A 113,976-nucleotide genomic window follows, 5' to 3' on the forward strand; every position below is an offset into this window, starting at 1 on the left:
TGCACTCTCGGCCGCCGCGATCGTCGCGGCCGCCGCCCTCGTGCCGGTCCTGTGGCCGGGCAACGACACGCTGCACGGCGCTTCCGCCGTCGCGGCCACGCCGGCCGACCAGGCCGCGCTGATCAAGAAGGGCGAATACCTCGCGCGCGTCGGCGACTGTATCGCGTGCCACACCGTGCGCGGCGGCAAGTCGTTCGCGGGCGGCCTGCCGATGGCGACGCCGTTCGGCACGATGTACACGCCGAACATCACGCCGGACGACCAGAACGGTATCGGCAAGTGGACGTCGGACGACTTCTACCGCGCGATGCACACGGGTCGCTCGAAGGACGGCAGCCTGCTCTACCCGGGCTTCCCGTTCGCGAGCTACACGAAGGTCACGCGCGCGGATTCGGACGCGATCTACGCGTACCTGCGCTCGGTCGCGCCGGTGTCGGTGCCGAGCCGTCCGCACGAACTGAAGTTCCCGTTCAACAACCGCAACCTGCTGATCGGCTGGCGCACGCTGTTCTTCAAGGAAGGCGAATACAAGCCGGATCCGACGAAGTCGGTCGAATGGAACCGCGGCGCGTACCTCGTCGAAGGCCTCGGCCACTGCTCGATGTGCCACACGTCGATCAACATGATGGGCGGCCCGGTGAGTTCGTCGGCGTTCGCCGGCGGCCTGATCCCGCTGCAGAACTGGTATGCGCCGTCGCTGACGAACGACAAGGAACTCGGCCTCGGCGACTGGCACGTGCAGGAGCTGTCCGACCTGCTGCAGGCCGGCGTGTCGCAGAAGGGCGCGGTGTTCGGCCCGATGGCGGACGTGGTCCACAACAGCCTGCAGTACATGACCGACGAAGATACGCGCGCGATGTCGACGTACCTGAAGTCGATCCCGCAGAAGGCTGAAGCGCCGAAGAACATGCAGTACGAGCCGTCGAAGCAATTCGGCAACGCGCTGTTCGACCAGGGCAAGAAGATCTACGCAGACAACTGCGCGACCTGCCACGCCGAAACCGGCGCGGGCAAGCCGCCTGCTTATCCGCCGCTCGCGGGCAACCACTCGATCATGATGGAATCGGCGGTCAACCCGATCCGCATGGTGCTGAATGGCGGCTATCCGCCGAGCACGTTCAAGAACCCGCGTCCGTACGGCATGCCGCCGTTCGCGCAGTCGCTGTCGAACCAGGAAGTCGCAGCTGTAGTAACGTACATCCGGATGTCGTGGGGCAACAACGGTACGCCGATCTCGCCGCAACAGGTGAGTGACCTGCGTTCCGCGCCGCTTGACTAAATAACGCGTGACGCAAACGGGGCGCGGCTGCGGGAAACCGCAGCCGCGCCCCTTTGCTTTTTGCGACGCCAGTCCCCGCGCGGGCCGCGCGAGGTGTCGCCGATCATAAAACTCAAGAGTGGTATCTATGTCTTTCGAATCTCTCGGCTTGGCCGAACCGCTGGTCAAGGCGGTCAACGAGCTCGGCTACACATCGCCGACCCCGATCCAGCAGCAGGCGATCCCTGCCGTCCTCGGCGGCGGCGACCTGCTCGCAGGCGCGCAAACGGGCACCGGCAAGACCGCCGGCTTCACGCTGCCGATCCTGCAACGCCTGCATACGTTCTACGCGGACAATCGCGGGGCGAAGCGCGCGGTGCGCGCGCTGATCCTCACGCCGACGCGCGAACTCGCCGCGCAGGTCGAGGAAAGCGTCCGTGCGTATAGCAAGTACCTGAAGCTGCGCTCGACCGTGATGTTCGGCGGCGTCAGCATCAATCCGCAGATCGATGCGCTCAAGCGCGGCGTCGACATCGTCGTCGCGACGCCGGGCCGCCTGCTCGACCACATGCAGCAGAAGACCATCGACCTGTCGGATCTCGACATCCTCGTGCTCGACGAAGCCGACCGGATGCTCGACATGGGCTTCATCCACGACATCAAGCGCGTGCTCGCGAAGCTGCCGCCGGAGCGCCAGAACCTGCTGTTCTCCGCCACCTTCTCCGACGAAATCAAGGCGCTCGCGGACAACCTGCTCGATTCGCCCGCGCTGATCGAGGTCGCACGCCGCAACACGACGGCCGAAAGCGTCGCGCAGAAGATCCACCCGGTCGACCGCGATCGCAAGCGCGAGCTGCTCACGCACCTGATCCGCGAACACAACTGGTTCCAGGTACTCGTGTTCACGCGCACCAAGCACGGCGCGAACCGGCTCGCCGAGCAGTTGACGAAGGACGGCATCAGCGCGATGGCGATCCACGGCAACAAGAGCCAGTCGGCCCGCACGCGCGCGCTGGCCGAGTTCAAGAACAGCACGCTGCAGGTGCTCGTCGCGACCGATATCGCCGCGCGCGGGATCGACATCGACCAGTTGCCGCACGTCGTCAACTTCGACCTGCCGAACGTGCCCGAGGATTACGTGCACCGGATCGGCCGCACGGGCCGCGCGGGCGCGACCGGCGAAGCCGTGTCGCTCGTGTGCGTCGACGAGAAGCAGTTGCTGCGCGACATCGAGCGGCTGATCAAGCGCGAGATTCCGCAGGAAGTGATCGCGGGCTTCGAACCCGATCCGAACGCGAAGCCGGAGCCGATCCAGCAGCGTCGCGGGCAACAGCCGCGCGGTGGTGGTAATGGCGGCGGCGGTGGCGGCGGCAATCGCCAGCCGCGGGCGGGCGGCTCAGGCCAGCCGGCCGCGAAACGCGACGGCAACGCGCAACCGAAAGCCTCGCAGCAGAAGGCCGCGAAGCCGCGCACGCAAGGCGCCGCCGGCGGTACCGGCGGACGTCCGGCGGGCGGCGGCAACAGCGCCCGCCCGGCGAACGGCAACGCCGCGCACCCGAACCGCAATCGCTCGTCGCGCAGCGGCCAGCGCGGTCACTGAAGCCGCGCGGCGGCGCGCCGCAGGTGCTCGACCTGGCGTTGCCAGCGTGCGAGCACCGCGGCGCGCTCTCCTTCCAGCGTGAACGTGACACCCGTCGCGAGTCGCGCATAGCCGACCCGCTGCGCATCGCCCCGCGCGATCGTCGCGGCGAATCCGGCGAGGCCGCCGAAGTCTCCTTCGAGCGGCGTCATCTTCAATTGCGCCTGAAAGAACGCTCCGTCCGCGACGAGCGTCAACGCGGCCGTGCGCCGCTGCGCGATCGCGCGCGCGGCCCGCGACTGCGGCCAAAGCGCGATCAGCAGCGTACGCGCATCGTGCGCATAGATCTCGCCGACGCCGAGCAGCGTCGTGCGCAACTGGCCGTCGTCGGTCGCGACGATCAGCGACGCGGCGAGGTCGGCATGACGCTCGAGCGCGGTGCCGTCGAACAGTGCCACGATGGCGGACGGCCACGCATCGAACGTCCATTGTTCGAGTGCGTGGCGAGGGGTATCGGTCATGATGGCGTGGCCCTGGAGCGGATCGGACGAGGAGGCGCCAGCGTACGCGCGACGGGCCGTACCGCGTCGATCAGCGCAGGAAAACGTGCCGCGTGATCTTCGTGAGCGGATAGTGGACGCCCGGCTGGATCTTCGCGGGCAGGTCGAGCGGCTTGAGCAGCATCTTCACGCACATGTCGGCCGACAGGTTGCGACGCACGAGCGAATTGATGCGCGCGGCACGCTCGCGGTTGTACTGATTGTCGCCGACGCGATCGGGATAGCGGATCGCGAACACATGGCGCAGCGCGATCTCGGAATCCTCGTTCTTGATTTCCATCACGCGGCGCGCCAGCGCGCCGAGCACGGCGAGCCGGCCGTTGCCCTCGACCTGGTTGTACTTCTTGAAGAACTTGAAGAAGTGCTTGTAGTGACGCACTTCGTCGGTGCGGATGTTGTCGGTGATTTCCTTCAGCACCGGCTCGTCCGAGCACTCGTTGATCGCGCGATAAAGCGTGGCGGTACCCGTCTCGACGACGCAGCGCGCGACCATCTCGAGCGCGCGGGTCTTCTCGAACGCCTCGACCGAGCAGGTCTTCGAATACTCGGCGAAGAAATTCGCGAACGCGGTATCCCAGTCGAACTCGGGCCACACGTGCGCGATGTACGCCTTCAGCGCGCGGCCGTGCTGCAATTCTTCGTGCTCCCATGCATTGTTGAGCCATGCGGAGACTTCCGGATCGTCATTGAAGAAGGTGCTCAGATTGCTCGTGTAGAGATCCGAGCCGCTTTCGATGAACGACGACGCGCACAGCAGCAGCAGCAGATCCTCGTTCGCGGCGGCACGCTGACGATCGATCCGGTTCAGGTCGATGTCCTCGATACGCCACGGCATGACATGCGTCGTTTTCGTGTCCATGGTGGTGCGCTCCCAGTCGTCGCGCGGGGGCCGGCCCATGCCTTCGGCACAGGCGCCCGCCTTCCCGCAGGCGGCGTTTTACGTCGTTTATAGTGAATTGGTCCGGCCGAACCATGCTGGCATCTTAGCCGGACTTTGCGGTTCGTGCTCCAGAGCACTGACCATACCCGACAGGCGCAGTTCCGCGACGTCCGTTGCCGTTCGTTAGATGAGTCCTTCAAACCGCTTGCGCCCGGTCGACGGTACGGGGCCGCGCCAAACGAAACGGGCGGCCGTTCGGCCGCCCGTCGAGCGCGCAAAACGGCGGCAATCCGTCAGAAACCGGCCGCCAGGCCGTCGCGCCGGCTGTCGCTCGCCGCCACGTAGCCGCGCTCGCGATCGTCGCGGTCGAGACGCCAGATGAACTGCCCCGAACCGAAATCCATGTAAGGATCGTCGATCGACTGGATCGTATGGCCGCGTGCGGCCAGGGCGTCGACGGTCGCGCGGTTCATCGTCGATTCGACGTCGAGCGTGAAGTCGCGGTTGACCTTCCAGCGCGGCGCATCGCACGCGGCCTGCGGCTGCTGCCCGTAGCCGAGCATCCGCACGACGGTCTGCAGATGGCCTTGCGGCTGCATGTCGCCGCCCATCACGCCGAAGCTCATCACGGCCTCGGTGCGGCCGTCGACTTCCTCCGTGACGAACGCCGGGATGATCGTGTGGAACGGCCGCTTGCCGCCCGCGACGACGTTCGGCGACGCCGGATCCATCGAGAAGCCGTGCCCGCGGTTCTGCAGCGCGATGCCGGTGCCCGGCACGACGAGCCCCGAACCGAAGCCCATGTAGTTCGACTGGATAAAGCTCACCATCATCCCGCGCTCGTCGGCGGCCGACAGGTAGATCGTGCCGCCCGAATGCGGCCGGCCGGCGCCGAAGTGCGTCGCGCGCGCGGGATCGATCAGCTTCGCGCGTTCGGCGAGATACGCCTCGTCGAGCATCTGCTCGGGCGTGACGTCCATCGCGCGCGGATCGGCGACGTAACGATAGACGTCCGCGAACGCGAGCTTCATCGCCTCGATCTGCAGATGCTGCGAGTCGACCGAATCGAGCGGCCATTCGGTCACGCCCGCCTGCTCGGCGATCCCGAGCGCGATCAGCGCGGCGATGCCCTGCCCGTTCGGCGGGATCTCGTGAATCGTGTGGCGGCCGAAGCGCTTGCCGATCGGCTCGACCCATTCCGGCCGGTACGCACGCAGGTCAGCTTCGGTCATCGCGCCGCCGCGTTCGCGCGCGAACGCGGCGATGCGTTCGGCGAGCGCGCCTTCGTAGAACGCCCGGGCGCCGTCCTTCGCCAGCGTGCGCAGCGTCTGCGCATGACCGGGCAGGCACACGCGTTCGCCGACGTGCGGCGCGCGGCCGTGCGGCATGAAAGTGTCCGCGAAGCCCGGCAGGCCCTGCAGTTCGGGCACGGCCGCGGCCCACTTGTGCGCGACGATCGGCGGCACCGCATAACCGCGCTCCGCGATCTCGATCGCCGGTTCGAGCAGGTCCGCGAACGGCAGCGAGCCGAATTTCGCGTGCAGCGCTTCCCAGCCCGCGATCACGCCCGGCACGGTCACGGTATCCCAGCCGCGCGTCGGCTTGTTCGCGAAGCCGTGCGCGTTCTCGCCGTGGCGCTTGCGGAAGTAGTCGACGTTCCATGCGGCCGGCGCGACGCCCGACGCATTCAGCCCGGACAGCCGCTCGCCGTCCCACACGAGCGCGAACGCGTCGCCGCCGAGGCCGCACGACACCGGTTCGACGACGGTGATCGCGGCCGCGGCGGCCAGCGCCGCGTCGACCGCATTGCCGCCCTTCCACAGCATCCGCAGGCCGGCCTGCGCGGCCAGCGGGTGCGACGTCGACACGACGTTGCGCGCGAATACCGGAATGCGGGTCGTCGGATACGGGTTGTGCCAGTTGAAGCCAGTCATCGATGCCACCTCGTCGAAAGCTGAGTGAACGCCCGCCCGCGTGCGCAGGCAATCCGCCATTGCAGCGCGATCAGCGCGATCGCACAAATTCATTTGTCACATGAATCCATGCCATTTCCGCATGAATTACGCGCCGCGACGCCCGCCGCGCCGGCCGAATGCCGTTGCCGCCCTTACAATACCCGCTCCGTCTCACGACACGACCATCGAGCCATGACCCGAGATCCCCGCCTCACCCTCAACGCGCGCCAGCAGGAATTGCTCGAATGGGTGCAGCGCGACGGCTTCGTGACCGTCGACGATCTCGCCGCGCACTTCGCCGTGACGCCGCAGACGATCCGCCGCGATGTGAACTGGCTCGCCGACCTGAACCTGCTGCGCCGCTACCACGGCGGCGCGAGCCTGCCGACCAGTTCGGAGAACGTGTCATACACCGCGCGCCAGCGGATGTTCCACGACGAGAAGCGGCGCATCGCGGCGCTCGCGGCGTCGCACATTCCCGACCAGGCGTCGTTGTTCATCAACCTCGGCACGACGACCGAGGAAGTCGCCCGCGCGCTGAATCGCCATCACGGGCTGCACGTGATCACGAACAACCTGAACGTCGCGTCGATGATGAGCGGCTATCCCGACTGCGAGGTACTGATCACGGGCGGCATCGTGCGGCCGTGGGACAAGGGCATCGTCGGCGAGCTCGCGATCGACTTCATCCGGCAGTTCAAGGTCGACTACGCGATCATCGGCACGTCGGCGATCGAGGCCGACGGCACGCTGCGCGACTTCGACACGCGCGAGGTGCGCGTGGCCGAGGCGATCATGCAGCATGCGCGCACGGTCTACCTCGTGACCGATCATTCGAAGGTCGGCCGCCCGGCGCTCGTGCGCCAGGGCCACCTGAGCCAGGTGCACGCGCTCTTCACCGACAAGCCGCTGCCGCCCGAGATGGCCGACACGGTGGCCGCGGCCGGCACCCAGGTGTACGTCGCGGAATGACGATCGCGATGCTGCACCGCACCTGAAACTTCAAGTGAAATCAAGAAGTTGGCGCCGCGCGCGAACCGCTTGCGGCCCCCGTTCCTGTCAAACGGAAAATTAACGGGGCACGATTTGTCGTTGCCCGCGCGCTCGACTAGACTCCAGTTCCCCGGCCCGTTCGCCTGATCCGCCTGTGCCAGGGCGGTGCGAACTGCAGGGCCGGCGAATGCAGCTTTTCCCCCCAAGCCATACCCCGCGGGGTATCGCGCGCCGGCGTTTGCGCCGGCTGCGCGGGCAGTCCGATTGCCATGGAGAGAACGATGCTGAGTCCGCATGAATTCGCCACGCTATTGCTTGTGAAGGACGCGCCTGATCAGCGCGACATGGATCGGGATGAACTGGACATCCTGCTCGAACAGCAGCTCGTTCGCCTGGAAGGGCTCGGCTCGGGACGCAAATACTGCGTGACCGAGACCGGCGACGCCGCGCTGCGATCCATCAAGTACCGCTATTCGTGACATTCCGCTGTTCCTGACCTGACCCGTCCGCGCGGCCGACTCCGGCCGCGCGGTCGTTTCCGCTTGCCCCGCCCGTTCGCCGCGGCCGGCTTCAACCGCCGCGCAGCGTCGGATCGACCGCCGCCCGCCAGCTGATGGCCTGCGCGCGCGCCCCGTTGAAATATGCGATCCAGCCGGCGCGCGCCGCCGCGTCAGGCGCCACATAGTGGGTCGAAAGTTCGTTTACGAACGCACAATAGTTCGCCTCGGTCAGCCCGCGATACCGTTTCGCCACATACGCGTCGTACAGCGTCGAGTAGACCGGCTGCGCGTCCGCGCCCCAGTCGCGCGCCGGACCGCCGCACGACGTCTGCAGGTCGACGAACGACGGCGCCCGCCAGTTGCCGGCGAGCGGCGGCGTGCCGGCGCTGCAGCCCGCCAGAAGGACGGCGCCCACGCCGGTCCACATCCCAATACGCATGATTCACCTCGCGAAACGGTCGATTCCGCCAGTATCGTCCGGGATCGCGCCACGCGCTACTGGCCCCGCTTTTTCGAACTTTACTTTTTCGATTTCGTTCGTTAAATTTCGAATTCGAACATTTTTGTGTTCACTCTATTTCAACAGACGATAAGGACAGCAGGTGATCCAACCGAATCGCTACGATCTGCTCGTCGTCGGCGGCGGCATCAACGGCGCGGGCATCGCGCGCGATGCGGCCGGCCGCGGCCTGTCGGTCCTGCTCTGCGAGCAGGACGACCTCGCGTCGCACACGTCGTCGTCCAGCACGAAGCTGATTCACGGCGGCCTGCGTTACCTCGAGTACAACGAGTTCGGGCTGGTGCGCAAGGCGCTGCAGGAGCGCGAAACGCTGCTGCGCGCGGCGCCGCACATCATGTGGCCGCTGCGCTTCGTGATGCCGCACATGCCGAACCTGCGCCCGGCCTGGCTGATCCGCATCGGCCTGTTCCTCTACGATCACCTCGCGAAACGCGAACTGCTGCCCGGCTCGCGCGGCATCGACATGCGCCGCCACGCGGCCGGCGCGCCGCTGATCGACTCGATCAAGCGCGGTTTCGTCTATTCCGACGGCTGGGTCGACGATGCGCGCCTCGTCGTGCTGAACGCGATGGATGCGAAGGAGCGCGGCGCCGAGATCCTGACTCGCACCCGGCTCGTCTCCGCCGAACGCCGCGGCGACGAATGGGAAGCGCGGCTGCAGCACGCCGACGGCTCGATCCAGGTCGTGCATGCGCGCGCGATCGCGAACGCGGCCGGCCCGTGGGTCGGCGAAGTGCTGCACGGCGCGCTCGGCCGCGGCGCGCATCACAGCGTGCGGCTCGTGAAGGGCAGCCACATCATCACGCGCCGCCTGTTCGATCACGATCACGCATATATCTTTCAGAACCCGGACAAGCGGATCATCTTCGCGATTCCGTACGAGCACGACTTCACGCTGATCGGCACGACCGACGTCGAGTACACGAACGATCCCGCGAAGGTCGCGATCGATCGCGACGAGACGCAGTACCTGTGCGATTCGATCAACCGCTACTTCAAGCGCAAGATCTCGCCGGCCGACGTGCACTGGACCTACTCGGGCGTGCGCCCGCTACTCGAGGACGAGAACGCGGCGAACGCGTCGGCCGTCACGCGCGACTATCGCCTCGAGCTGGACGACGGCGCGGGCGCCCCGCTGCTGTCGGTGTTCGGCGGCAAGATCACGACGTTCCGCAAGCTCGCGGAAGAAGCCGGCGACATGCTGTGCCGCGCGCTCGGCCGCGACGCGAAAACCTGGACCGCCGGCGTCGCGCTGCCGGGCGGCGACATCGCGGACGCGAAGTTCGACGTATTCGCCGACGCGTTCGCAAAACGCCATCCGTGGCTGCCCGCCGCGCTCGCCCGCCGCTATGCGCGGGCGTACGGCACGCGCGCCGAGCGCGTGGTCGACGGCGCGAAGTCGCTCGCCGACCTCGGCGCCGAAATCGCGCCGGGCATCCACGAAGCCGAACTGCGCTACCTGCGCGACGCCGAATGGGCGACCTGCGCGCAGGACGCGCTGTGGCGCCGCTCGAAGCTCGGCCTGCACGTGACGCCGGGCACGCTCGACGCGGTGACGGCCGCGGTCGACGCATGGTTCGCCGCCGCGCACGCGCCGCACGCGTGATCCGGATGCTGTTGCAGTTGCCGTACCGACGTTGATTCACCGACGCGCCGCCCCACATGCGGCGCGCATCACAACTACGCCAATCCACGGATGGAGATGAGAGACATGCAGGACCAGTACATCCTCGCGCTTGACCAGGGCACCACGAGTTCCCGCGCGATGCTGTTCGATCGCCAGGGCAATATCGTTTCGATCGCCCAGAAGGAATTCGAACAGATCTACCCGCAACCCGGCTGGGTCGAGCACGACCCGCAGGAAATCTGGTCGACGCAAGCCGGCGTCGCCGCGGAAGCCGTCACGCGCACGGGCCTGAACGGCACGTCGATCGCCGCGATCGGCATCACCAACCAGCGCGAGACGACCATCGTCTGGGATCGCGAGACGGGCCAGCCCGTCTACAACGCGATCGTCTGGCAGGACCGCCGCACGGCCGACTTCTGCGACTCGCTGAAGAAGCAGGGGCTCGAGGCGAAGGTGCGCGCGAAGACCGGCCTGCCGATCGACTCGTACTTCTCCGCGACGAAGATCCGCTGGATCCTCGACAACGTGCCGGGCGCACGCGAGAAGGCACGCCAGGGCAAGCTCGCGTTCGGCACCGTCGACAGCTGGCTCGTGTGGAACTTCACGAAGCACGAACTGCACGTGACCGACGTGACGAACGCATCGCGCACGATGCTGTTCAACATCCACACGCGCGAGTGGGACAGCGAGCTGCTCGAGCTGCTCGACATCCCGCGCAGCATGCTGCCGGAAGTGAAGGCGTCGTCGGAAATCTACGGCCACACGAAGACCACCGTGTTCGCGTCGAAGATCCCGCTCGCGGGCATCGCCGGCGACCAGCACGCGGCGCTGTTCGGCCAGATGTGCACGACGTCGGGCATGGTGAAGAACACCTACGGCACCGGCTGCTTCCTGATGATGAACACCGGCAACAAGCCGATCGAGTCGAAGAACAACCTCGTCACGACGATCGCGTGGCAGATCGGCGACGACGTGCAGTACGCGCTCGAAGGCAGCATCTTCATCGCGGGCGCGGTCGTGCAGTGGCTGCGCGACGGCGTCGGCATCATCAAGACGGCCGCGGAAATCGAAGCGCTCGCCGCGAGCGTGCCGCATACCGACGGCGTCTACCTCGTACCCGCGTTCGCCGGCCTCGGCGCGCCGCACTGGAACGCACGGGCGCGCGGTTCGGTATTCGGCGTCACGCGCGGCACGACCTCCGCGCATCTCGCGCGCGCGGCGCTCGACGCGATCGCGTACCAGTCGCTCGACGTGCTGGCCGCGATGGAAGCCGATTCGGGCATCAGCATCGGCGAGCTGCGCGTCGACGGCGGCGCAAGCGCGAACAACCTGCTGATGCAGTTCCAGGCCGACCTGCTCGGCGTCGATGCGGTGCGCCCGCAGATCACCGAGACGACCGCGCTCGGCGCGGCCTACCTCGCGGGCCTCGCGATCGGCTACTGGAAGAACCTCGACGAAGTGCGCGACCAGTGGCAGCTCGATCGCCGCTTCTCGCCGTCGATGCCGAAGGAGCAGGTCGATCGCTGCATGTCCGGCTGGCAACGCGCGGTGCGCGCCGCGAAGGCATGGGCCGACGACGCCCAGTAATCCTCCGGTATCCCAACGAAATACAACAACACCGGCGGACCGCGCCACGCGCGAGTCCGCCGCGACATACGAGAGACAACATGTCACCTTATATTGCAGAATTCATCGGCACGGCGATCCTCGTGCTGCTCGGCAACGGCGCGGTCGCAAACGTGCTGCTTGCAAAGACCAAGGGCAAAGGCGCGGACCTGATCGTGATCGTGATGGGTTGGGCGATGGCCGTGTTCGTCGCCGTGTACGTGACCGCGTCGTTCAGCGGCGCGCACCTGAACCCGATCGTCACGATCAGCCTCGCGCTCGCGGGCAAGTTCGCGTGGTCGAAAGTCGGCGGCTACGTCCTCGCGCAGATGCTCGGCGGGATGGCCGGCGCGCTGCTGGTGTGGCTCGCGTATCGCCAGCACTTTGCGAAGGAAGCCGATGCGGACCTGAAGCTCGCGGTGTTCTGCACGGCGCCGGCGATCCGCAGCGTCACGCACAACGTACTGACCGAAGCGATCTGCACGTTCGTGCTGATCCTCGGCGTGCTGTACCTCGCGTCGCCGCAGGTCGGCCTCGGCGCACTCGACGCGCTGCCCGTCGGCCTGCTCGTGCTGGGCATCGGCATCTCGCTCGGCGGCCCGACCGGCTATGCGATGAGCCCGGCGCGCGACCTGTCGCCGCGCATCATGCACGCGCTGCTGCCGATCCCCGGCAAGCGCGACAGCGACTGGCGCTATGCGTGGGTGCCCGTCGTCGGCCCGCTGCTCGGCGGCGCCGCGGCAGCCGGCCTGTATCTGCACCTGCACGCCACGATCTGATCGCGGCCTGAACGAAGCGCGTGGCGTTCGGCGCCGCGCGCTTCGTCCTTCTCTTGCCCCGCCCCCTTTTCGCTACCGGTCGCTCGCGGCCGTCACCCGCGATTTCCGCTTCACGTTCGTCTCCATGACGACGACCGGCGTCACGTCGATCACGCGCTCGACCGGCATTCTCTCCAGCCGCATTTCCCAGACGAATCCCGATGCACGCCCGAAGCCGCTTGCGGCGGCGAGCCGCGCGATGCGCATCGGATGGGAGTGGATTTCCGCGTCCTCGTCGAGCACGCGCCCGCCCGTCGGCACGCCCTTCGACAACGGCGGCCGCGCGCCTGACAGGCGGGCCTCCGCACCGATCGGCACGACCCGGCCGCATCGGGCAAATTTGCCGAAACGTCACGCGGCACGCGCATGAAAGCACGTATGATGGCGAATTGATCGGCGTCGCCGATTGTCCGCTTGTTCACCATCATGCTCGATCACCTCATCTGCGACTGCGACGGCGTGCTCGTCGACAGCGAAGTCATTGCCGACCGCGTGCTGCTCGACACGCTGTCCGCCACGTTCCCGAACCTCGATTTCGAAGCCGCCGCGAAGTCGGCATTCGGCCAGCAGACGTCGCGCTTCCTCACTGGGATCGAATCCCGCTTCGGCATCGAGATGCCCGCGAACTTCATCGAGACCATCGAACACAACATCGAGGTCGCGCTCGCGCAATCGCTCGCACCGATCTCCGGCGTGCGCGATGCGCTGCTGAAGGTCACGCTGCCGGCGGCGGTCGTCTCGAACAGCCGGCTCGTGCGGGTGCGCAATTCGCTGAAGCGCGCGTCGCTCACCGAGATCTTCGGCGAGCGCGTGTTCAGCTCGGAACAGGTGGCACGACCGAAACCCTACCCCGACGTCTACCTGCACGCGGCGCAGACGCTCGGCGTCGCGCCGGCGCGCTGCATCGTCGTCGAGGACAGCGTATCGGGGTTGAATGCCGCGCGGGCGGCCGGGATGAAGACGATCGCGTTCGTCGGCGCGAGCCACATCCCCGACAATTACGCGGACGCGCTGCGCGCGATGGGCATCACACGGATCATGCGCAAGATGGACGAACTGCCGTCGCTTGTCGAGGCCGGCATGCGCGGCGAATTCGGCGACGTGCAGTCCTGAGATTCATGCAAGCCGGATCAGGTCGATCCGGCCCGCTACGGGTGCGCGAACGCACCCGCTTTCCCGTCACTCAGGCCGGCTCGCAGCAGCGCTCGCGCGCGGCCGCCAGCGCCTCGCGGAACTCGACGAGTTCCGCGATCGTCAGCATCGGCAGCCCATGCCGTTGCGCGAAACGCTCGACGTCGTCGCCGCGCGTCATCGTGCCGTCCGGATTCATCAGCTCGCACAGCACGCCGGCCGGCTTCAGGCCCGCGAGGATCGACAGGTCGACCGTGCCTTCGGTGTGACCGCGGCGCGCGAGCACGCCGCCCGGTTGCGCACGCAACGGAAACACGTGGCCGGGGCGCACGATGTCGTGCGGCTTCGCGCCTTCCGCGATCGCCGCGCGGATCGTCGTCACGCGGTCGGCCGCCGACACACCGGTATGCACGCCTTCGCGCGCTTCGATCGACACCGTGAACGCGGTGCCGTTGCGGCTCTCGTTGGTCTGCATCATCGGCGGCAGCTCGAGCGCGCGCACCGTGTCGTCGGTCAGACACAGGCACACGATGCCGCTGCACTCGCGGATCAGCAGCGCCATCGTCTCGGGCGTGATGCGCTCGGCGGCGACGATCAGGTCGGCTTCGTTCTCGCGGTCGTGGTCGTCCTGCAGCACGACCGCGCGGCCGGCGCGCATCGCGTCGAGCGCCGCGGCGATGCGCGGCGGCACCGGTTCGGAATCCAGCAACGGGAGATCGGCAAAGGCGTCGGCCGGTGCCGACGAACGGGACATCAAGGACATGTGAAACGCTCCTCGCAAATACGATTTGGGCGAAAAACGTTCCAGGGCATTGCAAACAGACAGAACGACAACCCGCTTCGCACGCATCGCGAAGCGGCCCTGACGGACATGACTATCTGCACATCTTCTCTCATCCGGACTATGACCGTCGGCTCTGGCATTCGACCAGATCTGCTGACCCCGCGCGGATGCGCGGGCGCTCGCGGGCTCGCCGGCTTACGCCAGCCTACCGCCGGTGGGGATTTTCGCCCCGCCCTGAAGACGCACTGATTGCCGGACGGGGGTTCCCCGTCAACGGCGGGCCAAGCATACAACAGCTGCGCACGAAGCGCAGCGCACCACACCTAAAACCTTACTGACGACTCCGTCTAACGGCATCGTCCGAACGGCCGACTCTCCGGCCGCACGCCCGCGAGACAACGGCAAAGCGGCCGTTGCGTCGCGCCCGCGCGGTCAGTGGGCCGCATGCGCCGCATCGGGCACGAGCCAGCGCGGCGGCACCTCGGGGCTCACCGTCACGCGAAACGCGCGCGCTTCGCTGTCGCCGGGGTTGCGCAGGCTGTACGGCTGGTCGGCATCGAACACGATCGCGTCGCCGGTCGCCAGCAGCTGGCGGCGGTCATGCACGCTGACTTCGAGCGTGCCTTCGCTGACGACGAGGTTGATCGTCGTGCCGGGGGCACGGCGCGCGCCGGGCTCCGTATGCAGCGGCGCGATCCGCAGTTCGTGGAATTCGGCCGCGGCCGGCTCGCCTTCCGGATACAGCGCGCGTGCGGAGAAACGCCCGTTCGAACTGACGACGCGCGACGCGCGCTCCGCCGCCAGGTGCTCGAAGCCGTTTACCGCGTGGCGGCGCAGGAACGCGGCGACCGACACCTTCAGCGCCGCGGCGATCTTGCAGAGCACCTTGATCGACGGCACGCTGCGCGCCGACTCGATCTGCGCGAGCATCGCGCGGGATACGCCGGACAGCCGCGCGAGCGCATCGAGCGACAATTGCCGCTCGGCGCGCAAACGCGCGAGGTTCACGCCGACGACCTGCTCGAGGGCGTCGAGCGACGCGGACGCGTGCAGGTCGGCCGCGTTGCCGGACTCGAAGGAAGACACGTCGCGCACGAGCGCCAGGGATGAAGACATAGCATTGCCTCCGGGCCGCCGTGCGGCCCTGCGTAGGGGTAAGCCGGGATCGGAATCGGGTTGCGCCAGCCATGGCGCGTATCGAGACGCTATCACCCGCCCAGGCACGGGCAAACGAAGTTATCTTCACACCGTTATCAGCATTGCGGAGGAATGCGTTTCTCGCGAACCTTTTCCTGCCGCTATCGCGTCGCCGCCCGGCCCCGTGACGCGCTCACTGCGCTGCCGGCGCCGCGCCGCGTGCCGGGCCGCGCGCGTCGAGCCGCATCGCGAGCCACGTGACGACCAGCGCCGCGAACGTGACCGCGACGGCGACCCACGGCAGCGCGTCGAGCGCGAGGCCGTGCTCCAGCGCGAGGCCGCCGAGCCACGCGCCGCCGGCGTTGCCGACGTTGAACGCGCCGATGTTCAGCGTCGACGCGAGATGCGGCGCGCTCGCGGCCTTCTCGACCACGCGCGCCTGCAGCGGCGGCACCGTCGCGAACGCGGCGATCCCCCACACGAATACGGTGACGGCGGCCGCGACCGGCAGGTGGCTCGTCTTCGCGAACACGGCCATCACGGCCATCAGCGCGACGAGGATCGCGATCAGCGACGGCATCAGCGCGCGGTCGGCGAGCTTGCCGCCGAGCGTGTTGCCGATCGTCAGCCCGGCGCCGAACAGCACGAGGATCAGCGCGACCGAACGCGGCGCGTAGCCCGACACGGTTTCGAGAATCGGCGCGATGTACGTGAACACGACGAACACGCCGCCGAAGCCGAGCACCGTCATCAGCAGCGCGAGCCATACCTGCGGCTCCTTCAGCACGCGCACTTCGTGGCCGAGGCCGACCGGCCCGCTGTCGTGACGGTTCGGCACCAGCGCGGCCACGCCGCCGAGCGACAGCACGCCGAGCGCGGCGACGATCCAGAACGACGCGCGCCAGCCGAGCAGCTGGCCGACGAAGGTGCCGAACGGCACGCCGAGCACGTTCGACAGCGTGAGCCCCGTGAACATCAGCGCGATCGCGCTCGCGCGCTTGTCGGCCGGCACGAGCGACGCGGCGACCACCGCGCCGATCCCGAAGAACGAGCCGTGCGCGAATGACGTGACGACGCGCGCGACCATCAGCATCGCGTAGCCGGATGCGGTCGCGCACAGCACGTTGCCGACGATGAAGATCGCCATCAGCAGTTGCAGCGCGGCCTTGCGCGGCATGCGGCTCGTGAGCACCGCGAGCAGCGGCGCGCCGACCGCCACGCCGAGCGCGTAGCCCGTGACGAGCAGGCCGGCCGACGGCAGCGACACGGCGAGGTCGTGCGCGACTTCGGGCAGCAGGCCCATGATGATGAATTCGGTGGTGCCGATGGCGAAGGCGCTGATCGCGAGCGCCAGTAACGGGATGGGCATGACGTTCTCCGGAAGACGGCGGCCGCGGCGCCCGATCGGTGCCGCACCGCACAAGAAGCGGGATGTGCGCGCATTGTCCCGAAGACGCCTATATTTGATAATTGGCGTGGCATTTGAACCATTTTCAAAAATTTCTGGAAAATCGCATGGACCGACTGGGCGATATCCGGCTGTTCGTCGAAGCCGCGGAGCTAGGCAGCCTGTCGGCCGCCGGGCGCAAGCTGAACCTCACGCCGGCCGCCGCGAGCGCGCGCCTCGCGAAGCTCGAGGCGAAGATCGCGACGCGGCTGTTCGAACGCTCGACGCGGCAGTTGCGGCTCACCGACGAGGGCAGGCTGTACCTGAACTGCTGCCGCCAGGCGCTGCAGGCGCTCGACGACGCGGACGCCATGCTGCAGGAAGGCCGCAACGTCGTCGGCGGCAAGGTGCGGCTGTCGTCGACGTCCGATTTCGGCCGCAACCAGCTGCTCGACTGGCTCGACGAATTCACGACGCTGCACCCAGACGTCACGTTCGCGCTGACGGCATCCGATTCGTCGTCGAACCTGTGGCAGGACGAGATCGACCTCGCGATCCGCTTCGCCGCGCCGCCGGACGGCGCGCTGATCGCCCGCCGGCTCGCCACCAACCGGCGCGTGCTGTGCGCAGCGCCGTCGTTCGTCGAGCGCCACGGCTCGCCGGCCGATCCGCACGATCTGGCCCGTTTTCCATGCAACGTGATCACGATCGCGTCCGGGCCGATGAACACCTGGCATTTCACGCGCGGCGACGAGGTGCAGATCCACACGGTGCCCGTGTCGACCGCGTTCGAGACCAACGACGGCGGCCTCACGCGCGAATGGACGCTGCGCGGCCACGGCATCGCGCTGAAGTCGCTGTGGGACATCGCCGACGACGTCCGCGCGGGCCGCCTGCGCGTGCTGCTGCCCGACTGGCGGCACCAGGACGCGCCGCTGCACGCGATCTATCACAGCAAGCGCTACATGGCGCCGCGCGTGCGCGTGCTGCTCGACTTCCTCGCCGAACGCTTCGCGCGCGAGGAAACCGCGCTCGACGACCTGCTGAACGCGTGCCGCTGACGGCCGGTACCCGGCCTTTCAGGGGTCGGAACCTGACACCCGGCGTCGCGCGGCCGCAACCCGCCGCCCGTCCGGGGCGGCGCGAAAAGCTATAATGGAAGGCTTTTCCGACGGCCTTTCCTGCTCGCCGCGCGCATCCGCGTGCCGCGCACGGCCGTCCCGATTCACCCTTGACGACGCCCCCAGGTCAACCACTGCGAACGGCGAATCCCCATGACCAAGAAAGTTTACGTAAAGACCTTCGGCTGCCAGATGAACGAGTACGACTCGGACAAGATGGTGGACGTGCTCAACGCCGCCGAAGGCCTCGAGAAGACCGATACGCCCGAAGACGCGGACATCATCCTGTTCAACACCTGCTCGGTGCGTGAAAAGGCGCAGGAGAAGGTGTTCTCCGACCTCGGCCGCGTGCGCGAGCTGAAGGAAGCGAAGCCCGGCCTGCTGATCGGCGTCGGCGGCTGCGTCGCGAGCCAGGAAGGCGCGTCGATCGTGTCGCGCGCGCCGTACGTCGACCTCGTGTTCGGCCCGCAGACCCTGCACCGCCTGCCGCAGATGATCGACGCGCGCCGCGCGAGCGGCCGCGCGCAGGTCGACATCACGTTCCCGGAAATCGAGAAGTTCGACCACCTGCCGCCCGCGCGCGTCGAGGGGCCGAGCGCGTTCGTGTCGATCATGGAAGGGTGCTCGAAGTACTGCAGCTACTGCGTGGTGCCGTACACGCGCGGCGATGAAGTGTCGCGCCCGCTCGACGACGTGCTGACCGAAGTGGCCGGCCTCGCCGACCAGGGCGTGCGCGAAGTCACGCTGCTCGGCCAGAACGTGAACGCGTACCGCGGCGCGCTGGCGGCCGGCTCGTCCGACATCGCCGATTTCGCGACGCTGATCGAATACGTCGCCGACATCCCGGGCATCGAGCGGATCCGCTACACGACGTCGCACCCGAAGGAATTCACGCAGCGCCTGATCGACACCTACGCGAAGGTGCCGAAGCTCGTGAGCCACCTGCACCTGCCGGTCCAGCACGGCTCCGACCGCATCCTGATGGCGATGAAGCGCGGCTACACGGTGCTCGAATACAAGTCGGTGATCCGCAAGCTGCGCGCGATCCGCCCCGACCTCTCGCTGTCGACCGACATGATCGTCGGTTTCCCCGGCGAGACCGAGGACGATTTCGACAAGATGATGGCCCTGGTGCACGAGATGAGCTACGACACGAGCTTCTCGTTCATCTACAGCCCGCGCCCCGGCACGCCCGCCGCGAACCTGCACGACGACACGCCGCGCGACGTGAAGCTCAAACGCCTGCAACATCTGCAGGCGACCATCGAGGAGAACGTCGCACGCATCAGCCAGTCGATGGTCGGGAAGGTCGAGCGGATCCTCGTCGAGGGCCCGTCGCGCAAGGACCCGAACGAACTCGCGGGCCGCACCGAGAACAACCGGGTCGTGAATTTCCCGGCGCCGCTCGCCGCGCACCCGCGCCTGATCGGCCAGATGATCGACGTGCGGATCAACCATGCGTACCCGCATTCGCTGCGCGGCGAGCTCGTGCTCGTCAGCGGCGATGCGAGCGCGGCCACCCACTGATTGACGCTCAACAGGAGCCCGACGCTACTTTGAAGACCGTCCAAGCACTGGAATTCACTGCCCCGCGCGACGACAACGCGCGCCTCGCCAACCTCTGCGGGCCGCTCGACGAGAACCTGCGGCAGATCGAACAGGCGCTCGACGTCACGCTCGCGCGGCGCGGCCACCGGATCACGATCCGCGGGCGCGGCGCGAAGCTCGCGCTCGCCGCGCTCGAGAACTTCTACAACCGCGCGCGCGATCCGCTGTCGGTCGACGACATCCAGCTCGCGCTGGTCGAGGTGCGCCACACGACCGGCAACGGCCGCCAGGACACGCTCGACGTGCGCTTCCGCGGCGACCCCGACCATCCGTTCGACGAGCCCGTCGTGCAGCTCGACGCCAGCGAGCCGGACGAGGAACCCGCGCCGAAGCTGTACACGCGGCGCGCCGACCTGCGCGGCCGCACGCCCGCGCAGCGCGAGTACCTGAAGCAGATCCTGTCGCACGACGTGACGTTCGGCATCGGGCCGGCCGGCACCGGCAAGACCTACCTCGCGGTCGCGTGCGCGGTCGATGCGCTCGAGCGCGACCAGGTCAAGCGGATCGTGCTGACGCGCCCGGCCGTCGAGGCCGGCGAGCGGCTCGGCTTCCTGCCGGGCGATCTCGCGCAGAAGGTCGACCCGTACCTGCGCCCGCTGTACGACGCGCTGTACGACCTGCTCGGCTTCGACAAGACCGCGAAGATGTTCGAGCGCCAGATGATCGAGATCGCACCGCTCGCCTACATGCGCGGCCGCACGCTGAACCACGCGTTCATCATCCTCGACGAGGCGCAGAACACGACGCCCGAGCAGATGAAGATGTTCCTCACGCGGATCGGCTTCGGCTCGAAGGCCGTCGTGACCGGCGACACGAGCCAGGTCGACCTGCCGCGCGGCCACAAGAGCGGCCTCGTCGAGGCGCAGCAGGTGCTCGGCGGCGTGCGCGGCATCGCGCTCACGCGCTTCACGAGCGCGGACGTCGTGCGTCATCCGCTCGTCGCCCGCATCGTCGAGGCGTACGACGAGTTCCACGCACAGCATCAGGACGGCTGAGCGGCAGCCTGCCCTGCCCCCACCCTGCCGGCCCGGCCCGCCACACGGCGCGCCGGGCTTTTTTTGCCCGGTCGAATTCGGGTGGGATCGGCCGTTTGGTGTATCCTCGACGCGTCCCAATCGCCGTACGCGTCATGAAATCTTCCCGTTCCCGCAAGTCCGGTCGCGCCCAGTCCGCCGCGCCCGAATCCCCCCGTCTTTCGCTGTTCGACGCGAAGGGCAAGGCCCGCACCGTCAACGCACAGGGCCTGCGGATCGACTTCCCGGACGGCCGCAGCCTGATGTTCGACCTGTCGGGCAGCTCCGGCGACGCGGCCGTCGCGAGCGGCGCGCAGCACAACGATCCGGCGATGCGCGCGAAGCTCGCGCTGCAGCCGGAGCACTACGACAGCGTAACGCTGCACGTGGGGGCCGAGCTCGCGCCGCGCGAGGACGACCACGACGACGCACCGCGCGCGCTGGAACTCGACCTGTCCGTGCAGTATGGCGACGAAATCACGAGCGACGTGCGCAAGACGCTGCCCAAGCGCAAGCTGATCGCCGAGTGGATCGAGCCGGCGCTGTTCGCGAGCGCGCAGCTCACCGTGCGCTTCGTCGGCGAAGGCGAAGGGCGCACGCTGAACGCCGGCTACCGCCACAAGGACTATCCGACCAACGTGCTGACCTTCGCGTACGACGCGGCGCCCGACGGCACCGTGATCGGCGACCTCGTGCTGTGCTGCCCGGTCGTCGAGAAGGAAGCGCACGAGCAGGGCAAGCCGCTCCTGGCCCACTACGCGCACCTGCTGGTGCACGGCGCGCTGCACGCGCAGGGCTACGACCACGAGACGAGCGACGAGGACGCGGCCGAAATGGAAGCGCTCGAAGTCGACATCCTCGCGAAGCTGGGCTTCCCGAACCCGTACCAGTAAGCCTTTCGCACGATGCGCAACGCCGCGATGCTCCCGCCCGCCTACCCGCCGTCGATCGGCGACGGGCGCCTGCTGACGGAAGACGAGCTCGCGGCCTCGCTCGCGCACACGATGCGCGACTGGGACGGCCGGCAGGATCTCTGGCTGTTCGGCTATGGCTCGCTGATCTGGAACCCCGGTCTCCCGACCGTCGCCGCCGTGCGCGGCAAGGTACACGGCTACCACCGCGGGCTCTACCTGTGGTCGCGCGTGAACCGCGGCACGCCCGAACGCCCGGGCCTCGTGCTCGCGCTCGATCGCGGCGGCTCGTGCTCGGGCATCGCGTTCCGGCTGTCGGGCCCGACCGCGCAACCGCACCTCGAGACACTGTGGAAGCGCGAGATGCCGATGGGGTCGTACCGGCCCGCGTGGCTGCCCTGCACGCTCGAGAGCGGCGAACGCGTGAACGCGCTCGCGTTCGTGATGCGCCGCGACGTACCGACCTATACGGGCAAGCTGTCCGACACCGTCGTGAAGGAAGTGTTCAGCTGCGCGGCCGGCCGCTACGGCACGACGCTCGACTACGTGAGCCGCACGGTCGACGCGCTGCGCGCGAGCGGCATTCCCGATCGCGCGCTGGAAGGGTTGCTCGCGCGATGCAAGTGACGCGATCCCGCACCGCCCGCGCATTCGAACGAGGCGCCCACCGATGAAACCGTCACGCTGGTCGCGCTGCAAGGTCGCCGCGCTGCTCGTCGCCGCGAGCGTCGCCTTGTCCGGCTGCGGGATCCTGGGCTGCGGCGGCGCCGCGACCAACGGAGCGGCCGCCGGCGGCTGCTCGGCCGGCATGCGCTTCTGAGCCCCCTTTCGCTGCCGAGCCCCCTTTCGCCCCCGTCTTCGACCGCGATCGCATGCGGCGGATTGCCGCCGATGCCAACCGGCCGGCCGGTCGTTTTCCCCGTTGCGCCGCCCCGTCCTGCCCGAACCTGTTTTTTGCGCTGCTGCGCCTTCGCCCTTTTCTGGGATAGGATGGACCCGAGGACGAGGTCGCGCCCGGCGCGGCCGTCCGCGAGCGGGGCCCGCGAGCCGCCCGCCCTGGCCGTGCGGCCGGGGTGACACGGTCGCGTCGTGCCCTTGGTGTATCCTTGCCTACTCCGTGACAGCGCGCCCCGGCATGACCCGGGCGCACCACCATGAACGATTCGTATCCCAGTCGTAAGCCAACCGACAAACCGCAAGAAAAGCGCTCGCTGCTCGAGCGCCTGACCGACTTCATCTCGCCCGAGCCCGAATCCCGCGGCGAGCTGCTGGAAATCCTCCAGGACGCCCACGAACGCAACCTGATCGACGCCGACTCGCTGTCGATGATCGAAGGCGTGTTCCAGGTCTCCGATCTGTGCGCCCGCGACATCATGGTGCCGCGCGCGCAGATGGACGCGATCAACATCGCCGACAAGCCCGAGGATTTCATCCCGTTCGTCCTCGAAAAGGCGCACTCGCGCTACCCCGTGTACGAGGAGAACCGCGACAACGTCATCGGCGTGCTGCTCGCGAAGGATCTGCTGCGCTTCTATGCCGAAGAAGAGTTCGACGTGCGCGGGATGCTGCGCCCGGCCGTGTTCATTCCGGAATCGAAGCGCCTGAACGTGCTGCTGCACGACTTCCGCGTGAACCGCAACCACCTCGCGATCGTCGTCGACGAATACGGCGGCGTGGCGGGCTTGATCACGATCGAGGACGTGCTCGAACAGATCGTCGGCGACATCGAGGACGAATACGACTTCGACGAGGAAGCCGGCAACATCATCTCGGGGCCGGACGGCCGCTTCCGCGTGCGTGCGCTCACCGAGATCGAACAGTTCAACGAGGCGTTCGGCACCGATTTCCCCGACGACGAAGTCGACACGATCGGCGGCCTGATCACCCATCATTTCGGACGCGTGCCGCATCGCGGCGAGAAGCTGCAGCTCGGCAACCTCGTGTTCGAGATCCAGCGCGGCGATGCACGCCAGGTGCATGTGCTGCTGGTGCGCCGCAACCCGCTCGCCAGCCGTCGCGCCGAAACCTCGCACGAAGACTGACCGTTCCGCGCCAGCCGCGTTTCCTTCAACCGCTCGCCCACTTCCGCTTCACATGGACGATCCGATCCCGTCCCGCCCGGCTGGCGGCCTCCTCGCGCCGGCGCCCGGCCGCGCGCTGCCGCGCTGGCACTACCCGGCCGCGCTGCTCGCGGGCGCGGCCAATACGCTCAGCTTCGCACCGACGCCGCACGGCGGCTGGCTGCAACTCGTCGTATTCGTCTGGTTTTTCGCGCAACTGACGCGCACGTCGAGCTGGCGCGGCGCCGCGCTCACCGGCGGCGCATTCGGCTTCGGCAACTTCATCAGCGGCATCTGGTGGCTCTACATCAGCATGCACGTGTACGGCGAGATGGCCGCGCCGCTCGCGGGCGGCGCGCTCGTGCTGTTCGCGCTGTACCTGTCGCTGTACCCGGCGTTCTCGGCCGGGCTGTGGTCGTTCTGCGCGGGCCATGCGTGGCATCGCCGTACCCCCGATCCACGTCCGTTCTCGCCGACCTGGCACGGCGCGTTCGCGTTCGCGAGCGCGTGGGCCTTCGGCGAATGGCTGCGCGGCACGCTGTTTACCGGCTTTCCGTGGCTCGCCAGCGGCTACCCGCAGGTCGACGGCCCGTTCGCGGGCTTCGCGCCGGTGGTCGGCGTATACGGGATCGCGTGGGTACTCGCGCTGTTCGCGGCGCTGGTCGTGCAGGCGCTCGTCGCCGCGCGCCCGGCGCCCGCGCGTGACAACGGCGCCGGGAGTGCCGGCGGCAACCCGCGCGTGCGCATCGCCGCGCCGGCCGGCGTGGCGGTCGCGCTCGTCGCGGCCGGCCTCGGGCTGTCGCAGGTCACGTGGACGGTGCCCGCGAATGCGCCGCTCACCGTGCGGCTGCTGCAGGGCAACGTGAAGCAGGACATCAAGTTCGAGCAGGAAGGCATCGACGCGGCGATCAAGATGTACCAGCGGATGATCATCGAGAAGCCGGCCGACCTGATCGTCACGCCGGAGACCGCGATCGCCGTGATGATCCAGGAGCTGCCCGAGCCGTTCGCCGTCGCGATCCGCAAGTTCAGCGACACGACGGGCTCGGCCGTGCTGTTCGGCGCGGTCGGCGCGTCGGTGACCGAGGACGGCCACTACGTCGACTATACGAACAGCCTGTACGGCGTGACGCCGAACTCGCGCGACATCTATCACTACGACAAGCACCATCTCGTGCCCTTCGGCGAATTCATCCCGTGGGGCTTCCGGTGGTTCGTCGACCTGATGAAGATGCCGCTCGGCGATTTCGCGCGCGGCGCGCCGGTGCAGAAGCCGTTCCTCGTGCACAACCAGCCCGTGATGGCCGACATCTGCTACGAGGACTTGTTCGGCGAGGAAATCGCCGCGACGATCCGCGACAACCCGCAGCCGCCCGGCGTGCTCGTCAACGTGACGAACCTCGCGTGGTTCGGCGACACGATCGCGCTCGACCAGCACCTGCAGATCGCGCGGATGCGCTCGCTCGAAACGGGCCGGCCGATGCTGCGCTCGACCAACACGGGGATGACCGCCGCGATCGACGCGCACGGGCGCGTGCTCGGCCAATTGAAGCCGTTCACGATCGGTTCGCTCGACGTGCGGATCGAAGGCACGAGCGGCTTCACGCCTTATGTGACGAGCGGCAACAACATCGTGCTCGCGGTGTCGTTCGTGCTGCTCGCGTTCGGCTTCACGTTCGGGCCGGGGCTGCGCCGGCGCAATGGCCGCAACAACGGCGGCGATCAACCCGAATGACGCAAGCGGCGGCCGGTGACCGCTAGCCGGCCGTTCAGGCCTGCCGGGCCGGCTGACCCGGTCGATCCGGCTGCGCGGCGAGGCTGCGCAGGTCGCGACTCACCGCCTCCATCACCGGCTGCCACGCGTCGAACGCCGGCTGCCGGTACAACGTCGCGCTCGGATACCACGGGCTGTCCGTGCGTTCGAGCATCCACGGCCAGTGCGGATTCACGTCGAGCAGCACCCACGTGCGCGCCCCGAGCGCGCCCGCCAGGTGCGCGACCGACGTGCACACGGTCATCACCAGATCCAGCGCGCCGATGAATGCGGCCGTATCGTCGAAGCTCGTCAGCTCCGCCGTGAAATCCTCGATCGAGAAACCGGCCGCGCGCGCCGCCGCGACATCCGCGTACGCGCCCGGCTGCAGCGAATAAAACGCGACGCCGTCGATCCCGCGAAACGCGTCCGCATAGCGCTCGAGCCCGACGCGCCGGAACGGGTTGCGCTGGTGGCCCGCGCTGCCCGTCCACACGAGCCCGACCTTCAGCCGGCGCTCGCCCGCAAGCCGCGCGCGCCACGCATCGCGCGCGTGCGGATCGGCCCGCAGGTAAGGCACCGACGATCCGAGCGTCTCGTTCTCCATGCCGAGCATCAGCGGCAGGCCGATCAGCGGCACCTCGTAATCGAATGCCGGCAGCGCGTCGACGCCGCCGCCCGCACCGAATACGTCCACGTGCGCGCCAAGACTGCGCTGCATCAGCGTGCCGACCTGCGGGAACGTATTCCACGCGAGCCGGCCGCCTTCGCGATGCACGCGCTCGGCGAGCGGCGCGACGTAGCGGCAGAACTGCAGCACGTCGCCGAGCCCCTGTTCGCCCCATACCAGCAGCGTCTTGCCCGCCAGCGGCTCGCCCTGCCAGCGCGGGCCCGGCAGCGCCGGCCGGCGGCCGCGCAGTTCGCCCGCGCCGTCCCAGCGCGCCTCGTGGCCGCGCCAGCCGGCCGCGTAGTTGCCGCGCACGAGCTGGATGATCGCGAGGTTGAAACGGAACGACGCGTCGTCGGGCGCCAGCTCGCATGCACGCGCCGCGTAACGCTCGGCATCGTCCCAGCGTTGCGCCTCCTTCATCGCCATCGCGACGTTGTTCATCGCGAGCGCGTTGCCGGGCGCGAGGTCGTCCAGCCGCGCGGCGCACGCGAGCGCGCCGTCGAGGTCGTGCGCCGCGATCCGCGCGACGACCAGATTGATCCACGCCTGCACGTCTTGCGGATCGTGCTTCACGGCCGCGTCGAGCAGCGCGATCTCCTCCGCGCGGTCGCCGCCCGACAACCGCAGCGCGATCGCAAGGTTGTTGCGCAACGACGGCCGGCCCGCATCGATCGCCAGCGCCGCGCGGTACGGCGCGACGGCATCCGCGTGGCGGTCGGCCATCTGCAGCGCGTAACCGTGATTGAAGTACGCGGTCGCGCCCGGCCGCACGCGCGCCGCGCATTCGGCGAGCGCGAGTGCATCGGCCGTGCGCTGCCGCGCGACGAGCGTCGTCGTGAGCTGCGCGAGCGCATCGGCGTCGACCGCGTGCAGATGGGCGGCAGCGGCGAGCCACAGATCGTGCGCGGCGCGCTCGCCGCGCGCTTGCGCGTCGGCGGCCTGGCCGAGCAGCGCGAGCAGCGGCGGAAGCAGCGGAATGAGGAGGTCGGTCGGGTCGTCCATGCGATCGGCGTCGGCAAGCGGTGACGCGGCACGCGTGGCGCGCGCCGCAATATGCGCATCTTAACGCCCGCGCGAAGCGGCACGGCATGCGCGTCGCGACAACCCCGCGGGCGGCCGCACGGACCGCGCCGCCCGCTCGTGCGGCCCTTCCGGAAGCGCGCCGGCGGCGGCCTCGCCCGCGTTCCGGCCGCATCCGCTCGCCGATCCGGTAAAATTACGCGTTTCAGCACACTAACAAGCCGCGCCGCCGCGCGAGCCGACCCTCCGGGCCCCGCCCGGAGCGCCGCCCGCAACGGAGCGCCAGCGCCACGAAGGCTCTTCATGCTTACGTTTCAGCAAATCATCCTGACGCTGCAGTCCTACTGGGACAAGCAGGGTTGCGCCCTGCTCCAGCCCATCGACATGGAAGTCGGCGCGGGCACGTCGCACGTCCACACGTTCCTGCGCGCGGTCGGCCCCGAGCCGTGGCGCGCCGCGTACGTGCAGCCGTCGCGCCGCCCGAAGGACGGCCGCTACGGCGAGAACCCGAACCGCCTGCAGCACTACTACCAGTACCAGGTCGTGCTCAAGCCGGCGCCGGAAAACATCCTCGACCTGTACCTCGGCTCGCTCGAAGCGCTCGGCTTCGACCTGAAGCAGAACGACGTGCGCTTCGTCGAGGACGACTGGGAAAACCCGACGCTCGGCGCGTGGGGGCTCGGCTGGGAAGTGTGGCTGAACGGGATGGAAGTCACGCAGTTCACGTATTTCCAGGAAGTCGGCGGCCTCGAATGCAAGCCGGTGCTCGGCGAGATCACGTACGGCCTCGAACGCCTCGCGATGTACCTGCAGAAGGTCGAGAACGTGTACGACCTCGTGTGGACCGAGTGGGAAGAGCAGGGCCCGAACGGCCCCGAGCTGCGCCGCCTGTCGTATGGCGACGTGTACCACCAGAACGAGGTCGAGCAGTCGACCTACAACTTCGAGCACGCGAACGTCGACCTGCTGTTCACGTTCTTCAACAGCTACGAAGCGGAAGCGAAGAAGATGATCGACGCGCAGCTCGCGCTGCCCGCGTACGAGCTCGTGCTGAAGGCCGGCCACACGTTCAACCTGCTCGACGCCCGCGGCGCGATCTCGGTCACCGAGCGCGCGGCGTACATCGGCCGCATCCGCGCACTGTCGCGTCTCGTCGCGCAGGCTTACTACGACTCGCGCGAGAAGCTCGGCTTCCCGATGCTCGGCAACCCGCCGGGCGTGCCGGGCCTCACCACCGACGCCCAGGACGCCGCGCAGCCGGCATGGGCGCCGCCGCTCAAGGTCGAACGCAAGATCGATCAGGACTGACGAGACGAGAATCATTCCAACCATGACGCACAATCATCCCGCCCCCCTGCTCGTCGAACTGCTGACCGAAGAGCTGCCGCCGAAGGCCCTCGCGCGCCTCGGCGACGCATTCGCGGAAGGTCTCGCGCAACGCCTCGCGGCGCGCGACCTCGTCGAAGGCGAACTCGTGTTCGAACGCTACGCCACGCCGCGCCGCCTCGCCGTCGTCGTGCAGAACGTACGCGCCGTCGCGCCTGACAAGCAGGTCCGCGAAAAAGTCCTGCCGGTGTCGGTCGCACTCGACGCCGAAGGCAAGCCGACGGCGCCGCTCGCGAAGAAGCTCGCGGCGCTCGGCCACCCGAACCTGTCGATCGCCGATCTCGAGCGCGCGCAGGACGGCAAGGCCGAAGCGTTCTTCATCAACTACTCTGCGGCCGGCGCGACGCTCGCCGACGGCCTGCAGGCCGCGCTCGACGAAGCGCTCGCGAAGCTGCCGATCCCGAAGTTCATGACGTACCAGCGCCCGGACGGCTCCGACGTGAAGTTCGTGCGCCCGGTCCATCGCCTGACCGTGCTGCACGACGACCGCATCGTGCCCGTCACCGCGTTCGGCGTCGATGCCGGCGACACCACGCTCGGCCACCGCTTCCTGTCCGATGGCCTCGTCGCGATCCAGCATGCGCGCGCGTACGCCGACACGCTGCGCGACAAGGGCCGCGTGATCGCGCACTTCGCCGATCGCCGCGAAACGATCCGCACGCAACTGAACGAACACGCGAACGGCGATACCGTCGTGATGCCCGAATCGCTGCTCGACGAAGTGACGTCGCTGGTCGAATGGCCGGTCGTCTACCCGTGCCGCTTCGAGGACGAATTCCTGCAGGTTCCGCAGGAATGCCTGATCCTCACGATGCAGACGAACCAGAAGTATTTCGCGCTGACCGACGTCGCCGGCAAGCTGCGCTCGCGCTTCCTGATCGTGTCGAACATCGAGACGAAGACGCCGGGCGAGATCATCGAAGGCAACGAGCGCGTCGTGCGCCCGCGCCTCGCCGACGCGAAGTTCTTCTTCGAGCAGGACAAGAAGAAGCCGCTCGCCGACCGCGTGCCGCAACTCGCGAACGTCGTGTATCACAACAAGCTCGGCTCGGCGCTCGCGCGCGTCGAGCGCCTCGAGGCGCTGGCCGGCGAGATCGCGCCCGCGATCGGCGCCGACGCCGCGCACGCGAAGCGCGCCGCGCGCCTCGCGAAGGCCGACCTGCTGACCGACATGGTCGGCGAGTTCCCCGAACTGCAGGGCACGATGGGCACGTACTACGCGCGCCACGACGGCGAAGCCGACGACGTCGCGCTCGCGTGCGCCGAGCACTACCAGCCGCGCTTCTCCGGCGACGCGCTGCCGACCACGCCCGTGTCGACGGCCGTCGCGCTGGCCGACAAGCTCGAGACGATCGTCGGCATCTGGGGCATCGGCCTCGCGCCGACCGGCGAGAAGGACCCGTTCGCGCTGCGCCGCCACGCGCTCGGCGTGCTGCGCCTGCTGCTCGAGAAGCAGCTGCCGCTCGATCTCGTGTCGCTGCTGCGCACGGCCCACGCGCGCTTCGAAGGCGTGCCGGGCGTCGCCGAATCGACCGACGCGATCCTCGCGTTCTTCATGGATCGCCTGCGCGGCCTGCTGCGCGAGCGCGGTTATTCGGCCGGCGAAATCGACGCGGTGCTGAGCCTGAACCCGACGCGCGTCGACGATCTCGTCGCGCGCCTCGACGCGGTGCGCGAATTCACGCGCCTCGCGGAAGCCGAAGCGCTCGCGGCCGCGAACAAGCGGATCTCGAACATCCTGAAGAAGTCGGAAGGCGGCGCGAACGGCACGGTGCAGCCGGCGCTGCTCGTCGAGGCCGCCGAGAAGGCGCTGCACGAACAGCTCGCGGCCGTCACGCCGCACGTGCAGTCGCAGCTCGAGGCGCGCGCGTACACGGGCGCGCTGTCGGCGCTCGCCGCGCTGCGCGCGCCGGTCGACACGTTCTTCAACGACGTGATGGTCAATGCGGAAGATCCGGCACTGCGAGCCAACCGTCTCGCGCTGCTGTCCGCGCTGCACCAGCAGATGAACTGCGTCGCCGACATCTCGAAGCTCGCCGCATAAGGGCCGCACGATGCCGATCAGCCCCAACCGAAAGCTCGTCGTCCTCGACCGCGACGGCGTGATCAACGTCGATTCGGATGCGTTCATCAAGACGCCCGACGAATGGATCGCGCTGCCCGGCAGCCTCGAGGCGATCGCCCGGCTCAACCACGCGGGGTATCGCGTGGTCGTCGCGACCAACCAGTCCGGCATCGGTCGCGGGCTGTTCGACATGGCCGCGCTCAACGAGATGCACCTGAAGATGCATCGCGCGGCGGCCGCGGTTGGCGCGCGCATCGACGCGGTGTTCTTCTGCCCGCACACGGCCGAGGATCACTGCGACTGCCGCAAGCCGAAACCCGGCATGATGCAGATGGTCGCCGAGCGCTTCGAGATCGATCCCGGTCACACGCCGGTCGTCGGCGATTCGCTGCGCGACCTGCAGGCCGGCGTCGCGGTCGGCTTCCAGCCGCACCTCGTGCTGACCGGCAAGGGCAAGAAGACGCTCGCCGCGGGCAACCTGCCGCCCGGCACGAAGGTCCATGACGACCTGCGCGCGTTCGCGCTCGACTTCCTTTCACACGAACACGAGTGATGCGGCCGCCGCGCGCATCCTCCCTCACACCAGACTCACGCCGATGCGCTTCGTCCGCTCCCTGCTGCTGCTGATCTACTTCATCCTGTATACGGTGCCGTACGCCACCGCGTGCTTCATCGCGTTCCCGTTCATGCGCCCCGACGCGCGCTACTGGATGGCCGCCGGCTGGTGCAAGTCGACCCTGTGGGTCGTGCGCTGGCTGAACGGCATCCGCTACCGGATCGAGGGGATGGAAAACCTGCCCGCCGGCCCGGCCGTGCTGCTGTCGAAGCATCAGTCGGCGTGGGAGACGCTCGCGTTTCCGGCGCTGATGCCGAAGCCGCTCTGCTACGTGTTCAAGCGCGAGCTGCTGTACGTGCCGTTCTTCGGCTGGGCGCTCGGCATGTTGCACATGGTCAACATCAACCGCAAGGAAGGCAAGAACGCGTTCGCGTCGGTGATCCGCCAGGGCAAGAAGCGCCTGTCGGAAGGCGCCTGGATGATCATGTTCCCCGAAGGCACGCGCACGCCGGTCGGCAAGCAGGGCAAGTACAAGACGGGCGGCGCACGCTTCGCGATCGAAACCGGCACGCCGGTCGTGCCGATCGCGCACAATGCAGGTCGGGTCTGGCCGCGCAACTCGTTCACGAAATTTCCGGGTATCGTCACCGTGTCGATCGGCAAGCCGATCACCAGCGACGGGTTGACGCCCGATGCATTGAACTCGCAGGTCGAAGCATGGATCGAAGCGGAAATGCGCCGCATCGATCCCGATTCCTATCGCCAGGCGGGCAATGCCGGCACGCGCGATGCCGCGCGTGCCTGAAGCCCCCGGATTGCAGCCGTTGCGTACGACAAAAAGAAGCGAACTGATGAAACAGCGTCCGCGGCCACGGCCTGCCGTCGTGGCCCTCGATCATCGCCAGATGGATCTGCCGCTCTTCGACGGGCCGGCCGCCGCACCGTCGGCGCCCGCCACGCCGCCGGCGCCGCCTGAAGCCGCTCCCACCGCCCCGCCCGCTCCGGGCGTGGCACCCGACCGCTCGCGCGTGCGCACGTTCGCGCTCGACAGCCGCGTGCTCGAATACCGGCTGAAGCGGTCGGCACGCCGTACGATCGGCTTCACGATCGACGGCAGCGGGCTGTCGATCACCGCGCCGCGCTGGGTCACGCTCGCCGACATCGAAGCGGCGATCTCGGAGAAGCAGCGCTGGATCTTCGCGAAGCTCGCGGAGTGGAAGACGCGCACCGAACAGCGCGCGCTGCCGCAGATCGACTGGCGCGACGGCGCGCAGCTGCCGTATCTCGGCAAGACGGTGACGATCGCGCTCGGCGCGGGCGCCGTCGCATTCGACGCCGATGCGCTGCGGCTGTCGCTGCCACTGCCCGTGCAGGCCGACATGCAGCAGATCAAGGATCGCGTGCAGGGCTGGCTGCAGGGCGAGGCGAAACGCATCTTCGGCGAACGCCTGCCGGTCTACGCGGAAAAACTCGGCGTCACGTATTCGATGTACGCGCTGTCGTCGGCCGCGACGCGCTGGGGCAGCTGCTCGAGCGACGGCAAGATCCGCCTGAACTGGCGGCTGATCCATTTCCCGATGTCGATCATCGACTACGTCGTCGCGCACGAGCTGTCGCACCTGCGCGAGATGAACCACAGCCCGGCCTTCTGGCAGACCGTCGAATCGATCTTCCCCGAGTTCCGCGAAGCGCGGCACACGCTCAAGCACCACCCGCCCGAGCTGCTGCCGTCGCTTTGACATGACGCGCGCGGCAGCGCCGTCGATGCAAAAGGGCGATGCGGGTCACCCCGCATCGCCCTTTTTGCCGCCATGCGCATCGCACGCGGCGGCCCGTTCGTCCGGCGCTTACTTCTTCTGGATGAACTCGATCTTGTAGCCGTCCGGATCCTCGACGAACGCGATCACGGTCGTGCCGTGCTTCATCGGGCCTGCTTCGCGCGTGACCTTGCCGCCTTGCGCCTTGATCTTCTCGCACGCGGCGTACGCATCCTCGACCGCCACGGCCAGGTGGCCGAAGCCGTTGCCGAGATCGTAGGACGGCGTATCCCAGTTGTGGGTCAGCTCGATCACGGTGCCGGTGCGTTCGTCTTCGTAGCCGACGAACGCAAGCGTGAACTTGCCTTCCGGATAATCCTCGCGACGCAGCAGCTTCATGCCGAGCAATTCGGTGTAGAACTTGATCGAGCGGTCGAGATCGCCGACTCGCAGCATCGTATGCAGCAAACGCATGTCTTGTACTCCTGTGGGGACTTTCCAGAACCGGAAACTCTACCAGAGTCGGGTGAAACTCGCCGGGGGCGCCTAGCCGGGGGCGCCTAGACCGGGCGGCCGATACCGCGCATCGGGGCACGCGCGCAATGGCGGAAAACGGCACGGTCCGGCTCGCCCCGTCGATCGTGCCGATCGGGTAACATCCCTCCACTTCGCACCAAAAGCGGGCATGCCACGCACCACCCGAACGCGACCACCCACCCTTCCCTGACGCCACACTGCCTTGCGAAACCGCCAATTCGAGCGCGCCCGACGCGCCGCCCGCCCGGCCTCGCTGCCGCCGTCCCGATCGAGCGAGGCGCGCCGATGACCCCACTCGCCGCCGCCCCCGTGCGCCGCGCGCTCGACCTGCGCGCCACCGGCCTGATGTTGCTGCTGTGCGCGATCTGGGGTTTCCAGCAGGTCGCGATCAAGTACACGAACGCCGCGATCGCGCCGATGTTCCAGGCCGGGCTGCGCTCGGTGATCGCCGCCGCGCTTCTGTGGGGCTGGGCCCGCGCGCGCGGCACACCGCTGTTCCGGGCCGACGGCACGTTCGGCGCGGGCCTCGCGGCCGGTGCGCTGTTCGCCGGCGAATTCATCTGCGTGTTCTTCGGGCTCACGCTGACGAGCGCATCGCACATGGCGATCTTCCTGTACACGGCGCCGTGCTTCACCGCGCTCGGCCTGCACCTGTTCGCACCGGGCGAGCGGCTGCAGCGCACGCAATGGGCCGGCGTCGGCCTCGCGTTCGCCGGCATCGCGCTCGCGTTCGCGGACGGCTTCCTGACGCCGCGCGCGCCCGGCGCTTCGGTGCTGGCCGGGCTGGCCGGCGACGCGCTCGGGATTCTCGGCGGCGCGATGTGGGCCGCGACGACGGTCGTCGTGCGCTCGACGGCGCTCGCGCGGGCGAGCGCGAGCAAGACGCTGTTCTACCAGCTCGCGGTGTCGGCGGTCGTGCTGGTCGCGCTCGCCGCGCTGTTCGGCCAGGTGTCGTTCGCGCACGTGACGCCGATCGCGGTGGCGAGCCTCGCGTACCAGTCGGTGATCGTCGCGTTCGTCAGCTACCTGTCGTGGTTCTGGCTGCTGACGCGCTACAGTGCGTCGCGGCTGTCCGTCTTCACGTTCCTGTCGCCGCTGTTCGGCGTCGCGTTCGGCGTGCTGCTGCTCGGCGAGTCGGTCGGCTGGCGCTTCATGTCCGCGGCCGCGCTCGTGCTGGCCGGCATCGCGCTCGTCAACGCGCCGCCGCGCAGGCGGCCGTAGGCGACCGGCCACATACACGCGTGCAATGAAAAGGGCTGCCCGACGGGCAGCCCTTTCGTCACCTGCGGTCCGGCTTCGCGCGCCGCGCGTCAGCCGGCCTTGCGCACTGCCGCGAGCGCCTGCGCGACGCCGACGTATTCGGCCACGCTCACGTCCTCGGCACGACGCGCGAGATCGAAACCGAGCGCATCGAAATCGATCGTCTGGCGATAGTCGCCGAGCGTGTTGCGCAGCATCTTGCGGCGCTGCGAGAACGCGGCGGTGACGATTTCGCCGAGCAGCACGGGATCGACGTCCGGCAGTTCGTGCGGCTCGTACGGAATCATCCGGACGATCGCCGAATCGACCTTCGGCGGCGGCTGGAACGATTCCGGCGGCACGTCGAGCATCTTTTCCATCACGTAGCGGTACTGCAGCATCACCGACAGGCGCGAGAACGCCTTCGTGCCGGGCTCCGCGACCATCCGTTCGACGACTTCGTTCTGCAGCATGAAATGCTGGTCGATGACCGCATCGGCGAACGTCATCAGGTGGAACAGCAGCGGGCTGGAAATGTTGTACGGCAGGTTGCCGACGATGCGCAGCGACGGCTGGTCGCCGGGCGCCGCCAGCGAACGGAAGTCGAACGCGAGCGCGTCGCCCGCATGCAGCTCGAGCAGCGCGCCGAAGCGCTGCTGCAGGCGGCCGATCAGGTCGCGGTCGAGCTCGACCGCGTGCAGCGGCGACTCGGGCGTCGCAAGGCGCTCGATCAGCGGCTCGGTCAGCGCGCCGAGCCCGGGGCCGATCTCGACCATGCGCTGGCCGCGCGCGGGGCCGATCGTCGCCACGATCGAATCGATCACGCCGTGATCGACGAGGAAGTTCTGCCCGAAGCGCTTGCGCGCGAAATGGCCTTGATGCTGTCTGCTGTTCGACATCGACTGAGTAAGACGAAAAATACGACGAAAGAGGTGAGGCCGCGTCAGGCCGCGCGGCGATGGCGCGCCATCGTGACGGCCGTATCGAGCGCGGCGATCATGCTGCCCGGATCGGCGCGACCCGTGCCGGCCAGATCGAGCGCGGTACCGTGATCGACCGACGTACGGATGATCGGCAGCCCGAGCGTCACGTTGATGCCCTCGCCGAAGGTCGCATACTTCAGCACGGGCAGGCCCTGGTCATGGAACATCGCGAGCACGCAATCGGCATCGGCCAGATGGCGCGGCTGGAACAGCGTGTCGGCCGGATACGGGCCGCGCGCGTCGATGCGCAGCGCGTTCGCACGGGCCAGCGCCGGCGCGATCACGTCGATCTCCTCGCGGCCGAGATAACCGTTCTCGCCCGCGTGCGGGTTCAGGCCCGTCACGAGGATGCGCGGCGCGGCGAGGCCGAAGTCGCGCCGCAGGTCGCGGTCGATGATCGCGAGCGTCTCGACGAGACCGTCGATCGTCAGCGCGGCGGACACATCCTTCAGCGGCAGGTGCGTCGTCGCGAGCGCGACGCGCAGCGGCTTGTCGCCGGTGCCCGCCAGCATCATCACGACGCGCGGCGTATGCGTGCGCTCCGCCAGGTATTCGGTATGGCCGGTAAACGGCACGCCCGCATCGTTGATCGTGCTCTTCTGCAGCGGCGCGGTCACGATCGCGTCGTACCGGCCGGCCAGCGCGCCGTCGATCGCCGCGTCGAGCAGCCCGAGCACGTACCGGCCGTTCGCCGCGTCCAGCGTACCTGCCCGCGCGGGAACGGCCAGCGCGTGGTGCGCGACCGATACCGGTGCGCCGCCGGCCAGCACGGTGCGCTCGGCGCCGACTGACGCCGCACGCGCGTCGAGCAGCGCCGCATCGCCGAGCACGGTGAAATGCGCGTCGGGCCAGCGCTGCGCGGCGTCACGCAGCGCCTGCACGGTCAGCTCCGGGCCGACCCCCGCGGGTTCGCCGGTCGTGATCGCGATCTGCAGCGCGGGCGTGGTCATCCGAAGCTCGCTCAGTTCGCCGGGGCGACGCCGCCGATCTTGTACTGAACGTACGACGAATCGCGCAGTTCGCGCAGCCAGTCGGCGTAGGCCTGCTCGGCCTTGCGCTGGCCGATCGCCTGGCGGGCGATGTCCATTTGCTGCTGCACCGACCCTTCCGCTTCGCGGCGGTTCAGCACCTGGATCAGGTGGTAACCGTACTCGGTGCGGATCGGCTGGCTGACCTGGCCGTCCTGCAGGCTGTTCATCGCCCGCTCGAATTCCGGCACGGTCTCGCCCGGGCTGATCCAGCCGAGATCGCCGCCCTGCGACGCCGAACCGTCCTGCGAGTAGGTGCGCGCGAACTTCGCGAAATCGCCGCCGGCCTCGATCTGGTTGCGGATGTCGACCAGTTGCTGGCGCGCCTGGCCTTCCGACTTGCCTTCACCGACGCGCAGCAGGATGTGGCGCACGTGCGTCTGGACGATCTTCGGCGCGGCGGCGGTCGCACCCTGGCTCTGGCGGCGGTCGACGAGACGCACGATCTCGAAGCCGTCCGGCACGCGGATCAGCGTCGGGTTGACCTGGCCCGGGCGCAGCTTCGAGGCGGCGTCGACGACGTCGGCCGGCAGCGCGCTCGGCGCCTTGAAGCCGAGGTCGCCGCCCTTCTTCGCGTCGTTCGCTTCCGAGTTGTTCTTCGCGAGGCGCTCGAAGTCGGCGCCCGACTTCGCCTGCTGCAGCAGCGCCTCGGCCTTCTTCTGCGCGGCCTCGATGTCGGCCTGCGGCGCGTTGGTCGGCGCCTTGATGAAGATGTGCTGGAAGCGCAGGTCCTGCTGCTGCGACGCGTTCGGCCCACGCTGGCTCGCGATGTAGTTCGCGACTTCGGCGTCCGACACGGTGATCTTGCCGTCGACCTCGCGCTCGCGCAGCTTCGACAGCATCAGCTCGGTGCGTGCATCGCTCGTGAAGATGCTCCAGGGCACGCCTTGCGCCTCGAGACGTGCGCGGTACTGGTCGAGCGTCATCCCGTTCGCCTGCGCGAGACGCTGCAGCGTGGACTGCACGGTCGCGTCGTCGATGCGGATGCCATCATCCTTCGCCTTCTGCACCTGGATACGCTCGAGCACCATCTGGTTCAGCACCTGCGCGCGCAGCTGGTCGGTCGGCGGCACGGGCGCGTTCTGCTGCTGCAGCCGGCGGGCGATCAGGCCGGCACGCTGGTCGAGTTCGCGGCCCGTGATCACGTCGTTGTTGACGACCGCGACGACTTCGTCGGCGAGCTGCGCACCTTGCGAACCGAGCGCCTGCGCCGCGGCCGGCGCGGCGGCGAGCAGCGCGGCGGACGCGGCGAGGCTGGACACGACTGCCGCGAAACGAAGGTTTTTCTTCATTGCCACTGAAACTCCATTGAAATCGTGCTGACCGGTGCAGACAAGCCGGCGTTACTCGTAGTTGCTGAAGCGGGACATCGGCGGCGGCGGCGGCGGCAGCGGCGTGTAGCCCGGTACCCCGGCGCGGAATGCCGACACGAGGCCGTTGTCGACGGTCGACAGGCCCTTGAGCGTCAGCTGCATCATGAATCGCGTCGACGAGTTCTGCTGTCCCGACGAATTGATGCCGTTCGCCGCCCGTTGCACCCCGACCCCGAGCGCCCAGCAATCCGCGTCGTATTGTAAGCCGACCAGACCGTCGACCACGCGATCGCCGGCCAGATCGTAGTTGAAGCGGCCGATCGCATACAGGCGGCGCGTGAGCGGCCATTGCGCGGACACCAGGAACTGGTTGATCGGCTGGTTGTCGAGCGTGGTGTTCGTGCGCGTGTAGCGATAGCCGACGTTGATCACGCGGCGCTCGCCCGGGCTGTAGCCGAAACCGACGCTCGACTTCACGAGCTGGTTGTTGTTCTGGTTGTACTGGAACGCCGTCTCCGACATGAAGCCCGAGCCGAGCTTCAGCGCGGCGCCGACGATCAGGTCCGAATGGCGCGCCAGCACGGCGCTCTGCCCGGGGTTCAGCGTGACGCGCTGATCGGCGAAGTAGTACTGCTGCGCGATCACGAAACGCGCGCGCTCGTCGCCGGTGCGCGGATCGATGAAGCGCGACGTCAGGCCGGCCGTGATCCGGTTCGCGTCGGCGATCCGGTCGTTGCCGACGAACGTGTTCGGCTGGTAGATCTCCGCGAGGCCGAAATCCGATTCCGCGGTGTCGAACAGCGGCGCGTTCGACTGGTTGCGATACGGCGTGTACACGTAGTACAGGCGCGGCTCGAGGGTCTGGATGAAGTCCTGGCCGAACAGGCGCACCGAACGATCGAAGATCAGGCCCGAATCGAAGGTCACGGTCGGGATCGACTCGGTGAAGCGCTTCGGGTTGTTCGGCGTGGTCGACGACAGGTAGTTCAGGTCGTACGACGCGAAGTGATACTGGACCTTCGGCACGACGAAGTAGCCGGGGCCGTACACGCCGTACGCGATATACGGGTTGAAGACGATGCGGTCGCCTTCGGTCGCGTCGGCCGTCGTGATGCGGAACCGCGAATAATCGGCTTCCGCGCCGAAGTCGAAGCCGCCGACGTTGTACTTCGTGTACTTCACGTTCAACTGCGGCTCGCGGCTGTACGGCGCGATCGACGGCGGCAGCGTCTGCCAGTGCTGGTAGCGCGCGAGCACCGACCACGGACCGTTGTTGTACGTGAGGCCCGCCTCCTGCTGGTACAACGTCTGCGTCCCGTTGATGAACTGGTTCATCGAACCCAGTTGTTCGGGATACGTGTTGTCCGAGACCTTGTTGTAGTAGACGTAGCCGCCGAAACCGCCGCCGAAGTTCTGCTGGTGCTGCCAGTAGATCGCGTAGCGGTTGCGGTGCTCGAGCCGGTCGTCCGGCAGGTAGTTGGCCGTGAAGGTGCCCGAATACGACGGCGACAGGTAGCGGAACGTCGCCTCGGTCATCACGCCGCGCCGCGAGATGATGCGCGGCGTGAGCGTCAGGTCGCGGTTCGGCGCGATGTTGAAGTAGTACGGCAGCGTCAGCTCGAAGCCGTTGCTCGAGTTCACCGAGAACGTCGGCGGCAGCAGGCCGCTGCGCCGCTCGCCCGACAGCGGGAACGTCATCCACGGGCTCGCGAAGATCGGCACGCCCTGGAAGAACAGCACGCCGTTGCGCGCGGTGCCTTCGTCGGCGCCCGTGTCGAAGTCGAAGCGGCTGCCCTTGATGTACCACGCGGGGTTCGTCGAGCACTGGCACGCGGTGTAGGTGCCGTTGACGAACACCGAGCGCTCGTTGTCGACCATGTCGACGCGCTCGGCGCTGCCCGAGCCGCCCGTCATGTTGAAGTGGTACTTCGGCGCCGTCATGAAGCCCTGGTTCGCCTCGATCTTCAGGTGCGCCTCGGGGCCCGCGAACGACGTACCGCCATTGATCACCTTGACCTGGCCGTACGCATCGGCCATGTCGGTATCCTGATCGTAGTGGAGCGCGTCGGCCTTCACGACGGCGTCGCCGCGCCGCAGCTCGGCGGAGCCCTTGGCGGCGAGGTCCTGCTCGGCGGTGCCGCTCGTGTGGTCGGCGATCACGAAGGCGGCCGGCTTCGCGCCGTCCTTCAGCGGATGATCCTCGAGCTGGGGCGCGAGGCGCAGATCCCACGGCGAGTCGAGCGGCTGCGGCTGCGCGGCCGCACCCGACAGCTGCGCGTACGACACGGCCGGCACGAGGCCGGGCACGGCCAGGAGCGCGAGCGCGAGCCGCCGTTTGCGCGGCGCCCCGTCACCGGGGAAAACATTCGGGAATAGCGGTTTGGGCGGCATCTATCGTTTGGCGAATCGCCCCTTGTCAACCGCGCCTTCACGGCACATGCGCGCACGGCGGGCCGCGCCGTCGCACCGCGACTGCGGCTGAGCGCAAACCGGGGAGGCGATCGGGCGGGCGGCGCGACAGGCAGCGGGCCTGCACGGCGGAAGCTGACGCGGGGCGCGTCAAAAAAGTCGTGGGGTATTATATGGCAAGACGTTCCCCCCTCCGCCGAGTTTCATGACGCCCCCATCCGCCGCATCCCAGCCCGACGCCCGCCTCGACGCCCTGACCGCGTGGCTGCAACCGCTCGCCGAGCGCTATGCCCTCGACCTGTCGACCCTCGCGCCCGCGTCGTCGGACGCCAGTTTCCGCCGCTATTTCCGTGTCGCCTCGGCCGCGAGCCCCGGCGGCACGCTGATCGCCGTCGACGCGCCGCCGCCCGAGAAGTGCCGGGAATTCGTCCAGGTCGCGCAGCTGCTCGCCGCGGCCGGCGACCACGTACCGGACGTGCTGGCCCACGATTTCGACGCGGGCTTCATGCTCGTGACGGACCTCGGCCGCACGTCGTACATCTCGGTGCTCGACCCGGCCGACCCAGTCGCCGCGCGGCCGCTGATGCGCGACGCGCTCGACGCGCTGATCCGCTTCCAGCTCACGTCGAAACCCGACGTGCTGCCGCCGTTCGACGAAGCGTTCCTGCGCCGCGAAATGGAGCTGCTGCCCGAATGGTTCGTCGGCCGTCATCTCGGCAAGCCCGTCACCGACGCGATGCGCGGCACGCTCGACCGCACGTTCGCGCTGCTGGTCGCGAGCGCCCATGCGCAGCCGCAGGGTTTCATGCTGCGCGATTTCATGCCGCGCAACCTGATGGTCTGCGAGCCGAATCCGGGGGTGCTCGACTTCCAGGACGCCGTCTACGGGCCGTTGACGTACGACGTCGTGTCGCTGCTGCGCGACGCGTTCGTCAGCTGGGACGAGGAGTTCGAGCTCGACTGCTTCGCGTACTACTGGGAAAAGGCGAAAAAGGCCGGCCTGCCGGTCGATCCCGATTTCGGCGAGTTCTACCGCCAGCTCGAATGGATGGGGCTGCAGCGCCACATCAAGGTTCTCGGCCTGTTCGCGCGCATCAACTACCGCGACGGCAAGCCGCACTACCTGAACGACCTGCCGCGCTTCCTGACCTATGCGCGCAAGGTCGCGCTGCGCTACCGCCCGCTCGTGCCGTTCGCGAAGCTGCTCGACGAGCTCGAGGGCAACGCGCCGGCCGACGTCGGCTATACGTTCTGACCGTCCTCACGCCCAGTCGAACATGAGCACTACCCTGACCACGGCGATGATCTTCGCCGCCGGGCGCGGCGAACGGATGCGCCCGCTGACCGACACCCGCCCGAAACCGCTGCTCGAAGCCGGCGGCAAGCCGCTGATCGTGTGGCAGATCGAGGCGCTCGCACGCGCGGGCATCGAGACGATCGTGATCAACCACGCGTGGCTCGGCGAGCAGATCGAAGCCGCGCTCGGCGACGGTTCGCGCTGGGGCGTGCGGCTCGCGTATTCCGCCGAGGGCGACGCGCTGGAAACGGCCGGCGGCATCGCGCAGGCGCTGCCGCTCATCGAGCGCGACGGGCAGCCGGCCGTGTTCGCGGCGGTCAGCGGCGACGTGTACTGCGCGTTCGACTACCGGACGCTCGCGCCGCACGCCGCGCGGATGGCCACGCTCGATACGCCCGCGATGCACCTCGTGATGGTGCCGAACCCGCCGTTCCACCCGGCCGGCGATTTCGCGCTCGGCGGCGATGGCCGCCTCGCGCTCGACGGCGCCGCGCGCGTCACATTCGGCAACATCGGCCTGTACGACACGCGGATGTTCCGCGATCTCCCGCCCGGCACGCGGCGCGCGCTGACGCCGTACTACCGCGCGGCGATCGAAGCCGGCCGCGCGACCGGCGAATTGTACGAAGGTATCTGGGAGAACGTCGGCACGCCCGCGCAGCTCGGCGAGCTCGACGCGCGGCTGCGCGCTGCGGGCTGACCGGACGGCGGGCCGCCCCGCACGACAGCGCGTCGTGCAGCGCCGCCCGTTGTTACACGGCCTCGGCCTCCTCGCCGCCGGCCGCCGCGCGCTGCTGCTGCAGCGCCCACATCTGCGCATACAACCCGTCCGCGCGCACCAGTTCGTCGTGCGTGCCGCGCTCGACGATCCGGCCGTGATCCATCACGAGGATCTGCTGCGCGTGCACGACCGTCGACAGCCGGTGCGCGATCACGAGCGTCGTGCGATGCCGCGCGATCTGGTCGAGTTCGTGCTGGATCGCGCGCTCCGAGCGCGAATCGAGCGCCGACGTCGCCTCGTCGAACAGCAGCACCGGCGGATCCTTCAGCAGCGTGCGCGCGATCGCGACGCGCTGCTTCTCGCCGCCTGACAGCTTCAGCCCGCGCTCGCCGACCGGCGTGTCATAGCCCTTCGGCAGGCTTTCGATGAAATCGTGGATGTGCGCGGCGCGCGCCGCCGCGACCACCTCGTCGCGCGTCGCGGTCGGCCGGCCGTACGCGATGTTGTAGTAGATCGAGTCGTTGAACAGCACGGTGTCCTGCGGCACGATCCCGATCGACGCGCGCAGCGAATCCTGCGTGACGTCGCGGATGTCCTGGCCGTCGATCCGGATCGCGCCGCCCGCCTGGCGGTCGAGATCGTAGAAACGGAACAGCAGGCGCGACAGCGTCGATTTCCCCGAACCGCTGTGGCCGACCACCGCGGTCGTCGTGCCCGCGTCGATCGTGAACGTCACGTCGTGCAGGATCGGCCGCGCCGGCTCGTACGCGAAGTTCACGTGCTCGAAGCGCACCTGCGCGCCGGCCACCGCGAGCGGCCGCGCCTCGGGCCGGTCGGCCACTTCCTTCGCGGCCGACAACAGCCCGAACATCCGGTCCATGTCGGTGAGGCTCTGCTTCAGCTCGCGATACACGACCCCGAGGAAGTTCAGCGGAATGTACAGCTGCAGCATGAACGTGTTGATCAGCACGAGATCGCCGAGCGTCAGCTTGCCCGCGAGCACGCCCTGCGTCGCGCGCCACAGGATGAACACCAGCCCGGTGCCGATGATCGCCTGCTGGCCGAAGTTCAGCACCGACAGCGAGTTCTGCGAGCGGATCGCGGCCTTGCGGTAGCGCTTGAGATTCTCGTCGTAGCGCTGCGCCTCCCACTCCTCGTTGCCGAAGTACTTCACCGTCTCGTAGTTGATCAGCGAATCGATCGCCCGCGAGTTCGCGCGCGAATCGAGTTCGTTCATCGTGCGGCGGAAATGCGTGCGCCAGTTGGTGACCTTCACGGTAAATACGATGTACGTGACCAGCGCCGCGAACGTCACGTACGCGTAATAGGCCTCGTACTTGACCACGAAGAAGCCGAGTACGAGCCCGACCTCGACGAGCGTCGGGAGGATGCTGTACAGCGAATACGAAATGAGTTGCTGGATGCCGCGCGTGCCGCGTTCGATGTCGCGCGACATGCCGCCCGTCTGGCGTTCGAGATGGAACCGCAGCGACAGCCCGTGCAGGTGCCGGAACACCTGCAGCGCGAGCTGGCGCACCGCGCTTTCGGTGACCTTCGAAAACAGGATCTCGCGCAGCTCGGTGAACAGCGACGTCGACAGCCGCACGAGTGCATACGCGACGACCAGCAGCCCGACGCCGCCCGCGAGCACGATGCCGGCCGACTGCTCGGCGCGCCCGAGCGCGGTGATCTGCTGCACGTAAGACAGGTGGTCGACGATGCGCTTCATCACGATCGGCACGCCGAGGTTCGCGACCTTCGCGCCGATCAGGCAGCCGAGCGCGAGCGCGACGCGCCATTTGTAGGTGGCCAGGTACGGCAGCAGCGACCGGATGGTCTGCCAGTCGTTGCGAGGCCCGGTCGAAGCCGGCGCGGGCTCGCCGGAAGCAGGAAATCGGCGCATGGGGGAGTCTCTGTGGCGAGGCACGGCACGTGGTTCGACGGCCGGCTCGCGCGCTTTCTCGTACAATTTGCGAACGTTGTATTGTCGCAGAAGCCGCTTCGCGCCGCTGCCGGCGGCCTCGCCGGCCCGCCTGCGCGCGGCGGCCCATTTATTACAGGATGAAAGCCCCCGCCATGACCGATTCGACCCTCGAACTCCCGCAGAAGCAGCCCGCGCTGCGCGTCGTCCCGCAGCCGCACGACGCGAACGTCCACGGCGACGTGTTCGGCGGATGGATCATGTCGCAGGTCGACATCGCCGGCTCGATCCCCGCGAGCCAGCGCGCGAACGGCCGCGTCGCGACGGTCGCGGTCAACTCGTTCGTGTTCAAGCAGCCGGTGTTCGTCGGCGACCTGCTGAGCTTCTACGCCACCATCATGCGCACCGGCAACACGTCGATCACGGTCGACGTCGAGGTGTACGCGCAGCGCATGCGCCTGATGGGCGAAGTCGTGAAGGTCACCGAAGCGACGCTCACGTACGTCGCGACCGGCACGGACCGCAAGCCGCGGCAACTGCCGCCGCTCTGACCGGCGCGCGCCGCGGCCGCGCGGCGCACGGCCGCGTCAGTGCGTGGCCGTCAGCCCGAACTCCCGCATCGCGGGCAGGAAATCGTGATTCAGCTTCGGCTTGCGCGACAGCTTCACCAGCACGTAGCGCTGGAACGGCGCGAGCCGCTGCCACTGCGCGAGCGCGGGCGCGGTCAGCCCGGCCAGCGCGCTCTGCTGCACGAGCGATTCCGGCACCGCGTCGACGGTGCGCCAGGCCGGCTGCTCGTCCGGCTGGAACCATGACGGTTCCAGATCCGCATGCGTGCGCAGCATTTCGAACAGCGCATGATCGAAGTTGGGCTCGATCGCGGTGTCGTCGTCGGCCGGGAAGCGCACGAGCAGCTTGCGGTCCTCGAGCGGCAACAATTGCCACTGTTCGAGCGAAATCCGCAGACCGAAGCGGTCGAGATTGAAACGCACGATCATCGGGATGTACGTGAAGTTTTCCGACGAATCGTGTTCGAAGTTGAAGAGCAACGGAGCGTCGCTGAGTCCCATGGTCGTTACCTGACGTGGCGGATGCCGGCGCGGCCGGCCTGCCTGGGGTATTTTAGAACCTCTGCGCGCGGGCGGCGGCACGATTGTCGCCGGCCGTGCCTCGAATCAACGGGAGTGCTCGTGAATCCGACCAAGATCGATCAACCGCGCGACGCGCTGCGCGACGAACCGCGCGGCGCGATCGAACTGCCCGTGCGCCGCACGCGCGGCGGCACCGTGGAAACCGCGCACGACCACGTGGGCCAGGAATGGCCGGTCGCGCTCGTGTTCAACGGTATTTCGCACGCGGTGATGATGTGTACGCCGTGCGACCTCGAGGCGTTCGCGGTCGGCTTCGCGATCTCGGAAGGGATCGTCGCGCGCGGCAGCGACATCAAGGACATCGAGGTGATCCTGCACGCCGATGCACCGCTGCCGCATGCGGAAGTGCATCTGGAGGTCGTCCAGCAGGCATTCGCCGCGCTGAAGGACCGGCGCCGCGCGCTCGCCGGGCGCACCGGCTGCGGCGTATGCGGGATCGAAAGCATCGACCTGCTCGACCTCGCGCCGGAGCGCGTGCCCGACACCGGCTTTCTGGCACGCCTCGCGCCCGACGCGCTCGCGCGCGCGGCGCACGGGCTGCCGTCGCACCAGGCGCTCACGAAACTGACCGGCGGCCTGCACGCGGCCGCGTGGTGCGATGCAACAGGCGCGATCCGGATGGCATTCGAGGATGTCGGCCGCCACAACGCGCTCGACAAGCTGATCGGCTCGCTCGTGCTGTCGCGCGCCGACGCCACCGACGGTTTCGTCTTCCTGTCGAGCCGCGCGAGCTACGAGCTGGTGCGCAAGGCCGCGCGAGTAGGCATCCCGCTGGTCGCGACGATCTCCGCGCCGTCGTCGCTCGCGATCGAGATCGCGAAGGCGGCCGGCCTGCGGCTCGTCAGTTTCTGCCGCGAAACCGGCTACGTCGACTACGGCACGGCGTGACCGCAAGCGCGGGCGCGGGCCGGCGATCCGCCGCCGGCACGGCCTGCTCCGTCAGTCGAACTGACGAAAATCCGGCTTGCGCTTCTCGAAGAATGCCGTCATCGCCTCGCGCGCTTCCGGCGCGCGCAGCATCGCGGCGAAGTGGCCCGCTTCCTCGGCCATCCGCGCCGACGTCGCCACGCCGCCCGTCTCCTTCAGCAGCGCCTTCGTCACCCGCAGCGACGACGCCGGCAGCGCCGCGAGCTTGGCCGCCTGCTTCGCCGCGAACGCGTCGAGCTCGGCCGCCGGCAGCACGCGGTTGACGATGCCGATCCGGTGCGCTTCCAGCGCGTCGAACGCCTCGCCGAGCAGCAGCTTCTCGGCGGCGATCTGATGGCCGGCCAGGCGCGGCAGCAGCACGCTCGACGCGGCTTCCGGGCACAGCCCGAGCTGCGCGAACGGCAGCGAGAACGTCGCGGTGTCGGCCGCGTAGACCAGATCGCAGTGCAGCAGCATCGTCACGCCGACGCCGATCGCGAGGCCCGGCACCGCGGCCACGATCGGCTTGCTCGCGCTGCTGATCCGCGCGAGAAACTGGAACACCGACGCGGTGTCGTCCTTCGGCGGCGACTTCAGGAAATCCTCGAGATCGTTCCCCGCGCTGAAATTGCCGTCGCTGCCGCGCAGCAGGATCACGCGGATCGCCTTGTCTTCCTGCGCGTCGGCGAGCGCATCGGCCATCGTCTGGTACATCGCCGCCGTCAGCGCGTTCTTCTTCGCCGGGCGCGCGATCGTGATCGTCATCACGCCTTCGGCGCGTTCCACTTGAATTTCGGCCACAACCGTCTCCTTGACTTTCCTCTATCGGAATGAAAAAACGGTGCGCGAGCTCGTGGCCCGCGCACCGTCGTCGCCTTTCGTCGCGTCCCGCTTACAGGCGTTCGATGATGCCCGCCGCACCCATGCCGGTGCCGACGCACATCGTGACCATCCCGTACTTCAGGTTGCGGCGGCGCAGGCCGTGCACGACGGTCGCCGCGCGGATTGCGCCGGTCGCGCCGAGCGGGTGGCCGAGCGCGATCGCGCCGCCCATCGGGTTGACCTTCGACGGGTCGAGACCGAGATCGCGCATCACCGCCAGCGACTGCGCGGCGAATGCCTCGTTCAGCTCGATCCAGTCGAGATCGTCCTGCTTCAGGCCGGCGGCCTTCAGCGCGGCCGGAATCGCTTCCTTCGGGCCGATCCCCATGATTTCCGGCGGCACGCCGCGCACCGCGAAGCTCACGAAGCGCGCGAGCGGCGTCAGGTTGAATTCCTTCAGCACCTTCTCCGACACGACGAGCAGCGCGCCCGCGCCGTCCGACGTCTGCGAGCTGTTGCCGGCCGTGACCGAGCCCTTGTTCGCGAACACCGTGCGCAGCTTCGCGAGGCCTTCGAGCGACGTGTCCGCGCGCGGACCTTCGTCGAGCTTGACCTCGCGCGTCTTCACGTCGACTTCGCCGGTCGCGAGGTTCGGGAAACGCTCGCTGATCGTGTACGCGGCGATCTCGTCGTTGAACTCGCCGGCCTGCTGCGCGGCCAGTGCCTTGCGGTGCGACTCGACCGAGAACGCGTCCTGGTCGTCGCGGCTCACCTTCCACTGCTCGGCGACGCGCTCGGCCGTCAGGCCCATCCCGTACGCGATGCCGAAGTCTTCGCTGCGATCGAAGATGTGCGGCGACATCGACGGCTTGTTGCCCATCATCGGCACCATGCTCATCGATTCGCAGCCGCCCGCGAGCAGCGCGTCCGATTCGCCGACGCGGATGCGGTCGGCCGCCATCGCGAGCGCGGTGATGCCCGACGCGCAGAAGCGGTTGACCGTCACGCCGCCGACCGTCTGCGGCAGGCCCGCGAGCAGCGCGCCCATGCGCGCGACGTTCAGGCCCTGCTCGGCTTCGGGAATCGCGCAGCCGATGATCGCGTCCTCGATCACCTTCGTGTCGAGGCCCGGCACCTGCGCGACCGCCGACCTGATCGCGTGAACCAGCAGCTCGTCGGGGCGCGTGTTCTTGAAGACACCGCGCGGAGCCTTGCCGATCGGGGTGCGGCTGGCGGCGACGATGTATGCGTCTTGCAGTTGTTTGCTCATTTCAGACTCCTTGTCTGCTCGCTCAGTTACGCACCGGCTTGCCGGTCTGCAACATGCCCATGATCCGTTCCTGCGTCTTCTGCGTGCCGAGCAGCTCGACGAACGCGCGGCGCTCCAGCGCGAGCAGCCACTGCTCGTCGACGAGGCTGCCGGCTTCGACGTCGCCGCCGCACACGGCTTCGGCGATGCGGCTCGCGATCAGGTAGTCGTGGTCGCTGATGAAGCGGCCGTCACGCATGTTGACGAGCGATGCCTTGATCGTCGCGATCGCCGAGCGGCCCGCCACCGGCACGTCCTTCGCGCGCAGCGGTGCGCGGTAGCCGGTGGCGGCCAGCGCGCGCGCTTCCTTCTTCGCGGTGTCGAGCAGTTCGAACACGTTGAAGACGATCGTGTCGGACGGCTTCACGTAGCCCATCGCGCGTGCGTCGTGCGCGGACGCCGAGACCTTCGCCATCGCCGCGTTCTCGAACGACTTCGTGACGAACTTCAGGATGTCGGTGGTCGCGTTGGCGGCCGTCGCGGCATCCGCCGCGCGCAGCGCCGCTTCCTTCAGGCCGCCGCCCGCCGGCACCAGGCCGACGCCCACTTCGACGAGACCGATGTAGCTCTCGACGTGCACGACGCGCTTCGCGCTGTGCAGCATCAGCTCGCACCCGCCACCGAGCGCGATGCCCGATACGGCCGCGACGACCGGCACGTTCGCGTACTTCACGCGCAGCATGCCTTCCTGGAACTTCTTCACGAACGGCTCGATACCCTTCGCGCCGCCCATCATGAACGCCGGCATCGCCTCCTCGAGGTTCGCGCCGGCCGAGAACGGGCCGCCCGGCGTGCCGAGCTTCAGCGACGTCGGCTGCCAGATCACCACGCCCTTGTAGTCCTTCTCCGCGAGCTCGATCGCCTGCACGAGGCCGTCGATCACGCTCGGTCCGATCGTGTTCATCTTCGACTTGAACGACACGATCACGACGTCGTCCTCACCCGCACGGTCGTCGACCCATGCGCGCACGGCATCGGTCTCGAACAGGGTCTTGCCGTAGGTCTTCGGATCGGCGCCGGCTTCGCCGATGAGCGGCGCGCGGAACACCTGCTTGTCGTAGACCGCGAGGTCAGAACGCGGCACGAAGCGCTTCGCGGCGGGCGCCCACGAGCCTTCGGCCGTGTGCACGCCGCCCTTCTCGGCGACCGGGCCTTCGAGCACCCACGACGGCAGCGGCACGTTTGCCAGCGCCTTGCCGGCCGCGATGTCTTCCTGCACCCACTCGGCGACCTGCTTCCAGCCGGCGGCCTGCCAGCCTTCGAACGGGCCTTCGTTCCAGCCGAAGCCCCATCGGATCGCGAGGTCGACGTCGCGCGCGTTGTCGGCGATCGATTCGAGATGCACGCCGATGTAGTGGAACACGTCGCGGAAGATCGACCACAGGAACTGCGCATGCGGATGATCCGTTTCGCGCAGCAGCTTCAGGCGTTCCGCCGGCGGACGCTTCAGGATGCGGCCGACGGTTTCGTCCGCCTTCGCACCCGAGTCGACGTAGGTGCCGGTCTTCGCGTCGAGCACCTTGATCGCCTTGCCTTCCTTCTTGTAGAAGCCGCCGCCCGTCTTCTGGCCGAGCGCGCCCTGCTTCACCAGTTCGGCGAGCACGGCGGGCGTCTGGTAGACCGGGAAGAACGGATCGTCGGCGAGGTTGTCCTGCATCGTCTTGATCACGTGCGCCATCGTGTCGAGGCCGACCACGTCCGCGGTGCGGAACGTCGCCGACTTCGCGCGGCCGAGGCGGCTGCCCGTCAGGTCGTCGACTTCGTCGAAGCGCAGGCCGAACTTCGCGGCCTCGGTGATCACCGCGAGGATCGAGAAGATGCCGACGCGGTTCGCGATGAAGTTCGGCGTGTCCTTCGCGCGCACGACGCCCTTGCCGACGACGCTCGTCAGGAACGTCTCGAGCTGGTCGAGGATCTCCGGGCGCGTGTGCGCGGTCGGGATCAGTTCGACGAGGTGCATGTAGCGCGGCGGGTTGAAGAAGTGCACGCCGCAGAAGCGCGACTTCAGCTCGTCCGAGAACCCTTCGGACAGCTTCGTGATCGACAGGCCCGACGTGTTGGTCGCGAAGATCGCGTTCGGCGCGATGTGCGGCGCGACCTTCTTGTACAGGTCGTGCTTCCAGTCCATCCGCTCGGCGATCGCCTCGATCACGACGTCGCATTCGGCCAGCTTCGCGATGTCGTCCTCGTAGTTCGCCGCTTCGAGGTATTTCGCGTCGTCCTTCACGCCGAACGGCGCGGGCGACAGCTTCTTCAGGTTCTCGATCGCCTTCAGCGCGATCGCGTTTTTCGGGCCTTCCTTGGCCGGCAGGTCGAACAGCAGCACCGGCACGCGCGCGTTGACGAGGTGCGCGGCGATCTGCGCGCCCATCACGCCGGCGCCCAGCACGGCGACCTTGCGAATCAGGAAATTGCTCACGGGATGTCTCCGGATAGTGTCGTGCAGCGCGGGATGTGAGGGCTGCACGGCGAAGTGAGTACCAGGAACCGTTGCGTTCGGGCGGCGCGCGGCGCGCCCCGCCCGGACTCGCGTCAGAACAGCGATTCGTCGACTTCCATCAGCGTCTTCGAGCCGGCGCGCGCCGCGCGGATCGTCGACGCCGTCTCGGGCAGCAGGCGCGCGAAGTAGAAGCGGGCCGTCGCGAGCTTCGACTTGTAGAACGGGTCGCCCGACGCTTCGTTGTCGAGCGCGAGGCGTGCCATGCGCGCCCAGAAGTACGAGAACACCAGGTGGCCGACGGTACGCAGGTACGGCACGGCGGCGGCACCGACTTCGTCGGGGTTCTGCATCGCCTTCATGCCGATTTCCATCGTCAGCTTCTGCACCTTGTCGCCGATGTCGGCGAGCGGGTTGATGAACTCGGCCATTTCCGGCTTCACGCCTTCGGCTTCCGCGAATTCCGTCACGAGCTTGCCGAACTTCTTCAGCTTCGCGCCCATGTCGCCGAGCACCTTGCGGCCCAGCAGGTCGAGCGACTGGATCGAGTTCGTGCCTTCGTAGATCATGTTGATCCGCGCGTCGCGCACGTACTGCTCCATGCCCCACTCGGAGATGAAGCCGTGGCCGCCGTAGATCTGCATCGCGTGGTTGGTCGACTCGAACGCGTTGTCGGTCAGGAACGCCTTGATGATCGGCGTGAGCAGCGCGACGAGGTCGGCCGCTTCCTTGCGCACCGCTTCGTCGGCGTGCGACAGTTCCTTGTCGATCTGCAGCGCGGACCAGTACGTGAACGCGCGCGCGCCTTCCGCGTAGGCTTTCTGCGTGAGCAGCATGCGGCGCACGTCCGGGTGCACGATGATCGGGTCGGCCGGCTTGTCCGGTGCCTTCGGACCCGTCAGCGAACGCATCTGCAGGCGTTCCTTCGCGTACGTGAGCGAGTTCTGGTACGCGACTTCCGTGAGGCCGAGGCCCTGCATGCCGACGCCGAGGCGCGCGGCATTCATCATCACGAACATCGCGTTCAAGCCCTTGTTCGGCTCGCCGACCATCCAGCCCTTCGCGCCGTCGAGGTTCATCACGCACGTCGAGTTGCCGTGGATGCCCATCTTGTGCTCGATCGAGCCGCACTTGATGCCGTTGCGCTCGCCCGGCTCGCCCGCCGCGTCGGGGATGAACTTCGGCACGATGAACAGCGAGATCCCCTTCGTGCCTTGCGGCGCGTCCGGCAGGCGCGCGAGCACGAGGTGGACGATGTTCTTCGACATGTCGTGCTCGCCGCTCGAGATGAAGATCTTCGTGCCGCTGATCGAGTACGAGCCGTCGCCGTTCGGTTCGGCCTTGGTGCGCAGGATGCCGAGGTCGGTGCCGCAGTGCGGCTCGGTCAGGCACATCGTGCCCGTCCATTCGCCCGACACGAGCTTCGGCAGGTATTGCTTCTGGAGTTCCGGCGCGCCGTGCGCGTGCAGGCATTCGTACGCGCCGTGCGACAGGCCCGGATACATCGTCCATGCCTGGTTCGCCGAGTTCAGCATTTCGTAGAGCGCGTTGTTCACGAACGCGGGCAGGCCCTGGCCGCCGTAGTCCGGATCGCAGCCGAGCGCCGGCCAGCCGGCCTCGACGTATTGCTGGTAGGCCTCCTTGAAGCCGGTCGGCGTCTTCACGACGCCGTCGCCTTCATACGTGCAGCCTTCGCGGTCGCCGACCTGGTTCAGCGGGAACAGTACCTCGGAGCAGAACTTGCCCGCTTCCTCGAGGACCTGGTTGATCGTGTCGGCGTCGAGGTCCGCATGCTTGGGCATTTGCTTGACTTCGGCTTCGACGTTCAGAAGCTCGTGCAACACGAATTGCATGTCGCGCAGCGGCGCGGCGTACTGTCCCATGACTCTCTCCAAAGGTGGGCAAAACGGCTCGAGCTCCTGGCGGGCGGGTCACGCGCCGCTAACGGCTCTCGCTCTGATACGAAACAATCGTCTTTTCCAGCGCGGCCCACGTGAGGCGCACGGCGTCCGGCGAATGCAGGAAGCGCGCGTCGTGATGCAGGCCGAGCGTGAAGCTGTACAACTCGAAGAGCATCAGGTCCGGATCGGTATCCGCACGCAGATGGCCTTCTTCCTTCGCCTGCGAAATGGCACGCAGCATCGCGGCACGCCAGGCCGTCACGCTCGCGATCAACTGCTCGCGCACGGGGCTGTCAGGCCGGTCGTCGTACTCGACGGCACCGCTGATGTAGATGCATCCCGTCGTCACCTCCTGGATGCGCTTCTCCGTCCAGCGGGCCAGCATCGCCCGAAGGCGCGGCAAGCCTCGCGGCTCGCGCAGGCTCGGAAAGAACACCTCGTTTTCGAAACGATGGTGATACTCGCGGACGACCTCGACCTGCAGGTCCTCGCGCGATCCGAAGTGCGCGAACACACCGCTCTTGCTCATCTGCATGCGCTCGGCCAGCAGGCCGATCGTCAGCCCCTCCAGCCCGTCACGGCTGGCGAGGTCCAAAGCAGCTTCAAGTATCGCGGCACGCGTCTGTTCGCCTTTTCGCATAGCTATTTCTGTAACCGTTCGGGGGTTCGAATAAAATCGAACGGCCGTACTATTATTGAGTGCGGCCGCTCGCGAAACAAGGAAATTATTAGAAACCGGTGTCTAACCGAGCCGCTATTTTGCGCGATTCCGGCGGGACCGGAGCGGCTTTTCCGCACGAACGTGCGGACAGATATTTTGAAGCGAATGCTTAGTCTGCGTCAGTCGTAACCGCCGACCGTCAGCGCCTTCATCACGAGACGATACGCGGTGTACGCGAGCCAGTTCAGCAGACGCTCGAGGCGCGGGCGCGCCGCGAAACGCGCGGCGTCGATTTCCCGGCCATCGGCGAACGCGGCGGCGATCGCGTCGCGCAATTCGTTCGTGACTGCATCGTAGCGCACCAGCACGACGTTCGCTTCATTGTTCAGCATCAGGCTCAGCGCGTCCAGGTTCGACGAGCCGACCGTCGCCCAGTTGTCGTCGATCACGGCGACCTTGCCGTGCAGCATCGTCTTGTCGTATTCGGCCACCCGCACGCCCGCGCGCAGCAGCGCGTGATAGAGGAACGGCACGGCCGTGTCGAGCGCCGCGAACTCCTTGCGGCCGATCAGGATCCGCACGTCGACGCCACGCCGCGCCGCGCCCGTCAGCGCGCGGCGCAGCTTGCGGCCCGGCATGAAGTACGGATTCGCGAGCAGGATCCGCTGGCGCGCCTGGCCGATCGCCGCGAGATACGCCTTTTCGATCGCGCGGCGGTTCACGACGTTGTCGCGCGCGACGAACGCGACGCTCGGCTCCGTCACGACCCTGAGCGCGCCGGCCTTGATCCACCGGTGGCTGCGCATCCAGCGCCGGAACATGTCGGGAAACGCCTCGCCGCCGTGCAGGCCGGCCGCGTACTGCGCATACGGCTTGTGGCCGAACTGGATCCGGTGCCACTGCAGCTCGAACGCGGCGCGCACGTCGGACACCGCCGGCCCGGCCATCTCGACCGCGAAATCCCAGCGCGGAAACGGCAGCGTCGCGCTGCCCTGCGTGTAGTCGTCGACGATGTTGATGCCGCCGCAGAACGCGGCCGCATGATCGATCACCGCGAGCTTGCGGTGCGTGCGCGAGAAGCCGAAACGGCCGAACAGGAAGCGGTTGTAGATGCAGTGCTCGACACCGGCCTCGGCCCACGTATCGAACAGCGGCAGGCGCGCGGTGCCGACGCCGTCGGTGATCACGCGCACACGTACGCCGCGCTGCGCCGCGCGGATCAGCGCGTCCGACACCGGCCGGCCGGCCGCGTCGTCGCAGAAGATGTAGGTTTCGAGCATCACCTGCTCGCGCGCCGCATCGATCCGCTCGATCAGCGCGTGGAAGAATTCGCCGCCGGTTTCGCACAGCCGCACGGTATTGCCGGTCGTGAACGCGAGCCGCGATGCGGAGCCGCGTTCCTGCAGGAACATCTGCCGCAATTGCGCGAAGCGCTTGCGGGCCTCCGCCGTCATGCGGACGAGCCGTGCGGCGCGCGCGACAGGGCCACGCGCGCGGGCAGCTGCAGGATCGCCTCGGCGTTCGACGGCGAGAAACAGCGCGCGGCCGCCTCGCGGAACGGCAACCACGCATGGTCGACATGCTCGCGCGGCGACAGCGTGACGTCGACGCGCCCCGGCACGCACAGGCCGAACCAGTGCTCGACGTTGCGCGTGACGCCCGGTGCATAGCGGTGCAGGTATTGCGGATAGATCGCGTATTCGATCCGGTGACGCCAGTCGACGAGCGCGGCGGCCGGCACGTCGGGCGTGCCGACGGCGATGCCGGTTTCCTCGGCCACTTCGCGCGCGGCCGTCACCGCGAGCGGTTCGTCGAGTGCGTCCTTCGAGCCGGTGACCGATTGCCAGAAATCGGGCTGGTCGGCACGCTTGATCACGAGCACATCGAGGTCGGGCGTGTAGATCACGACAAGAACGGATTCGGGGATTTTCGGCGGCTTCGTCATCGTTGTTTCATGCGGCACGGGGCCGTGCGACGGCCATGTGCTCCGAACGTACGGCAAGTGCTGCGACTGTACCGCAAAAAACGAAAAAGGCGCATCGCTGCGCCTTTTTCATCTGCGTCGTGTGTGCATGACCGCACACGCGACCGGGTGCCGAACGCGTTATGCCTTCGGCTGCTCCGGCTGGCGCAGGCGGATATGCAGTTCGCGCAGCTGACGCTCGTCGACCGGGCTCGGCGCTTGCGTGAGCAGATCCTGCGCACGCTGCGTCTTCGGGAACGCGATCACGTCGCGGATCGAATCGGCGCCGGCCATCATCGTGACGATGCGGTCGAGACCGAACGCGATACCGCCGTGCGGCGGCGCGCCGTACTGCAGCGCGTCGAGCAGGAAGCCGAACTTCAGTTGCGCTTCTTCCGCGCCGATCTTCAGCGCGCGGAACACCTTGCTCTGCACTTCCTCCTGGTAGATACGCACCGAGCCGCCGCCGATTTCCCAGCCGTTCAGCACCATGTCGTACGCCTTCGCGAGGCAGCGGCCCGGGTCGGTCTCGAGGTACTCGAGATGCTCGTCCTTCGGGCTGGTGAACGGGTGGTGCGCGGCGACGTAGCGGGCGTCTTCGTCGTCGTATTCGAACATCGGGAAGTCGACGACCCACAGCGGCTTCCAGCCGGCCTGGACGAGGCCGTTCGCCTTGCCGAACTCCGAGTGGCCGATCTTCAGGCGCAGCGCGCCGAGGCTGTCGTTGACGACCTTCGCGCGGTCGGCCGCGAAGAAGATGATGTCGCCGTCTTCAGCGCCGGTGCGCTCGAGGATCGCCGCGATTGATGCGTCATGCAGGTTCTTGACGATCGGGCTTTGCAGGCCGTCGCGGCCCTTCGCCTTCTCGTTGACCTTGATCCAGGCGAGGCCCTTCGCGCCGTAGATGCGCACGAATTCCGTGTAGCCATCGATGTCGCCGCGCGACAGCTCGCCGCCCTTCGGCACGCGCAGCGCCGCGACACGGCCGTCCTTCGCGTTGGCCGGCGTGCTGAACACCTTGAAATCGACGTCCTTCATCGCGTCGGTCAGCTCGGTGAACTCGAGCTGCACGCGCAGGTCCGGCTTGTCCGAACCGAAACGCGCCATCGCTTCCGAATACGGCATCACCGGGAATTTCGCGTCGAGCTCGACGTCGATCGTCGTCTTGAAGATATGACGGATCATGTCTTCGAACAGGTCGCGGATTTCCTGCTCGCCGAGGAACGACGTTTCGCAGTCGATCTGCGTGAATTCCGGCTGACGGTCGGCGCGGAGGTCTTCGTCGCGGAAGCACTTGGTGATCTGGTAGTAACGGTCGAAGTTCGCGACCATCAGCAGCTGCTTGAACAGCTGCGGCGACTGCGGCAGCGCGAAGAACTGGCCCGCGTTCACGCGCGACGGCACGAGGTAGTCGCGTGCGCCTTCCGGCGTGCTCTTCGTCAGCATCGGCGTTTCGATGTCGATGAAGCCCTGCTCGTCGAGGTACTTGCGCGCCTCGATCGCGACGCGGTAGCGCAGGCGCAGGTTGTGCTGCATCTGCGGACGGCGCAGGTCGAGCACGCGGTGCGTGAGGCGGGTCGTTTCCGACAGGTTGTCGTCGTCGAGCTGGAACGGCGGCGTGACCGACGCGTTCAGCACGTTCAGTTCGTGGCACAGCACTTCGATCTTGCCGCTCTTCAGGCCGGCGTTGACCGTGCCTTCCGGACGATTGCGCACGAGGCCCTTGATCTGCACGCAGAACTCGTTGCGCACGCCTTCGGCGGTCGCGAACATCTCGGCGCGATCCGGGTCGCACACCACCTGCACGAGGCCTTCACGATCGCGCAGGTCGATGAAGATCACACCGCCGTGATCGCGGCGGCGCTGCACCCAGCCGCACAGCGACACGGTTTGGCCCAGCAGGTGTTCGGTCACGAGACCGCAGTATTCAGTACGCATCGACATGATGTTTGCTTTCGTTCGGTTTGATCAACGGGCGCCGCAACGCGCGGCCCGGGCGATGATTCTTTACTTACAGCGGCGGCTCGACGGGGCGGCGGGCGGGCGCCGGTACCGGCGCCGGAGGCGCCACGACGCCCATCGAGACGATGTACTTGAGCGCGGCATCGACCGACATGTCGAGTTCGACGACTTCGCTCTTCGGCAGCATCAGGAAGAAGCCCGACGTCGGGTTCGGCGTCGTGGGCACGTACACGCTCACGTACTCTTCCGTCAGATGGTTGACCACGTCGCCGCCGGGTGTACCGGTCAGAAACGCGATCGTATACGAGCCGCGGCGCGGGTATTCGATCAGCAGCGCCTTGCGGAACGCGTTGCCGCTGCTCGACAGCAGCGTGTCCGACACCTGCTTGACGCTCGTGTAGATCGGCCCGACGACCGGGATGTGACGCACGACCGCATTCCACCACGTGACGAGCTTCTGGCCGATGAAATTCTGCGTGGCCAGCCCGACGACGAAGATGAACGCGATCGTCAGCACCGCGCCGATTCCCGGCAGATGGAAGCCGAGCATCCGCTCGGGCTGCCACGATTCGGGCAGCAGGAGCAGCGTCTGGTCCATCGTGCCGATGATGAGGCCGAGCACCCACAGCGTGATCGCGAGCGGGACGAGGACCAGCAGGCCGGTCAGAAACACCGTTTTCAGGGTCGTCTTTTTCATCATCTGCCGTCAATGAACCGCGCCAGCGGCGCGGGTTGGTCGCGACCCGGCCGGGCCGCGACGGTCAACTGCTGGCGGCGGGCGCTGCAGCCGGTGCCGGCGCCGCGCTCGTCGTCGTACTGGCGGAAGGGCTTGCCGCAGCCGGTGCGGCGGCGGCCGGCGCGGCTTCCGCCGGTGCTGCCGGCGCCGCGTCGCCCGACGCCGTCGCCGGTGCGCTGGTGCCGCCCGAGCCGCCGCGGAAATCGGTGACATACCACCCCGAGCCCTTCAGCTGGAACCCGGCGGCGGTCACCTGCTTGCGAAAAGCATCCTTCCCGCATTCAGGGCATTGCGACAGCGGCGCGTCGCTCATCTTCTGGAGCACGTCCTTCGCGAAACCGCACGCTTCGCATCGATAGGCGTAGATCGGCATGATATTTTTCCCGCAGAAACTGGAAACGGCTTGCAAAACCTTGAATTATAGCTGAAACCCCGGCGCGCTCCGGCAATCGCAGCGACGCCCGCGCATCAGCGGCGGCGCCACGTGAGCCAGCGCTCGTGTCCTTCGAACACGGCCAGCGAATCGGTCACGGGCAAATCCTCGATCAGCTCGAAGTACGGCGTGAGCAACGCGTCGAGTTCCGCGCGCTCGATCCCGAACGGCGGCCCCTTCGGCTTCGCCGTCACGAAGAAATAGCCGGCCAGCAAGCCGTCCACGGGCAGCAGCTCGGCCATGCGTGCCGCATAGTCGGCGCGCATGGCCGGCGGCAACGCGCACAGGAACGCGCGCTCGTACACCCACTGCACGTCGAACGGCGGCCGGTACGTAAAGAAATCGGCCTGCTCGACGACGTCCGCATGCGCGCCGAGCTGCGCCTTCGCGGCGGCCACCGCCTGCGCGGCGAAATCGATCGCGCGCACCGGCCAGCCGGCCTGCGCGAGCCACCCCGCCTCCTGCGCGCTGCCGCAGCCGGGAATCAGCACCGTGCACGGCTCGAGCCGGTGCGCGAACGCGCGAAAGCCGCCGGGCACGCCGCCGAATTCCCACGGCGTCACGCCGCGCTCGAAGCGCTCGTCCCAGAACGACGCGTGGCCGGGGTCGCGCGTCGCGAACTCGGCGGCGGTCGGGACAGGCGGTTGCTTCGGATCGGACATCGCGGTGCTCCTTTCGGTCAGGCGCCGTATGCGAGCGCGAACAGCACCCGCGCGACCAGCGCCCCGACACCGACCGACAGGCCGAAGATCAGCAGCGCCTGCAGCAGCCGGTTGGTCCGTTTCTGCTCGACGAGGATCTGGCGCATCAGTTCCTCGCTGGCGGCGCGGGGTGCGTCGTGACGCGCCGCCATCGCGTGATGGATCAGCCGCGGCAGTTGCGGCAGCGTCTTGCTCCACTGCGGCGCCTCGACCTTGAAACGCTCATACCAGCCGCGCAGGCCGATCTGCTCGGTCATCCAGCGCTCGAGGTACGGTTTCGCGGTCTTCCACAGGTCGAGTTCCGGGTCGAGCGAGCGGCCGAGCCCTTCGACGTTCAGCATCGTCTTCTGCAGCAGCACGAGCTGAGGCTGGATCTCGACGTTGAAGCGGCGCGACGTCGAGAACAGGCGCATCAGCACCTGGCCGAGCGAGATGTCCTTCAGCGCACGGTCGAAATACGGCTCGCACACCGCGCGGATCGCGCTTTCGAGCTCCTCGACACGCGTCTCGGGCGGCACCCAGCCCGATTCGAGGTGCAGCGTCGCGACGCGGTGATAGTCGCGCTTGAAGAACGCGAGGAAGTTCTGCGCGAGGTAATTCTTGTCGAAATCGGACAGCGCGCCGACGATCCCGAAATCGAGCGCGATATAGCGGCCGAACGTGTTCGGGTCGAGGCTCACCTGGATGTTGCCGGGGTGCATGTCCGCATGGAAGAAGCCGTCGCGGAACACCTGCGTGAAGAAGATCTCGACGCCTTCGCGCGCGAGCTTCTTGATGTCGACGCCGGCCGAGCGCAGCGTCTCGACCTGGCTGATCGGCACGCCGGTCATGCGCTCCATCACGAGCACCTGCGACGTCGAGAAATCCCAGAACATCTCGGGCACGAGCAGCAGGTCGAGGCCCGCGAAGTTGCGGCGCAGCTGGCTGCCGTTCGCGGCCTCGCGCATCAGGTCGAGCTCGTCGTGCAGGTACTTGTCGAATTCGGCGACGACCTCGCGCGGCTTCAGGCGGCGGCCGTCGGCCCACATGCGCTCGGTCCATGTCGCGATGTCGCGCATCAGCGCGAGGTCGGAATCGATCACCGGCAGCATGTTCGGGCGCAGCACCTTCACCGCGACGGCCTTGCCCGCGTGCACGCCCTGCTTCAGCTTCGCGAAATGCACCTGCGCGATCGACGCGCTCGCGATCGGCTCGCGCTCGAATTCGTCGAACAGCTCGTCGACCGGCGCCCCGAGCGACTTCTCGATGATCGCGATCGCGACGGCCGAATCGAACGGCGGTACCTGGTCCTGCAGCTTCGCGAGTTCGTTCGCGAAATCGACCGACAGCAGGTCGCGGCGCGTCGACAGCACCTGACCGAACTTCACGAAGATCGGGCCGAGGCTCTCGAGCGCGTGACGCAGCCGCACGGCGGGCGGATCGGAATAGCGGCGGCCGATCGTCGTGATCCGCAGCAGCAGCTTCACGCGCCGGTCGTCGATCCGGGACAGCATCACTTCGTCGAGGCCAAAGCGGATGACGGTGTAGACAATCTTGATGAAACGGAAAATGCGCATGCCCTGCGGCCCTCAGTGCGCGCCGCGCGGGCCTGGGCCCGTGCGCGCGCCGATTTTTTGTTCGAGTCGCTCGACCCGCTTTTCGACCCGCGCGAGCGCATCGCGTGCGCGCGCCAGATCGGCGTCGAAGCCGCCGAGCGACGCGCGCCGGACGACTTGCGGGTTTTCGTCGAGCCAGTATTCGGCGACGGATTCGAGCACGTTGCGGCCGGTGCGTCGCGCGCGGGCGCCGGCATCGCGCACGACCGTCGCGATCCGGTATGCCGCCGCGTCGCCGACCAGCTTCGCGAGATCTTCTTCAGGTTCCCAGCGCAGGTGCTCGGCCAGCTTCGCGATCTGCGTCGCGAACTCCGCGTCGCCCTCGATCTTCACGTGCTTCATCACGGCCGCCTGGCCGCCCTGCAGGAACGCGGCGACGGTGTCGCCCGCGAGCGCGATCGACACGTCGACCTGTTGCGCATCGTGCGCGTCGACGGCCGACAGATAACCGTCGGGCTGCACCAGCAGCGTGAGCGTGACGGGAGGCACGTCGATCCGGGCAGTCTTGCCCGCATAGGGAATCAGGCGATCGCGCGCCCATGATTCGCGCGCGAGCAGGTGATTGACGGCAGCAGCAAAAGGCTTGGCGGCAAAGGTCATCGGGCTGGGAAAGAAAAAACCCGCGCAGGCCGGGCGCCCACGCGGGTTTCTATTGTAACGTCGGATCGTCGGCAGACCGTGCCCGACCGTACACCCGGGCGGCAAGCGGTCGCAGTGCGGCGGCCGTCGCCCGGGTGCCCGGCGGCGCGGGCCGCCGGTCACGCTCAGTGCGTGTTGATCTGCTGGATACCCGCGAGCAGCCAGCCCTGGCTGCCCGACTTCGACAGGTTCCACACCTCGTCGAACGGGGCGGCCGACGCGCTCGCCGATTCGCGGATCAGGCCGTGGAAGCGCACGCTCGCCGACTGCTCGATGCCGCGATCCTCGATCGCGACCAGCTCCGCGTCGAGCTGCACGACGTCGGTCTGGTTCGCCTCGTTACCGCGCGAATCGAGGTCGATCTTGATCTCCGCGAACATTTCGGGCGTCGTGAACTCGCGGATGTCGGCCAGGTTGCCCTGGTCCCACGCCGCCTGCAGGCGCACGAAGTAGACCTTCGCGCTGCGCAGGAACGCTTCGGTATCGAAACCGGCCGGCACCTGGAGCGGCGCCGCCGCAGCCGCTGCCGCGCCGGCGGCCGCCGCGCCGCCGCCGAACACGCCCTGCGCTTCGTTCGCATAGCTGCTGCCGCTGCCCGCGTAGCTGCCGCCGGCATTGCCCTGCTGGAACGACGGGCTTTGCGAGTAGCCGCCCGACGCCGACGCCGAACCGCCGACCGAGTACGCCGGCTCCTGCGGGCGACGGCGGTTCATGAACTTGCGGATCAGCCAGATGCCGATCGCCGCGAGCAGCGCGATCACGATGACGTTCGCCATCATGCTCGCGAACGCGCCGCCGAGGCCGAAGTGCGACAGCAGCGCCGCGATGCCGAGACCGGCCGCGAGGCCGGCGATCGGCCCGAGCCAGCGCGAGCGGTTGGGCTGCGCGGCCGGCGTGGGCGCCGCCGGGTTCGCACGCTGCGCCTGCGACGGCGCGGCCTGCTGCATCGGCTGCTGCGCGGGCGGCGTGGCCTGGCGCTGCGTGACGGTGGAGTTCTGGCGGCCGATGCTGCGCCCGCCGCCCATGCGCTTGGCTTCAGCGTCGAGCGATGCGAACGTGCCGGCCGTGAGCAGGCCGACCATCAGCAGCGTGCCGACCCGTCGAGCCCACGGCTTCGACGGCTTGCTACGGTTGAACAACGGACGCGTTTCGGACATCAGCTTCTCCAGATGTAAGGCGAATGTATGGAAAGAACCCCTTAGTACTTGGTTCCTAGGTGTAAAGCTACCACGCCACCTGACAAATTGTAATATTTGACGGCATCGAGGCCCGCTTGTTCCATCATCGTCTTCAGCGTGTCCTGATCGGGGTGCATCCGGATAGATTCAGCAAGATACCGGTAACTTTCAGCATCTTTCGCGAACTTGTCGCCAAGCCACGGTAATACTTTGAAAGAATACAGATCGTACGCTTTTTTCAGCGGATCCCAGACTTTCGAGAATTCCAGCACCATCACGCGGCCGCCGGGCTTCGTCACGCGACGCATCTCCGCCAGCGCGACGTCCTTGTGCGTCATGTTGCGCAGCCCGAATGCAACCGTGACCACATCGAAGTAGTTGTCCGGAAAGGGGATTTTCTCCGCGTCGCACAACAGCGACGGCGTCACGATCCCCTTGTCGAGCAGCCGGTCGCGGCCGACGCGCAGCATCGATTCGTTGATGTCCGTATGCCACACCTCGCCCGTCGGGCCGGCCGCCTTCTTGAACGACTTCGTCAGGTCGCCGGTGCCGGCCGCGATGTCGAGCACCTTGAAACCGGGGCGCACGTTCGCCTGCGCGATCGTGAACGCCTTCCACGCGCGGTGCATGCCCGCCGACATCAGGTCGTTCATCAGATCGTAGTTGCTCGCGACCGAATGGAACACGCCCGCCACTTTCTTCGCTTTTTCGTTTTCCTCGACGCTTTCGAAGCCGAAGTGGGTTTTGCTCATCGCGTTGATCCTCAGTAAATGGCAGGACGGCGCCGAGCGGGCGCCGTCGATTTCAGTGGCAGTGGCCGTGCGACGCGGAGGCCGCCTGCATCGGAGCGTCGCGCTCGACGCCTGCCGCCTTCAGTTTGTCGAAATAGTCGCGCCACAGCGCGTCCTGCTGCGTCGCCAGCTCGTACAGCAGGTCCCACGAGTAGATGCCGGTCGAATGGCCGTCGGAGAACGTCGGCTGCAGCGCGTAGTTGCCGACGCCCTCGAGCGCCGTGATCGTCACCTCGCGCTTGCCGGTCTGCAGCGTCTCCTGGCCGGGCCCGTGGCCGCGCACCTCGGCCGACGGCGAATAGACGCGCATCAGCTCGAACGGAATCCGGTAGCTGTCGCCGTTCGGGTACTGCAATTCGAGCACGCGCGATACCGCGTGCACGACGACGCCGGACGGAATCGGCGTCGTGGAAGTCAAACCGCTCATGGCTGCCTCGAATCGGTCATGCGTTGAATTTCCTCGCGCACCGCATTGTGCAGCAGCGAGGCCTGCGCGGCGCGCGTACGCAACAGCGCCTCGGACACGCTGCGCTGGCGCGGCGCCCAGACGGGCTGCGGGAAATGGGCGTCGTTGGAAAAGCGCGGGATCACGTGCCAGTGCACGTGCGGCACCATGTTGCCGAGGCTCGCGAGATTCACCTTGTTCGGCTGCATCACGCGGCGCACGGCCCGTTCGACCGCATAGACCACGCGCATCAGATGTGCCCGCTCGGGCTCGCCGAGATCGGAGAACTCGGCCACGTGCGTGCCCCAGATCACCCGGCAGAAGCCCGGATAGTCGTGCTCGCCCGTCGCGAGGACGACGCGCAGCACGTCGTCCTGCCAGAGCACCTCGCCGCCGTCTTCACGGCAAAACACGCATTCCATCGTCGCTCCCATGTGGACAGGCGCCGGCATGACTGCGCCGGCGCCCGCTCATTTCCGGCCCGGTCGGGCGGTCGTCATGCCCGCATTAGACCAGCACGCGCTCGATCCCGCCATTGTTCGCACGTGCGACATAATCGGCCATCCAGTTCTCGCCGAGCACCTGGCGCGCGATTTCGACCACGATGTAGTCGGCCTCGAGATTCGCGTCCTCGCTGTAGCGCGACAGGCCCTGCAGGCACGACGGGCAGCTCGTCAGGATCTTCACGTCCGGCCCGTTCGCGGCCGCGGCGGCCGGCGCCGGCGCAGCGCCGGCCACCACGGGAATCGCACGCAGCTTCGCGGCGCCCTTGCGGATCTCCTCTTCCTTGCGGAAGCGCACCTGCGTCGACACGTCCGGGCGCGTGACCGCGAGCGTGCCCGATTCGCCGCAGCAACGGTCGTTCTTCTCGATCCTGTAGCCGTCCTTCTCCGAGCCCATCAGCTCGTTGACGAGCTTCACCGGGTCCATCGTCTTGATCGGCGTGTGGCACGGGTCGTGATACATGTAACGCGTACCCGACACGCCGTCGAGCTTCATCCCCTTCTCGAGCAGGAATTCGTGGATGTCGATGATCCGGCAGCCCGGGAAAATCTTGTCGAATTCATACCCGGCAAGCTGGTCGTAGCAGGTGCCGCACGACACGACGACCGTCTTGATGTCGAGGTAGTTCAGCGTGTTCGCGACCCGGTGGAACAGCACGCGGTTGTCGGTGACGATCTTCTCGGCCTTGTCGTACTGGCCCGAGCCGCGCTGCGGATAACCGCAGCACAGGTAGCCCGGCGGCAGCACCGTCTGCACGCCCGCTTCCCACAGCATCGCCTGCGTCGCGAGGCCGACCTGCGAGAACAAGCGCTCGGAGCCGCAGCCCGGGAAGTAGAACACCGCTTCCGAATCGACGGTCGTCGACTTCGGGTTGCGGATGATCGGCACGATCTTGTTGTCCTCGATGTCGAGCAGCGCGCGCGCCGTCTTCTTCGGCAGGTTGCCCGGCATCTTCTTGTTGACGAAGTGGATCACCTGCTCGACGACGGGCGGCTTGCCGGTCGTCGCGGGCGGGTGCTGCGTCTGCTTCGTCACGACCTTCTTCAGCATGTCGTTCGCGAAGCGCTGCACCTTGTAGCCGACGCCCATCATCACGGTGCGCGCGGCGTTGATCGTCTGCGGATTGGTCGCGTTCAGGAAGAACATGCCCGCCGCGTTGCCGGCGTTGAACTTCTTCTTGCCCATCTTGCGCAACAGGTTGCGCATGTTCATCGTGACGTCGCCGAAGTCGATCTTCACCGGGCACGGCGTCGCGCACTTGTGGCACACCGTGCAGTGGTCGGCCACGTCGTTGAACTCGTCCCAGTGCTTGATCGACACGCCGCGGCGCGTCTGCTCCTCGTACAGGAATGCCTCGACCAGCAGCGACGTCGCGAGGATCTTGTTGCGCGGGCTGTACAGCAGGTTCGCGCGCGGCACGTGGGTCGCGCACACCGGCTTGCACTTGCCGCAGCGCAGGCAGTCCTTCACCGAATCGGCGATCGCGCCGATGTCGGACTGCTGCATGATCAGCGATTCGTAGCCCATCAGCCCGAAGCTGGGCGTGTACGCGTTGCGCAGGTCGGCGCCGTCGAGCAGCTTGCCCTTGTTGAAGCGGCCGTTCGGGTCGACGCGCTGCTTGTATGCGCGGAATTCGGCGATCTCGTCGTCGGTCAGGAACTCGAGCTTCGTGATGCCGATTCCGTGCTCGCCGGAGATCACGCCGTCGAGCGAGCGCGCGAGCTTCATGATGCGCGCGACCGCCGCGTGCGCGTCCTGCAGCATCTCGTAGTTGTCGGAGTTGACCGGGAGGTTCGTGTGGACGTTGCCGTCGCCCGCGTGCATGTGCAGCGCGACGAACACGCGGCCGCGCAGCACGCGCTTGTGGATCGCCTGCGCCTCGTCGAGGATCTGCTTGAACGCGCCGCCGTTGAAGATCGCGCGCAGTTCCGCGCGGATCTCCTGCTTCCACGAGATGCGGACCGTGCGGTCCTGCGTGACGTGGAACACGGTCGCGCCCGGCTGTTCGTCCGCGCGATCCGCGAACTTCTCGGCAAGCGCCTCGTAGCCGAGCTGCACGAGGTAGTGCTGCGCCTCGCGCAGCGGCTGGTCGAGCCGGTCGCGCACGAATTCCCAGCGCGCGCGCACGCGCTTGAGCAGCTCCAGCGCCTGCTGCACGCGGTCTTCCAGCAGCTCCGCGCTCGGGATCTCGTTCGCGTCGTCGGTCTTGCCGAGCGGCAGGTTGCCGCCGCGGAAGAACGTCTCGAGCGCGTCGACGAGTTGCAGCTTGTTCTTCAGCGACAGCTCGATGTTGATCCGCTCGATGCCGTCGGTGTACTCGCCCATCCGGTTCAGCGGGATCACGACGTCTTCGTTGATCTTGAACGCGTTGGTGTGCTTCGCGATCGCGGCCGTGCGGCTGCGGTCGAGCCAGAAGCGCTTGCGCGCCTCCGCGCTGATCGCGACGAAGCCTTCGCCGCTCTTGCCGTTCGCCATCCGGATCACTTCGGACGTCGCGTGCGCCACGGCGTCGGCGTCATCGCCGACGATGTCGCCGATCAGCACCATCTTCGGGAACGCGTTGCGCTTGCTCTTGGTCGCGTAGCCGACCGCGCGCAGGTAGCGCTCGTCGAGGTGCTCGAGGCCCGCGAGGATCGCACCGCCCTGCTTCGACGTTTCGAACAGGTAGTCCTTGATCTCGACGATGCTCGGGATCGCCTCGCGCGCCTGGCCGAAGAACTCGAGGCAGACGGTGCGCGTGTGCGCGGGCATCTTGTGCAGCACCCAGCGCGCGGACGTGATGAGCCCGTCGCAGCCTTCCTTCTGCACGCCCGGCAGGCCGGCGAGGAACTTGTCGGTCACGTCCTTGCCGAGCCCTTCCTTGCGGAACCGGCGGCCCTCGATCTCGAGCATTTCGGTCTTGAGCAGCTTCTCGCCCGGCGCGTACGCGCCGTCGAACCACTTCAGCTCGAAGCGCGCGACCGCGATGTCGTGGATCTTGCCCTGGTTGTGCTCGTGGCGCGTGACTTCGAGCCAGTTGCCGTCCGGGTCGACCATCCGCCACCAGGCCAGGTTGTCGAGCGCGGTGCCCCACAGCACGGCTTTCTTGCCGCCCGCGTTCATCGCGACGTTGCCGCCGATGCACGACGCATCGAGCGACGTCGGATCGACCGCGAACACGTAGCCGGCCGCCTCGGCCGCCTCGGTCACGCGGCGCGTGACGACGCCCGCGCCGGAGAAGATCGTCGGCACCTTGTGCGCGACGCCCGGCAGTTCGGTCAGCTCGACCGCGCCGAGCTGTTCGAGCTTTTCGGTATTGATGACGGCCGAGAACGGCGTGAGCGGCACCGCGCCGCCCGTGTAGCCGGTGCCGCCGCCGCGCGGGATCACGGTCAGGCCGAGCTCGAAGCAGGCCTTGATCAGTGCCGCGATCTCGGCCTCGGTATCGGGCGTCAGCACGACGAACGGGTATTCGACGCGCCAGTCGGTCGCGTCGGTCACGTGCGACACGCGCGACAGCCCGTCGAAGCGGATATTGTCCTTCTCCGTGCAGCGGCCGAGCGCCTTGGTCGCGCGGCGGCGCAGGTCGGCCATCTTCTCGAATTCGTCGGCGAACTCGTTGACCGCCCGCTGCGCGGCGGTTTCGAGCATCTCGACGCGCGATGCGCGCTCGCGGCCCGCCTCGTCGCGGTGCTCGGTGAGATCCGCGCTGCGGCGCTTGCCGATCTCGGTCAGGCGGTGGTTCAGCGCCTCGATCAGCAGCGCGCGGCGCTTCGGATTGTCGAGCAGGTCGTCCTGCAGGTACGGGTTGCGGCGCACGACCCAGATGTCGCCGAGCACTTCGTACAGCATCCGTGCCGAGCGGCCCGTGCGGCGCTCGGCACGCAGTTCGTCGAGCACCGACCACGCCTCTTCGCCGAGCAGGCGGATCACGATCTCGCGATCCGAGAAGGACGTGTAGTTATAGGGAATCTCGCGCAAGCGGGGCGCGGGGTCGGCGGCGACGGCGGCGGCCGCGCCATGCGGATCGAAAACTTGTGGTGCGTTCATGTTCGGACGACTCGGAGGGCCGATACACCGTGCACGGGCGTCGGCAAGCGCGTGGGCGCAATCTTGGGGAAATCTGTTCTGTTACCAGGCGCGCGGCTGTCCTTCATGGGGCCGGAGCGGGCGGTTCGCCCCTCCTGGCCGGCGACAGGGCCTGGCGGCACTCGGAACGATCAGCACGATCGCGCGCGGCGCGCATGCCGTTCGGCCGCGGGGCTGGCTGCGCGCGGCGTCGGCTTCAACGGTGCGATCCGAGGGTGCCTCTGCATCTTCCGATCCTTGATTCAAAACGGAATTCTAACCCATGATCGGCCCGTCCGTGGCACGCCGGACAGGTCGTGGGGCTATCGCCGCGAGCCGCACCGGACGGGGCTCGGCACGGTTTGGCTCGATCATTCGCCGTCCGTCCGGTCGGTAACCGTGCGGTTAAGCCGGCAGAAAAGGCGCGCCCGGCGCCGCGAACGCCCGGCCCGCCCCCCCTTCGCGGCCGCCCGCCCGGCATGCCGCTTGCATGCGGGCGGACCCTTGGCGCTATCATTGATCCTTTACCGTCTGCATCCGCACTGCACGCGAGCGTCCATGGCATCCCACGATTACCTGAAGAAAATCCTCACCGCGCGCGTCTACGACGTCGCGATCGAGACGGAACTCGAACCCGCCCGCAACCTGTCGGCCCGGCTGCGCAATGCCGTTTACCTGAAGCGCGAGGACAACCAGCCGGTGTTCTCGTTCAAGCTGCGCGGCGCGTACAACAAGATGGCGCACATTCCGGCGGACGCGCTCGCGCGCGGCGTGATTACGGCGTCGGCCGGCAACCACGCGCAGGGCGTCGCGTTCTCGGCGGCCCGGATGGGCATCAAGGCCGTGATCGTCGTGCCGGTCACGACCCCGCAGGTGAAGGTCGATGCCGTGCGCGCGCACGGCGGCCCGAGCGTCGAGGTGATCCAGGCGGGCGAATCGTACAGCGATGCCTATGCGCACGCGGTCAAGGTGCAGCAGGAACGCGATCTCACGTTCGTCCACCCGTTCGACGATCCGTACGTGATCGCCGGCCAGGGCACCATCGCGATGGAGATCCTGCGCCAGCACCAGGGCCCGATCCACGCGATCTTCGTGCCGATCGGCGGCGGCGGGCTCGCGTCCGGCGTCGCCGCGTACGTGAAGGCCGTGCGCCCGGAGATCAAGGTCATCGGCGTGCAGGCCGAGGATTCGTGCGCGATGGCGCAGTCGCTGGACGCCGGCGAGCGCATCGAGCTCAGCGAGGTCGGCCTGTTCGCCGACGGCACCGCGGTGAAGCTCGTCGGCGAGGAAACCTTCCGGCTGTGCCGCGCATTCCTCGACGGCGTCGTGACGGTCAACACCGACGCGCTGTGCGCGGCGATCAAGGACGTGTTCCAGGACACGCGCAGCGTGCTCGAACCGTCCGGCGCGCTCGCGGTGGCCGGCGCGAAGCTGTACGCGGAACGCGAAGGCGTCGAGAACCAGACGCTCGTCGCGGTCACCTCCGGCGCGAACATGAACTTCGACCGGATGCGCTTCGTCGCCGAGCGCGCGGAGGTCGGCGAGGCGCGCGAAGCCGTGTTCGCGGTCACGATCCCCGAGGAGCGCGGCAGCTTCAAGCGCTTCTGTTCGCTCGTCGGCGACCGCAACGTCACCGAGTTCAACTACCGGATCGCCGATGCGCAATCCGCGCACATCTTCGTCGGCGTGCAGATCAAGCGCCGCGGCGAATCGGCGGAGATCGCCGCGAACTTCGAGTCGCACGGCTTCAAGAGCGTCGACCTGACGCACGACGAACTGTCGAAGGAACACATCCGCTACATGGTCGGCGGCCGCTCGCCGCTCGCGCTCGACGAACGCCTGTTCCGCTTCGAATTCCCCGAGCGGCCGGGCGCGCTGATGAAGTTCCTGTCGTCGATGGCGCCGGACTGGAACATCAGCCTGTTCCACTACCGCAACCAGGGCGCGGACTACAGCTCGATCCTCGTCGGGCTGCAGGTGCCGCAGGCCGATCGCGCCGAATTCGAACGCTTCCTCGCGGCACTCGGCTATCCGTATGTCGAAGAGAGCGCCAACCCGGCTTACCGCCTCTTCCTGTCGTAAAGGCGTCACACGATGAACCCCGAACATTCCCCGCTCGGCAAGGCCACCGTCTACGCGGCGCAGTACGACGCGTCGCTGCTGTTCCCGATCCCGCGCGCCGGCGCGCGCGAGCAGCTGGGCATCACGTCGGCGCTGCCGTTCTTCGGCACCGACATCTGGAACGCGTACGAGCTGTCGTGGCTCAACGCGCGCGGCAAGCCGCAGGTCGCGGTCGCGACGTTCTACGTGCCGGCCGAATCGCCGAACATCGTCGAATCGAAGTCGTTCAAGCTGTATCTCGGCTCGTTCGCGCAGTCGAAATTCGACTCGATCGACGCGGTGCGCGACGTGCTGAAGCGCGACGTATCGGCCGCGTGCGGCGCGACCGTGTCGGTGCAGCTGGTGTCGGCGCACGATTTCGGCAAGCTCGAGATGGACGAGCTCGACGGGCTGTCGCTCGACCGCCTCGACCTCGACACCGACATCTACGAACCCGATCCGTCGCTGCTGTCGGCCGCCGAGGACGAAGCGCCGGTCGAGGAGACGCTCGTGTCCGACCTGCTGCGCTCGAACTGCCCGGTCACGGGCCAGCCCGACTGGGGCAGCGTGCAGATCCACTACGTCGGGCCGCAGATCGACCACGCGGGCCTGCTGCGCTACATCATCTCGTTCCGCAATCACACGGGCTTTCACGAGCAGTGCGTCGAGCGGATCTTCCTCGACATCATGCACGCGTGCAAACCGGTGAAGCTCGCGGTGTACGCGCGCTATACGCGGCGCGGCGGGCTCGACATCAACCCGTTCCGCACCAACTACAACCAGCCGATGCCGGACAACGCGCGCACGGCGCGGCAGTAAGGACGGCCCGCGGCGGGCGCCAGACGAGACAGCCCGGTCGGCTTCCACCGACCGGGCTGTTTACCGTGCGCGGAAAGCGCAGCCGCGTTACTTCGCCGGCGCCTTGTACGCGATGCAGTCGACCTCGACCTTGCAGTCGATGACCATGCTCGACTGCACGCACGCGCGTGCCGGCGGATGCTCGCCGAAGTACGACACGAACACCTTGTTGAACGACGCGAAATCGCGCGCGTCGTCGAGCCACACGCCGCAGCGCACGACGTGCTCGAGGCCGTAGCCGGCTTCCTTCAGGATCGCGATCACGTTCTCGATCGTCTGCTTCGACTGCGTGACGATGCCGCCCTCGACGACCTCGCCGTTCACCATCGGCGTCTGGCCGGACACATACAGCCAGCCGTCGGCCTCGACCGCACGCGCGAACGGCATCACCTGGCCGCCGGTCCCCTTCGCTTCGCCCACGCCATATCGCTTCATCGTTTCACTCCTCACATCTCGGTTGCGGATGCGCGCGCCGGCTGCGGCACGCGCGGAAGATCGGAACGGCCGCCGCGCTCAGAACGCGGCGTCGGCACTCGCCGCCACGCGCTCGCCGCGCGCGACGAACCCGCCGGCGCGCTCGCCGGTCGGCTGGCCGTTTTCGTGAGTCAGCACGCCGTTCACCCACACGGCATCGATCCCGTGCGCGGGCTGCTGCGGCTTCTCGAACGTCGCGGCGTCGATCACGCGCGCCGGGTCGAACAGCACGAGATCGGCGTGGTAGCCGACATGCACCTCGCCGCGCTTCGCGATCCCGTAGCGGCGCGCGGACAGCGACGTCATCTTGCGGATCGCCTCCTCGAGCGGCAGCAGGTTCGTGTCGCGCACGTAATGGCCGAGCACGCGCGGGAACGCGCCCCACAGCCGCGGATGCGGCAGCGGATCGTTCGGCAGCCCGTCCGAGCCGACCATCGTCGCGGGGTGCGACAGGATCCGGCGCACGTCGTCCTCGGACATGTTGTGGTACACGGCGCCGGCCGGGCGGATGCGCTGCGCGGCTTCCTGCTCGGTCACGCCCCAGTCGGCCGCGATCGCCTTGAGCAGCTTGCCCGCGACTTCCGGGTGCGGCTCCGACCACGTGATCGTGATGTCGATATCGCCCGTCACCTGCTTCAGGTCGAGCGTCGACGAGCTGCGGCTGTACGGATAGCAGTCGCAGCCGACCGGCTGGTAGCGGCGCGCGCCCTCGAGCGACGCGAGCACTTCGGTGCTGCGCCCCCAGTTCGACGGGCCCGCGCACTTCAGGTGCGAGATCACGACCGGCACCTGCGCATGGCGGCCGACGCGATACGCCTCGTCCATCGCGCCGAGGATCGCGTCGAATTCGGTGCGCATGTGCGTCGTATACAGCGCGCCGGCCTTCGCGAGCGGCTCGGCGAGCGCCATCACTTCCTCGGCCGGCGCCGCGAACGCGGAACCGTACGCGAGGCCCGACGACAGGCCGAGCGCGCCGTTCGCGAGCGCCTCCTCGAGCTGCGCGCGCATCCCGGCGATCTCGCCGTCGGTCGCCGCGCGGTCGAGACGGTCCATCTGGTTGTTGCGCAGCGCCGTATGACCGACGAGCGCCGCGACGTTCACGGCCGGGCGCGCCTCGTTCACGGCCGCGACGTAGTCGGCGAAGGTCGGGTACCGGAACGCGCCGCGCTCGCCGAGCAGGTTCATCGGGTCGGGCGGATCGCCCGCGAGCGTCACGGGCGACGCGCTGATCCCGCAGTTGCCGACGATCACGGTCGTCACGCCCTGCGAGATCTTCGGGATCATCTCCGGCGCGCGGATCACGTGCGTGTCGTCGTGCGTGTGCACGTCGACGAAGCCCGGCGCGAGCGCGCGGCCGTTCGCCTCCACGACGTTCTCGGCCAGCCAGTTCGACAGGTTGCCGATCGCGGCGATCAGGCCGTTGCGGATCGCGACGTCGCGCGTGACGGGCGGCGCGCCGGTGCCGTCGTACAGTTGCGCGCCGACGATCAGCGTATCGGCGGCTTCGGGATGCGAATGCATGGTCAGTCTCCTACCGGTTGACGGTCTCCGCCGCCGCGGTGCGCATCGAGCGCGTGCTTGATGCGGCGCAGCGATTCCCGGCCCGCATCGCCGAGCCGCAATGCGACGCCGGTAACGAGCACGTCGATCGCCATCATCATCGCGTAGCGCGACGTCGAAGGCTTGTAGATGAAATCGGTTTCGAATGCGACGACCGGGATCAGGTGGTCGGCGAGCTTCGCGAGCGGCGACGCCGGCGCGGTGATCGCGATCAGCTTCGCGCCGTAGCGCTTCGCGAGCCGGCAGCTCTCGAGCAGCTCGGGCACGCGCCCGCTCACCGACAGCGCGACGACCACGGTGTCGCGCGACAGCGTCGCGGCCACCATTCGCTGCAGCACGCTGTCCTGGTAGCTCGCGACCGGCCGGCCGAAGCGCACGAGCCGGAAGCGCAGCTCGTCGGCGAGCGCGGTCGAGCCGCCGCCCTGCCCGTACACGTAGGTCATCTTCGCGCCGGCGAGCAGGTCGGCCGCCGCGTCGAACGACGTGTTGCGCAGCAGCTGGTGGTTGTGCGCGAGCGCCACGCGAATCTCGTCGTAGACCATCGACGCGGGGCTCGCGTCGTCGGCCGGCGCGTCGCCGGACGGCACCAGGAAGCGCTGGCCGACGGCCGCCGCCTGTGCGACGAGCACCTTCAGTTCGCGCACGTCGCGGCAGCCGACGGCCTTCGCGAAACGCGTGACCGTCGCGACGCTGACCTCCGCGTCGCGCGCGAGCGCGCCGATGCTCGCATGCGCGGCGCGCGCCAGATCGGCGAGGATGAACGCGGCGACCTTGCGCTCGGCTTCGCGCAGCTCGGGCGCGCATTCGGCGATCCGCGCGACGATGTCGAGGACCGGCGGGGCGGCCGGAGCCGGATGAGGCTCGGCCGCGAGCGGAGCGGACGGGGAGGCGGGCGTATTCATCTGCGGATAAGGGTGCGAAGCTCGATGTTACTAAATAACATCACCGCGCAGATGCTACTTTCTGTACCATCTGCGTGTCAACTTCAGTGCAATGCATAGTGATGATGGAGCGGGATGACATGAAAGTTACAAACTATCAGGAACCGACAATCAATCCGTTGGGCAAGGGGCTCGGCAACGTGCCGAGCGCGAGCGTGCCGCTCGACGACGCAGGCCGCCTCGAGTGGAACCTGCTCGCGGAAGACGTCAGCCTGCCGGCCGCCGTGCTTTACGAGGATCGCGTCGAACACAACCTGAACTGGATGCAGGCGTTCGTCCGGAAATACGGCGTCAAGTTCGCGCCGCACGGCAAGACGACGATGGCGCCGCAACTGTTCCGCCGCCAGCTCGACGCCGGCGCGTGGGGCATCACGCTCGCGACCGCGCACCAGACCCAGGCCGCGTATCACGGCGGCGTGCGGCGCGTGCTGCTCGCGAACCAGTTGGTCGGCCGCCAGAACATGACGATCATCGCCGGGCTGCTGTCGGATCCCGATTTCGAATTCTTCTGTCTCGTCGATTCCGCGGAAAGCGTCGACCAGCTCGGCCGCTTCTTCGGCGACGCGAAGAAACCGCTGAACGTGCTGATCGAGCTCGGCGTGCCGGGCGGCCGCGCGGGCGTGCGCGATGCCGCGCAGCGCGAGGCCGTGCTGGCCGCGATCGCGCGCTATCCGGACACGCTGAAGCTGGCCGGCATCGAACTCTATGAAGGCGTGCTGAAAGAGGAAGGCGAGATCCGCACGTTCCTGCAGGAAGCCGTCGCGCTCACGCGCGTGCTCGCCGAGGCAGGCCGCTTCGCGCGCACGCCGGCGATCCTGTCCGGCGCCGGCTCGGCGTGGTACGACGTGGTCGCGGAAGAATTCAGGAAGGCGTCGGATGCGGGCTTCGCGGAAGTCGTGCTGCGACCGGGCTGCTACCTGACGCACGACGTCGGCATCTACAAGAAGGCGCAGACCGACGTGTTCGCGCGCAACCCGATCGCGCGCTCGATGGGCGAGGGGCTGCTGCCGGCATTGCAGCTGTGGGCGTACGTGCAGTCGGTGCCGGAGGCCGATCGGGCGATCGTCGCGCTCGGCAAGCGCGACGCGGCGTTCGACGCGGGCCTGCCCGAGCCGGCGCGCCACTTCCGTCCGGGCCGCGACACCGCGCCGCGCGACGTCGCGGCGACCGAAGGCTGGGCCGTGACCGGGATGATGGACCAGCACGCGTACCTGCAGATCCCGCCGGGCGCGGACGTGAAAGTCGGCGACATGGTCGCGTTCGACATCTCGCACCCGTGCCTGACGTTCGACAAGTGGCGCCAGGTGCTCGTGCTCGATCCGCAGTTCCGCGTGACGGAAGTCGTCGAAACCTTCTTCTGACGTCCATTGCGCGCACCGCCCCGCCGCTCGCGCGGGGCGGCCGTCACGCGCGCTTCAATCCGCCGGAGTACACTGCGCTTTCGTCCTCGGGGCCCTTCGCGACCGTCGCGCACGGCGCGAACGGGCCTTCAACGCTGCTTTACGGGAGAAAGCCATGGCCGCGAAGAAGATCCTGTTCCTGACCGGCGATTTCGCCGAAGACTACGAAACGATGGTGCCGTTCCAGGCACTGCAGGCCGTCGGCCACCATGTCGATGCCGTGTGTCCGGGCAAGCGCGCGGGCGACAAGATCAAGACCGCGATCCACGACTTCGAAGGCGACCAGACCTACACCGAGAAGCCCGGCCACCAGTTCACGCTGAATGCCGCGTTCGACGACGTCGATGCGGCGCGCTACGACGCGCTCGCGATCGCGGGCGGCCGCGCGCCCGAATACCTGCGACTCGATCCGAAGGTGATTGCGCTCGTGCGCGCGTTCGCCGAAGCCGGCAAGCCGATCGCCGCGATCTGCCATGCGGCACAGTTGCTGGCGGCCGCCGACGTGATCCGCGGCAAGCGCATTTCGGCGTACCCGGCCTGCGCCCCCGAGGTGAAGCTCGCGGGCGGCGAATACGCGGATATTCCGGTCGACGCGGCCGTGACCGACGCGCCGTTCGTCACCGCGCCTGCGTGGCCCGCGCATCCGGCCTGGCTCGCGCAATTCCTCGCGCTGCTCGGCACGCGCATCGAGCTGTAAGCCCGAAGCGGATCGGGATGACATGAAGCGGCGGCCGGCAGCGCCGGCGTGCCGCCCTGCCCCGCGCGTCAGCGCGCGGCCGGCGTCGAGCCGACGTCCGCGATCCGCGCTTCCAGCATCGCGAGCGCACCCGACAGCGCATTGAGCACGTCGTCCGGCAACTGCGCCATCGTCTGTTCGATGAACGCCTTGCGGCGCGGCAGGCACGCGTCGAACGCCGCGCGGCCTTCGTCCGTCAGCGTCACGTTGGTCACGCGGTTGTCGCGCGCATCGGATTCGCGCTCGATCCAGCCGAGCGCATCAAGCGACTTCAACTGGCGCGTGAGCGCGCCCGGATCGATGCGCAGCACTTCGACGAGCTTCTTCTGCGACGAATGCCCGCCCATCGTGTGCAGCGCGACCATGATGCGCCAGCGCGGCATCGGCTGCCCGACGTGCGCTTCGAACGCGGTCATGAACGCGCGATACGTGCGTCCGAATTGCTGCAAGATCGCGACGCGGTCCTGTTCTTCCATGCGCTGATGTCGTTCCGGTAAATCGTTGAATCGTTGAATCGCCCGATCGGTCAATCGGCCGCGACGTGCGGCTCGATCTTGCGCCGCAACGCGATCGGCGGCACGCGGCGGCACTGCCACACCGACACCACGGCCACGACGGCCGCCATCGCGACGCCCAGGTGGATCGCGCCGACCAGCGATTCGCGGGCCGCTTCCAGCAGCAGCGCGCCATTATGCCCGGCGCGCGTGAGCGCCGCGACGAGACCGCCCTGTGCCGCGCGATCGATCAGGATCTGCGGATCGGCGAGCTGCGCATGCCACTGCATCGCGTGATCGGCCGACAGCGCGTCGCGCACGCCGCTCGAATACATCTGGTTGACGAGCGTGCCCGTCAGCGCGGTGCCGAGCATCCCGCCGACCATCCGCAGCGATTGCAGCAGCGCCGTCGCGATCCCGAGGTGCTCGCGTCCGGCTGCCTGCTGCGCGAATACGGTGAGGTTCGGCAGCACGAAACCGAGCCCGATGCCGCCCGCGACCATCAGCGCCATCAGCATCCAGGCCGGCGTCGTGTGCGTCGAGACGACGATGCCCGCGCACGCGATCGCGAACAGCACGAAGCCGACGTGCAGCATCGCGTTCGGATGGCGGATGCGCGTGACGACGCGTCCGTTCATGATGCTGCCGATCGTGATGAACACGACGAGCGGCGTGATCACGAGCCCGGCTTCCTTCGGCGACATCCCGAAACCGCCCTGGAACAGCAGCGGCGCGTAGAACAGCAGCGAGAACATCGAGAAGCCGGCGAGGATCGCGAGCACGAACAGCGCGGACAGCGCGCGGTTGCCGAACATGTCGAACGGCAAAATGGGCTGTGCGCAGCGCTTCTCCCAGTGCCACAGGCCGACGCCGGCCGCGACCGCGACAACGAGCAGCAGCGACGCCCAGCTCGCGACGCCGTACTTCGGCAGCCATTCGACGAACAGCTGCAGCGCGCCGAGCGACAGCGCGATCAGCAGCGCGCCCGGCCAGTCGAGCCGCATCTTGCGATCGTGCACGACGTGGCGCAGGTGCGGCAGGTAGCGCCACACGAAGAACAGCGACAGCAGGCCGACCGGCAGGTTCACGTAGAACACCGAGCGCCAGCCGAACGACTGGGTCAGCACGCCGCCGAGCGACGGGCCGACCGCGTTCGCGATGCCGAACGCGGAGCTCATCAGCACCTGCCAGCGCAGCCGCACGACGGAATCGGGGAACAGGTCGGGGATGCACGCGAACGCGGTACCGACCAGCATCCCGCCGCCGATTCCCTGCAGGCCGCGCGCGAGCACGAGGTACAGCATGTCGTTGGCCATCCCGCACAGCACCGACGCGCCGGTGAACACGACGATCGACACGATCACGAACGGCTTGCGGCCGTAATAGTCGCCGAGCCGGCCGAAGATCGGCACCGTGATCACGGAACTGAGGAGATACGAGGTCGCAACCCACGCGTACAGGTCGAAGCCCCTGAGTTCGGCGACGATGGTCGGCAGCGCGGTGCCGACGACCGTCTGGTCGAGCGCGACCAGCATGGTGACGAACGAGATGCCGATCATCGCCAGCAGCGATTCGCGGAACGGCAGGACTTGCCCGCTCGAATGGTGGGCGGCAGTATGGACGGCCATTTTTTTGTTGATGCAACTTTTGACGAGTCAAACAATCTCAAAATTCTAGCATGCCGGAGTAATCTAGGCTGGCGACGGTTTGGGGCCTGTTCACGCCAAGGAGAGAAATGGAACCGATTTCAATCAACCCCGCGACGACGCTGTCGCCGGAGGATCGGGACGCGCTGGGGCGCGCGAAGCAGGTACTGGAAAGTCCGTCGCTGACGATGAAGCTGACCGGGATGCTCGGCGCGCCGGTCGAGAAAATGATCGCGCGGCTGCCGGATTTCGCGACCGGCAAGATCAACGACGCGACGCAGCTCGCGCTGCGCAAGTGCCTGAACATCGCGCTGCGCACGCTCGGCAAGCCGCCGGCGCCGGACGCCGAGCCCGACAAGCCGAGCAACCTGCTGCACAAGCTCGCGGTCGCGACGACCGGTGCGGCGGGCGGCGCGTTCGGCTTTCTCGCGCTGCCGGTCGAGCTGCCGGTGACGACCACGCTGATCTTCCGCTCGGTATGCGACATCGCGCGCAGCGAAGGCGAGGACCTGACGTCGGTCGATACGCAGCTGCAATGCCTGGCCGTGCTCGGCATGGGCGGCAACCCGGACAAGCAGGAAGAGGACGCCGATCTCGGTTATTTCGTGCTGCGCGGCGCGCTTGCGCAAGCGATCTCGAAGGCGTCGTCGGACATCACGACGAAAGGCATCGCCGCACACAGCTCGGCGGCCGTGTTCAAGCTCGTGCAGACGGTCGCGTCGCGCTTCTCGGTGCAGGTGACCGAGCAGATGGCCGCGAAGTCGATCCCGGCGATCGGCGCCGTGCTGGGGGCGACCGTCAATACGCTGTTCATCGACCACTTCCAGCAGATGGCGCACGGCCATTTCACCGTGCGCCGGCTCGAGCGCAAGTACGGCGCGGCGGCCGTCAAGGCCGCCTATCAGGCGATCGACGCCTCGCCGACGCGCTGAACCGCGCGTTCGACCGCGACGCGGCGCAGGAACGCGGCCGCGCGGTCGAGCGCGTCGCGCGCTTCCGGCATCATCGGCGCGTACAGCTGCCACACGTGCGGCATGTCGGGCCACACCTCGATCTCCACCGCCACGCCGGCCGCCTTCGCCTGCTCGGCAACGCGGCGCGAATCGTCGAGCAGCACCTCGGTGCTGCCGACCTGGATATACAGCGGCGGCAGGCCCGTGAAATCCGCGTAGAGCGGCGATGCGTACGGATGCGTTGCCGGCGTGTCGCCGAGGTACAGCTTCGCGGCCTTCGGCAGCGCCGAGCCGGCAAACATCGGATCGGCGCCGTCGTTGGTGCGCAGCGTCGCGCCGGTGGCCGCGAGATCGGTCCACGGCGAGAACAGGATCGCGCCGGCCGGCAACGGTTCGCCGCGATCGCGCAGCGCGACGAGCGTCGCGAGCGCGAGGCCGCCGCCCGCCGAATCGCCGCCGAGCACGATCGACTCGGGCGGCGTGCCGAGCGCCAGCAGTTGCCGGTAGGCCGCGAGCGCATCGTCGAGCGCGGCCGGGAAACGGTTTTCGGGCGCGAGCCGGTAGTCGAGCGAGAACGAGCGCACACCCGCACGCTTCGTCAGGCCGAACACCAGCGGCCGGTGCGTTCTCGTCGAACAGAAGTAATAACCGCCGCCGTGGAAGTACAGCAGCGTGCGGCCGGGCCCGCGCCCCGCGCTCGCGTCGGTGCGCTCGAGCCACTCGCCGCGCAGCGGCGCATCGCCCGCGCCATGGCACTGGCGCAGCCGGTAGCCCGACGGCGCGCGGCGCGGCACGATCATCCGCAGATCGGTAAAGCGCCGCGCACGCGCGGGGTCGAGCACCTCGCGCGTGGTCTCGGGACGAAACTGCCAGCGCAGCAGCCAGCAGGCGAGCTTGCTTTGCCAACTCATCGAATGCACTCCGTCATCGCAGTGTGACGATGGTACGTGCGAACGTTCCCGCCCCGCTCGACAGGTGCCTCTATATCAAACGCCGGCGCTCAGTTCGCCGGCATCACCTGGCCGCGGATCTCGCCGGCCGGGTGCTCCTTCGTATGAACGTTGAAGTACCACTTGCCGCCCATCAGGTCGGTAACCTGCGCGTCGGTGAGTTCCTTCGAACCCTTGATCGGGCTCGCCAGCTCGTCCTTCGGAATCGGCACCTGCACGCCCGCGTTCTGGCCGACCGGCGCGGGCCCGTGGAAATGCGCGGCGGTGGCCGGCCCCGTGAGGTGTTCGTAAGTGACCGTCCACTGCAGCGTATGGGTGGCCGTGTCGTACGTGGCGTCGACCTTGCCCGATCCCTTGGTCGCCGTGGGCGGGACTTCGCTCGACGGCTGGAGACTGGCGGACAGGCGCACCGTTTCGGCAGCGGCGCTGCCGGCGGCCAGCACGCCCGCGAGTAACGCGACCTGGAGCAAACGCAGCTTGAGCATGGACTCTCCTTGTACGACGTTGTACGCCGCCCGGACGGGGGCGCCAGATAGGATGGTAGTCGATCGCCGCCGTTGCGGGAGTCCGCCGAACGGCCAGGCAGCGAATCGTCACCGCGCCGCGACCGGCAGCGTCGCGTCAGTCTGCGTCAACCTGGAACGGACCTTTGCAACCCGACGGCTGAATCCGCGCGTGGCCTTTCGCTACACTTCGTCTCACAGTTGCTTGTTTCCTTCGTCCGAAGGAGTCTGCGAGTATTCACGCGGCCACCCGGCCGCGTTTTTTTTTGCATGCGCCGCCGGCAGCCGCGCCAGGTCGAGTCACGCGCGATAGCCGGGATCGATCCGATCGACGATACGCTGCAGCGCGTCGAACGCATCCTGCCCCGCGCCGTGCTTCGGATCGAAATTCAGCGAATCGCGCACGCACCCCTCGAGCACGGGCGGCGCGATCGGCAGCGCGCCGCCGATCGCATGCGTCGCGACCTGCACCTCGCACGCGCGATTGAGCAGCCACATCAGCGAGAACGTCTGCGCGAGCGTCGCGCCGATCGTCACCGGTCCGTGGTTGCGCAACAGCAGCACGGGCCGCCCGCCCGCGCTCTCGACGATGCGCCGGCCCTCCTCCAGATGCACGGTGATGCCCTCGAAGTCGTGATACGCGATCTTCCCGTACAGCTGCGCCGAATAGAAATTGGAAAACGACAGCCCGTCGCGCGAGCAGCACACGGCCATCGTCGGCGTCGTGTGCACGTGCATCACGCAATGCGCATCGGGCAGCGCCGCATGGATCGCGCTGTGGAACGTGAAGCCGGCCGGATTGATCGGCCAGTCGGAATGCCCGATCACGTTGCCGTCGATGTCGATCTTCACGAGGTTCGATGCGCACACCTCGCGGTAATGGAGCCCGAACGGATTGATCAGGAAATGCCCGTCCTCGCCCGGCACGCGCAGCGAGATATGGTTGTAGATCAGCTCGGTCCAGCCAAGGTGATCGAAGATGCGGTAAGCGGCCGCGAGCTGCACGCGCGCCTGCCATTCGGCTTCGGAGAAGCGGGCGGGACGCGTGAACGGCTGGTTCGGTACACGTTGCATGGAGGAACTCCGGTTGCGGGTGCGCGCGGCGCGCACGGCACGGGCCGTCCGCGGCATCGTCACGCACGCCCATATAGTTGTGCACACAACCATATCACCTTCCCCGCGCGCCGGTAACGCGGGTTTAGCCGGAGCGCTTCCGCCCCCTGTTTGCCGGGGCGCTCAAAGCTGATCGTCGACCGGCAGCAGGGTGAAGATGCCCGTCATCAGGTTGCGCATCAGCCCCGCGTGCGGATCGACGCGATAGGTCGCCGGCTGGCCGTCGTCGACGCCCGTCCATTCGAGTTCGGACGACCCGCCGCCCGCCGGCGCGGCGAGGCTCACGCGGTAGCTTTCGTCCGGCTGCGTCACGCGCGCGAAGATCGTCGCGACCTGCTCGGCAAGCGCCGGGCTGTGGATCACCAGCGCCAGTTCGGTATTCAGGTGCGCGGAACGCGGGTCGAGGTTCATCGAGCCGATCACGAGGATCTTCCGGTCGATCACGTACGCCTTCGCGTGCAGGCTCGCGCGCGAGCGCGACCCGAACAGGCGCGGGCGCTGGCGGCCCGGCTGCGCCTTGAACTCGTACAGCTCGACGCCGTGCCGCAGCAGCGGCACGCGGTACGGCGCGTAGCCGGCCTGCACGGCGACCGCGTCGGTCGCGGCGAGCGAATTCGTCAGGATCGCGACGCGCACGCCGCGCGCGGTCGTGTCGCCGAGAATCTTCACGCCCGCGTCGTGCGGCACGAAATAGGGCGAAAACGCGAGGAATTCCTGCTGCGCGCCGCGCGTCAGCTCGACGAGGCGCTGCATCGGCGGGCTGACGTACGCGTCGGTCGGCCGAGCGACCTTGTCGGGCGCATCGACCTTGAACTCGGCCGGCGCCCACACGAGCCCGAGCTCGTCGCGCGCGATCTGCTGCGCGAGCGGCGTCGCGTTCAGCGGCTTCGCGTTGTACGGCTCGGCGTTCTCGCGCCAGTGGCTGCGCAGCCCGTCGCGCATCGCGTCGAGGTCCTTCGGATCGAACGACTGGTGATTCAGCACGCGCAGCGGATAGCTGCTCGCGCTCGACCAGTACGTGTCGAAGCTCGCCGACACGTCGTTCGTCACCGGGCCGGCGGCGAGCACGTCGAGATCGCGGAACTGCAGCGTCGGGCTCGCGCTGAAGTATTCGTCGCCGAGATTGCGGCCGCCGACGATCGCGAGCTGGTTGTCCGCGATCATCGCCTTGTTGTGCATCCGGCGCGTGAAGCTGTCGATGCGCGTGAAGAAGTTGGTCGTGCGCTCGACCATCCCCTGCCGCGACGCGCCGAACGGGTTGAACACGCGGATCTCGATGTTCGGGTGCGTGTTCAGCGCGGCCATCACGCGGTCGATGTCGCGGAAGTTCAGGTCGTCGACCAGCATCCGCACGCGCACGCCGCGATCGGCCGCGTACAGTGCCGCGGCGAGCAGCAGCTTGCCCGTCGTGTCCTCGGTCGCGATGTAGTACTGCATGTCGAGCGTCTTCGTCGCCGCGCGGGCGAGCGCGATGCGCATCTGCAGCGCCTGCGCGCCATCGGCCAGCAGCCGGAAGCCCGACTGGCCGGGATGCGCGGCCTCGGGTGCCGCCAGCGCGTCGCGCAGCGGCGTCGCGGTGTCGGGCGGCAACGCATGCGAAACCGGGCGATCGAGGGTGGTGGCGGGTGGATGCGTCGCGCACGCGGCGACGAGCGACAGCAGTGCGCAGACGGCCAGCGCACGGGCCGGGCGGCATGCGGCACGCCATGACGGCGCGGCCGGCGCGCGCCGGATGAAGGACGTGAGCACGGGAGCTTCCTCGACTGGCGGAACGACGGTCCGCATTCGCCGCGGCGCGCGGCTGGCGCGCCGCTCCGGCCGATTCTAGTGGGCGGCCGACGACCCGGTCAATCGCGCGGGCGGCGCACGGCGGCCCGCGCGCGGCCGGCTGCCGGCGGGCGACGCCCGGAGATGCCCAATCCGCCGGCTGGACGCGCCTCGAGCGGATGTGGTCCGACCAATCTCACCGCCCGTCGCCGCTGCGCTCGAAATGGCTGCGCACGTAGTCGATATGCGTCTGCATCGCGGTGCGCGCCTCTTCGGGCCGCTGCGCGCAGATCGCGTCGCACACGACGCGGTGCTGTTGCAACAGCAGCTCGGACGCCTGCTCGTCCTCCATCGTCATGCCCGCCACGTTGATCGAGATGTGCTCGCGCAGCATCCCGATCACGCTCGTATGCAAGTGCAGGAACATCGTGTTGTGCGACGCGAGCGCGATCGCCTCGTGCAGCTTCGCGTCGGTCGCGGCCTCGACGGCCGCGTCGTCGTTCGCGTGCGCGGTTTCGAGTTCGCGCAGCAGCGCGCGGATCCGGCGCCGGTCGTTCGCATCGGCCCGCAGCGCGGCGAAATAAGCGGTCGCGCCTTCGAGTACGCGGCGGAATTCGAGGATGTCGTCGCGCAGCGCCGGATGATCGGCGACCAGCTGGCCCCACGGCGACGCGATGCCCGCGCGCAACTGGTCGGTCACGTAGACCCCCGCGCCGCGCCGGCTCTGCAGCAGCCCGCGCGCGACGAGCCGCTGGGTCGCCTCGCGCACGGTATTACGCGCGACGCCGTACTGCTGCGCGAGCACGCGCTCGGCCGGCAGCCGCGCACCGGCCGGCCAGGTGCCGTCGAGCAGCGCCGTCTCGATCTTGCGCATCACCACTTCGGTCCGGCCCCGTGCCGTCATCGCTGCCATCGCCGCCTCTCCCCGCTCAATGCCTGTCACGCCGATTGGCCCAACCAATTTGAGCCGCGGCGCCGTCGCGGGAATTATGCAGCGAAATCGTCGACCCGCATGCCGGGCCGTCGCCCCTGGAGCGAGACATGAACGAAAGGCAGTACCCCGCCGCCGTCCCCGCGCACGTCTATCTGTTCGCGACCTGCCTGGTCGACCTGTTCGTCCCCGAAGCGGGGCTCGACGCGGTCCGCCTGCTGGAGCGCGAAAGTCTGACCGTCCACTATCCGCGCCGCCAGAGCTGCTGCGGGCAGCCGGCCTACAGCAGCGGCAATCCCGACGAAGCGCGCCGCGTCGCGGCCGCGCAGCTCGACCTGTTCGCCGAGCCGTGGCCCGTGATCGTGCCGTCCGGCTCGTGCGCAGGCATGATCCGGCACCATTGGCCAGCGCTGTTCGCGGACGATCCCGTCAACGGCCCGAAGGCCCGCGCGATCGCGGAACGGACCTACGAACTCGCGGAATTCCTCGTCCACGTACTCGATGTACGGCTCGACGCGGCCACGGCCGGCGCCGGGCCCGACGAGCGCGTCGTGCTGCACACGTCGTGCGCGGCCCGCCGCGAGATGGGCACGCGCGTCCATGGCGTCGCGCTCGTCGACGCGCTGCCCGGCGTGACCCGGATCGAGCACGAACGCGAATCCGAGTGCTGCGGCTTCGGCGGCACGTTCTCGCTGAAGCATCCGGACATCTCCGGCGCGATGGTGCGCGACAAGGTCGCGTCGGCCTGCGCGACGGGCAGCGACCGGCTCGTGTCCGCGGACTGCGGCTGCCTGCTGAACATCGGCCACGCCGCGGCCAAGGCCGGCGCGCCGCTGCCGGTCGAGCATCTCGCGAGCTTCCTGTGGCGCCGTACGTCCGGCGCCGCCTCGTTGCGCGGAGACAAGCGATGAGCGCGCGCGCCGCGATTCTCGCGCGCCTGCGCGCCGCCTCGCCGGGCGTCGCCGCAACGGCCGCCCCCGCGCTGGACGCGCGCATCGACACGCATTACGACAGGCGCCGCACCTCGACCGGACGCGACCCGCAGGCACTCGCACAGGCGATGCAGGCCGCGCTTGCCGCATCGCACGCGGACGTCTGGTGCGCGAGCGCCGACGCATGGCCCGCGCAGCTTGCCGCACGCCTCGCCGACGCTGGCGTGCGCCGCCTGCTGCTCGACCCGGCGCGCGCCGAATCCGCGGCGCTCGCCCGTGCACTGCCCGACGCAGTCGCCCCGGTGCCGTTCGACCGGCCGATCGACGCATGGAAGGCCGAGCTGTTCGACACGATCGATGCGGGCTTCACCGTCGCGCGCTCCGGTATCGCGGCCACCGGCACCGTCGTGCTCGCGCCCGATGCCGGCACGCCGCGCACGGTATCGCTGGTGCCGCCGCTGCATGTCGCGCTCGTCCACGCGAACACGCTGCATGCCGACCTGCACGCGGCCGTCCGGGCGGAACGCTGGCACGCCGGCATGCCGACCAACCTCGTGCTGGTGTCGGGCCCGTCCAAGACCTCCGACATCCAGCAGACGCTCGCCTACGGCGCACACGGCCCGCGCCGCCTGTGGGTCGTGATCGTCACCGATTCGGCCGCCTCGTCGGCCGCACCCGCTTGCGAGGAGCCGCCGCGATGAGCGACCACACGCTGCAATTCGTCGCCCCCGGCGACTTCAAGAGCCGCGCGCGCGCCGCGCTCGACGATCCCGCGTTGCGCCGGAGCTTTCGCGGTGCGATGGACTTCCTGCAGGGCAAGCGTGCGACGCAATTCCCCGACGACGACGAACTGCAGCAGCTGCGCGATCTCGGCGAAGCCGTGCGGCAGCACGCGCTCGCGCAACTGCCCGCGCTGCTCGAACGGCTGGAGACGAAGCTCACCGAGGCCGGCGTGCACGTGCACTGGGCCGAGACGGCCGCCGACGCGAACGCGATCGTGCTCGGCATCGCGCAGGCGAGGAAGGCGCGCCGCGTGATCAAGGGCAAGTCGATGGCGAGCGAGGAAATCGAGCTGAACCATTACCTCGCGGAGCACGGCGTCGACTGCATCGAATCCGACATGGGCGAATTCATCGTGCAGCTCGCGGGCGAGAAGCCGTCGCACATCGTGATGCCGGCGATCCACAAGACGCGCGGCGACATCGCCGAGCTGTTCGAGGCACACATCCCCGGCACGCGCTACACGGAGGACGTCGACGAGCTGATCCAGACCGGCCGTCGCGCGCTGCGCCGCGCATTCGCCGAAGCCGACATCGGCCTGTCCGGCGTGAACTTCGCGGCGGCCGACACGGGCACGCTGTGGCTCGTCGAGAACGAAGGCAACGGCCGCCTGTCGACGACGGTGCCCGACACGCACATCGCGATCATGGGGATCGAGAAGGTCGTCGAGAAGCTCGAGCACATCGTGCCGCTGTCGAGCCTGCTCACGCGCTCGGCCACCGGCCAGGCGATCACGACCTACTTCAACCTGATCTCGGGCCCGCGGCGCGACGGCGAACGCGACGGCCCGCGCGAGCTGCATCTCGTGCTGCTCGACAACGGCCGCACGCAGGCATACGCGGACGACCAGCTGCGCGCGACGCTGCAATGCATCCGCTGCGGCGCGTGCATGAACCACTGCCCCGTCTACACGCGCATCGGCGGCCACGCGTACGGCACGACCTACCCGGGCCCGATCGGCAAGATCATTTCGCCGCACCTGCTCGGCCTCGACGCGACGGCCGACCTGCCGACCGCGTCGACGCTGTGCGGCGCATGCGGCGAGGTGTGCCCGGTGCGGATCCCGATCCCGCAACTGCTCGTGCGGCTGCGCACCGAGGCGAACCGCAAGCCCGACGAACCCGTCGCGCATCCGCTGCGCGGCCAGGGCGCGAACTACAACCGCGCGGAAGACCTCGTGTGGCGCTTCTGGTCGGGCGCGTTCGCGCATCCGCGCGCGTACCGCGCGTTCCGCTGGGCCGCGACGCGCCTGCATGCGCTGACGCCCGCGAAACAGATGGGCTGGACGCAGCACCGCACGCCGCTCGAACCGGCGCCGCGCAGCCTGTCCGACCTGCTGCGCGCCCGCGGCCAGCCCGAATAGCGCCCCCGCTTTCAAACCCGTACCCCGATAAATCCATGGAGGAGACACCCATGCAGGTTTGGCATCAGATCTATACGCCGCTCGGCAGCCTCGGGCTGTCGGCGTTCGTCGCCGCGATTCCGATCATCTTCTTTTTCGTCGCGCTGGCCGCACTGCGGATGAAAGGCCATGTCGCCGCCGCGATCACGCTGCTGCTGTCGCTCGGCGTCGCGATCCTCGCGTACGGGATGCCCGTGCCGCAGGCGCTCGCGGCCGCCGGCTTCGGCTTCGCCTACGGCCTGTGGCCGATCGCATGGATCATCGTCGCGGCCGTGTTCCTGTACAAGATCGTCGTGAAGACCGGCCAGTTCGACATCATCCGCGCGTCCGTGCTGTCGATCACCGACGACCAGCGCCTGCAGATGCTGCTGATCGGCTTCTCGTTCGGCGCATTCCTCGAAGGCGCCGCCGGCTTCGGCGCACCCGTCGCGATCACGGCCGCGCTGCTCGTCGGTCTCGGCTTCAAGCCGCTGCATGCGGCAGGACTGTGTCTGATTGCAAATACCGCGCCGGTCGCGTTCCGCGCGATGGGCATTCCGATCATCGTCGCCGGGCAGGTGACGGGCATCGATCCGTTCCACATCGGCGCGATGGCCGGCCGCCAGTTGCCGCTGCTGTCGCTCGCGGTGCCGTTCTGGCTCGTGTTCATGATGGACGGACTGCGCGGCGTGCGGCAGACCTGGCCGGCCGCGCTCGTCGCGGGCGGCAGCTTCGCGGTCACGCAGTACTTCACGTCGAACCACATCGGGCCCGAGCTGCCGGACATCACGTCGTCGCTCGTCAGCCTCGTCGCGCTCGCGGCGTTCCTGAAGGTGTGGCAGCCGCGCACCGCGCGGCAGCCGGCCGGCGGCCTCGTCGCGTCCGGCGGCGGCGCGGCGCTGGCCGGGTTCGGCGCGAGCGGCACCGGCTTCGGCACCGGCACGAGCCGCCGGGCGTCGCCGTACACGCTCGCGCAGACGGTGCGCGCGTGGTCGCCGTTCCTGATTCTCACGGCCGTCGTCACCGTCTGGAGCCTCGCGCCGTTCAAGGCGCTGTTCGCCGCACACGGCGCGCTCGCGTCGACCGTGCTGAAGTTCCACGTGGCCGGGCTCGATCAGCTCGTCGTGAAGACCGCCCCGATCGCCGCGACGCCGAAGGCGCTCGACGCGGTGCTGAAGATCGATCTGGTGTCGGCGGTCGGCAGCGCGATCCTCGTGACCGCGCTGATCTCGATGGCGCTGTTGAAGATGAAGCCGCGCGACGCGCTCGTCACGTTCGGCGAGACGCTGAAGGAGCTGACGCGCCCGATCCTGTCGATCGGCCTCGTGCTCGCGTTCGCGTTCGTCGCGAACTACTCGGGGATGTCGTCGACGCTCGCGCTGATGCTGGCCGCGACCGGCGCCGCGTTCCCGTTCTTCTCGCCGTTCCTCGGCTGGCTCGGCGTGTTCCTGACGGGCTCCGATACCTCGTCGAACGCCCTGTTCTGCTCGCTGCAGCAGGCCACCGCGCACCAGCTCGGCGTGCCCGAGACACTCGCGGTCGCCGCGAACACGACGGGCGGCGTGACCGCGAAGATGATCTCGCCGCAGTCGATCGCGGTCGCATGCGCGGCGACGGGCCTCGTCGGCAAGGAGTCCGAGCTGTTCCGCTTCACGGTGCGGCACAGCCTGCTGTTCGCGGTGATCGTCGGGCTGATCACGCTCGTACAGGCGTACGTGCTGCCGGGAATGGTGCCGTAAGCGGCGCACCGGCGGCCCCACAAGACAAAAACCCCACGCCCGAACGGGCGTGGGGTTTTTCGTTTCGCGTGCCGATCGCCGGCGCGGGCCGGCGATTCGTCATGCGCGTCGCGCGATCAGCTGCCCTTCGCGATGCGATCCTGGATGTGCTGCGCGCGGCTCGCCGACGACGGGTGCGAGCTCATCATCGAGCTCTGGCCACCGTCCAGCTGCGCGAGCTTCTGGAAGCCGGTGACGAGGCCCTTCTGGCTCATGCCCTTCTGCTTCATCAGGTCGAACGAGTAGTCGTCCGCCGCGCTTTCCTGCGATTGCGAGAACTGCGCGTTGATGAACTTCTCGGTGATGTCGCCGAGCTGCGAGCTCGACAGCGCCGCGACGCCCGGCGATGCCGCGCCGGCCGCGCTGCGCGCCGCGCTCACCGCGTACGCCGTCTGCATCGCCTTCTTCGAGTGGCCCAGTGCGACGTGGCCCATTTCATGGCCGATCACGCCGCGCAGCTCGTCGTCGTTCATCATGTCCATCAGGCCGCTGTACACGCGCACGCAGCCGTTGCCCATCGCCCACGCGTTGACGTCCTTGGTCATGTAGACCTTGTAGTTGATCTTCTGGCCGTTCAGCGTCATGTCGCCGAAGCCCTTCATCACCTTCGTCAGGCGCTTCGCGTATGCGCTGTTCGCCGGCGCGATCTTCGACTCGGCGTCGCTGGACTTGCACGATTCGTTCGACAGTGCCGCGATGTCGCTGTCCGACAGCGTCGCCGCCTTGTACAGGTTCGTCCCCGCCGACGTCAGGCTGTTCGCGTCCAGGCTCTGTACCCCACCGCATGCGCTCAACAGGAACGCCACGCCACACGCCGCCACCGCTTTCTTGAGTTGCATCCCGGAATCCCTCGATAGTTGTATTTGGGAGCGGCGATTTTGCATAATCCGGCAGAAAATTACCAGATGTTTACATCGGATGACACCTTCATTACTCGATGAATTGAAATGAAGACGCGATTCGTCACCGAATTGACGACAAAAACGGAGTAATCGTCGCCCCCGGGCGACGTTCGGGACGGAAACCGGGCCGGCCGCCGCTCAGGCGGTCTGGTTGCTGCGCCGCGTCAACCGCCGCGCGACCAGCATCGGCAGGCGCACCGCGAAACCGGCGAACAGGCGCAGGTGCATCCACGCGAGCAGCGCGTTGTCGCGGCCATAGTGGAAGTGCGAGACGCCGCCCTCGTGCCGGCCGAAATAGCGCACCGGCGCGTCGATGCGGATCGGGCGCACGCCGGCCCAGCACAGCCGCACGGCCGCTTCGGGATCGAAGTCGAAACCGCGCATCCACGGCTGGCGCCGCATGATCGCCGCGAGCGGCGCGACCGGATACACGCGAAACCCGTACAGCGAATCGCCGATACCGGCCCACAGCGTCTCGAGGTCGGCCCAGGCGTTCGACAGCCGGCGGCCCTGCACGCGCAGCTGCGGCGCGCTCGCGTCGAACTTCGGCACGCCGAGCACCATCGCGTCGGGCTCGGCCTGCGACGCGGCCATGAAGGCGGGAATCAGGTCGGCCGGATGCTGGCCGTCGGAATCCATCGTCAGCACGTGCGTGAAGCCGCTCGCGGCCGCCGCGTCGAGCCCCGCGAGCACCGCGGCGCCCTTGCCGCGATTCTCCGGCAGCACGATCACGCGCAATCCGGGATCGCGCTTCGCCATCGCCTGCAGCCGTTCGGCGCTGCCGTCGGTGCTGCCGTCGACGACGACCCACACCGGGTTCCACCGCGCGCGCGCCTGGCGCACGGTCGTGTCGACCTTGACACCCGGGTTGTAGCTCGGGATCAGCACGAGATGGGTGGACGAGGCGTGCAGCTTGGACATGGAAACAGCCGATTGCGAAGACGGGGATCCTGACAAAATTTTATGACTTGCCGGCGAACGTCGGCAGGCTTCGTCGAGGACATCGTCGACGCCATTCGCCGGTTGCCGGATCGTGAGGTTCTCGCGCTTCATGACAGCCACTCCATTGCATGTCCCGCACTGGCCTCGATCTCGACCAGCAGGTCGTCGCGGCACACGTCCGCGTGCACGAACAGCGGCCGCACGCGTGGCCCGGCCGCGTCGCGCAGCACGCGCCCGATCGCGGCGAGCGCCGCGGCATCGCCGGCGTCGCGCACGTAGACGCGATAGCTCAGGTCGGCGAGCGAGAACGGGCCATGCCCCTGCCGCGCGGCCTGCTCGAGCACGGCCGCGAGATTCGCGACCGTCTCGCGCGTCTGCGCGACGACGTCGCCGTGATGCACGGTGCGATGCCCGACGATGCTCGCGGTACCCGATACGAACAGCACCGGCGCCGCGGCCCCAGCGGCCCACGCGGCGGCGCGCGCGAACGTCGGCGCACGCGGGCCGTACTGCGCCGGGTAGTGGTACGCGCTCACCTGGCGCGGGTTCTCGACCGGATCGGCCGGCGTGCGGCTCGCGAGGAAATGAACCGCGAGCGGCGCGGCCGGCAGGGCATCGCCCGCGACCGGCACGACCGACCCGAGCGCACACGCGGCCGGCACGCCGCCCGTCAGCGCGCGACGGCACGCGTCGAACGCTTGCTGGCGACCGATATTGAACTGACGATAGCGCTCGATCCCGAACTGCACCGCGTTGATCGCGGGCACCGTGTTCCAGATGCGCAGCGGATGCGGCATGTCGAGCGCATCGAGCAGGCCGAACAGCATGCGGTATGCATCGAACGTCGCGCGCTCGAGCGGCGTACCGCCGTCATACGCATTGTGCGTGACATGCGTCTCCTGCACGACGAGGCTGCCGAACACGAGCCCGGCCGTTTCGCTGTAGCGGTAGTGCAGCGCGCCGCGCCGTTCGCTGCGCAGGTCGCGCGCATCGCATTGCCAGATTTCGCAGACGGCGTCGTGCGGCGCGGCATCGGCGCCGAGCAGCGCCATCCGCACCGGTGCGACCGGCAGGTCGGGCGCGGTATCGGCAAGGATCCGTTGCGCGGCATCGGCATGCGAGCCGGCCGCGCCGATGCACACCGCCCCCAGCGCGCCCGGCACGACGTGGTCGAGCCGCGCGGCATGCAGCAACGCGACGAGCCGCGCATGGCTCATCTGGACGAGCCGCAGCGCGCGGTCGCCGCCATGCGCGAACGGCGCGGTGGCGGACGGCGGCGAACACGAGCGCCGTTCGGCGTCGACGGGATGCACGGACACTTCGATTTCCTCACTATGCGGCGCGGGCCGCGCGGCAACACGGCCCTGCGCCGCGTTGCGTTACGCGACGGACGCGGCGCGCGTCGTCACGCGAGACCGCCGTTGACGGACAGCACCTGCCCCGTCACATAAGCCGCGGCGTCGGACACCAGATACGCGACCATCGCCGCGACTTCGTCGGGCCGGCCCGCGCGTTGCGCGGGCACGAGCTGCTTGATGCGTTCGGCGGGAAACGCCTGTTCGGCCATCGGCGATTCGATGATGCCGGGCGCCACCGCGTTGACGGTGATGCCGCGCGACGCGAGCTCCAGCGACAGCGACTTCGTCGCGCCGATCAGCCCCGCCTTCGCGGCCGCGTAGTTGACCTGCCCGCGATTGCCGGTCACGCCGGCCACCGACGCGATGTTGACGATCCGCCCGCGGCGCGTGCGGATCATCGGCAGCAGCAACGGCTGCGTGACGTTGAAAAAGCCGTTGAGCGTCACGTCGATCACGCTGTGCCATTGCCGTTGCGACATGCCGGCCATCGGCGCGTCGTCGTGAATGCCTGCGTTGTTGACGAGGATCTGCACCGGCGACGTGTCGATGAAAGGCTTCAGCGCGGCGAGCGTCGCTTCGGCGTCGGTCACGTCGAATGCGATCGCATGCGCGCTGCCGCCGGCCGCGACGATCTGCTGCGCGACCGCCTCCGCCTGCGCGAGATGGCGGTTCGCATGCACCCATACTTCATGGCCGGCCTGCGCGAGCGCCGTGCAGATCGCCTGCCCGAGTGCGCCGCTGCCGCCCGTCACGAGCGCCCGCATCGAATTGCTCCGTTCATCGCGTTTCACCTCGATCGACGCGACGGCGAACCGTACGCCGATCGCCGCCGCATCCCGTCATGCACTGCGCGCCACCGTTACTTCGTGCGATGCGCGGCGACGTACGCGGCCAGCGCGCCGAGCGTCGCGAAGATCGTCTGGTTGTCCGGATTGTCCGAGCGCAGTTCGAAGCCGAATTTCTTCGAGATCAGCAGCGCGATTTCCAGGATGTCGATGGAGTCGAGCCCGAAACCTTCGCCATACAGCGGAGTGTCGGCCGTCACTGTGTCGAGCGGGACGTCTTCGAGATTCAGTTCGCCGATGATCAGCGTGGCGAGCTCTTGTTCCAGTGCGTTCATCATGCGTGCGGGCAGGCGGCCCATGGCAGCGGAAGGCGCCCGGAAAAGGCAACCGTCGTGCACGCCCGGCGCGTGCCAATCTCCGTCCCTCCGGCGTCTGCCGGCTTCCCCGCCTGCGTTGTCTGAGGATGGTTTGTAAAAGTTACGCGGATTCTAGACGAAGGGTATCGGGGCGTATACCGTGAATGGTTACAGACTGGCGAGCCGGCGCCGCGGCCCGTTTCGCGACGCGAATGCACGAGACGCTTGAGCCGCTTTGGATGGAAATGGACCGACCCCGCGAAACCGTTCGCCCGGTGCCATACAATCGGTTACAAAACCCGGTCGCACCGGCCCCGAACGCGCGGCGCCGCGGCCCTAAAATGAGCGTGCCCGACCACCGGCCCGGACCCGCGTCCCGGCCGCCATTCATATGATGTTTGACGGCCCGACCACCGTGTCCGGCCACGATCCGCCCGATGTCTCCAGTCATGCCGCGTCCGCCCTTCCGCTCCGTTCCGGTTCGCCTGCCCGTCCGCCGCCGTGCCGCGGCCGCGGCCCGGTGCCCGCGCCGTGCGCACGGAGGCGGCCGATGAGGCGGCTGCTGTCGGTCCTGCGCGGCGCGGCAGCGGTCGTTGCCGTGGCGGCCTACCAGGCCGGCGCGCACTACGCGAGCGCGACGCCGGGCGCGCACGGCTTCGGGCTCGCGATGGCGCTCGTGCCGCCGCTGCTGCTCGCGCTCGGCGCGGCGCTGCGTTCGCCGCGGCGCGCATGGCTCGTGCCGGCGTGGCTGCTGGCCGCCGCCGCGCTGTGGGGGGCTCGCGCGCCGCTCGCGCGGCACTTCGAATGGGGCCTGTATCTGGAACACGCGAGCTTCAACCTCGCGATGGCGCTGCTGTTCGGCCGCACGCTCGCGGCCGGCCAGGTGCCGCTGTGCACGCGCTTCGCGGCGATGATCCACGGCACGGTCACGCCGGCCGTCGCGCGTTACACGCGGCGGATCACGCTCGCGTGGACGCTGTTCTTCGTCGCGACCGCCGCCGTGTCGACGCTGCTGTTCGCGACCGCGCCGATCGTCACGTGGTCGACGTTCGCGAACTACCTGTCGCTGCCGCTCGTCGCCGTGATGTTCGCCGCCGAGCATGCGTGCCGGCGCTTCGCGCTGCCGCACGAACCGCGGCCCCGGATGGCCGACGCGGTGCGCGCGTACCGCGCGACGACACACGCGTCGCAGGCGTCACGATGAATTCATGACCGGCGCGCCGCCGCGCCGGCCTTCGCCCCCGTTTTGACCGATTTATGCCGACTCACCCGCTGGTATTCCATTCCTCGCCGGACCAGACGATCGCCTGGCGCGACGGTACGCCCGTCACCGTGCGCGCGTTCGTCGCCGACGTCGCGCGCGTGGCCGCCGCGCTGCCCGCCGGCGGCCACGTGTTCAACGTGTGCCGCGACCGCTACCGTTTCGCGGTCAGCCTGTGCGCGGCGCTCGTCGCCGGCAAGATCAGCCTGCTGCCGTCGACGCACACCCCGGAAATGGTCCGCCAGCTCGCCTCGTTCGCACCCGACGCGTTCTGCCTGCACGACGCGCCCGACTGCACGATCGACCTGCCGCGCTTCGCCTATCCCGATGCCGCGCCCGGCGCGCTTGCGGACGACGCGCCGTTCGCCGTGCCGCGGATCGACGCGGCGCGAATCATGGCCTACGTGTTCACGTCCGGCTCGACCGGCACGCCGGTACCGCACCGCAAGACCTGGGGTTTCCTGGTCGGCTGCGTGCGCGCGGCGGCCGACCGCCTCGGGCTGCTCGACGGGCGCGCGGCCACGCTGATCGGCACGGTGCCCGCGCAGCACATGTACGGCTTCGAGTCGACGGTGCTGCTCGCGCTGATCGGCGGCCTCGCGTTCAGCAACCGCCAGCCGTTCTACCCGGTCGACATCCGCGACGAGCTCGACGCGATCCCGCAGCCGCGCGTGCTCGTCACGTCGCCGATCCACCTGCGGGCGCTGCTGTCCGCCGGCCATGCGCTGCCGCCGGCGGCCCTCGTGCTGTCGGCCACCGCGCCGCTGTCGGAAAAACTCGCGTGCGAAGCCGAAGCCGCGCTCGACGCGCCGCTCGTCGAGATTTACGGCAGCACGGAAACCGGCCAGATCGCGACGCGCCGCACGTCGCGGGGCGCGGCGTGGGAACTGTTCCCGGACATCCGCCTCGACGCGCGCGCCGAACCGGACGGCGACGACAGCGGGCCGACCGTGTGGGTATCGGGCGGGCACGTCGAGGCGCCCGTGCCGATGGGCGATGCGCTCGAACTGCTCGGCGACGGCCGGTTCCTGCTGCACGGCCGCAAGGCCGACCTCGTGAACATCGCCGGCAAGCGCACGTCGCTCGCCTACCTGAATCATCAGCTCAACGCGATTGCGCAGGTAGTCGACGGCGTGTTCTTCATGCCCGACGAAGCCGCGCCCGCGCACGGCGATACCGGCCTCGAACCGGTCACGCGCCTCGTCGCGCTCGTCGTCGCGCCGACGCTCACGGCCGCCGATCTGCAGCGCGCGCTGCGCGAGCGGATCGATCCTGCATTCATGCCGCGCCCGCTCGTGTTCGTCGACGCGCTGCCGCGCAACGAAACGGGCAAGCTGCCGCGCGACGTGCTCGCCGCGCTCGTCGCGCAACATGCGCGCGCCACGGCCGCCTCCGCACTCGCGTTCACGATTCCCGCCGATCATCCGGCGCTGCCCGGCCACTTCCCCGGCCATCCGGTCGTGCCGGGCGTCGTGCTGCTCGATCACGCGATCCGCGCGATCGGCACGGCGCTGAACCGCCCGCTGCACGCATGGCGGCTCGGTTCCGCGAAATTCCTGAGCCCGGTCGCCCCGGGCGAACCGCTCGATCTCGCATACGACACCGCGGCCGGCGGCGCGATCCGCTTCACGCTGCGCGTCGGGTCGCGCGAAGTCGCGACCGGCGTGCTGTCCGCGCCGCCGGCCGCGCGGGATGGCGCGCAGCCATGAAGCGCACCGCGTGGGCCGAACGCCAGGAACGCAGCAACGCCGGTTTGCTGCGCACGATGACGTGGATCTCGCTGCGCTTCGGCCGGCAGCGCGCGCGCCTCGTGCTGCACCTGATCGCGACGTACTTCGTGCTGTTCTCGCCGGCCGCGTGCGCCGCGTCGCGCGATTACCTGCGCCGCGTGCTCGGCCGCCCCGCGCGCTGGCGCGACGTGTACCGGCACGTGTTCACGTTCGCGGCGACGATTCACGACCGCATCTACCTGATGAATGGACGCTTCGACCTGTTCGACATCCGGCTGCACGGCGAGACGCTCGTCGACGGTGCGCTCGCGGGCGGCCGCGGCGCGTTCCTGATGGGCGCGCACCTCGGCAGCTTCGAGGTCGTGCGCGCGATCGGCCGCACGCATCCGGACCTGCGCGTCGTCGTCACGATGTACGAGACGAATGCGCGCAAGATCAACGCGACGCTCGCCGCGGTGAACCCGGCCGCGAAGCCCGAAGTGATTCCGCTCGGGCAGGTCGACTCGATGCTGAAGGTGCGCGAGCGCCTCGACGCGAACTGCATGGTCGGCATGCTCGCCGATCGCACGCTGCTCGACGACGCGGCCGCGTCGCTGCGGCGGCTGCCGCTGCTCGGTACGCCGGCCGCGTTCCCGCGCGGGCCGCTGTACATGGCCGCGATGCTCAAGCGCCCGGTGATCTTCATGACGGGCCTCTATCGCGACGGCAACCGCTACGACGTGCACTTCGAGACGCTCGCCGATTTCTCCGACGTGCGGCGCGACACGCGTGCGGCGGCCGTCGACGCGGCACTCGCGCGCTACGTCGCGCTGCTCGACAAGTACTGCCGCGCGGCGCCGTACAACTGGTTCAACTTTTTCGATTTCTGGCAAGACGGCGACGCCGCGGCCGCGCGCCGCGACACCGCGCACGCCGGTGCCGACCTGCCCGCCACGAGGGATTCCGACGCATGACCGCCGTTCGCCGCTTTCCGCTTCCGTTCGCCGCGCGCCTGCTCGCCACCGCGGCCGCCGCGCTCGCGCTGGCCATGCCCGCGCGCGCGGCCGACACGACGCCTGCGTGGAACCTCGACCGGCTGATGTCGACGCTCGCGCGGCACAAGTCGGGACGCGCGACGTTCACCGAGACGAAGTACCTGTCGATCGCCACGCAGCCGGTCGAATCGTCCGGCGAGCTCGTGTTCGTCGCCCCCGATCATCTGGAAAAGCACACGCTGAGCCCGAAGCCCGAACATCTCGTGGTCGACGGCGACATGCTCACGGTCGAGCGCAACAACCGCACGTTCACGCTCGCGCTCGCGCGCTATCCGGAACTCGGCGCGTTCATCGACAGCATCCGCGCGACGCTCGCCGGCAACCGCTTCGCGCTCGAACAGGTGTACAAGGTCGCCCTTTCCGGGCGCGGCGACGACTGGACGCTGACGCTCACGCCGCTCGACGCGCGGATGCTGAAGGTCGTCAGCACGATCACGCTCGACGGCACGCGCGACGAATTGCGCGGCGTCGCGATCCGGCAGGCCGACGGCGACCGGTCGGTGATGCGCCTGCAACCCGTTGCGGCGACCGCGAACTGATGGACGAACGCACGCGCCCCTCCCCCGTCGCGCGCCGCCTGCACGTGTGGCGGCAGCGCGCGGTGCTCGTGTGGCTGCTCGCGCTCGCCGCATGCGGCGTCGCGATCGGGCGTGCGCACTTCACGGCCGACCTGTCCGCGTTCCTGCCGAGTTCGCCGAGCGCCGGACAGCGCGTGCTCGTCGACCAGTTGCGCGACGGCATCGTGTCGCGGCTGATCCTCGTCGCGATCGACGGCGGCGATGCGGCCACGCGTGCCGCACTGTCGCGGCGCGTCGCCGGCGCGCTGCGCGCCGATCCGCAATTCGCGGCCGTGCACAACGGCGAAGCCGCGAACGACGCGCGCGACCGGCAGTTCGTCTTCGATCACCGCTACCTGCTGAGCCCGGCCGTCACGCCGCAGCGCTTCAGCGCCGACGGCCTGCACCGCGCGCTCGGCGACAGCCTCGACCTGCTGAGCTCGTCGGCCGGCCTCGTCGCCAAGGCGATGCTGCCGCGCGACCCGACCGGCGAAGTCACCGCGCTCGTCGACCAGCTCGACAGTGCGGCCGAACCGGCGAGCCGCGACGGCGTGTGGGCATCGCGCGACGGCACGCGCGCGGTGCTCGTCGTGCAGACGGCCGCCGCCGGCGCCGATACCGACGCGCAGGCACGCGCGATCGACACGGTGCGCCGCGCGTTCGCCGCCGCGCAACAGGCCGTCCCGAATGCAGCGGCGAACACGCTGGCGATGACGGGCCCCGGCGTGTTCTCGGTCGACACGCGCGACACGATCCGGCATGACGTCGAGCGCCTGTCGACGGCGAGCGTCGTGCTGATCGTCGCGCTGCTGCTCACGCTGTACCGTTCGCCGCGCACGCTCGCGCTCGGGCTGCTGCCGGTGCTGACCGGCGTCGCGGCCGGGATCGCGGCGGTCAGCGTCGCGTTCGGCACGGTCCACGGGCTCACGCTCGGTTTCGGCACGACGCTGATCGGCGAAGCCGTCGACTACTCGATCTACCTGTTCGTGCAATCGGCGCAGGCCGGCACGCGCGGCGCCGCGCGCCCGGGCGACGCGACACGCGCATGGGTCGCCGCATACTGGCCGACGATCCGGCTCGGCGTGCTGACGTCCGTGTGCGGATTCGCGTCGATGCTGTTCTCCGGATTCCCGGGCCTCGTGCAGCTCGGGCTGTATTCGATCGTCGGGCTGACGGCCGCCGCGCTCGTCACGCGCTTCGTGCTGCCGCACCTGCGCGGCGAGCACGTCGCGATCCGCGACGTATCGCGCATCGGCGCGGCGCTCGCACGGGCGGCCGATGCCGCGCCGCGGCTGCGCTGGCCGCTCGCCGCGCTCGTGGTCGCCGCGACCGCGACGCTCGTGCTGCATCGCGACGGCCTGTGGAGCCGCGAACTCGCCGCGCTCAGCCCCGTGCCGGCGCCGGCGCAGGCACTCGACGCGCGACTGCGCGCCGACGTCGGCGCGCCCGACGTGCGCTACCTCGTCGTGATCGCCGCGCCGACCGAACAGGCCGCGCTCGAAGGCGCGGAGAAAGTCGCCGCGCAATTGCAGCCGCTCGTCGACCAGGGCGCGCTCGCCGGTTTCGAAAGCCCCGCGCGCTACCTGCCGAGCGATGCCGCGCAGCGCGCGCGCCTCGCGAGCCTGCCGGATGCGGACGTGCTCGCCGCCCAGATGCGCGACGCCGTCGCGAACCAGCCGATCGCCGTGAAGCCCGAGCTGTTCGCACCGTTCATCGCCGACGTCGACGCCGCACGCCACGCGCCGCTGCTGACGCGCGCGGACCTGCGCGGCACGTCGATGGCGCTGGCCGTCGATGCGCTGCTGACCGAACGTGACGGCCGCTGGAACGCGATGTTGCCGCTGCGCGCGCCGGACGCCGCACGCGCCGCGCAACCGGCGGCCGGCCTCGACGCGACGCCGATTCGCGCGGCCGTCGCGCGCGCGGGCGTGCCCGACGCGCTGTTCGTCGACATGAAGGCCGAAGCCGATCGCCTCTACGTGAGCTACGTGCGCGAGGACATCCGGCTGTCGCTCGCGGGTTTCGCCGCGATCGCCGTGCTGATGCTGATCGCGCTGCGCTCGCCGCGCGTTGCCGCGCGCGCGCTCGCACCGCTCGTCGCGGCCGTGCTGGTCGTGACGGCCGGCTTCGCGCTGGCCGGCGTGCAGTTGACGATCCTGCATCTCGTCGGAATGCTGCTGATCGTCGCGGTCGGCTCGAACTACGCGCTGTTCTTCTGCAAGCGCGACGACGCGCAGCCCGTGACGCCGTACACGCTCGTGTCGCTGCTGATCGCGAACCTCGCGACGGTCGCCGGCTTCGGGTTGCTCGCGCTGTCGCGCGTGCCGCTGCTCGAAACCTTCGGGCTGACCGTCGGCCCCGGCGCGATGCTCGCGCTCGCCTTCGCGGCGATTCTCGCGCCGCGCGCCGCGGCGGCCGGCGATCGTCGTCAACGGAGTCCGGCATGAACGCGCCGCCGTCCGTTCCATCGCATCGGGCCGGCGATGCGCGCCGCTGGAAACCGACGCCGCTGATCGCCGGCGCGGCCGCGTTGCACGCGGGTGCGGCGGCCGCCGTCATCGCGCAGCCGGCCGCGTGGCCGTGGGCCGTCGGTGGCGTGGTCGCGTCGCATCTCGCGCTGACGGCCGCCGGCCTGTGGCCGCGCAGCGCGCTGCTCGGCCCGAACTGGACGCGTCTGCCGACGGGTGCCGGCCGCCGGATCGCGCTGACGATCGACGACGGCCCGGACCCGGACGTCACGCCGCGCGTGCTCGACCTGCTCGACCGTTACGACGCGCGCGCGACGTTCTTCTGCATCGGCGATCTCGCGCGCCGTCATCCGCGGTGGATCGAGGCGATCGTCGCGCGCGGCCATGCGGTCGAGAACCATAGCCAGCGGCACCGGCATACGTTCTCGCTGTCGGGGCCCGCCGCACTGCGGCGCGAGATCTCGGCCGCGCAACGAACGCTGACCGAGATCGCCGGCACGCGCCCGCTGTTCTTCCGCGCGCCGGCCGGCCTGCGCAATCCGTTTCTCGAACCGGTGCTGTGCGAACTCGGCCTGCAGCTCGCCAGCTGGACGCGGCGCGGTTTCGACACGCGCACCCGCGATGCCGCGATCGTCACACAGCGCCTGCTGCGCGGGCTCGACGCGCGCGACATCCTGCTGGTGCACGACGGTCACGCGGCACGCGATGCGCGCGGCGAACCGGTCGTGCTCGACGTGCTGCAGGCGGTACTGCACGCCGCCGCCGATGCGCAGTTGCACTGGACCACGCTGCGCGCGGCGCTCGCGCCCGAACCGTCCGGCCAGCCGGGCGTTCCGCCCCCCGTTTGATAAAATCTGACCTCGAACGGCGCGCCTGCCAGCCGTGCTGCGGCGCCCGTTCCGGCCACCGGATGCGACCCTCGTGAAACCTCTCCTGCTCTCGCACTTCACCGCCACCAGCTGCATCGGCCGCGGCCTCGACGCGACCCTCGATGCGCTGCGCCACGCTCGTGGCGGGCTCACGCCGTGCGACTTCGAGCGCGCGAACCTCGACACGTGGATCGGCGCGGTGGACGGGGTCGATGCACACCCCGTACGCGCGGATCTCGCCGACTTCGAATGCCGCAACAACCGCCTCGCGCAGCTCGGCCTCATGCAGGACGGCTTCGACGCAAGCATTGCGGCGGCCGTCGCGCGCTACGGTGCGGCACGCGTCGGCGTGTTCGTCGGCACGAGCACGGCCGGCATCCTCGAGACCGAACACGCATACCGGCACCGCGACCCGGCGAACGGCGCACTGCCGGCCGGCTTCCGCTATGCGCAAACGCACAACCCGTATTCGCCGGCGGCATTCGTGCGCGCGTATTTCGCGCTGCGCGGGCCGGCGATGGCGATCTCGTCCGCGTGCTCGTCCGGCGCGAAGGTGTTCGGCTCCGCGCGCCGCATGATCGAGGCCGGGCTGATCGACGCGGCCGTCGTCGGCGGCGTCGATTCGCTGTGCCTGACGACGCTGTACGGCTTCAATTCGCTCGAGCTGCTGTCGCGCCGGCCGTGCCGGCCGTTCGACGTCGCGCGCGACGGCATCTCGATCGGCGAGGCCGCCGCGTTCGCGCTCGTCGAGCGCGTGCCCGGCCCGCCCGCCGCGCTCGACGACGACGCGATCCTGCTGCTCGGCATCGGCGAATCGAGCGACGCGCATCACATGTCGTCGCCGCATCCGGAAGGGCTCGGCGCGCGCACCGCGATCGAGCAGGCGCTCGCGTCCGCCGGCCTCGGCGCACGCGATATCGACTACGTGAACCTGCACGGCACCGCGACGCCGAGCAACGATGCAGCCGAAAGCCGCGCGGTCGGCGCGCTGTTCGCCAGCACGCCGTCCAGTTCGACGAAGGGCGCGACCGGCCACACGCTCGGCGCGGCCGGCGCGCTTGAAGCCGTCGTCGCCGCGCTCGCGCTGCGCGAGCAGTTCGTGCCGGCCGGCATCAACACGACGCAACCCGACCCGGCGCTCGCGGCCGACTACGTGCTCGCGAGCCGCGACACGCGTGTGCGCGCCGTCCTGTCCAATTCATTCGGCTTCGGCGGCACCAATTGCAGCCTGATCCTCGGCCGCGCCGATCACGCACGCCGTTGAGGCCCGCCATGACACTCACCGCCTTCATCGAAAGCATCGGCCTCGTCGGGCCCGGATTGAACGACTGGCCACACGCGGCCGACGTGCTCGCGGGCCGCGCACCCTATGCGCCCGCGCGCACCGCGCTGCCGCCGCCGGCCGGGCTGCCGTCGGCCGAGCGGCGCCGCACGGGCCCCGTCGTGCGCACGGCGCTCGCGGTCGGCCACGAAGCCGTGGCCGCGAGCGACCGCGATGCCGCGACGCTCGCGACCGTCTTCAGCGCATCCGGCGGCGACGGCCAGAATTGCCACGCGATCTGCGAGACGCTGGCCGGCGACGATCGCCAGCTGTCGCCGACGCGCTTTCACAACTCCGTGCACAACGCGCCGGCCGGTTACTGGAGCATCGCGACCCGCGCGATGGCGACGTCGAACGTGCTGTGCGCGCACGACGGCAGCTTTGCCGCCGGCCTGCTCGAGAGCCTGTGCCAGGTCGTGGTCGATCGCACGCCGACGCTGCTGATCGCGTACGACACCGACTATCCGGAACCGCTGCGCGCGGTGCGGCCGATCGACGACGCGTTCGGCGTCGCACTCGTGCTCGCACCCGATGAGCGTGAACGCGCGCTCGCCCGTATCGACGTGCGGCTCACCGACGCGCCCGCGACGACACTCGCGCATGCCCAACTCGATGCGTTGCGCGCCGGCAATCCGGCCGCGCGCGCGCTGCCGTTGCTCGACGCACTGGCCACGCGGCGGTCGACGCGTGTCGTGCTCGATTATCTCGACGATACGCGCGTGCAGATCGACATCGCGATCCCCGGGCGCTTCGCGGAGCGGGCGCGATGACCGCCGCGCGTCCGCTTGCGCCGCCGCTCGATCGCGCCTGGATCGCCGCGCACATTCCGCACGCCGGCGCGATGTGCATGCTCGATACGGTCGATGCATGGGATGCCGAACGGATCCGCTGCACGGCGACGAGCCATCGCGATCCGCACAACCCGCTGCGCTCGCACGGCCGGCTCGCGTCGGTCTGCGGCATCGAATACGCGGCGCAGGCGATGGCCGTGCACGGCGCGCTGCTCGGGGCGCACGAAGCCCGCCCGCGCGTCGGTTATCTCGCGAGCGTGCGCAACGTCGACGCGTTCGTCGACCGGCTGGACACGTTCGATCAGCCGCTCGTCGTCGAGGCGGAACGCGTGAGCGGCGACGACCGCTCGGTGCTGTACGGCTTCGCGCTGCGCTGCGGCGACCGCGTGCTGCTGTCCGGCCGCGCCGCGGTGATGCTCGACGCGTCGGCCGCGGGCACGTTTCAACCGGCGCCTGCCGGCACCCCGAATCCTCGCTGAAGAAACCAACCCCAAGGAAACCAGGTCGTGAAAGTTCGTCAGTTCATTGGCACCGCGCTCGTTCTGGCGCTGATCAGCCCGATCGCGCACGCGGACATGTCGGAAGTGAAGCAGGACATCAAGCGCGATTCGAAGGAAGCCGCGCACAAGACCGGCGAGGCGGCGCGCAGCTTCGGCCACGCGACCGCGAGCGCCGCGAAGGCGGTCGGGCACGGCGTCGCACACGCGTCGCGCGAAGGCTGGGACGCCACCAAGCGCACGACGAAGCGGATCTTCCACAAGAGCGACTCGGGCGAGTCGTCCGGAAAGAGCGGCACGAGCGATTGATCACGCGCGTCGCGCGCGGACGGACCGCGATCAACGAATGACCATTCATCGATCGCGACGCGTCACGGCCTCGAGGCTGCCGCCGTCAACGCGTCCCGCGCATGCGGCGTGCCTGTCGTACCGGCCTGCGCGCAAAGCACCTGCCGTACGCGACGAGCCCGCCGTCGCGATGATCGAAGTTCCGCAGCAGCCGCGCGCGGCGCCGCTCGAGCCAGTAGAGCGAGACCGCCACTGTCAGCGCGACGGCGAGCGCCGTGCCGCCGATCGCGATTCCGATCCAGGTGTCGCCCATGCGTTCTCCGGAATGCGAGGCCGAAGCGGCGCGCCTGCCGCCGCTCCGGCACTGGATAGTGCAGAACGCGGCCCGTCACGTGCGCGACTGCCGTGCGGGCCGCCGCGCGTCAGTGCATGTGCTGGCCGCCGTTGATCGCGATGTTGGAGCCCGTCACGAAGCCGGCCTCCTCCGAGCACAGATAAGCGACCAGCGCCGCGACTTCCTCGGGCTTGCCGAGCCGGCCCGCCGGAATCTGCGGGAGGATCTTCGAGTCGAGGATGTCCTGCGGGATCGCCGTCACCATCTTCGTCGCGAGGTAGCCCGGCGACACGGTGTTCACCGTCACGCCCTTGCGCGCGATCTCCAGCGCGAGCGATTTCGTGAAGCCGTGCATGCCGGCCTTCGCGGCCGCATAGTTGGTCTGGCCGACCGAACCCTTCGAGCCGTTCACCGACGAGATGTTGACGATGCGCCCCCAGCCGCGCTCGACCATGCCTTCGCAGACGGGCTTCGTCATGTTGAACACGGAGTCGAGGTTGGTGCGGATCACGGCATCCCAGTTGACCTTGTCGAGCTTGCGCAACGTCATGTCGCGCGTGATGCCCGCGTTGTTCACGAGAATGTCGACCGGGCCGACCTCCCGCACGATCTTCTCGATGCATTGCTGGCACGAATCGTGATCGGCCACGTCCACCGGGTACGCATGGAACGCCCGGCCGGCCGCATGCATCTCGGTCAGCCAGCGGTCCGCACCGGCGTTGTTCGGCGAATACGTGACGACTACCCGGTGGCCCGCGTCGTTCAACCTGATGCTGACCGCTTCGCCAAGACCGCCCATTCCACCAGTCACAACTGCAATTCGCTTAGTCATCCTATAAATTACCGACAAAAAAAGTAATCGATGAATGCGGGGCGGCGGCATCGTACCTGCTGCCGCCCCACCGCTTCGATACGCCACCGCCCGCGTCGCGGGTGCGGTACGCACCGGAACCTTCGCGCGTATTATTGGCTGCTTGTCATGCGCGAAACCCGTCTGGTTCGCTGCGGTGCCAGCCGGCGCCGCGGCGAACCGTGTCGCCAAGCCCTGCTCAGACGCGCTCGACCGCGAGCGCGACACCCATCCCGCCGCCGATGCACAGCGACGCCAGCCCGCGCTTCGCGTCGCGCTTGGCCATCTCGTGCAGCAGCGTCACCAGGATCCGGCAGCCCGACGCGCCGATCGGATGGCCGATCGCGATCGCCCCGCCGTTCACGTTCACCTTCGACGTGTCCCAGCCCATCTGCTTGTGCACCGCCAGCGCCTGCGCCGCGAACGCCTCGTTGATTTCCATCAGGTCCAGGTCGCCCGGCGTCCAGCCCGCGCGCTCCAGGCACCGGCGCGACGCCGGCACCGGGCCCATGCCCATCACGCTCGGATCCACGCCCGCGTTCGCGTACGCCTTGATCCGCGCCAGCGGCGTCAGGCCGAGCGCCGCCGCCTTCTGCGCCGACATCACCAGCACCGCCGCCGCCCCGTCGTTCAGCCCCGACGCGTTCGCCGCCGTCACCGAGCCGTCCTTCGAGAACGCCGGCTTCAGACCGGCCAGCGATTCCGCCGTCACGCCGTGACGCACGAATTCGTCGGTGGCGAACTGCAGCGGCTCGCCCTTGCGTTGCGGAATCGACACCGGCACGATTTCATCGTCGAAACGGCCGGCCTTCTGCGCGGCTTCCGCCTTGTTCTGCGACAGCGCCGCGAACGCGTCCTGCTCCTCGCGCGTGATCCCGTATTCCTTCGCGACGTTCTCCGCCGTGATGCCCATGTGGTACTGGTTGTACACGTCCCACAGGCCGTCGACGATCATCGTGTCGACCAGCTTCGCGTCGCCCATCCGGAACCCGTCGCGCGAGCCCGGCAGCACGTGCGGCGACGCGCTCATGTTCTCCTGGCCGCCCGCGATCACGATGTCCGCGTCGCCCGCGACGATCGCGTTCGCCGCCAGCATCACGGCCTTCAGGCCCGAGCCGCACACCTTGTTGATCGTCATCCCCGGCACCGCGTTCGGCAGCCCGACCTTGATCAGCGACTGCCGCGCCGGGTTCTGCCCCGAACCGGCCGTCAGCACCTGGCCCATGATCACTTCGCTGACCTGATCGGGCTTCACGCCCGCACGTTCCAGCACCGCGCGGATCACCGTCGCGCCCAGCTCCGGCGCTGCCATCTTCGCAAGCGAGCCGCCGAATTTGCCGACCGCGGTTCGCGCGGCCGATACGATCACTACGTCCGTCATGTTCAATTCCTGCATCGAAATCAGTTCGTCGTTCCGACACCGGCACGCGCCGGCTGCAACGGGCGATGGCACCCGTCGCGCCATCCGGCGCGATCACGGTCGCACGCCGCCATGGGGGCGGACGGCGCTCGCGCACACCGGCGGCACACCGGTACGGGCGCCTTGCGGCGAACCGGACGACGGCCGGACCCCGCATGGCACACGCGGCGCCCGACGCCGTCCGGCGCCGATCAAGCGTGTCGCGCTTTCACGCGGCACGCCGTCGTGCGGTTACGCAGCCGATTCGCGCGCGGCAGCGTCCTTGCGCGCGGCGGCAGCCGTCTGCTTGGCGCCGCGCGTGGCCGTTTCGCTGACCGCATCGAAACCGCTCTGTGCGGCCTCGATCGCCTGCCCCGTCGCCGCTCGCACCGAGTCGGCCGCGGCCGTCGCCGCCGACAGCGCCGAATTCAGCGCAGCCACCACCGGTGCCGAACCCGCCGGCGCGTGCTTCGACAGCTCGCCGAGCACGTCCTTCAGGCGCTTGTCGTTCTGTTCGTACTGCGCCTGCGCGACCTTCGCCCATTCGGACTGCGTCGACACCGCGATGTCGAACAGATGGCGGCCGTACGACACGACCTTGCCGGCCGCTTCTTGCGGTGCGGCAATCTGCTGCGCGAAGCCGGCGGCCGGATTGTTGCCGTTGAAGGCGTTTTTCAGCTTGTCCTCGTACTCTTCCAGCGCCGTCCGGGCCGCTTGCAGGTTGAGTTCGACGACAGCCTCGAAGCCGTGAATCGCCGGACGGGCAATCGCAAACCACGCGGCAATACCGGACTGATAATCGGCGGTGAGTTTTTCGGGGGCAAATACGGACATCGGGCACGCTCCTGTTAGCAATGCGAGAGACGACGTAAAAATGGAAGCTCGATCTCAAACGGCCTCCTTATTGACAACCCGTCACTTATTTGAGCACGGGAAGTTGAAGGAGGTCATTCTAGAGCGATTAATTGTCAATAAAATGGCATTAATAGTAGGTGTAAACCCTTATTATCATTTCAGGCAGCTGCTGGAACCCGCCACACGCCGGTATCACGGAGAAGATTCCACTGGGGCGCGGGTCCCGCAATGCCTTTTTACCTTTCTGCAGGATAGCGCGCCGTGACATCGCGCAACATTTACCAATTCATTATTCCGTTTATTAGAAAACCGACGCCGATTGAAAATGGAGCGGTCACTGATGTAATCGTTTTTTCTGGATTATTATGAAATCGTTTTCTGAATTGCTATTGAATAAATCAATGATCTGATGAATTGAGAGTCGAAATGAAAATACGGCCGCATGAAGCGGCCGCGGTCGACACGGGTGAATGCGGAATCAGCCGGCCAGCTCGCGATGCAGCGCGCGGAATTCCTGCGCGAGCTTGTGCCCCGGCTCGAGATGGATCACCGGCTTCGACTGCTGATGCGACTCGCGAATCTTCACCGATGCCGACAGCCTCGACGCGAGCACCGGCAGCCCTTCGTCGACGAGCTCGTCGACCAGCCGTTGCGGCAGGCTCGCGCGCGGCTGGAACTGATTGATGACGATCCCTTCGACCTCGAGCGCCGCGTTGTGGTCCTGCTGGATTTCCTTCACGTTCTCGAGCAGCGTGTACAGCGCGCGGCGCGAGAAATCGTCGCAGTCGAACGGGATCAGGCAGCGCTCGACCGCGATCAGCGCCGAGCGCGTATAGAAATTCAGCGCGGGCGGCGTGTCGATGTACACGGCGTCGTAGGCGTCGAGTTCGTTCAGCGCGTCGCGCAGCTTGTAGATCTTGTAGCGCGATTCGAGCTTGCCGTGCAGCGTGTCGAGATCCGGATGCGCGGGCATCACGTCGAGCCCTTCGAACGGGGTCGGATGGATGAACGATGCGACGTCGATCGGCCGGAAGTTGAAGGTCAGCGCGGTTTCGAAGAACCCGGCAACGCCCGGTTGCGCGTCGACGGCCGCATCGCCGAGCAGGTAGCGCGTGGAGTTCGCCTGTGCGTCGAGGTCGATGACGAGCGTGCGCAATCCTTCGCTCGCGCTGATCGCCGCCAGGTTGCAGACGATCGTCGACTTGCCTACGCCGCCCTTCTGGTTGAACACGACCCGCCGCATGGTGCCCCCTCGATCAAACGTCGAAAAGAGCAGCTTAGCCGGTCAATAATGGCGGCCGCATGACGCAGGTCGAATGGCGTGCGGCTTGTGTCCGGCACGCATCAGGTGCGCGGCAGCGCCCCCGACACGTAGCGGTTGCCGGGCACGCACCACCGCCACGGGAAGTCCATGCCGACGCGAATGCCGATGCGCGGCCCGCCCGCCAGGTTCGCGGGCGGCGCCGTGCCGTCGTCGACGATCGCGAACCCTTCGCGCGCAGCGACGAGATCGACGCCATCCTGCGCGCCATCGATGCCCATCGCCTGCGTCAGCCGCGCCGGCCCGCGGCACAGGTCGCGATCGCGCGTCTGCGGCGGCCGGGCCGCACGCATGCGCTCGATTCCGTGCAGCGGTTCCAGCGCGCGGATCAGCACGCCCGTTCCCGCACCGTCAGGACCGCACACGCAGTTGCAGCACCAGTGCATGCCGTACGTGAAATAGACGTACAGATGCCCCGGCGGCCCGAACATCGTCGCATTGCGCGGCGTCCTGCCGCGATAGGTGTGCGCCGCCGGGTCGATCGCGCCGGCATACGCCTCCACTTCGACGATGCGGCCGGCGCGGCCGTCCGCGGCCGCGAGGATCTTGTTGAGCAGGAGCGGTGCGACGTCGGTGGCCGCGCGATCGAAGAACGCGCGCGGCAACACGGTGCCCGGCCAGACGAAAGCGGTCTTATCGCGCCGCATGTCGTGTCGCCGTCGTCGCGGCCAGATAAAGCGGACGGTACGCGTCGACAAGGTCGCCGAGACCGAACGCGAGATTTCTCCCGCTCGGATTGGGGAGCACCCAGACGTTCGCGCCCTGCATGCGGACCGGTTGCAGCCCCCACGCGACTTCGCGTTGCCCCGACAGCGCCGCATACCCGGCCTTGCCGAGAAAGGCGACGAAGCACGGCCCGTAACGCACGACCTTCTGCTCGAACGCCGCCGCCGCGGCGATGAATTCGGCACGCGACAGTTGCTCGGCACTCGCCGTCGGCCGCTTCACGACCGCCGTCAGGCCGCAGCCGTACCGGAGCAGCATGTGATCGTCCTGCGGTGAAATTTCCGTCGGCGTGAAGCCCGCGAGATGGATCACGCGCCAGAAGCGGTTGTTTCTTCCCGCGAAGTGATGCCCGGTCGCGGCCGCGGTCAGGCCCGGATTGATCCCGCAGAACAGCACGTCGAGATGTTCGGCGATGAGGTCGGGAAGTTCGTCAGCCACGTTTTACCCGGAGCACGACATACGGAAAAAGTGCAGGAACGACGTCAAACGAAGAAAGGCCCGAAGACCCGGGCCAAGCAAGCGGCTTGACTCGGACATTCGGGCCCGTCGTGATGCGGGATGACGACTTGGCGATCAGAACGGAATATCGTCGTCCATCTCGTCGAAGCCGCCGCCGGCCGGTGCGCTCGGACGGCTTTGCGCGCCGCCGCCTGCACCGCCGCGCGCCGCGCCGCCGGCACGACCGCCGCCGCCGCCACCGCGTTCCGCCTGCTCGCCGCGACCGCCGCCACCACCACCGTAGCCGCCGCCGTAACCGCCTTCGTCACCGCCACCGCCGCCGCCCGAACCGCCGCGGCCGCCGAGCATCTGCATCTGGTCGGCCACGATTTCGGTCGAGTAGCGGTCCTGGCCGTCCTGGCCCTGCCACTTGCGCGTGCGGATGCGGCCTTCGATATAGACCGACGAACCCTTCTTCAGGTATTCGCTGACGATTTCCGCCAGACGGCCGAAGAACGCGACGCGATGCCACTCGGTCATTTCCTTGAAATCGCCGCTCGCCTTGTCCTTGTAACGGTCGGTCGTCGCGAGACGGATGTTCGCAACCGCGTCGCCGCTCGGCAGGTAACGGACTTCAGGATCGGCGCCGAGATTGCCGACGAGGATGACCTTGTTGACGGATGCCATGTGTTTCTCCAGTAAATTCGATGCCGGGCCGCCCGCGCCTGTCGCCGGAACGGCCCGCCGGGCAAGCCGGCGCGCGGCCGGTGCCTGCCCGAAATAAGGTTCAGGCCTTGCGCGGCGGCGCTTTCATGCTGGCCGCGATTATAAGCCACGCAGCCACGAGCCCCGAGCACGTATAGAACACCGTGTTCGCGCCGCCGTGCTTCAACAGCCAGCCGCCCACGATGCCGCCGAGCGCGAGCCCGATCGACTGCGTGGTGTTGTAAACACCCGTGGCCGCGCCCTTGCGCGAACCCGGCGCGAGCTTCGACACGAGCGACGGCTGCGACGCTTCCAGGATGTTGAACCCGAGGAAGTAGACGAACAGGATCGCCGCCACAATCAGGATGGTATGCGGCGCGCTGCCCAGCAGCAATTGACCGATCAGGATAGCCAGAATGCCGCCGAGCAGCACCGGCTTCATCTTGCCCCGTTTTTCCGCGACGATGATCGCCGGGACCATCATCACGAACGCGAGCCCCATCACCGGCAGGTAGACCTTCCAGTGCGCGGCGACCGGCAGCCCGCCGTCGACCAGCAGGCGCGGCACGACGAGGAACAGCGCCGTCTGCGTCGCGTGCAGCACCAGCACGCCGAAGTTCAGGCGCAGCAGCTCGACGTTGTGCAGCACCTCGGCGAACGGCGCGGGCACGTGCACGGGTTTCGCGGCGTCGGGCACGATCCACAGCACGACGCCGATCGCGACGATAGACAGCACGCCGACGATCGCGAACAAGCCGCTCATCCCGACCCAGTGGAACACGATCGGCGCGCCGACGATCGCGACCGCGAACGACACGCCGATCGACCCGCCGACCATCGCCATCGCCTTCGTGCGGTTCTGCTCGGAGGTCAGGTCGGCAATGAACGCGAGCACCGCGGACGACACGGCGCCCATCCCCTGGATCACGCGGCCGACGATGATCCACGTGATGTCGTGCGCGAACGCGGCGACGAAGCTGCCGATCGCGAAGATCACGAGGCCCGTGGCGATCACCGGCTTGCGGCCGAACTTGTCGGACGCCCAGCCGTAGAAGATGTAGAACAGCGACTGCGTGACGCCGTAGGCCCCGAGCGCGATACCGACGAGCAGCACGTTGTCGCCGCCCGGGATGGTTTTCGCGTAGACCGAGAACACCGGCATGATCATGAACAGGCCGAGCATGCGCAGCGCGAAGATCGCCGCGAGCGACGTGGTCGCGCGCAGTTCGGGCGCGGTCATGCGGGAAGACGTGGCGGACGGATTGGACATCGGGAATGAATTTCGAATGATCGGGGTGTCCGCCCGGCGGCGGGCGGCGGAAGATCAGGACCGGCGGCCCGGGAGGCCTGGCGGACGACGCGTCGGGGCGCGATGCCGGCAGCCCGCGGGCCGCCCGGAACCGTGCGGCGCGACCGCTTTCCCCGGTGCGGGTGTCGCCTTGCTGCCACCTGCTGTAAAGGCTGGGGGGCCGTAAACGACGGTCTCGAAAAGCCGTTATAGTAGCAGGTTTGGTTCCCTCCATTTTCGCCAGGTTCATGGAACAGATCCGTATCCGTGGGGCACGCACCCACAACCTGAAAAACGTCAATCTCGACCTGCCGCGCCACAAGCTGATCGTGATTACCGGGTTGTCCGGGTCGGGCAAGTCGTCGCTCGCGTTCGACACCCTTTATGCCGAGGGCCAGCGCCGCTACGTCGAAAGCCTGTCCGCGTATGCCCGCCAGTTCCTGCAGTTGATGGAGAAACCCGACGTCGACCTGATCGAGGGCCTGTCGCCCGCGATCTCGATCGAGCAGAAGGCGACGTCCCACAACCCGCGTTCGACCGTCGGCACGGTCACCGAGATCCACGACTACCTGCGACTTTTGTACGCACGTGTCGGCACGCCGTACTGCCCCGACCACGACATCCCGCTCGAGGCGCAGAGCGTGTCGCAGATGGTCGACGCGGCGCTCGCGCTGCCCGAGGAAACCAAGCTGATGATCCTCGCGCCCGTCGTCGCCGACCGCAAGGGCGAGCACGCCGAGCTGTTCGAGGACATGCAGGCGCAGGGCTTCGTGCGCTTTCGCGTGCGCTCGGGCGGCGGCACCGCGAACGAAGGCGTCGCGAAGATCTACGAGGTCGAGTCGCTGCCGAAGCTGAAGAAGAACGACAAGCACACGATCGACGTCGTCGTCGATCGCCTCAAGGTGCGTCCGGACATGAAGCAGCGGCTCGCCGAATCGTTCGAGACGGCGCTGCGCCTCGCCGACGGCCGCGCGATCGCGCTCGAGATGGATACCGACCGCGAGCACCTGTTCAGCTCGAAGTTCGCGTGCCCGATCTGCTCGTACTCGCTGCAGGAGCTCGAGCCGCGCCTGTTCTCGTTCAACAACCCGATGGGCGCGTGCCCGGAATGCGACGGCCTCGGCCAGATCACGTTCTTCGACCCGAAGCGGGTCGTCGCGCACCCGTCGCTGTCGCTCGCCGCCGGCGCCGTGAAGGGCTGGGACCGCCGCAACCAGTTCTACTTCCAGATGCTGCAGAGTCTCGCGGCATTCTACGAATTCGACATCGACGCCGCGTTCGAGGATCTGCCGGAAAAGATCCGGAAGGTGCTGCTGTTCGG

103 protein-coding genes, 1 pseudogene and 1 riboswitch (2 of these 105 cut by a window edge) are annotated in these 113,976 nt (G+C 68.4%); of the genes and pseudogenes, 46 read left to right on the forward strand and 58 right to left on the reverse strand.

The genetic code is table 11. The features are described from left to right. A protein-coding gene (locus VXM69_RS16560; protein WP_034189041.1) for a cytochrome c crosses the window boundary here: on the forward strand, positions 1–1,279 show its 3' portion. The gene continues 20 nt to the left of window position 1, outside the view; only the last 1,279 of its 1,299 coding nucleotides appear in the window; its start codon lies off the left edge, out of view; its stop codon occupies positions 1,277–1,279. Between the two features lie 127 nt (positions 1,280–1,406). Then, positions 1,407–2,858 (forward strand): DEAD/DEAH box helicase, encoded by a 1,452-nt coding sequence (locus VXM69_RS16565; RefSeq protein ID WP_069706278.1) that lies wholly within the window; start codon positions 1,407–1,409, stop codon positions 2,856–2,858. On the opposite strand, the gene VXM69_RS16570 is transcribed toward VXM69_RS16565, so the two are convergent. The 3 genes from VXM69_RS16570 to VXM69_RS16580 all read right to left on the reverse strand — a co-directional run bounded on the left by VXM69_RS16570 (position 2,852) and on the right by VXM69_RS16580 (position 6,211). After that, positions 2,852–3,358, reverse strand: a complete 507-nt coding sequence (locus tag VXM69_RS16570) for a hypothetical protein (RefSeq protein WP_034189039.1) — start codon at positions 3,356–3,358, stop codon at positions 2,852–2,854. The genes VXM69_RS16565 and VXM69_RS16570 overlap by 7 nt on opposite strands. 70 nt (positions 3,359–3,428) lie before the next feature. After that, entirely contained in the window at positions 3,429–4,256 is an 828-nt protein-coding gene (locus tag VXM69_RS16575) for a ferritin-like domain-containing protein (RefSeq protein WP_034189104.1), read from the reverse strand. Positions 4,257–4,570: 314 nt separating this feature from the next. After that, positions 4,571–6,211 (reverse strand): gamma-glutamyltransferase family protein, encoded by a 1,641-nt coding sequence (locus VXM69_RS16580; protein ID WP_367189918.1) that lies wholly within the window; start codon positions 6,209–6,211, stop codon positions 4,571–4,573. Between the two features lie 213 nt (positions 6,212–6,424). Here VXM69_RS16580 and VXM69_RS16585 point away from each other — a divergent pair, with 213 nt between their 5' ends. Continuing rightward, positions 6,425–7,204 carry a DeoR/GlpR family DNA-binding transcription regulator gene (locus VXM69_RS16585; protein ID WP_006493999.1) on the forward strand — a complete coding sequence of 260 codons (780 nt, stop codon included), beginning with the start codon at positions 6,425–6,427 and terminating at the stop codon, positions 7,202–7,204. 302 nt (positions 7,205–7,506) lie between these two features. Continuing rightward, positions 7,507–7,704, forward strand: coding sequence for a hypothetical protein (locus tag VXM69_RS16590; RefSeq protein WP_006477892.1), 198 nt, complete (start codon positions 7,507–7,509; stop codon positions 7,702–7,704). Positions 7,705–7,795: 91 nt separating this feature from the next. Here VXM69_RS16590 and VXM69_RS16595 read toward each other — a convergent pair whose 3' ends face one another. Beyond that, positions 7,796–8,164, reverse strand: a complete 369-nt coding sequence (locus VXM69_RS16595) for a hypothetical protein (RefSeq protein WP_059560481.1) — start codon at positions 8,162–8,164, stop codon at positions 7,796–7,798. Positions 8,165–8,327: 163 nt separating this feature from the next. On the opposite strand from VXM69_RS16595, the gene glpD reads away from it, so the two are divergent. From glpD to VXM69_RS16610, 3 genes are all read left to right on the forward strand, one after another. Next, complete coding sequence (gene glpD, locus VXM69_RS16600; RefSeq protein WP_367189919.1) at positions 8,328–9,851, forward strand: glycerol-3-phosphate dehydrogenase; 1,524 nt, start codon at positions 8,328–8,330, stop codon at positions 9,849–9,851. A 105-nt stretch (positions 9,852–9,956) separates the two neighbouring features. Next, positions 9,957–11,459, forward strand: a complete 1,503-nt coding sequence (gene glpK / locus VXM69_RS16605) for a glycerol kinase GlpK (protein ID WP_034189035.1) — start codon at positions 9,957–9,959, stop codon at positions 11,457–11,459. A gap of 80 nt (positions 11,460–11,539) precedes the next feature. Continuing rightward, the gene (locus VXM69_RS16610) at positions 11,540–12,256 is read left to right on the forward strand and encodes an MIP/aquaporin family protein (RefSeq protein ID WP_027785355.1); all 717 of its coding nucleotides are present in this window, start codon (positions 11,540–11,542) and stop codon (positions 12,254–12,256) included. A 72-nt stretch (positions 12,257–12,328) separates the two neighbouring features. On the opposite strand, the pseudogene VXM69_RS16615 reads toward VXM69_RS16610, so the two are convergent. Further along, positions 12,329–12,541: pseudogene (locus VXM69_RS16615) on the reverse strand (pyridine nucleotide-disulfide oxidoreductase); the annotation flags it as partial. A 180-nt stretch (positions 12,542–12,721) separates the two neighbouring features. Here VXM69_RS16615 and VXM69_RS16620 point away from each other — a divergent pair. Continuing rightward, on the forward strand, positions 12,722–13,408 hold the full coding sequence (locus VXM69_RS16620) for an HAD family hydrolase (RefSeq protein ID WP_034189103.1): 687 nt from the start codon (positions 12,722–12,724) through the stop codon (positions 13,406–13,408). Between the two features lie 70 nt (positions 13,409–13,478). Here VXM69_RS16620 and ribB read toward each other — a convergent pair whose 3' ends face one another. The 3 genes from ribB to VXM69_RS16635 all read right to left on the reverse strand — a co-directional run bounded on the left by ribB (position 13,479) and on the right by VXM69_RS16635 (position 16,716). Then, the gene (gene ribB, locus VXM69_RS16625; protein ID WP_367189920.1) at positions 13,479–14,189 is read right to left on the reverse strand and encodes a 3,4-dihydroxy-2-butanone-4-phosphate synthase; all 711 of its coding nucleotides are present in this window, start codon (positions 14,187–14,189) and stop codon (positions 13,479–13,481) included. A 118-nt stretch (positions 14,190–14,307) separates the two neighbouring features. Next, a riboswitch (FMN riboswitch) is annotated at positions 14,308–14,456 on the reverse strand. Between the two features lie 186 nt (positions 14,457–14,642). Next, complete coding sequence (locus VXM69_RS16630) at positions 14,643–15,326, reverse strand: helix-turn-helix domain-containing protein (protein ID WP_049031911.1); 684 nt, start codon at positions 15,324–15,326, stop codon at positions 14,643–14,645. 214 nt (positions 15,327–15,540) lie between these two features. Beyond that, positions 15,541–16,716, reverse strand: coding sequence for an MFS transporter (locus VXM69_RS16635; RefSeq protein WP_069706293.1), 1,176 nt, complete (start codon positions 16,714–16,716; stop codon positions 15,541–15,543). A gap of 146 nt (positions 16,717–16,862) precedes the next feature. Between VXM69_RS16635 and VXM69_RS16640 the strand changes: the two genes are divergently transcribed. The 8 genes from VXM69_RS16640 (at position 16,863) to lnt (ending at position 25,182) form a co-directional block, all read left to right on the forward strand. Then, complete coding sequence (locus tag VXM69_RS16640; protein ID WP_034189031.1) at positions 16,863–17,795, forward strand: LysR family transcriptional regulator; 933 nt, start codon at positions 16,863–16,865, stop codon at positions 17,793–17,795. A gap of 213 nt (positions 17,796–18,008) precedes the next feature. Further along, positions 18,009–19,382: a tRNA (N6-isopentenyl adenosine(37)-C2)-methylthiotransferase MiaB gene (gene miaB / locus VXM69_RS16645; protein WP_034189030.1), complete on the forward strand. Its 1,374-nt coding sequence runs from the start codon at positions 18,009–18,011 to the stop codon at positions 19,380–19,382. A gap of 29 nt (positions 19,383–19,411) precedes the next feature. After that, positions 19,412–20,458, forward strand: a complete 1,047-nt coding sequence (locus VXM69_RS16650; protein ID WP_034189029.1) for a PhoH family protein — start codon at positions 19,412–19,414, stop codon at positions 20,456–20,458. 134 nt (positions 20,459–20,592) lie between these two features. Beyond that, positions 20,593–21,369, forward strand: coding sequence for an rRNA maturation RNase YbeY (gene ybeY / locus VXM69_RS16655; protein WP_367189922.1), 777 nt, complete (start codon positions 20,593–20,595; stop codon positions 21,367–21,369). Positions 21,370–21,381: 12 nt separating this feature from the next. Then, positions 21,382–22,014: a gamma-glutamylcyclotransferase gene (locus VXM69_RS16660; protein ID WP_034189027.1), complete on the forward strand. Its 633-nt coding sequence runs from the start codon at positions 21,382–21,384 to the stop codon at positions 22,012–22,014. 43 nt (positions 22,015–22,057) lie between these two features. Beyond that, positions 22,058–22,207, forward strand: coding sequence for a hypothetical protein (locus VXM69_RS16665; protein ID WP_167361875.1), 150 nt, complete (start codon positions 22,058–22,060; stop codon positions 22,205–22,207). 334 nt (positions 22,208–22,541) lie between these two features. After that, positions 22,542–23,429, forward strand: coding sequence for an HlyC/CorC family transporter (locus VXM69_RS16670; protein WP_034189026.1), 888 nt, complete (start codon positions 22,542–22,544; stop codon positions 23,427–23,429). Between the two features lie 52 nt (positions 23,430–23,481). Beyond that, positions 23,482–25,182 carry an apolipoprotein N-acyltransferase gene (gene lnt, locus VXM69_RS16675; RefSeq protein ID WP_034189025.1) on the forward strand — a complete coding sequence of 567 codons (1,701 nt, stop codon included), beginning with the start codon at positions 23,482–23,484 and terminating at the stop codon, positions 25,180–25,182. 34 nt (positions 25,183–25,216) lie between these two features. Here lnt and VXM69_RS16680 read toward each other — a convergent pair whose 3' ends face one another. Then, a complete protein-coding gene (locus VXM69_RS16680) occupies positions 25,217–26,872 on the reverse strand; it encodes a hypothetical protein (RefSeq protein ID WP_367189923.1) in 1,656 nt (551 codons plus the stop codon). Between the two features lie 321 nt (positions 26,873–27,193). Here VXM69_RS16680 and glyQ point away from each other — a divergent pair, with 321 nt between their 5' ends. The 5 genes from glyQ to VXM69_RS16705 are packed head-to-tail and all read left to right on the forward strand — an operon-like array spanning position 27,194 to position 32,636. Beyond that, a complete protein-coding gene (glyQ, locus tag VXM69_RS16685) occupies positions 27,194–28,198 on the forward strand; it encodes a glycine--tRNA ligase subunit alpha (RefSeq protein WP_006477868.1) in 1,005 nt (334 codons plus the stop codon). A 22-nt stretch (positions 28,199–28,220) separates the two neighbouring features. Next, positions 28,221–30,320 (forward strand): glycine--tRNA ligase subunit beta, encoded by a 2,100-nt coding sequence (gene glyS / locus VXM69_RS16690; RefSeq protein ID WP_124671108.1) that lies wholly within the window; start codon positions 28,221–28,223, stop codon positions 30,318–30,320. A gap of 10 nt (positions 30,321–30,330) precedes the next feature. Further along, the gene (gene gmhB, locus VXM69_RS16695; protein WP_034189022.1) at positions 30,331–30,894 is read left to right on the forward strand and encodes a D-glycero-beta-D-manno-heptose 1,7-bisphosphate 7-phosphatase; all 564 of its coding nucleotides are present in this window, start codon (positions 30,331–30,333) and stop codon (positions 30,892–30,894) included. A gap of 43 nt (positions 30,895–30,937) precedes the next feature. Next, entirely contained in the window at positions 30,938–31,702 is a 765-nt protein-coding gene (locus tag VXM69_RS16700) for a lysophospholipid acyltransferase family protein (RefSeq protein WP_367189924.1), read from the forward strand. Between the two features lie 46 nt (positions 31,703–31,748). Next, positions 31,749–32,636 carry a M48 family metallopeptidase gene (locus VXM69_RS16705; protein ID WP_367189925.1) on the forward strand — a complete coding sequence of 296 codons (888 nt, stop codon included), beginning with the start codon at positions 31,749–31,751 and terminating at the stop codon, positions 32,634–32,636. 108 nt (positions 32,637–32,744) lie between these two features. Here the strand turns inward: VXM69_RS16705 and gloA are convergent, their stop codons facing one another. Next, positions 32,745–33,128, reverse strand: a complete 384-nt coding sequence (gloA, locus tag VXM69_RS16710) for a lactoylglutathione lyase (protein WP_034189019.1) — start codon at positions 33,126–33,128, stop codon at positions 32,745–32,747. Between the two features lie 348 nt (positions 33,129–33,476). Here gloA and VXM69_RS16715 point away from each other — a divergent pair, with 348 nt between their 5' ends. Continuing rightward, positions 33,477–34,412: a DMT family transporter gene (locus VXM69_RS16715; RefSeq protein ID WP_367189927.1), complete on the forward strand. Its 936-nt coding sequence runs from the start codon at positions 33,477–33,479 to the stop codon at positions 34,410–34,412. Positions 34,413–34,501: 89 nt separating this feature from the next. Here the strand turns inward: VXM69_RS16715 and rsmA are convergent, their stop codons facing one another. The 4 genes from rsmA to VXM69_RS16735 are packed head-to-tail and all read right to left on the reverse strand — an operon-like array spanning position 34,502 to position 40,145. Continuing rightward, positions 34,502–35,329: a 16S rRNA (adenine(1518)-N(6)/adenine(1519)-N(6))-dimethyltransferase RsmA gene (gene rsmA, locus VXM69_RS16720; RefSeq protein ID WP_034189018.1), complete on the reverse strand. Its 828-nt coding sequence runs from the start codon at positions 35,327–35,329 to the stop codon at positions 34,502–34,504. A gap of 44 nt (positions 35,330–35,373) precedes the next feature. After that, positions 35,374–36,363: a 4-hydroxythreonine-4-phosphate dehydrogenase PdxA gene (gene pdxA, locus VXM69_RS16725; RefSeq protein ID WP_367189928.1), complete on the reverse strand. Its 990-nt coding sequence runs from the start codon at positions 36,361–36,363 to the stop codon at positions 35,374–35,376. A gap of 11 nt (positions 36,364–36,374) precedes the next feature. Continuing rightward, positions 36,375–37,733 carry a peptidylprolyl isomerase gene (locus tag VXM69_RS16730; RefSeq protein ID WP_124609661.1) on the reverse strand — a complete coding sequence of 453 codons (1,359 nt, stop codon included), beginning with the start codon at positions 37,731–37,733 and terminating at the stop codon, positions 36,375–36,377. Between the two features lie 51 nt (positions 37,734–37,784). Further along, a complete protein-coding gene (locus VXM69_RS16735; RefSeq protein WP_034189015.1) occupies positions 37,785–40,145 on the reverse strand; it encodes an LPS-assembly protein LptD in 2,361 nt (786 codons plus the stop codon). 223 nt (positions 40,146–40,368) lie between these two features. On the opposite strand from VXM69_RS16735, the gene VXM69_RS16740 reads away from it, so the two are divergent. Both VXM69_RS16740 and murU read left to right on the forward strand, forming a co-directional pair. Next, positions 40,369–41,418 carry a phosphotransferase gene (locus tag VXM69_RS16740; protein ID WP_059560502.1) on the forward strand — a complete coding sequence of 350 codons (1,050 nt, stop codon included), beginning with the start codon at positions 40,369–40,371 and terminating at the stop codon, positions 41,416–41,418. Between the two features lie 22 nt (positions 41,419–41,440). Beyond that, the gene (murU, locus tag VXM69_RS16745; RefSeq protein ID WP_367189929.1) at positions 41,441–42,160 is read left to right on the forward strand and encodes an N-acetylmuramate alpha-1-phosphate uridylyltransferase MurU; all 720 of its coding nucleotides are present in this window, start codon (positions 41,441–41,443) and stop codon (positions 42,158–42,160) included. Between the two features lie 52 nt (positions 42,161–42,212). On the opposite strand, the gene VXM69_RS16750 is transcribed toward murU, so the two are convergent. Beyond that, on the reverse strand, positions 42,213–44,084 hold the full coding sequence (locus VXM69_RS16750) for an ABC transporter ATP-binding protein/permease (RefSeq protein WP_034189012.1): 1,872 nt from the start codon (positions 44,082–44,084) through the stop codon (positions 42,213–42,215). Positions 44,085–44,257: 173 nt separating this feature from the next. Between VXM69_RS16750 and VXM69_RS16755 the strand changes: the two genes are divergently transcribed. Continuing rightward, positions 44,258–44,653, forward strand: a complete 396-nt coding sequence (locus VXM69_RS16755; protein WP_034189011.1) for an acyl-CoA thioesterase — start codon at positions 44,258–44,260, stop codon at positions 44,651–44,653. A gap of 36 nt (positions 44,654–44,689) precedes the next feature. On the opposite strand, the gene VXM69_RS16760 is transcribed toward VXM69_RS16755, so the two are convergent. Continuing rightward, the gene (locus VXM69_RS16760; RefSeq protein WP_367189930.1) at positions 44,690–45,172 is read right to left on the reverse strand and encodes a nitrate reductase associated protein; all 483 of its coding nucleotides are present in this window, start codon (positions 45,170–45,172) and stop codon (positions 44,690–44,692) included. A 114-nt stretch (positions 45,173–45,286) separates the two neighbouring features. Between VXM69_RS16760 and fdhD the strand changes: the two genes are divergently transcribed. After that, complete coding sequence (gene fdhD / locus VXM69_RS16765) at positions 45,287–46,141, forward strand: formate dehydrogenase accessory sulfurtransferase FdhD (RefSeq protein ID WP_059560508.1); 855 nt, start codon at positions 45,287–45,289, stop codon at positions 46,139–46,141. Between the two features lie 51 nt (positions 46,142–46,192). Here fdhD and VXM69_RS16770 read toward each other — a convergent pair whose 3' ends face one another. From VXM69_RS16770 to VXM69_RS16855, 18 genes are all read right to left on the reverse strand, one after another. Next, the gene (locus VXM69_RS16770; RefSeq protein ID WP_034189009.1) at positions 46,193–46,960 is read right to left on the reverse strand and encodes an enoyl-CoA hydratase; all 768 of its coding nucleotides are present in this window, start codon (positions 46,958–46,960) and stop codon (positions 46,193–46,195) included. A 91-nt stretch (positions 46,961–47,051) separates the two neighbouring features. Next, positions 47,052–48,251 carry an acetyl-CoA C-acyltransferase gene (locus tag VXM69_RS16775; protein ID WP_301742342.1) on the reverse strand — a complete coding sequence of 400 codons (1,200 nt, stop codon included), beginning with the start codon at positions 48,249–48,251 and terminating at the stop codon, positions 47,052–47,054. 22 nt (positions 48,252–48,273) lie between these two features. Continuing rightward, positions 48,274–50,709, reverse strand: a complete 2,436-nt coding sequence (locus tag VXM69_RS16780; RefSeq protein WP_069706266.1) for a 3-hydroxyacyl-CoA dehydrogenase/enoyl-CoA hydratase family protein — start codon at positions 50,707–50,709, stop codon at positions 48,274–48,276. 113 nt (positions 50,710–50,822) lie between these two features. Beyond that, positions 50,823–52,610: an acyl-CoA dehydrogenase C-terminal domain-containing protein gene (locus VXM69_RS16785; protein WP_034189006.1), complete on the reverse strand. Its 1,788-nt coding sequence runs from the start codon at positions 52,608–52,610 to the stop codon at positions 50,823–50,825. 58 nt (positions 52,611–52,668) lie between these two features. Beyond that, positions 52,669–53,268 (reverse strand): TetR/AcrR family transcriptional regulator, encoded by a 600-nt coding sequence (locus VXM69_RS16790; protein ID WP_006751498.1) that lies wholly within the window; start codon positions 53,266–53,268, stop codon positions 52,669–52,671. 200 nt (positions 53,269–53,468) lie between these two features. Beyond that, entirely contained in the window at positions 53,469–54,743 is a 1,275-nt protein-coding gene (clsB, locus tag VXM69_RS16795) for a cardiolipin synthase ClsB (protein ID WP_034189005.1), read from the reverse strand. After that, positions 54,740–55,234: a dihydroneopterin triphosphate diphosphatase gene (gene nudB, locus VXM69_RS16800; protein WP_049028255.1), complete on the reverse strand. Its 495-nt coding sequence runs from the start codon at positions 55,232–55,234 to the stop codon at positions 54,740–54,742. Before nudB ends, clsB begins: the two co-directional genes overlap by 4 nt. A gap of 159 nt (positions 55,235–55,393) precedes the next feature. Beyond that, on the reverse strand, positions 55,394–57,196 hold the full coding sequence (aspS, locus tag VXM69_RS16805; protein ID WP_034189003.1) for an aspartate--tRNA ligase: 1,803 nt from the start codon (positions 57,194–57,196) through the stop codon (positions 55,394–55,396). Positions 57,197–57,263: 67 nt separating this feature from the next. Beyond that, positions 57,264–57,914, reverse strand: coding sequence for a DUF502 domain-containing protein (locus VXM69_RS16810; RefSeq protein ID WP_034189002.1), 651 nt, complete (start codon positions 57,912–57,914; stop codon positions 57,264–57,266). 61 nt (positions 57,915–57,975) lie between these two features. Then, positions 57,976–58,323, reverse strand: a complete 348-nt coding sequence (locus tag VXM69_RS16815) for an FmdB family zinc ribbon protein (protein WP_034189001.1) — start codon at positions 58,321–58,323, stop codon at positions 57,976–57,978. 95 nt (positions 58,324–58,418) lie between these two features. Beyond that, complete coding sequence (locus tag VXM69_RS16820) at positions 58,419–59,045, reverse strand: SAM-dependent methyltransferase (RefSeq protein ID WP_367189931.1); 627 nt, start codon at positions 59,043–59,045, stop codon at positions 58,419–58,421. 17 nt (positions 59,046–59,062) lie between these two features. Next, complete coding sequence (gene ubiB / locus VXM69_RS16825; protein ID WP_034188999.1) at positions 59,063–60,640, reverse strand: ubiquinone biosynthesis regulatory protein kinase UbiB; 1,578 nt, start codon at positions 60,638–60,640, stop codon at positions 59,063–59,065. A gap of 12 nt (positions 60,641–60,652) precedes the next feature. Continuing rightward, complete coding sequence (locus tag VXM69_RS16830) at positions 60,653–61,279, reverse strand: SCP2 sterol-binding domain-containing protein (RefSeq protein WP_059560521.1); 627 nt, start codon at positions 61,277–61,279, stop codon at positions 60,653–60,655. 164 nt (positions 61,280–61,443) lie between these two features. Further along, complete coding sequence (locus VXM69_RS16835) at positions 61,444–62,475, reverse strand: TIM44-like domain-containing protein (protein WP_059560523.1); 1,032 nt, start codon at positions 62,473–62,475, stop codon at positions 61,444–61,446. A gap of 41 nt (positions 62,476–62,516) precedes the next feature. After that, positions 62,517–63,248 carry a bifunctional demethylmenaquinone methyltransferase/2-methoxy-6-polyprenyl-1,4-benzoquinol methylase UbiE gene (gene ubiE / locus VXM69_RS16840; RefSeq protein WP_049030826.1) on the reverse strand — a complete coding sequence of 244 codons (732 nt, stop codon included), beginning with the start codon at positions 63,246–63,248 and terminating at the stop codon, positions 62,517–62,519. 52 nt (positions 63,249–63,300) lie between these two features. Beyond that, positions 63,301–63,714 carry a DUF971 domain-containing protein gene (locus VXM69_RS16845; RefSeq protein ID WP_034188995.1) on the reverse strand — a complete coding sequence of 138 codons (414 nt, stop codon included), beginning with the start codon at positions 63,712–63,714 and terminating at the stop codon, positions 63,301–63,303. After that, positions 63,711–64,154 (reverse strand): HIT family protein, encoded by a 444-nt coding sequence (locus VXM69_RS16850; protein ID WP_049030829.1) that lies wholly within the window; start codon positions 64,152–64,154, stop codon positions 63,711–63,713. The genes VXM69_RS16845 and VXM69_RS16850 overlap by 4 nt, the downstream gene beginning before the upstream one ends. A gap of 85 nt (positions 64,155–64,239) precedes the next feature. Further along, a complete protein-coding gene (locus VXM69_RS16855; protein ID WP_049030827.1) occupies positions 64,240–68,265 on the reverse strand; it encodes a DUF3683 domain-containing protein in 4,026 nt (1,341 codons plus the stop codon). A 576-nt stretch (positions 68,266–68,841) separates the two neighbouring features. Between VXM69_RS16855 and ilvA the strand changes: the two genes are divergently transcribed. Together ilvA and queF are read left to right on the forward strand one after the other, a co-directional pair. After that, complete coding sequence (ilvA, locus tag VXM69_RS16860) at positions 68,842–70,365, forward strand: threonine ammonia-lyase, biosynthetic (protein WP_367189933.1); 1,524 nt, start codon at positions 68,842–68,844, stop codon at positions 70,363–70,365. A gap of 12 nt (positions 70,366–70,377) precedes the next feature. Then, entirely contained in the window at positions 70,378–71,202 is an 825-nt protein-coding gene (gene queF / locus VXM69_RS16865; RefSeq protein WP_049030108.1) for an NADPH-dependent 7-cyano-7-deazaguanine reductase QueF, read from the forward strand. Positions 71,203–71,289: 87 nt separating this feature from the next. Here the strand turns inward: queF and VXM69_RS16870 are convergent, their stop codons facing one another. The 3 genes from VXM69_RS16870 to VXM69_RS16880 all read right to left on the reverse strand — a co-directional run bounded on the left by VXM69_RS16870 (position 71,290) and on the right by VXM69_RS16880 (position 74,177). Beyond that, complete coding sequence (locus VXM69_RS16870; RefSeq protein ID WP_006751946.1) at positions 71,290–71,676, reverse strand: Rid family hydrolase; 387 nt, start codon at positions 71,674–71,676, stop codon at positions 71,290–71,292. Positions 71,677–71,754: 78 nt separating this feature from the next. Further along, positions 71,755–73,236 carry an amidohydrolase family protein gene (locus tag VXM69_RS16875; protein ID WP_367189934.1) on the reverse strand — a complete coding sequence of 494 codons (1,482 nt, stop codon included), beginning with the start codon at positions 73,234–73,236 and terminating at the stop codon, positions 71,755–71,757. Positions 73,237–73,238: 2 nt separating this feature from the next. Beyond that, on the reverse strand, positions 73,239–74,177 hold the full coding sequence (locus tag VXM69_RS16880; protein WP_367189935.1) for a MurR/RpiR family transcriptional regulator: 939 nt from the start codon (positions 74,175–74,177) through the stop codon (positions 73,239–73,241). 119 nt (positions 74,178–74,296) lie between these two features. Between VXM69_RS16880 and VXM69_RS16885 the strand changes: the two genes are divergently transcribed. Beyond that, complete coding sequence (locus VXM69_RS16885; protein WP_034189579.1) at positions 74,297–75,577, forward strand: amino acid deaminase; 1,281 nt, start codon at positions 74,297–74,299, stop codon at positions 75,575–75,577. A 154-nt stretch (positions 75,578–75,731) separates the two neighbouring features. Beyond that, positions 75,732–76,313: a DJ-1/PfpI family protein gene (locus VXM69_RS16890; protein ID WP_034189580.1), complete on the forward strand. Its 582-nt coding sequence runs from the start codon at positions 75,732–75,734 to the stop codon at positions 76,311–76,313. 68 nt (positions 76,314–76,381) lie between these two features. Here the strand turns inward: VXM69_RS16890 and VXM69_RS16895 are convergent, their stop codons facing one another. Both VXM69_RS16895 and VXM69_RS16900 read right to left on the reverse strand, forming a co-directional pair. After that, complete coding sequence (locus tag VXM69_RS16895) at positions 76,382–76,828, reverse strand: MarR family transcriptional regulator (protein ID WP_049030230.1); 447 nt, start codon at positions 76,826–76,828, stop codon at positions 76,382–76,384. A gap of 50 nt (positions 76,829–76,878) precedes the next feature. Further along, positions 76,879–78,474 carry an MDR family MFS transporter gene (locus VXM69_RS16900; RefSeq protein ID WP_049030229.1) on the reverse strand — a complete coding sequence of 532 codons (1,596 nt, stop codon included), beginning with the start codon at positions 78,472–78,474 and terminating at the stop codon, positions 76,879–76,881. 107 nt (positions 78,475–78,581) lie between these two features. Here VXM69_RS16900 and VXM69_RS16905 point away from each other — a divergent pair, with 107 nt between their 5' ends. Next, positions 78,582–79,424, forward strand: coding sequence for an EcsC family protein (locus VXM69_RS16905; RefSeq protein ID WP_034189583.1), 843 nt, complete (start codon positions 78,582–78,584; stop codon positions 79,422–79,424). On the opposite strand, the gene VXM69_RS16910 is transcribed toward VXM69_RS16905, so the two are convergent. From VXM69_RS16910 to VXM69_RS16930, 5 genes are all read right to left on the reverse strand, one after another. Then, positions 79,394–80,356, reverse strand: a complete 963-nt coding sequence (locus VXM69_RS16910; RefSeq protein WP_034189584.1) for an alpha/beta hydrolase — start codon at positions 80,354–80,356, stop codon at positions 79,394–79,396. The genes VXM69_RS16905 and VXM69_RS16910 overlap by 31 nt on opposite strands. 89 nt (positions 80,357–80,445) lie before the next feature. Then, on the reverse strand, positions 80,446–80,880 hold the full coding sequence (locus VXM69_RS16915) for a CHRD domain-containing protein (protein WP_034189585.1): 435 nt from the start codon (positions 80,878–80,880) through the stop codon (positions 80,446–80,448). A 318-nt stretch (positions 80,881–81,198) separates the two neighbouring features. Then, positions 81,199–81,972 carry a class II aldolase/adducin family protein gene (locus tag VXM69_RS16920; protein WP_059557112.1) on the reverse strand — a complete coding sequence of 258 codons (774 nt, stop codon included), beginning with the start codon at positions 81,970–81,972 and terminating at the stop codon, positions 81,199–81,201. Positions 81,973–82,134: 162 nt separating this feature from the next. Then, entirely contained in the window at positions 82,135–83,760 is a 1,626-nt protein-coding gene (locus VXM69_RS16925; RefSeq protein ID WP_200086406.1) for a phospholipase D family protein, read from the reverse strand. 214 nt (positions 83,761–83,974) lie between these two features. Further along, positions 83,975–84,691 carry a FadR/GntR family transcriptional regulator gene (locus tag VXM69_RS16930; RefSeq protein WP_124610134.1) on the reverse strand — a complete coding sequence of 239 codons (717 nt, stop codon included), beginning with the start codon at positions 84,689–84,691 and terminating at the stop codon, positions 83,975–83,977. A 128-nt stretch (positions 84,692–84,819) separates the two neighbouring features. Between VXM69_RS16930 and VXM69_RS16935 the strand changes: the two genes are divergently transcribed. From VXM69_RS16935 to VXM69_RS16950, 4 genes are read left to right on the forward strand one after another with little or no spacing between them, the layout of a single operon-like run. Then, on the forward strand, positions 84,820–85,620 hold the full coding sequence (locus tag VXM69_RS16935) for a (Fe-S)-binding protein (RefSeq protein ID WP_367189936.1): 801 nt from the start codon (positions 84,820–84,822) through the stop codon (positions 85,618–85,620). Then, positions 85,617–86,342, forward strand: coding sequence for a lactate utilization protein C (locus VXM69_RS16940; protein WP_034189589.1), 726 nt, complete (start codon positions 85,617–85,619; stop codon positions 86,340–86,342). Before VXM69_RS16935 ends, VXM69_RS16940 begins: the two co-directional genes overlap by 4 nt. Next, positions 86,339–87,784 carry a LutB/LldF family L-lactate oxidation iron-sulfur protein gene (locus tag VXM69_RS16945; protein WP_059557107.1) on the forward strand — a complete coding sequence of 482 codons (1,446 nt, stop codon included), beginning with the start codon at positions 86,339–86,341 and terminating at the stop codon, positions 87,782–87,784. The genes VXM69_RS16940 and VXM69_RS16945 overlap by 4 nt, the downstream gene beginning before the upstream one ends. Before the next feature lie 50 nt (positions 87,785–87,834). Continuing rightward, on the forward strand, positions 87,835–89,541 hold the full coding sequence (locus tag VXM69_RS16950; protein ID WP_367189937.1) for a lactate permease LctP family transporter: 1,707 nt from the start codon (positions 87,835–87,837) through the stop codon (positions 89,539–89,541). A gap of 116 nt (positions 89,542–89,657) precedes the next feature. Here VXM69_RS16950 and VXM69_RS16955 read toward each other — a convergent pair whose 3' ends face one another. From VXM69_RS16955 to VXM69_RS16975, 5 genes are all read right to left on the reverse strand, one after another. Next, positions 89,658–90,419, reverse strand: a complete 762-nt coding sequence (locus tag VXM69_RS16955) for a M48 family metalloprotease (protein ID WP_034189592.1) — start codon at positions 90,417–90,419, stop codon at positions 89,658–89,660. 201 nt (positions 90,420–90,620) lie between these two features. Continuing rightward, positions 90,621–91,403: a glycosyltransferase family 2 protein gene (locus tag VXM69_RS16960; protein ID WP_034189593.1), complete on the reverse strand. Its 783-nt coding sequence runs from the start codon at positions 91,401–91,403 to the stop codon at positions 90,621–90,623. A gap of 128 nt (positions 91,404–91,531) precedes the next feature. Beyond that, a complete protein-coding gene (locus tag VXM69_RS16965) occupies positions 91,532–92,743 on the reverse strand; it encodes an endoribonuclease L-PSP (RefSeq protein WP_124610130.1) in 1,212 nt (403 codons plus the stop codon). An 86-nt stretch (positions 92,744–92,829) separates the two neighbouring features. Next, positions 92,830–93,546, reverse strand: coding sequence for a 3-oxoacyl-ACP reductase FabG (gene fabG / locus VXM69_RS16970; protein ID WP_034189595.1), 717 nt, complete (start codon positions 93,544–93,546; stop codon positions 92,830–92,832). 95 nt (positions 93,547–93,641) lie between these two features. Further along, on the reverse strand, positions 93,642–93,926 hold the full coding sequence (locus VXM69_RS16975; RefSeq protein WP_080287884.1) for a phosphopantetheine-binding protein: 285 nt from the start codon (positions 93,924–93,926) through the stop codon (positions 93,642–93,644). Positions 93,927–94,473: 547 nt separating this feature from the next. On the opposite strand from VXM69_RS16975, the gene VXM69_RS16980 reads away from it, so the two are divergent. The 10 genes from VXM69_RS16980 (at position 94,474) to VXM69_RS17025 (ending at position 104,760) form a co-directional block, all read left to right on the forward strand. Then, positions 94,474–95,127: a hypothetical protein gene (locus VXM69_RS16980; RefSeq protein ID WP_367189938.1), complete on the forward strand. Its 654-nt coding sequence runs from the start codon at positions 94,474–94,476 to the stop codon at positions 95,125–95,127. Positions 95,128–95,180: 53 nt separating this feature from the next. Further along, the gene (locus VXM69_RS16985; protein ID WP_367189939.1) at positions 95,181–96,893 is read left to right on the forward strand and encodes an AMP-binding protein; all 1,713 of its coding nucleotides are present in this window, start codon (positions 95,181–95,183) and stop codon (positions 96,891–96,893) included. After that, positions 96,890–97,867 (forward strand): acyl-CoA synthetase, encoded by a 978-nt coding sequence (locus tag VXM69_RS16990; protein ID WP_226253450.1) that lies wholly within the window; start codon positions 96,890–96,892, stop codon positions 97,865–97,867. Before VXM69_RS16985 ends, VXM69_RS16990 begins: the two co-directional genes overlap by 4 nt. Further along, on the forward strand, positions 97,864–98,487 hold the full coding sequence (locus VXM69_RS16995; protein ID WP_301742328.1) for a LolA-related protein: 624 nt from the start codon (positions 97,864–97,866) through the stop codon (positions 98,485–98,487). Before VXM69_RS16990 ends, VXM69_RS16995 begins: the two co-directional genes overlap by 4 nt. After that, positions 98,487–100,952 carry an MMPL family transporter gene (locus VXM69_RS17000; RefSeq protein ID WP_367189940.1) on the forward strand — a complete coding sequence of 822 codons (2,466 nt, stop codon included), beginning with the start codon at positions 98,487–98,489 and terminating at the stop codon, positions 100,950–100,952. Before VXM69_RS16995 ends, VXM69_RS17000 begins: the two co-directional genes overlap by 1 nt. After that, positions 100,949–101,821, forward strand: a complete 873-nt coding sequence (locus VXM69_RS17005) for a polysaccharide deacetylase family protein (protein WP_367189941.1) — start codon at positions 100,949–100,951, stop codon at positions 101,819–101,821. Before VXM69_RS17000 ends, VXM69_RS17005 begins: the two co-directional genes overlap by 4 nt. Positions 101,822–101,894: 73 nt before the next feature. Further along, positions 101,895–103,106, forward strand: coding sequence for a beta-ketoacyl-[acyl-carrier-protein] synthase family protein (locus tag VXM69_RS17010; protein ID WP_034189608.1), 1,212 nt, complete (start codon positions 101,895–101,897; stop codon positions 103,104–103,106). A gap of 8 nt (positions 103,107–103,114) precedes the next feature. Continuing rightward, complete coding sequence (locus tag VXM69_RS17015) at positions 103,115–103,933, forward strand: beta-ketoacyl synthase chain length factor (protein WP_367189942.1); 819 nt, start codon at positions 103,115–103,117, stop codon at positions 103,931–103,933. Further along, entirely contained in the window at positions 103,930–104,433 is a 504-nt protein-coding gene (locus VXM69_RS17020; protein ID WP_034189602.1) for a hotdog family protein, read from the forward strand. Before VXM69_RS17015 ends, VXM69_RS17020 begins: the two co-directional genes overlap by 4 nt. A gap of 27 nt (positions 104,434–104,460) precedes the next feature. Further along, entirely contained in the window at positions 104,461–104,760 is a 300-nt protein-coding gene (locus VXM69_RS17025; RefSeq protein WP_049031537.1) for a hypothetical protein, read from the forward strand. An 85-nt stretch (positions 104,761–104,845) separates the two neighbouring features. On the opposite strand, the gene VXM69_RS17030 is transcribed toward VXM69_RS17025, so the two are convergent. The 9 genes from VXM69_RS17030 to VXM69_RS17070 all read right to left on the reverse strand — a co-directional run bounded on the left by VXM69_RS17030 (position 104,846) and on the right by VXM69_RS17070 (position 112,637). After that, positions 104,846–105,052, reverse strand: a complete 207-nt coding sequence (locus VXM69_RS17030) for a hypothetical protein (protein WP_034189604.1) — start codon at positions 105,050–105,052, stop codon at positions 104,846–104,848. Positions 105,053–105,161: 109 nt separating this feature from the next. Continuing rightward, positions 105,162–105,905, reverse strand: coding sequence for an acetoacetyl-CoA reductase (gene phbB / locus VXM69_RS17035; RefSeq protein WP_034189605.1), 744 nt, complete (start codon positions 105,903–105,905; stop codon positions 105,162–105,164). A 217-nt stretch (positions 105,906–106,122) separates the two neighbouring features. Continuing rightward, the gene (locus VXM69_RS17040) at positions 106,123–107,304 is read right to left on the reverse strand and encodes an acetyl-CoA C-acetyltransferase (protein ID WP_367189943.1); all 1,182 of its coding nucleotides are present in this window, start codon (positions 107,302–107,304) and stop codon (positions 106,123–106,125) included. A gap of 270 nt (positions 107,305–107,574) precedes the next feature. Next, the gene (phaP, locus tag VXM69_RS17045) at positions 107,575–108,156 is read right to left on the reverse strand and encodes a TIGR01841 family phasin (protein WP_034189291.1); all 582 of its coding nucleotides are present in this window, start codon (positions 108,154–108,156) and stop codon (positions 107,575–107,577) included. Between the two features lie 499 nt (positions 108,157–108,655). Next, complete coding sequence (locus VXM69_RS17050; RefSeq protein ID WP_367189944.1) at positions 108,656–109,420, reverse strand: ParA family protein; 765 nt, start codon at positions 109,418–109,420, stop codon at positions 108,656–108,658. 101 nt (positions 109,421–109,521) lie between these two features. Then, positions 109,522–110,145, reverse strand: coding sequence for a DNA-3-methyladenine glycosylase (locus VXM69_RS17055; protein ID WP_367189945.1), 624 nt, complete (start codon positions 110,143–110,145; stop codon positions 109,522–109,524). Then, positions 110,132–110,662: a G/U mismatch-specific DNA glycosylase gene (mug, locus tag VXM69_RS17060; RefSeq protein ID WP_367189946.1), complete on the reverse strand. Its 531-nt coding sequence runs from the start codon at positions 110,660–110,662 to the stop codon at positions 110,132–110,134. Before mug ends, VXM69_RS17055 begins: the two co-directional genes overlap by 14 nt. Positions 110,663–110,797: 135 nt before the next feature. Continuing rightward, positions 110,798–111,349 (reverse strand): single-stranded DNA-binding protein, encoded by a 552-nt coding sequence (locus tag VXM69_RS17065; RefSeq protein ID WP_034189287.1) that lies wholly within the window; start codon positions 111,347–111,349, stop codon positions 110,798–110,800. Between the two features lie 100 nt (positions 111,350–111,449). Continuing rightward, the gene (locus VXM69_RS17070; RefSeq protein ID WP_034189286.1) at positions 111,450–112,637 is read right to left on the reverse strand and encodes an MFS transporter; all 1,188 of its coding nucleotides are present in this window, start codon (positions 112,635–112,637) and stop codon (positions 111,450–111,452) included. Between the two features lie 266 nt (positions 112,638–112,903). Here VXM69_RS17070 and uvrA point away from each other — a divergent pair, with 266 nt between their 5' ends. Then, positions 112,904–113,976 carry the beginning of an excinuclease ABC subunit UvrA gene (gene uvrA / locus VXM69_RS17075; RefSeq protein ID WP_034189285.1) on the forward strand. The gene runs 1,813 nt beyond the window's last position, so the window shows 1,073 of its 2,886 coding nt (coding positions 1–1,073); its start codon is at positions 112,904–112,906; its stop codon lies beyond the right edge, outside the window.

It is taken from the genome of Burkholderia sp. Ed8 (genome assembly GCF_040761425.1).
Taxonomy (GTDB): domain Bacteria; phylum Pseudomonadota; class Gammaproteobacteria; order Burkholderiales; family Burkholderiaceae; genus Burkholderia; species Burkholderia seminalis.

Excerpts from the sequence above, each read along its gene's own strand:
- queF (WP_049030108.1), top strand. The coding sequence starts at position 70,378 with ATGAACCCCGAACATTCCCCGCTCGGCAAGGCCACCGTCTACGCGGCG.
- VXM69_RS16775 (WP_301742342.1), bottom strand. The coding sequence starts at position 48,251 with ATGAGCAAACAACTGCAAGACGCATACATCGTCGCCGCCAGCCGCACC.
- VXM69_RS16920 (WP_059557112.1), bottom strand. The coding sequence starts at position 81,972 with ATGCAACGTGTACCGAACCAGCCGTTCACGCGTCCCGCCCGCTTCTCC.
- miaB (WP_034189030.1), top strand. The coding sequence starts at position 18,009 with ATGACCAAGAAAGTTTACGTAAAGACCTTCGGCTGCCAGATGAACGAG.
- VXM69_RS16750 (WP_034189012.1), bottom strand. The coding sequence starts at position 44,084 with ATGCGCCGATTTCCTGCTTCCGGCGAGCCCGCGCCGGCTTCGACCGGG.
- VXM69_RS16660 (WP_034189027.1), top strand. The coding sequence starts at position 21,382 with ATGCGCAACGCCGCGATGCTCCCGCCCGCCTACCCGCCGTCGATCGGC.
- VXM69_RS17015 (WP_367189942.1), top strand. The coding sequence starts at position 103,115 with ATGACACTCACCGCCTTCATCGAAAGCATCGGCCTCGTCGGGCCCGGA.
- VXM69_RS16585 (WP_006493999.1), top strand. The coding sequence starts at position 6,425 with ATGACCCGAGATCCCCGCCTCACCCTCAACGCGCGCCAGCAGGAATTG.
- VXM69_RS16815 (WP_034189001.1), bottom strand. The coding sequence starts at position 58,323 with ATGCCGATCTACGCCTATCGATGCGAAGCGTGCGGTTTCGCGAAGGAC.
- VXM69_RS16570 (WP_034189039.1), bottom strand. The coding sequence starts at position 3,358 with ATGACCGATACCCCTCGCCACGCACTCGAACAATGGACGTTCGATGCG.
- VXM69_RS16915 (WP_034189585.1), bottom strand. The coding sequence starts at position 80,880 with ATGCTCAAGCTGCGTTTGCTCCAGGTCGCGTTACTCGCGGGCGTGCTG.
- VXM69_RS16730 (WP_124609661.1), bottom strand. The coding sequence starts at position 37,733 with ATGAAGAAAAACCTTCGTTTCGCGGCAGTCGTGTCCAGCCTCGCCGCG.
- VXM69_RS16905 (WP_034189583.1), top strand. The coding sequence starts at position 78,582 with ATGGAACCGATTTCAATCAACCCCGCGACGACGCTGTCGCCGGAGGAT.
- VXM69_RS16640 (WP_034189031.1), top strand. The coding sequence starts at position 16,863 with ATGGACCGACTGGGCGATATCCGGCTGTTCGTCGAAGCCGCGGAGCTA.
- VXM69_RS16890 (WP_034189580.1), top strand. The coding sequence starts at position 75,732 with ATGGCCGCGAAGAAGATCCTGTTCCTGACCGGCGATTTCGCCGAAGAC.
- gmhB (WP_034189022.1), top strand. The coding sequence starts at position 30,331 with ATGCCGATCAGCCCCAACCGAAAGCTCGTCGTCCTCGACCGCGACGGC.
- VXM69_RS16630 (WP_049031911.1), bottom strand. The coding sequence starts at position 15,326 with ATGTCTTCATCCCTGGCGCTCGTGCGCGACGTGTCTTCCTTCGAGTCC.
- murU (WP_367189929.1), top strand. The coding sequence starts at position 41,441 with ATGAGCACTACCCTGACCACGGCGATGATCTTCGCCGCCGGGCGCGGC.
- VXM69_RS16880 (WP_367189935.1), bottom strand. The coding sequence starts at position 74,177 with ATGAATACGCCCGCCTCCCCGTCCGCTCCGCTCGCGGCCGAGCCTCAT.
- aspS (WP_034189003.1), bottom strand. The coding sequence starts at position 57,196 with ATGTCGATGCGTACTGAATACTGCGGTCTCGTGACCGAACACCTGCTG.
- VXM69_RS16985 (WP_367189939.1), top strand. The coding sequence starts at position 95,181 with ATGCCGACTCACCCGCTGGTATTCCATTCCTCGCCGGACCAGACGATC.
- VXM69_RS16830 (WP_059560521.1), bottom strand. The coding sequence starts at position 61,279 with ATGACCTTTGCCGCCAAGCCTTTTGCTGCTGCCGTCAATCACCTGCTC.
- phaP (WP_034189291.1), bottom strand. The coding sequence starts at position 108,156 with ATGTCCGTATTTGCCCCCGAAAAACTCACCGCCGATTATCAGTCCGGT.
- VXM69_RS17070 (WP_034189286.1), bottom strand. The coding sequence starts at position 112,637 with ATGTCCAATCCGTCCGCCACGTCTTCCCGCATGACCGCGCCCGAACTG.
- VXM69_RS16580 (WP_367189918.1), bottom strand. The coding sequence starts at position 6,211 with ATGACTGGCTTCAACTGGCACAACCCGTATCCGACGACCCGCATTCCG.
- VXM69_RS16910 (WP_034189584.1), bottom strand. The coding sequence starts at position 80,356 with ATGAGTTGGCAAAGCAAGCTCGCCTGCTGGCTGCTGCGCTGGCAGTTT.
- clsB (WP_034189005.1), bottom strand. The coding sequence starts at position 54,743 with ATGACGGCGGAGGCCCGCAAGCGCTTCGCGCAATTGCGGCAGATGTTC.
- glyQ (WP_006477868.1), top strand. The coding sequence starts at position 27,194 with ATGCTTACGTTTCAGCAAATCATCCTGACGCTGCAGTCCTACTGGGAC.
- VXM69_RS17030 (WP_034189604.1), bottom strand. The coding sequence starts at position 105,052 with ATGGGCGACACCTGGATCGGAATCGCGATCGGCGGCACGGCGCTCGCC.
- VXM69_RS16700 (WP_367189924.1), top strand. The coding sequence starts at position 30,938 with ATGCGCTTCGTCCGCTCCCTGCTGCTGCTGATCTACTTCATCCTGTAT.
- VXM69_RS16705 (WP_367189925.1), top strand. The coding sequence starts at position 31,749 with ATGAAACAGCGTCCGCGGCCACGGCCTGCCGTCGTGGCCCTCGATCAT.
- VXM69_RS16930 (WP_124610134.1), bottom strand. The coding sequence starts at position 84,691 with ATGGCAGCGATGACGGCACGGGGCCGGACCGAAGTGGTGATGCGCAAG.
- VXM69_RS16940 (WP_034189589.1), top strand. The coding sequence starts at position 85,617 with ATGAGCGCGCGCGCCGCGATTCTCGCGCGCCTGCGCGCCGCCTCGCCG.
- VXM69_RS16665 (WP_167361875.1), top strand. The coding sequence starts at position 22,058 with ATGAAACCGTCACGCTGGTCGCGCTGCAAGGTCGCCGCGCTGCTCGTC.
- VXM69_RS16935 (WP_367189936.1), top strand. The coding sequence starts at position 84,820 with ATGAACGAAAGGCAGTACCCCGCCGCCGTCCCCGCGCACGTCTATCTG.
- VXM69_RS16620 (WP_034189103.1), top strand. The coding sequence starts at position 12,722 with ATGCTCGATCACCTCATCTGCGACTGCGACGGCGTGCTCGTCGACAGC.
- glpK (WP_034189035.1), top strand. The coding sequence starts at position 9,957 with ATGCAGGACCAGTACATCCTCGCGCTTGACCAGGGCACCACGAGTTCC.
- VXM69_RS16975 (WP_080287884.1), bottom strand. The coding sequence starts at position 93,926 with ATGGGCCGCCTGCCCGCACGCATGATGAACGCACTGGAACAAGAGCTC.
- VXM69_RS16855 (WP_049030827.1), bottom strand. The coding sequence starts at position 68,265 with ATGAACGCACCACAAGTTTTCGATCCGCATGGCGCGGCCGCCGCCGTC.
- VXM69_RS16955 (WP_034189592.1), bottom strand. The coding sequence starts at position 90,419 with ATGCAACTCAAGAAAGCGGTGGCGGCGTGTGGCGTGGCGTTCCTGTTG.
- VXM69_RS16735 (WP_034189015.1), bottom strand. The coding sequence starts at position 40,145 with ATGCCGCCCAAACCGCTATTCCCGAATGTTTTCCCCGGTGACGGGGCG.
- VXM69_RS16565 (WP_069706278.1), top strand. The coding sequence starts at position 1,407 with ATGTCTTTCGAATCTCTCGGCTTGGCCGAACCGCTGGTCAAGGCGGTC.
- VXM69_RS16950 (WP_367189937.1), top strand. The coding sequence starts at position 87,835 with ATGCAGGTTTGGCATCAGATCTATACGCCGCTCGGCAGCCTCGGGCTG.
- VXM69_RS16715 (WP_367189927.1), top strand. The coding sequence starts at position 33,477 with ATGACCCCACTCGCCGCCGCCCCCGTGCGCCGCGCGCTCGACCTGCGC.
- VXM69_RS16835 (WP_059560523.1), bottom strand. The coding sequence starts at position 62,475 with ATGTCCGAAACGCGTCCGTTGTTCAACCGTAGCAAGCCGTCGAAGCCG.
- VXM69_RS16590 (WP_006477892.1), top strand. The coding sequence starts at position 7,507 with ATGCTGAGTCCGCATGAATTCGCCACGCTATTGCTTGTGAAGGACGCG.
- ilvA (WP_367189933.1), top strand. The coding sequence starts at position 68,842 with ATGGCATCCCACGATTACCTGAAGAAAATCCTCACCGCGCGCGTCTAC.
- ribB (WP_367189920.1), bottom strand. The coding sequence starts at position 14,189 with ATGTCCTTGATGTCCCGTTCGTCGGCACCGGCCGACGCCTTTGCCGAT.
- VXM69_RS16680 (WP_367189923.1), bottom strand. The coding sequence starts at position 26,872 with ATGGACGACCCGACCGACCTCCTCATTCCGCTGCTTCCGCCGCTGCTC.
- gloA (WP_034189019.1), bottom strand. The coding sequence starts at position 33,128 with ATGCGTTTGCTGCATACGATGCTGCGAGTCGGCGATCTCGACCGCTCG.
- VXM69_RS16610 (WP_027785355.1), top strand. The coding sequence starts at position 11,540 with ATGTCACCTTATATTGCAGAATTCATCGGCACGGCGATCCTCGTGCTG.
- VXM69_RS17040 (WP_367189943.1), bottom strand. The coding sequence starts at position 107,304 with ATGACGGACGTAGTGATCGTATCGGCCGCGCGAACCGCGGTCGGCAAA.
- VXM69_RS16820 (WP_367189931.1), bottom strand. The coding sequence starts at position 59,045 with ATGTCCGATCCGAAGCAACCGCCTGTCCCGACCGCCGCCGAGTTCGCG.
- glyS (WP_124671108.1), top strand. The coding sequence starts at position 28,221 with ATGACGCACAATCATCCCGCCCCCCTGCTCGTCGAACTGCTGACCGAA.
- VXM69_RS17055 (WP_367189945.1), bottom strand. The coding sequence starts at position 110,145 with ATGCGGCGCGATAAGACCGCTTTCGTCTGGCCGGGCACCGTGTTGCCG.
- VXM69_RS16870 (WP_006751946.1), bottom strand. The coding sequence starts at position 71,676 with ATGAAGCGATATGGCGTGGGCGAAGCGAAGGGGACCGGCGGCCAGGTG.
- VXM69_RS16885 (WP_034189579.1), top strand. The coding sequence starts at position 74,297 with ATGAAAGTTACAAACTATCAGGAACCGACAATCAATCCGTTGGGCAAG.
- VXM69_RS16945 (WP_059557107.1), top strand. The coding sequence starts at position 86,339 with ATGAGCGACCACACGCTGCAATTCGTCGCCCCCGGCGACTTCAAGAGC.
- nudB (WP_049028255.1), bottom strand. The coding sequence starts at position 55,234 with ATGACGAAGCCGCCGAAAATCCCCGAATCCGTTCTTGTCGTGATCTAC.
- VXM69_RS16900 (WP_049030229.1), bottom strand. The coding sequence starts at position 78,474 with ATGGCCGTCCATACTGCCGCCCACCATTCGAGCGGGCAAGTCCTGCCG.
- phbB (WP_034189605.1), bottom strand. The coding sequence starts at position 105,905 with ATGACTAAGCGAATTGCAGTTGTGACTGGTGGAATGGGCGGTCTTGGC.
- VXM69_RS17005 (WP_367189941.1), top strand. The coding sequence starts at position 100,949 with ATGAACGCGCCGCCGTCCGTTCCATCGCATCGGGCCGGCGATGCGCGC.
- VXM69_RS16995 (WP_301742328.1), top strand. The coding sequence starts at position 97,864 with ATGACCGCCGTTCGCCGCTTTCCGCTTCCGTTCGCCGCGCGCCTGCTC.
- VXM69_RS16790 (WP_006751498.1), bottom strand. The coding sequence starts at position 53,268 with ATGCGAAAAGGCGAACAGACGCGTGCCGCGATACTTGAAGCTGCTTTG.
- VXM69_RS16785 (WP_034189006.1), bottom strand. The coding sequence starts at position 52,610 with ATGGGACAGTACGCCGCGCCGCTGCGCGACATGCAATTCGTGTTGCAC.
- VXM69_RS16875 (WP_367189934.1), bottom strand. The coding sequence starts at position 73,236 with ATGCATTCGCATCCCGAAGCCGCCGATACGCTGATCGTCGGCGCGCAA.
- VXM69_RS16740 (WP_059560502.1), top strand. The coding sequence starts at position 40,369 with ATGACGCCCCCATCCGCCGCATCCCAGCCCGACGCCCGCCTCGACGCC.
- lnt (WP_034189025.1), top strand. The coding sequence starts at position 23,482 with ATGGACGATCCGATCCCGTCCCGCCCGGCTGGCGGCCTCCTCGCGCCG.
- VXM69_RS17050 (WP_367189944.1), bottom strand. The coding sequence starts at position 109,420 with ATGCGGCGGGTCGTGTTCAACCAGAAGGGCGGCGTAGGCAAGTCGACG.
- VXM69_RS16760 (WP_367189930.1), bottom strand. The coding sequence starts at position 45,172 with ATGGGACTCAGCGACGCTCCGTTGCTCTTCAACTTCGAACACGATTCG.
- VXM69_RS17000 (WP_367189940.1), top strand. The coding sequence starts at position 98,487 with ATGGACGAACGCACGCGCCCCTCCCCCGTCGCGCGCCGCCTGCACGTG.
- VXM69_RS16595 (WP_059560481.1), bottom strand. The coding sequence starts at position 8,164 with ATGCGTATTGGGATGTGGACCGGCGTGGGCGCCGTCCTTCTGGCGGGC.
- VXM69_RS16895 (WP_049030230.1), bottom strand. The coding sequence starts at position 76,828 with ATGGAAGAACAGGACCGCGTCGCGATCTTGCAGCAATTCGGACGCACG.
- VXM69_RS16810 (WP_034189002.1), bottom strand. The coding sequence starts at position 57,914 with ATGATGAAAAAGACGACCCTGAAAACGGTGTTTCTGACCGGCCTGCTG.
- VXM69_RS16850 (WP_049030829.1), bottom strand. The coding sequence starts at position 64,154 with ATGGAATGCGTGTTTTGCCGTGAAGACGGCGGCGAGGTGCTCTGGCAG.
- VXM69_RS16575 (WP_034189104.1), bottom strand. The coding sequence starts at position 4,256 with ATGGACACGAAAACGACGCATGTCATGCCGTGGCGTATCGAGGACATC.
- VXM69_RS16670 (WP_034189026.1), top strand. The coding sequence starts at position 22,542 with ATGAACGATTCGTATCCCAGTCGTAAGCCAACCGACAAACCGCAAGAA.
- VXM69_RS16845 (WP_034188995.1), bottom strand. The coding sequence starts at position 63,714 with ATGAGCGGTTTGACTTCCACGACGCCGATTCCGTCCGGCGTCGTCGTG.
- VXM69_RS16755 (WP_034189011.1), top strand. The coding sequence starts at position 44,258 with ATGACCGATTCGACCCTCGAACTCCCGCAGAAGCAGCCCGCGCTGCGC.
- ubiE (WP_049030826.1), bottom strand. The coding sequence starts at position 63,248 with ATGAGCAAAACCCACTTCGGCTTCGAAAGCGTCGAGGAAAACGAAAAA.
- VXM69_RS16635 (WP_069706293.1), bottom strand. The coding sequence starts at position 16,716 with ATGCCCATCCCGTTACTGGCGCTCGCGATCAGCGCCTTCGCCATCGGC.
- VXM69_RS16990 (WP_226253450.1), top strand. The coding sequence starts at position 96,890 with ATGAAGCGCACCGCGTGGGCCGAACGCCAGGAACGCAGCAACGCCGGT.
- ubiB (WP_034188999.1), bottom strand. The coding sequence starts at position 60,640 with ATGCGCATTTTCCGTTTCATCAAGATTGTCTACACCGTCATCCGCTTT.
- VXM69_RS16960 (WP_034189593.1), bottom strand. The coding sequence starts at position 91,403 with ATGTCCAAGCTGCACGCCTCGTCCACCCATCTCGTGCTGATCCCGAGC.
- VXM69_RS17065 (WP_034189287.1), bottom strand. The coding sequence starts at position 111,349 with ATGGCATCCGTCAACAAGGTCATCCTCGTCGGCAATCTCGGCGCCGAT.
- ybeY (WP_367189922.1), top strand. The coding sequence starts at position 20,593 with ATGAAATCTTCCCGTTCCCGCAAGTCCGGTCGCGCCCAGTCCGCCGCG.
- pdxA (WP_367189928.1), bottom strand. The coding sequence starts at position 36,363 with ATGACCACGCCCGCGCTGCAGATCGCGATCACGACCGGCGAACCCGCG.
- VXM69_RS17020 (WP_034189602.1), top strand. The coding sequence starts at position 103,930 with ATGACCGCCGCGCGTCCGCTTGCGCCGCCGCTCGATCGCGCCTGGATC.
- VXM69_RS16980 (WP_367189938.1), top strand. The coding sequence starts at position 94,474 with ATGAGGCGGCTGCTGTCGGTCCTGCGCGGCGCGGCAGCGGTCGTTGCC.
- rsmA (WP_034189018.1), bottom strand. The coding sequence starts at position 35,329 with ATGTCGAACAGCAGACAGCATCAAGGCCATTTCGCGCGCAAGCGCTTC.
- fabG (WP_034189595.1), bottom strand. The coding sequence starts at position 93,546 with ATGCGGGCGCTCGTGACGGGCGGCAGCGGCGCACTCGGGCAGGCGATC.